Raw genomic sequence first — 112767 nt, 5'->3', positions numbered from 1 at the left:
GCTGGAGCACCGCCTGAGACGCGCCCCGGTCGACTACACAAAGTGGCCCTTTACGCTGGTTGCGTTGCTCGCTGTGATGCTTTGTATGAGCTTGGAACCCTATTCTGCCGCGCAGATGATCCTGCTGGCGGGGCCGTTTTGTATGTTCGTGCTGGGCAACAGTCTTGGGGGGCTGCTGGAGCACCGCGGCTTGAAGGTCCTGGGCGAGGCAAGTTTCAGTATCTACCTGCTGCACGGCATTCTGATCTACACCCTTTTCAATGTGCTGGCGGTCCATGATTTTCAGGCGGGGACCTTTTTCAGCTTTGCCTGGTACCTTCCGCTTGTGCTGTGGGGCGCCGCAATCCTGGGTGTGGCGACCTACTGGGGAGTCGAACGGCCGTTCATGCGGCAGGGATCACACAAGGGGGTGCGCCCGGCGCAGGTGTAGCAGGCGCATAAAAAAGGAGCCGCGAGGCTCCTTTTTGGCTGGCGGCGCTTACTTGCGCTTGAGCCCGTACTGCTCGTCCAGCATGCCGGGCGAGTTAGGCGCCTTGGGCGCGTAGTCGCGGGGCGGCTCGGCGTCGCGCGGTGGGGTGAGGCGTTCGCGGGGGCCGGCACTTTCAGCGTGCAGGGCCGCCAGCAGGCGTTGGCGGGTCAGTTCGTCCAGGGCCAGCTGGTTGGCGCCCTCGGCGAGATGCTCCTGCACTTCCTGATAGCTCTGGGTCATTTTCTTGACCAGCGAAGCCGTTGTGTTGAAGTGGGTGACCACGTCATTCTGGTAGCTGTCGAAGCGTTCCTGGATCTCGTCCAGCTGGCGCTGAGTGCTGCTGGGAGCGGCATTGGGCACGAGGCGGGCGACGACCAGGCCAATCACGACACCCACGACGAGGGCGATTGTCGGCAACAACCAAACTAAGAGCGAGTGTTCCACGAGTCCTTCCTCTATAAACGGCTTTGCTTTACGTTAACGGCTCTAACCTGCGCTGTATACCGCGAGCAATCGCAAATATTTCAGACAGAATCCTTCGACTAGACGAGTCGACCCCTTTCGAGGTCACGGAGTGTACCCTTGCTGATCCGCGAAACCCCCGTTTTCATCGATGGCCCGCAGGGCCAGCTCGAGGCGCTGTACCTGGATACCCCCGACGCGCGCGGTATTGCGCTGGTCTGCCACCCCAACCCGGTGCAGGGTGGCACCATGCTCAACAAGGTTATCTCGACCCTGCAGCGCACGGCGCGTGACGCCGGCTTTGTTACCTTGCGTTTCAATTACCGTGGCGTGGGCGCCAGCGCCGGCAGCCACGACATGGGCAGCGGCGAAATCGATGACGCCCAGGCCGCCGCCGCCTGGTTGCGCAGCCAGCACCCCGAGCTGCCACTGACGCTGCTGGGCTTCTCCTTCGGCGGCTTCGTGGCCGCCGGCCTGGGTGGGCGCCTGGAAGCGGCGGGGCAGAGCGTGCAGCGCCTGTTCATGGTGGCGCCAGCGGTGATGCGCCTGACGCCGGAGCATAGCCTGCCGTTGGGCGGCACGTTGACCGTGATCCAGCCCGAAACCGACGAAGTGGTGGACCCGGCCCTGGTGTATGCCTGGTCCGAGCAGCTGCAACGTCCCCATGAGCTGCTGAAAGTGGCAGAATGCGGACACTTTTTTCATGGCAAGCTGACCGACCTGAAAGATCTGGTCCTGCCACGCCTTTCGAACTGATTGCAGACAGACAAGAATTAGCCCATGACCACACGTATCCTGACCGGTATCACCACCACTGGCACGCCGCACCTGGGCAACTACGCCGGTGCCATCCGCCCGGCCATCGTCGCCAGCCGCCAGAGCGATGCCGATTCGTTCTACTTCCTGGCCGACTACCACGCGCTGATCAAGTGCGACGACCCGCTGCGCATCCAGCGCTCGCGCCTGGAAATCGCCGCCACCTGGCTGGCTTCCGGCCTGGACGTGGACCGTGTGACCTTCTACCGCCAGTCCGATATTCCCGAGATCCCCGAGCTGACCTGGCTGCTGACCTGCGTGGCCGGCAAGGGCCTGCTCAACCGCGCCCACGCCTACAAGGCCTCGGTGGACAAGAACGTGGAAGCCGGCGAAGACCCGGACGCCGGCATCACCATGGGCCTGTTCAGCTACCCGGTGCTGATGGCCGCCGACATCCTGATGTTCAACGCCCACCAGGTGCCGGTGGGTCGTGACCAGATCCAGCACGTGGAAATGGCCCGTGACATCGGCCAGCGCTTCAACCACCTGTTCGGCCAGGGCCGCGAGTACTTCGTGATGCCCGAGGCGCTGATCGAGGAAAGCGTGGCCACCTTGCCGGGCCTGGACGGGCGCAAGATGTCCAAGAGCTACGACAACACCATCCCGTTGTTCACCAGCGCCAAGGACATGAAGGACGCCATCTCGCGCATCGTCACCGACTCCCGCGCGCCGGGCGAGGCCAAGGATCCGGACAACTCCCACCTGTTCACCCTGTACCAGGCCTTCGCCACCCCGGCGCAACAGGCCGAGTTCCGCGAAGAACTGCTGCAGGGCCTGGGCTGGGGCGAGGCCAAGAGCCGCCTGTTCACCCTGCTGGACAACGAACTGGGCGAAGCCCGCGAGAAATACCACCAGTTCATCGCCCGCCCGGCCGACCTGGAAGACATCCTGCTGGCCGGCGCCGCCAAGGCCCGCAAGGTGGCCACGCCGTTCCTTGGTGAACTGCGCGAAGCCGTGGGCCTGCGTTCGTTCCGCGAGCACGCGCAGGTCGCCACTGCCACCAAGAAGAAGGCCGCCAAGGCCGCGCGCTTCGTCAGCTTCCGCGACGAGGACGGCAGCTTCCGCTTCCGCCTGCTGGGCGCCGATGGCGAGCAACTGCTGCTGTCGCGCACCTTCGCCGATGGCAAGGCCGCCGGCCAGGTCAGCAAGCAGCTGCAAAGCGGTGCGGCGCTGGACGTGCGCAGCGAAGGCAATGGCTTCACCCTGTGGCTGGATGACGCCTGCGTGGGCGACAGCCCCGCCTTCGCCGACAGCGCTGCCCGTGATGCCGCGGTAGAGGCCCTGCGCGTGGCCTTGCAGCCCCAACAGGACTAATGCGACCAACTGTCGCAAGTCTAATTGCCATAACCCGGGGGCGTCGTTACAGTGACGGCCCGTTTTTGTTGCCCTGCTAACGAATATGACGCCTCTAGAACGATATCAAGCTGACCTCAAACGCCCCGAGTTCTTCCATGATGCTGCGCAGGAAACCGCGGTGCGTCACCTGCAGCGTCTGTACGACGACCTGATCGCGGCGCATGACAGCAAGCCGGGCCTTTTCGGCAAGCTGTTCGGCAAGAAAGAGCCGACCCTGGTCAAGGGCCTGTACTTCTGGGGCGGCGTAGGGCGGGGCAAGACCTACCTGGTGGACACCTTCTTCGAGGCGCTGCCGTTCAAGGAAAAGGTGCGTACCCACTTCCACCGCTTCATGAAGCGCGTGCACGAAGAAATGCGCACCCTCAAGGGTGAGAAAAACCCGCTGACGGTGATCGCCAAGCGCTTCTCCGACGAAGCCCGGGTCATCTGCTTCGACGAATTCTTCGTCTCTGACATTACCGACGCCATGATCCTCGGCACGCTGATGGAAGAGCTGTTCAAGAACGGCGTGACCCTGGTGGCCACGTCCAACATCGTCCCGGACGGCCTGTACAAGGACGGCCTGCAGCGCGCGCGCTTCCTGCCGGCCATCGCCCTGATCAAGCAGAACACCGAGATCGTCAACGTCGACAGCGGCGTGGACTACCGCCTGCGCCACCTGGAGCAAGCCGAGCTGTTCCACTACCCGCTCAACGAGGCGGCGGCGGAAAGCCTGCGCAAGAGCTTCAAGGCGCTGACCCCGGAATGCACCGCGGCGGTGGAAAACGACGTGTTGATGATCGAGAACCGCGAGATTCGCGCGCTCAAGACCTGTGACGACGTGGCCTGGTTCGACTTCCGCGAACTGTGCGACGGCCCGCGTAGCCAGAACGACTACATCGAACTGGGCAAGATCTTCCATGCCGTGCTGCTCAGCGGCGTGGAGCAGATGGGCGTGGCCACCGACGACATCGCCCGGCGCTTCATCAACATGGTCGACGAGTTCTACGACCGCAACGTGAAGCTGATCATCTCGGCCGAAGTCGAGCTGAAAGACCTGTACACCGGCGGCCGCCTGATGTTCGAGTTCCAGCGCACCCTCAGCCGCCTGCTGGAAATGCAGTCGCACGAATTCCTGTCGCGCGCACACAAGCCCTGAACCCGTAGCAGCGGCCGTCAGGCCGCGTCCGGCAACGCCTCCGTATAACGCCGGACGCAGCCTGGCGGCAGCTGCTACGGGCCTGGGTCAGGCTTCTTGCAGGAACTGCTGCCGGTACTGGTTCGGCGACAGCGCCGTGTGCTGGCGGAACAGGCGGGCGAAGAAGCTCGCGTCGTCGTAGCCCACCTCATAGCTGATGGTCTTGATGCTCTTGCGCGAGCCCGACAGCAAACCCTTCGCCGTTTCGATGCGCAGCCGCTGCAGGTAGTGCAGCGGCTTGTCGCCCGTGGCGTTCTGGAACCTGCGCATGAAGTTGCGGATGCTCATGCCATGCTCGCGCGCCACGTCCTCGAAGCGGAACTTGTCGGCGAAGTGCTCCTCCAGCCACTGCTGGATCTGCAGAATGATCAGGTCCTGGTGCAGTTTCTGCCCGCCAAAACCCATGCGCCCCGGTGTGTAGTTGCGCTGCACCTCGTAGAGGATGTCGCGCGACACCGCCTGGGCGACGCTGGCGCCGCAGAAGCGCTCTATCAAATAAATGTACAGGTCGCAGGCCGATGTGGTGCCGGCGGCGCAGTACAGGTTGTCGGCGTCGGTGAGGTGCTTGTCCTGGTTGAGCATCACCTGGGGGAAGCGCTCGGCGAACTGGCCGAAGAAGCGCCAGTAGGTGGTGGCCTCCTTGCCGTCCAGCAGGCCGGCCTCGGCCAGCCAGAACACGCCGCTGGCCTCGCCGCACAGCACCGCGCCACGGGCGTGCTGGGCGCGCAGCCACGGCAGCACCTGCGGGTAGCGCAGGCACAGGGCGTCGAAGTCATCCCAGAAGGCGGGTAGCACGATGATGTCGGCGTCTTCCAGGGTGCCGTCCACGGGCACCTGTACGCCGCTGAAGGTAATCACGGGTTGGCCGTCGGGGCTGATCAGGCGGGTTTCGAACAGCGACGTCAGGCCCTGGCCCATCTGTTTGCCGTGGCGCAGGCCTGCCAGGTGGAAAAAATCCTTGGCATGCATCAGCGTCGAGGCGAACACCTTGTCGATGGCCAGAATGCTCACGCGCCGCAGGGACGGGGTATTCGGGGTAAACATCATGTTCATTATTCTTATAAGGGATAGTGGTCAATAAGCGGCTGGATCGTCTTATTTTTTGGCGTTTGTGTCCAGTGCCGATACATGCCGCCGCGCTTAGTCTCAGCTATCTACCATGGATTGCTCAGCGAGAGGTGTAGGATGATTCCTAGGACAGTGTTCAGCTCCGACCACGAACTGTTTCGCACCAGCGTGCGCAAGTTCTTCGAGAAAGAAGCCGCGCCCTTTCACGCCCAGTGGGAGAAACAGGGCCACATCGACCGCCAGTTGTGGAACAAGGCCGGCGATGCGGGGCTGTTGTGCTCGCACATCCCCGAGGAATACGGCGGCATGGGCGCCGACTTTCTCTACAGCGCAGTGGTGATCGAAGAGATCAGCCGCCTGGGCCTGAGCGGCATTGGCTTCTCGCTGCATTCCGACATCGTCGCGCCCTATATCCTTCACTACGGCAGCGAGACCCTGAAGCACAAATACCTGCCGCGCCTGGTCAGCGGCGAGTTGGTGAGCGCCATTGCCATGACCGAGCCGGGCGCCGGTTCCGACCTGCAAGGGGTGAAGACCACGGCGGTGCTGGACGGCGACGAGTACGTGATCAACGGCTCCAAGACGTTCATCACCAACGGCTTGCTCGCCGACCTGGTCATAGTGGTGGCCAAGACCGACCCCAAGGCCGGCGCCAAGGGCACCAGCCTGTTCGTGGTGGAGGCGGGCACCCCGGGCTTCGACAAAGGCAAGCGCCTGGAGAAGGTGGGCATGAAGGCCCAGGACACCTCCGAGCTGTTCTTCCACAACGTGCGCATTCCCAAGGACAACCTGCTGGGCCAGGTTGGCCAGGGCTTCGCCTACCTGATGCAGGAGCTGCCCCAGGAGCGCCTGACCGTGGCCATCGGCGCGGTGTCCTCGGCCGAGGCGGCGCTGCAATGGACCCTGGACTACACCCGCGACCGCAAGGCGTTCGGCAAGGCCATCACCGACTTCCAGAACACTCGCTTCAAGCTGGCGGAGATTGCCACCGAAGTGCAGATCGGCCGGGTGTTCATCGACCGCTGCCTGGAGCTGCACCTCAAGGGCGAGCTGGACGTGCCCACGGCAGCGATGACCAAGTACTGGGGCTCGGACCTGCAGTGCAAGGTGCTCGACGAATGCGTGCAGTTGCACGGCGGCTACGGCTTCATGTGGGAATACCCGATTGCCCGGGCGTGGGCGGATGCGCGGGTGCAGCGCATTTATGCCGGGACCAATGAAATCATGAAGGAGATCATTGCCCGTTCGGTGATTTGAGGAGGCTGGGGACGCGGCCTGCGGCCGCTGCTACGGGCTTCGTAGCAGCGGCCGCAGGCCGCGTCAGGGCCATCAAGGCGCCGGGTTGGGCTGGTCCTTGTGAATCGCCTCGATGCCTTCCAGCACCGCGTCGCTCAGCTTCAGGTCGAAGCTGGCGATGTTGGCGTCCAGCTGCTCCAGCGAGGTGGCGCCAATGATGTTGCTGGTCACGAACGGCTGCTGGGTGACGAACGCCAGGGCCATCTGCGCCGGGTCCAGGCCGTGTTCGCGAGCCAGCGCCACGTAGCGGCTGCAGGCGGCCACGCTCTGCGGGTTGGAATAGCGGCTGAAGCGGCTGAACAGGGTCAGGCGCGCGTTGGCCGGCCTGGCGCCGTTCTCGAACTTGCCCGAGAGCATGCCGAAGGCCATCGGCGAATAGGCCAGCAGGCCGCACTGTTCGCGGATGGCGACTTCCGCCAGGCCCACCTCGAAGCTGCGGTTGAGCAGGTTGTAGGGGTTCTGGATCGACACAGCCCGCGGCCAGCCACGGCTCTCGGCCAGTTGCAGGAACTTCATGGTGCCCCACGGCGTTTCGTTGGACAGGCCGATGTGGCGGATCTTGCCGGCCTTCACCTGCTCGTCCAGCGCTTCCAGGGTTTCTTCCAGCGGCGTGATCAGCTCGTCCTGGGTGTGCTGGTAGCCCAGCTTGCCGAAGAAGTTGGTGCTGCGCTCGGGCCAGTGCAGTTGGTACAGGTCGATCCAGTCGGTCTGCAGGCGCTTGAGGCTGGCGTCCAGGGCCTGCACGATGTGCTGGCGGTTGTGGCGCAGCTGGCCGTCGCGGATGTGCGCGATGCCGTTGCCGGGGCCGGCGATTTTGCTGGCCAGCACCCAGTCGGCGCGATCGCCGCGGCTTTTGAAATAGTTGCCAATGACTTTTTCGGTGGCCGCGTAGGTTTCCGGACGGGGGGGCACGGGGTACATTTCCGCCGTGTCGATGAAATTGATGCCCGCCTGCTTGGCCCGCTCGATCTGCGCGAAGCCCTCTGCCTCGGTGTTCTGCTCGCCCCAGGTCATGGTGCCCAGGCACAGGGCGCTGACCTTGATGTCGGTGCGTCCCAGTCGGCGATAATCCATCTGCGTCTCCTCAAGGCAAAGGAATCATAAAAGCAGGTTGATATTTTTTTCGCAATCTGGATAATTCGCCCCCTCTCTCTGCAGTGGAAGTGATGCGCCGCTCGCCGAAGAATCTTGCCGTATATTGGACGCGCTGACCCGAGCCCCCGATAGCGTCTGTATCCGGCTGCCTTTGACTTGTCAAAGTACGCACTATTCAGTAAGATCTGCCGTCTCTTTTTGCTGGACGGCCTTCGAGGCTATAAAGAATGAAAACTTTTACTGCTAAACCGGAAACAGTAAAACGCGACTGGTTCGTCGTTGATGCTGCTGGTCAGACCCTGGGTCGTCTGGCTACTGAGATCGCGAGCCGTCTGCGTGGCAAGCACAAACCAGAATACACCCCTCACGTTGACACCGGTGACTACATCGTCGTCATCAACGCTGAGCAGGTTCGTGTCACTGGCGCCAAGACCACTGACAAAATGTACTACTCCCACTCCGGTTTCCCGGGCGGCATCAAGTCGATCAACTTCCAGAAGCTGATCGCCAAAGCCCCTGAGCGCGTGATCGAGACCGCGGTAAAAGGCATGCTGCCGAAGAACCCGCTGGGTCGCGACATGTACCGTAAGCTGAAAGTCTATGCGGGCGCTGCTCACCCTCATACTGCTCAGCAGCCCCAAGAACTGAAGATTTAACGGAATAGTTCATTATGTCGGCGACTCAAAATTACGGCACTGGCCGTCGCAAGACCGCTACCGCACGCGTTTTCCTGCGTCCGGGTACTGGCAACATCTCCATCAACAACCGTTCTCTGGACACTTTCTTCGGCCGTGAAACTGCCCGCATGGTAGTTCGTCAGCCGCTGGAACTGACCGAGACCACCGAGAAGTTCGACATCTACGTCACCGTTATCGGTGGTGGTGTCAGCGGTCAAGCCGGTGCAATCCGTCACGGTATCACCCGTGCTCTGATGCAATACGACGAGACCCTGCGTAGCGCCCTGCGTAAAGCAGGCTACGTGACTCGTGACGCTCGTGAAGTTGAACGTAAGAAAGTCGGTCTGCGTAAAGCGCGTAAGCGTCCGCAGTACTCGAAGCGTTAATTCAAAGCTTCGCGACTCCGTTCAAAAAAAGCCCGGTTCCTTTGGAACCGGGCTTTTTTTATGTCGGCTAGACTACGGTGACAGTCGTGGGCCTTCGCCAGCGACTACGATGAGTGACGTGGGGTGCGAAGTTTTTGTGCAGCGGCTTGCTGCACCTGCGCACGCCGCGCAAGGCCGGGGGCGCAGTCGTTTGCCGCGGGTATTTCCCTTGTCTATGTATGGGCTTTTAACTACCATTCGGCAGATTTTCAGGCTGACCGGGCCTGGCTGGATGGAACCAACAATGTAGATGCCTGTTGCAACAGGCCACCAAGCTGATGGGAGAGGACTGAATGAGCAATGACGGCGTGAATGCAGGCCGGCGTCGCTTCCTCGTAGCGGCCACGTCCGTGGTCGGCGCAGCAGGAGCGGTAGGGGCTGCGGTCCCGTTCGTGGGGTCTTGGTTTCCCAGTGCCAAGGCCAAGGCGGCGGGGGCTCCAGTCAAGTTCAACATCAGCAAGGTGGAGCCCGGCCAGCAGGTGATTGCCGAATGGCGTGGCCAGCCGGTGTTCGTGGTGCGCCGCACCGACGAGATCATCGCCAACCTGGGCAAGATCGAAGACCGTCTCTCCGACCCCGAGTCCAAGAACTCGACCCAGCCTGCCTATGTCGACCCCAAGCTGCGCTCCATCAAGCCGCAGGTGCTGATTTTGATCGGCATCTGCACGCACCTGGGCTGCTCACCGACTTTCCGCCCCGAGGTGGCCCCGGCCGACCTGGGCAAGGATTGGGTGGGGGGCTATTTCTGCCCTTGCCACGGTTCCCACTATGACCTCGCCGGTCGCGTCTACAAGTCCCAGCCCGCACCGCTCAACCTGGCGGTGCCGCCGCACTCTTACGAGTCGGACGATGTGATTGTCATCGGCGTCGATCAGGAGAAAGCGTGATGAGCAAGTTCATGGCCTGGGTGGATGCCCGCTTCCCCGCGACAAAAATGTGGGAAGAGCACCTCACCAAATACTACGCCCCGAAAAACTTCAATTTCTTCTATTTCTTCGGCTCGCTGGCGCTGCTGGTGCTGGTCAACCAGATCATCACCGGCGTGTGGCTGACCATGAGCTTCACGCCCTCGGCGGAGGAGGCGTTCGCCTCGGTCGAGTACATCATGCGCGACGTGTCCTACGGCTGGATCCTGCGCTACCTGCACTCCACGGGCGCTTCGGCGTTCTTTATCGTGGTGTATCTGCACATGTTCCGCGGCCTGCTGTACGGCTCCTACAAGAAGCCCAGGGAGCTGGTGTGGATCTTCGGCATGCTCATCTACCTGGCGCTGATGGCCGAGGCCTTCATGGGCTACCTGCTGCCGTGGGGGCAGATGTCGTACTGGGGGGCGCAGGTGATCATCTCGCTGTTCGGCGCCATTCCGGTGATCGGCAATGACCTGACCCAGTGGATTCGCGGCGACTACCTGATTTCCGGCATCACCCTGAACCGCTTCTTCGCCCTGCACGTGATTGCCTTGCCCATCGTCATCCTGGGCCTGGTGGTGTTGCATATCCTGGCGCTGCACGAGGTGGGCTCCAACAACCCCGACGGCATCGAAATCAAGAAGCTCAAGGACGAAAACGGCGTGCCCCTGGACGGCATTGCCTTCCACCCGTACTACACGGTGAAGGACATTGTCGGCGTGGTGGTGTTCCTGTTCGTGTTCTGTTCCATCGTGTTCTTCTTCCCGGAAATGGGCGGCTATTTCCTGGAAAAACCCAACTTCGAGCAAGCCAACGCCTTCAAGACGCCCGAGCACATCGCCCCGGTGTGGTACTTCACGCCGTTCTACGCGATCTTGCGCGCGGTGCCCGACAAACTGCTGGGGGTGATGTCCATGGGCGCCGCCATTGCGGTGCTGTTCGTGCTGCCCTGGCTGGACCGCAGCCCGGTGAAGTCCATGCGCTACAAGGGCTGGGTCAGCCGCGTGGCCCTGACGTTGTTCTGCGTGTCGTTCATGACCCTGGGCTACCTGGGCGTGCAACCACCGACGCCGGAGCGAACGTTGGTGTCCCAGGTGTGCACGGTGCTGTATTTCGCCTATTTCATCCTTATGCCGTTCTACACCCGCTTCGAGAAGACCAAACCGGTACCGGAAAGGGTGACTGGCTGATGAAAAAATTATTAGCGGTATTCATTCTTGCGTTGCTGCCCGCGTTGACCCTGGCTGCCGAAGGCCCGGAGCTGGAGAAGGTCGACATCGACCTGGCCGACAAGCCCGCCATGCAGGACGGCGCCCGCACCTTCGCCAACTACTGCATGGGCTGCCACAGCGCCAAGTTCCAGCGCTACGAGCGTGTCGCCGATGACTTGGGCATTCCCCACGACCTGATGCTGCAGAAGCTGGTGTTCACCGGCGCCAAGATCGGCGACCACATGACCATCGGCATGCAGCCCGCCGACGCCAAGGCCTGGTTCGGCGCGGCGCCGCCGGACCTGACGCTGGTGGCGCGGGTGCGTGGCACCGACTGGCTCTACGGCTACCTGCGCTCGTTCTACGAGGACCCTGCGCGGCCCTGGGGCGTCAACAACGCCGTGTTCCCCAACGTCGGCATGCCCAACGTGCTGGGCGGCCTGCAGGGCCGCCAGGTGATCGGCTGCAAGCAGGTGCAGGTGGTCACCGACGGCAAGAAGCAGTACGACCCGCTCACCGGCGCGCCGCTGACCCACGAGGCCTGTGACCAGCTGACCCTGCTACCGAAAACCGGCAGCCTGACGCCCGAGCAGTTCGACGAGAAGATCAAGAACCTGGTGACCTTCCTGGCGTACTCGGCCAACCCCAACAAGCTGCAGGCCGAGCGAATCGGCACGTACGTGCTGCTGTACCTGGCGGTTTTGTTCATCTTTGCTTACCTGCTCAAACGTGAATACTGGAAAGACGTTCATTGAATATGCGGTAAGATCTGCTGTTAAATGCGCGCGCCCCTTTGGCGACTCCGTTGCATGGCGAAGCTGGAAGCCGTTCCAGCCACCTTCGCCGAGGGAGTGCTTCAGGGGCGCGCTCGTTTTTGTGTTATTCATGTTTTTTATACGCGAGGAGGACCGCCATGGGCGTGACCAACCGGTTGGCCTGTTACTCCGACCCCGCTGACCACTATTCTCACCGGGTGCGCATCGTTCTCGCCGAGAAGGGTGTAAGCGCCGAGATCATCAGTGTGGCGGCAGGTTCGCAGCCGGCCAAGCTGATCGAAGTGAACCCGTACGGCAGCCTGCCGACGCTGGTCGATCGGGATTTGGCGCTGTACGAATCCACCGTGGTGATGGAATATCTGGATGAGCGTTACCCGCATCCGCCGCTGCTGCCGGTGTACCCGGTGGCGCGGGCCAACAGCCGCCTGCTGATCCACCGGATCCAGCGCGACTGGTGCGGGTTGGTGGACCTGATTCTCGACGCGCGCACCAAGGAACCGGCGCGTGTACAGGCCCGCAAGGAGCTGCGTGAGAGCCTGACGGGCGTTTCGCCCCTGTTTGCCGACAAGCCTTTCTTCCTCAGTGAGGAGCAAAGTCTGGTTGATTGCTGTCTACTGCCCATACTCTGGCGCTTGCCAGTGCTGGGTATCGAATTGCCGCGGCCTGCAAAGCCGCTGCTGGACTATATGGAACGTCAGTTCGCCCGCGAGGCCTTCCAGGCTAGCCTCTCGGCCGCTGAACGTGAAATGCGCCCGGTTTAAGGAGCCGTTGATGAACTCCAGTCGTCCGTACCTTGTACGTGCACTCTACGAGTGGATCGTGGATAACGATTGCACGCCCCACATGCTGGTCAATTCCGAACACCGTTCGGTGCAGGTCCCCAAGGGCTTTGCAAGTGATGGCCAGATCGTCCTCAATGTGTCGCCCAGTGCCGTGCGCCACCTGCACATGGATAACGACGCGGTCAGCTTCGAAGGTCGCTTCGGCGGCGTTGCGCACACGCTCTACGTGCCGATCGGCGCTATCCTGGGCGTCTATGCCCGGGAAAACGGCCAGGGCATGGTCTTCGACCTGGAGCCATCGCTGGCCGAGGAAGAAGAAGTCGTGCTCGATGGCAGCGACGATGACCTGCCGCCCGATGGCGGCCGACCGCAACGCCCGGCAGGGCGGCCTAGCTTGAAGGTGGTCAAGTAACAAAAAAGGCGATCCAGTTGGATCGCCTTTTTTTGTGCCAGGATCTGTAGCCGCTGCCGCCAGGCTGCGCTGGCCGGCGTGAACCCTGAGGATCTTCAGTGAGGCACAGGGCCAGCGCAGCCTGGCGGCAGCGGCTACAGGCGGTCAATCGATGTATTCGAACAGCTTCACGATCTTCTGCACGCCACCCACGCCCTGCACCAGCGAGGCTGCCTGTGCGGCTTCCTTCTGGGTCACCAGGCCCAGCATGTAGACGATGCCGTTCTCGGTGATCACCTTGATGCGCGAGCCGGGGATGCTGGCGTCGGCCAGCATCTGGGTCTTGATCTTGGTGGTCAGCCAGGCGTCGTTGTTGCGTGCCAGGATCGAGGAGGGCGCCATCACCTGCAGTTCGTTGTGCACGCGCTTGACGCGCTGCACGCCGGCGGCGGCCTGTTCGGCCATGGCCTTGAGGTCGGCGCGCGGGGTCTGGCCGGCCAGCAGCACCACACCGTTGAAGCTGCTGACGATGATGTGCGAGTTCTGGTCCAGGTCAGGGCTGGCCTTGGCCACGTTCACCGACACCTTGGTCTCGATCAGCGAATCGTCGATCTTGCTGCCGAAGGTGCGGGTGCCGCGGTCATCCTCGATCGGCTTGTCGCGGGTAGCGGTCAGGAACGAGCTGCAGCCGGTCAGGCTCAGGCACAGGGTCAAGGCCATCAGGCCAAGGCGATTAGGGGTCATTCTTCACTCCCGAACAGTTGGCTGTCGATCAGGTCGCATAGGCAGTGGATCGCCAGCAGGTGGACTTCCTGGATGCGTGCGGTGACGTGGGCCGGGACGCGAATCTCCACGTCCTCGGGCAGCAGCAGCGAGGCCATGCCGCCACCGTCGCGGCCGGTCAGGGCTACGACAACCATTTCGCGGTCATGTGCGGCCTGGATCGCCTGGATGATGTTGGCGGAATTGCCGCTGGTGGAGATCGCCAACAGCACGTCGCCGGGCTGGCCCAGGGCGCGGATCTGCTTGGAGAACACTTCGTTGTAACTGTAGTCGTTGGCAATCGAGGTGATGGTCGAGCTGTCGGTGGTCAGGGCAATGGCCGGCAGGCTCGGGCGCTCGCGCTCGAAGCGGTTGAGCAGCTCCGAGGAGAAGTGCTGGGCGTCGCCGGCCGAGCCGCCGTTGCCGCAGGACAGCATCTTGCCTTCGTTGAGCAGCGCGTTGACCATGACCTGGCTGGCTTGCTCGATGTGCGGTGCAAGGACTTCCATCGCCTGTTGCTTGGTATCGATACTGGCCTGGAAAAGCTGGCGAATTCGGGATTGCATGTCCATCAGTGTGACCTTAATTAGGGCGGCTGGTCGGGCGCTGTTCAGCGTCCCGGCACATGAATGTGCAGCCCGCAAAGCAAAGAGCAAAAAACGTTGGAATAAGGGGGTAAACGGCAGCGCTCACGATGGCCTGGTCAGCTGTCGAAGGCGTTGCGTAGCCAGTTCAGGCGCATATCCTTGCTGGCGGTGCCTTCCAGGGCGATCACGTCGAAGCGGCATGGGTGGTTGGCCCAGCGTGCTTCCTGGTGCAGGAACGAATGTGCGGCATTGACCACTCTGGCACGCTTGCGCGCGTCGATACTTTCGAGCGCGCCACCCCATTGTGCGTGCAGGCGGTAACGAACTTCGACGAATACTACTGTATCGCCATCAAGCATGACCAGATCAAGCTCGCCGCCTTTACACAGCCAGTTGCGCGCAAGCACCTGCAAACCCTGCTGCTGCAGGTGTGCGAGGGCTTGCGCTTCGGCCTCCTGGCCGGCCTGGCGCGGCGAGCTGGCGAGCATTACTGCACAGTGTCCGGCAGGCGCTGCACCTGGCCATTGGCGAACTGGGCCCACGGCAGCTGGCGCTCGATGCGCTGGCCGGCGTTGATGCTCAGGTTGCCCGACAGGCCTTGCAGGCGGTTGTCCGGCAGCGCTTTCAACTGCGCCAGGCGCGGGGCCAGGCCAAAGGCGTCGGCACCCATGGCGTACAGGCGGCCAAGGCTGCCACCGGCCTGGGGCCACTGGTGCACCACCTGCTGGCGCAGCGGGTTGCTGTTGTCCAGCAGCCAAGGGGTTTCACAGAAGCGCACGCCGTTCATGTCGTTGTACTGGGCCTGGTCACCGCTGGCACTGTAGACGTTGGACGTCGCGTACACCGGCACGTCACCGGCGTATTGGAAGTTCAGCGTCGGCTTGATCTGCTGGGCCAGTTGCGGGGTGGAGGCCAGGAAGATGAAGTCGACGTCCTGGCGACGCGAGCCGTTGCTGCCGTTGCCACCCTGGCGAGCCTGCATCAGGTCGCCGATCTGCTGGGCTAGGGCCACGGGCTGGTCAACGCGCTGGGAGCCCAGCAGCTGGCCGCCGTTGGCTTCGAAGTCCTGGCGGAAGGCGGCCAGCACGCGGTCGCCCCACTCGCCGCGCGGCACCAGGGCCACGGCACGATGCAGGCCATCGGCACGGGCGCGACGGGAGACCTCGCGGGCCTCGTCCTCGGCGGCGAGGCCGAACTGGAACAGTTGTGGCGGGTTGGCCTGGGTGCCGTCGCTGTAGTTGAGCGCCAGGGTGGTGATGGGCAGTTGCGGGCGACCGGCCAGTTGTTTCACCAGCGGTTTCTCCAGCGGGCCGACCACCAGCTGCGCGCCGGCGGCCTGGGCCTGGCGGTAGAAGTCATCCATGGAGGTCACGCGGGAGCTGTCGAACACTTCCACTACCGGTGGCTTTTGCCCGGCCTGCTGGGCCTGGTAGTAGGCGGCCATGAAGCCGTCACGCAGGGCCTTGCCCACCGAGGCCAGCTGGCCTTGCTGGGGCAGCAGCAGGGCGATCTTGGTCAGCGGCTGGCTGGTCAGCTCCTTGAGCTTCACCAGCGCCACCGGCAATTGCTTGGCCGCAGGGTGGTCGGGGTGGGTGCTGCGCCAGTTGTCGATGGCGGCTTTCTGCTGGTCCAGGGTGCCGGCGCTTTTTACCGCCAGGGCCAGGCTCTGCCAGCCGGCCAGGTCGTCGGTGCCGGTGGATTGCAGTTGGTCGACGGGCAGGCTGCTGACCAGGGCCCAGATGGCGTCATTGTTGGCTGCGGCAGCGTCGCCGGTCAGCAGCGGGCCAATGAACACGCGTTCCTGGGCGGCTGGCAGGGTCTGGCCATCAGCTTCCAGGGCGCGGGCGCGCACGGTGTGGGTGCGTACCTGTTGCTCGACCGAGGCCTCGTTCAGGCGCTGCAGGCTGGGGTGGTTGAGCGCGGCCAGGGCCTCTTTCGGCTGGTTGCGGGCCAGGGCCAGCTCGGCCGCCAGGGTGCTGGCGATGATCTGCTGGCCCACGTTGAGCTGCTCGACCTGCACCTGTGCCAGGATCTGCGCGGCACGCTGGTTGGCGTGCTGGCGGTAGGCGAGGTCGGCGGCGCTCAGGCGCAGCACGGCGGCATCGGCCGGGGTCTTGGCCGAGGCTGCCTGGCCGAGCAGTTGCTCGATGGTGGCGTCAGGCGTACGCGGCAGTTCGCCGAGGCTGTTGGAAGGCGCGCTGGCGCAGGCCGCCAACAGGGCGGCAAGGCATAGGGCTGAGAGCAGCCGCAGGCAAGCTGTCATGTATATCTTCCTGATACTCGATCGGTTAGGCCCGCAATTGTACCCAAGCACGGCCCCCGGTGCGATGTCACTGGCGTGAAAGGCGCATCAAAGGTCATTCAGGGTTTTACCGCGGGCTTTTTGGCCGCTGGGCGAAAGGGCGCGCTACAATGCCGCTTTTGCCAACGACAGGTGTGTGCTGTGACTGCTCCAGGTGCTTCGAATTCCGCGATGGGAACACTTTATGTGGTGGCCACGCCCATCGGTAACCTGGACGACATGAGCGCTCGGGCGTTGAAGATCCTCAACGACGTGGCGCTGATCGCCGCCGAGGACACCCGCCATTCGATCCGCCTGCTGCAGCACTTCGGCATCAACACGCCGCTGGCCGCGTGCCACGAGCACAACGAGCGCGACGAGGGCGGGCGCTTCCTCGACAAGCTGCTGGCGGGCGAGAGCGTGGCGCTGATCTCCGACGCCGGCACGCCGCTGATCTCCGACCCTGGCTACCACCTGGTGCGCCAGGTGCGCGCCGCGGGTATCCCGGTAGTGCCGGTGCCCGGCCCCTGCGCGCTGATCGCGGCGCTGTCGGCGGCCGGCCTGCCGTCCGACCGTTTCATTTTCGAAGGCTTCCTGCCGGCCAAGACCGTCGGCCGTCGCTCGCGCCTGGAGCAGGTGCGCGAAGAGCCGCGCACGCTGATCTTCTATGAAGCCCCGCACCGTATCCTGGAATGCCTGCAGGACATGGAGCTGGTGTTCGGCCCCGAGCGCCCGGCACTGCTGGCGCGCGAACTGACCAAGACCTTCGAGACCCTCAAGGGCCTGCCGCTGGCCGAGCTGCGTGCCTTCGTGGAAAGCGACAGCAACCAGCAGCGCGGCGAGTGCGTGGTGCTGGTGGCAGGCTGGACGCCGCCCGAAAGTGACGAGGTGGTGAGCGCCGAGGTGATGCGCGTGCTGGATCTGCTGCTCAAGGAGATGCCCCTCAAGCGCGCGGCGGCGTTGGCGGCGGAAATTACCGGGGCGCGCAAGAATGTGCTGTACCAGGTGGCGTTGGAGCGGCAGAAAAGCAGCTGAAAGCTGTGAGGGGCAAGCTGCAAGACAGGCACTCAAGCGCGCAGCTTGAAGCTTAAAGCTTGCAGCTGGCCTAGCTATTCCGTAACCTTGTCGGCGGAGAGTCGATTGGACAGTCGCTGCCTGCTTTTGTTCCGCAAAAGCGGGGGGAGGAAAGTCCGGGCTCCATAGGGCGGAGTGCCAGGTAACACCTGGGAGGCGTGAGCCTACGGAAAGTGCCACAGAAAATAACCGCCTAAGCGTTTCGGCGCCGGTAAGGGTGAAAAGGTGCGGTAAGAGCGCACCGCACGTCTGGTAACAGTTCGTGGCTAGGCAAACCCCACTCGGAGCAAGACCAAATAGGGTTCCACATGGCGCGGCCCGCGTTGGAACCGGGTAGGTTGCTAAAGGTGTCCAGTGATGGCCATCGTAGAGGAATGACTGTCCTCGACAGAACCCGGCTTACAGATCGACTCTCCACCTCTTTTCCCTTCTGCATCAATCAATAGCAGAAGCGGCCCTGGTAATACCGAAAAAATCTTACTCTTAATAAATCACTTTAAGTTTGACGCGTAGACCCTTGAGTTAACTTGGCTTTATACCCCCGCGTTTCCCTCGATTTAGCCCATCTCTTTCCTTTTGTCACCTAAATCGCCGATCTGTAAGGGTTTTCCTTACGAGCGTGCCTTGACGGTGGTGTGGGCGCATTCCTATAGTGTGCGCAAGTGGCGGAAAGTGGCACAAAGTGGGTTTTTAGGCACGAAAAACTAAATCTTGGGGAAGCGCCTCTGTGTTTCGCGGAGCTAATGCCATCAGTCTCGATGCAAAGGGCCGTCTCGCCATGCCGAGCCGGTACCGTGACGAGCTGGTTTCGCGCTCCAATGGCCAGTTGATCGTGACCATCGACGCCGTCGACCGCTGCCTGTGTGTGTACCCGCTGGACGAATGGGAATTAATTGAAACAAAGCTGCGCGCGCTGCCGTCGCTCCGGGAAGAAAACCGCCGTCTGCAAAGGTTGCTGATTGGTAATGCGGTTGACCTGGAGCTCGACGGCAGCGGGCGTTTTCTGGTTCCGCCGCGCCTGCGCGAGTACGCGAAGCTGGACAAGAAAGTGATGCTGGTAGGCCAGCTGAACAAGTTTCAACTGTGGGACGAGGATGCCTGGAACGCGCTTGCTGATGCGGACCTGGCAGCTATTCAACAACCGGGCGCCATGCCTGATGAACTGCGTGATTTGATTCTGTGACTATAGATAGCGGCTTTAACCACATCACCGTATTGCTTGACGAAGCCGTCGAGGCTCTCGCCATACAGGGCGATGGCTGCTATGTGGACGGTACCTTCGGGCGGGGTGGTCACAGCCGGTTGATCCTCAAGCACCTGGGGCCGGACGGCCGATTGCTGGGCTTCGACAAGGACCCACAAGCGATTGCCACGGGGCAAGCGCTGGCGGCCGAAGACGGCCGCTTTGTCATTGTGCAGCGCAGTTTTGCGGAAATGGGTAGCGAAATTGCTAGCCAAGGCCTGGCCGGCAAGGTCAACGGCGTGCTGCTGGACCTGGGTGTGTCTTCGCCCCAGCTGGACGACCCCGAGCGCGGCTTCAGCTTCATGAACGACGGCCCGCTGGACATGCGCATGGACCCAAGCCGCGGCGTCAGCGCCGCCGAGTTCATCGCCAACGCCCCGGCCGAAGAAATTGCCCGCGTGTTCAAGGAATACGGCGAAGAGCGCTTCGCCAAGCGCATGGCCAATGCCGTGGTCGCACGCCGTGAAATCAAGCCGTTCGAGCGCACCGCCGACCTGGCCGAAGTGCTGAAGGTCGCCAACCCTGCCTGGGAAAAGGGCAAGAACCCGGCTACCCGTGCCTTCCAGGGCCTGCGTATCCACGTCAACAACGAGCTGGCTGACCTGGAGGCGGGCCTTGAAGCCGCGCTGGAGTCGCTGGAAATCGGCGGCCGCCTGGTGGTCATCAGCTTCCACTCGCTGGAAGACCGCATCGTCAAGCTGTTCATGCGCAAGCTCGCCAAGGGCGAGGCCGACAACCTGCCGCGCAACCTGCCCGTGCGCTTCCAGGCGTTCGAGCCGAAAATCAAGGTTCACGGCAAGGCCCAGTTCGCTTCCGAAGCCGAGCTCAAGGCCAACCCGCGCTCGCGCAGCGCGGTCATGCGCGTGGCGGAGAAGCTGCGGTGAGCAAGCTCTACGCCAAGCCTTTGCCGGGCGGCAGCTTCCTGATGCTGCTGCTGTTCATTGCCGTGCTGGTGTCGGCGATCGCCGTGTCCTATAGCGCGCACCTCAACCGTCAGCTGCTCAACAGCCTGTACAACGAGTTGAGCGAGCGCGACAAGGCGCAGGCCGAGTGGGGCCGGCTGATCCTGGAGCAAAGCACCTGGACCGCCCATAGCCGCATCGAGGCGCTGGCCAGCGGCCAACTGAAAATGCGTATTCCCGACGCCGCCGAAATCAAGATGGTGACGCCATGATGAAGCTCGACGGCGCCCTGTACCCGTGGCGTTTCCGGGTGCTCGTGGCCTTGCTGGGCATCATGGTGGGCGCGATCGTGTGGCGCATCGTCGACCTGCAGGTCATCGACCATGATTTCCTCAAGGGCCAGGGCGATGCCCGCAGCGTGCGGCACATTCCCATTCCTGCGCACCGCGGCCTGATCACCGACCGCAACGGCGAGCCGTTGGCCGTCAGTACGCCGGTCACCACCTTGTGGGCCAACCCCAAGGAGATGCAGGCGGACAAGAGCAAATGGCCGGCACTGGCAGCAGCCCTGGGGCAGGACCCCAAGGAGCTGTCGACGCGCCTCGACGCCCAGGCCACCAAGGAATTCATCTACCTGGTGCGCGGCCTTACGCCGGAGCAGGGCCAGACCGTGCTCGACCTCAAGGTTCCTGGTGTCTACGGCATCGAGGAATTTCGTCGTTTCTACCCCGCCGGTGACGTGACCGCGCACATGGTCGGCTTCACCGACCTGGACGACCACGGCCGCGAGGGCGTGGAGCTGGCGTACGAAGACTGGCTGGCCGGCGTGCCGGGCAAGCGCCAGGTCATCAAGGACCGCCGCGGCCGCCTGATCAAGGACGTGCAGGTCACCAAGAACGCCAAGGCGGGCAAGACCCTGACCCTGTCGATCGACCTGCGCCTGCAATACCTGGCCAGCCGCGAGCTGCGCAACGCCATCGTCGAGAACGAGGCCAAGGCGGGCAGCCTGGTGATCATGGACGTGAAGACCGGCGAAGTGCTGGCCATGGTCAACCAGCCCACCTACAACCCGAACAACCGCAAGACCATGTTCCCGGCGTCCATGCGCAACCGGGCGATCACCGACGTGTTCGAGCCCGGCTCGACCATGAAGCCGATCTCCATGAGCGCGGCCCTGGAGACCGGGCGCTGGAAGCCGACCGACAAGGTCGAGGTGTACCCCGGCAGCCTGCAGATCGGCCGCTACACCATTAAAGACGTGACCAAGACCGAGGGCCCGATCCTCGACCTCACCGGCATCCTGATCAACTCCAGTAACGTGGGCATGAGCAAGGTGGCCTTCGACGTCGGCGGCGAGAACATCTTCCGTGCCATGTCGGCCGTGGGCCTTGGCCAATACACCGGCCTGGGCTTCCCGGGCGAGCGCGTGGGCAACCTGCCCAACCACCGCGACTGGAAAAAGGCCGAGACCGCGACCCTGTCCTACGGCTACGGCCTGTCGGTGACCGCGCTGCAGCTGGTGCACGCCTATTCGGCCATCGCCAACGACGGCGAGATCGTGCCGCTGAGCATCCTCAAGGTCGACGGCAAGCCGGCGGCCACGCGGGTGATGCCAGAGCAGGTGGCCAAGACCCTGCAAGGCATGATGAAGGAAGTGATCGAGGACTCGCGCGGCGTCTACCGTGCGCGGGTGCCGGGCTACCACGTGGCCGGCAAGTCGGGTACCGCCCGTAAGGCCACCATCGGTTCGCGTGGCTACACCGAGAACGCCTACCGTTCGCTGTTCGCCGGCTTCGGCCCGCTCAGCGACCCGCGCTACGCCATCGTCGTGGTCATCGACGAACCGAGCAAGGCCGGTTACTTCGGTGGCCTGGTATCGGCACCGGTGTTCAGCAAGGTCATGTCCGGCACGCTGCGGCTGATGAACGTGACCCCCGACAACCTGCCGAGCACCCCGCAGGAAACAGCCCAGGCCCAGCCTGCGGCCAGCAAGGGAGGGCGTGGCTGATGAGCATGCCGCTGAGCAAGATTTTCGCCCAGGCCAACCGCGATCCATTGATCCGCGAGCTGGCGCTGGACAGCCGCAGCGTGCGCCCCGGCGACCTGTTCCTGGCCGTGCCAGGGGCCAAGGTCGATGGCCGTGCGCACATCGCCGACGCCCTGGGCCGTGGCGCTGCCGCCGTGGCTTATGAAGTGGACGGCGCCACCGTGCTGCCGATCACCGACGTGCCGCTGATTCCGGTCAAGGGCCTGGTGCGCCAGCTGTCCGACATTGCCGGGCGCTTCTACGGCGACCCGAGCCGCCTGCTCAACGTGGTGGGTGTCACTGGCACCAACGGCAAGACCAGCGTCACCCAACTGGTGGCCCAGGCCCTGGACCTGCTGGGCCAGCGCTGCGGCCTGATCGGCACCCTGGGCACCGGCTTCTACGAAGCCCTGCAAAGCGGCCGCCTGACCACGCCCGACCCGATCGCCGTGCAGGCGACCCTGGCCGACCTGAAGAAGGCCGGCGCCAAGGCCGTGGCCATGGAAGTGTCGTCCCACGCCCTGGACCAAGGCCGCGTGGCCGCCCTGGCGTTCGACGTGGCGGTGCTGACCAACCTCAGCCGCGACCACCTGGACTACCACGGCAGCATGCAGGCCTACGCTGCCGCCAAAGCCAAGCTGTTTGGCTGGACCGGCCTGCGCTGCCGGGTGCTGAACCTGGATGATGCCTTCGGCAGCACCCTGGCCGAGGAAGCCCATGAGTCGCGGCTGATCACCTACAGCCTGCTGGACCCGGCGGCCACCCTGTATTGCCGCGAAGCCGAGTTCGACGACCATGGCGTGCGCGCCACCCTGGTCACTGCCCAGGGCGAGCACGTGCTGCGCAGCCGCCTGCTGGGGCGTTTCAACCTCAGCAACGTGCTGGCCGCGGTCGGCACGCTGCTGGCGCTGGATTACCCGCTGGATGACATCCTCAAGGTGATGCCGCAGCTGGAAGGCCCCCTGGGGCGCATGCAGCGCCTGGGCGGTGGCAAGCAGCCGCTGGTGGTGGTCGATTACGCCCACACCCCCGACGCCCTGGACAAAGTGCTGCTGGCCCTGCGCCCGCACGCCAAGGGCGAGCTGGTGTGCCTGTTCGGCTGTGGCGGCGACCGTGACCGTGGCAAGCGCCCGCTCATGGCCGAAGTGGCCGAGCGCCTGGCCGACCGCGTGCTGGTCACCGACGACAACCCGCGCAGCGAAGACCCGCTGCAGATCTTTGCCGACATTCGCCCCGGTTTCAGCGCTGCTGCCCGGGTCGAGTTCGTCTCGGGGCGTGGCCCGGCCATTGCCCAGCTCATCGCCAAGGCCAATGCCGACGACGTGATCGTGCTGGCCGGCAAGGGGCACGAGGATTATCAGGAAATCAACGGCCAGCGCCTGGCGTTCTCCGATCTGGAGGAGGCCGCCAAGGCCCTGGCTACCTGGGAGGTGGACCATGCTTAAGCCCATGTCCCTGGCAGAACTGCTCAAGCCGCTGGCTGCGCGTTTGCATGGCCAGGATGTGGAATTCAACGGTGTCAGCATCGACAGCCGCGCCATCGTCGCCGGCCAGTTGTTCGTGGCACTGACCGGCCCGCGTTTCGACGGCCATGACTACCTGGCCGACGTCGCCGCCAAGGGCGCGGTCGCCGCGCTGGTGGAGCGTGAAGTGGCCGGCGTCGACCTGCCGCAACTGGTGGTGGCTGATTGCCGCGTGGCGCTGGGCCAACTGGGCGCGCTGAACCGTGCCCGTTTCAACCGTCCTGTCGCCGCTATCACCGGTTCCAGCGGCAAGACCACGGTCAAGGAGCTGCTGGCCGGCATCCTGCGCACCCAGGGCGATGTCCTGGCCACCCGTGGCAACCTGAACAACGACCTGGGCGCGCCGCTGACCCTGCTCGAACTGGCCCCGCAGCACACCGCCGCGGTCATCGAGCTGGGCGCCTCGCGCCTGGGCGAGATCGCCTACACCGTGGGCCTGACCCAGCCCCACGTGGCCATCCTCAACAACGCCGGCACCGCCCACGTGGGTGAGTTCGGCGGGCCGGAGAAGATCGTCGAGGCCAAGGGCGAAATCATCGACGGCCTGGCCGCCGACGGCACTGCGGTGCTCAACCTGGACGACAAGGCCTACGGCATCTGGCACACCCGTGCCGGCCAGCGCCGCGTGCTCAGCTTCGCCCTGACCAACACGGCAGCCGATTTCCACGCCAGCGACATCCAGGCCGATGAACGCGGCTGCCCGAGCTTCAATCTGCACGGCCTGCAAGGCACGGCGCGGGTCCAGCTGAACCTGCTGGGCACCCACAACGTGCAGAACGCCCTGGCCGCCGCGGCCGCCGCCCATGCCTTTGGTCTGGCCATCGGCGACATCGCCCGTGGCCTGGAAAGCGTGCAGCCGGTCAAGGGCCGCACCGTGGCGCAGATCGCGCCGAGCGGCGTGCGTGTAATTGACGATACATACAACGCAAACCCCACCTCAATGTGCGCGGCCATTGATATACTCGCCGGCTTTTCCGGACGCACCGTCCTGGTGCTCGGGGACATCGGCGAATTGGGGCAATGGGCGGAAGAGGGGCATCGGCAAGTGGGCGAATACGCCCTCGGCAAGGTCGACACCCTGTACGCCGTGGGCCCGAACATGGTTCACGCAGTGAATGCGTTCGGTACCAATGCTCGCCATTTCGGCACACAACTTGACCTGATCGCTGCGCTTGGCGCCGAGAAAGGCAAGAACACCACTATTTTGATCAAGGGTTCGCGCAGCGCTGCGATGGAAAACGTCGTGGCGGCCTTGTGCGGTTCCAGCGGGGAGAAACATTAATGCTGCTGCTGCTGGCGGAGTATCTGCAACAGTTCTACAAAGGCTTCGCGGTCTTCCAGTACCTGACCCTGCGCGGGATCCTGGGTGTGCTGACCGCGCTGTCGCTGGCCCTGTTCCTGGGCCCCTGGATGATTCGTACCCTGCAGATTCGTCAGATCGGCCAGGCCGTGCGTAACGACGGCCCGCAATCGCACCTGTCCAAGTCCGGCACCCCGACCATGGGCGGCGCCCTGATCCTGTCGGCCATCGGCATCAGCACCCTGCTGTGGGCCGACCTGACCAACCGCTACGTGTGGACCGTGCTGCTGGTGACCCTGCTGTTCGGCGGCATCGGCTGGGTGGACGACTACCGCAAGGTGATCGAGAAGAACTCGCGCGGCCTGCCTAGCCGCTGGAAGTATTTCTGGCAGTCGGTATTCGGCCTGGGCGCGGCGATCTTCCTGTACGCCACCGCGCCAAGCGCCGTGGAAACCACCCTGATCATCCCGATGTTCAAGGACGCCAGCATCTACCTGGGCGTGGGCTTCATCATCCTCACCTACTTCGTGATCGTCGGCTCCAGCAACGCGGTGAACCTCACCGATGGCCTGGACGGCCTGGCGATCATGCCGACGGTGATGGTAGGCGGTGCCCTGGGCATCTTCTGCTACCTGTCGGGCAACGTGAAATTCGCCGACTACCTGCTGATCCCGTACGTGCCGGGCGCGGGCGAGCTGATCGTGTTCTGTGGCGCGCTGATCGGTGCCGGCCTGGGCTTCCTGTGGTTCAACACCTACCCGGCCCAGGTCTTCATGGGTGACGTTGGTGCGCTGGCCCTGGGCGCTGCCCTGGGCACCATCGCCGTCATCGTGCGCCAGGAAATCGTGCTGTTCATCATGGGTGGCGTGTTCGTGATGGAGACCCTGTCAGTGGTCATTCAGGTGGCCTCTTTCAAACTGACCGGTCGCCGCGTGTTCCGCATGGCACCTATCCACCACCACTTTGAACTCAAGGGCTGGCCCGAGCCGCGCGTGATCGTCCGCTTCTGGATCATCACCGTGATCCTCGTGCTGATCGGCCTTGCCACCCTGAAACTGAGGTAGAACGAGTGTCTCTGATCGCTTCTGACCAATTCCGCATCGTTGTCGGCCTCGGCAAGAGCGGCATGTCCCTGGTGCGCTTCCTGGCGCGCCGGGGCATTGCCTTTGCCGTGGCCGACACGCGCGAGAATCCGCCGGAGCTGGCGACGTTGCGCCGTGACTACCCGCAGGTTGAAGTGCGCTGTGGCGAGCTGGACGTGGAGTTCCTGTGCCGCGCCAGCGAGCTGCTGGTGAGCCCCGGCCTGGCCCTGGCCACGCCCGCGCTGCAGCAGGCCGCTGCCCGTGGCGTGCGGCTGTCGGGTGACATCGAGCTGTTCGCGCGTAACGCGCAGGCGCCCATCGTCGCCATCAGCGGCTCCAACGCCAAGAGCACCGTCACCACCCTGGTGGGCGACATGGCGGCTGCGGCCTGCAAGCGCGTGGCCGTGGGCGGCAACCTCGGCACGCCGGCCCTCGACCTGCTGGCCGACGACGTCGAGCTGTACGTGCTGGAGCTGTCGAGCTTCCAGCTGGAGACTACCGACCAGCTCAACGCCGAAGTGGCCACCGTGCTGAACATCAGCGAAGACCACATGGACCGCTACAGCGGCCTGCCGGCGTACCACCTGGCCAAGCACCGGATCTTCCGTGGCGCCCGCCAGGTGGTCTACAACCGCCAGGACGCCCTGACCCGGCCGCTGATGGGCGAGGGCCTGCCGTGCTGGACCTTCGGCCTCAACAAGCCGGACTTCAAGGCCTTCGGCCTGCGCGAAGAGAACGGCCAGAAGTACCTGGCGTTCGAATTCCAGAACCTGATGCCGGTCAGCGAGTTGAAAATTCGCGGCTCGCACAACCAGGCCAATGCCCTGGCGGCGCTGGCCCTGGGCCACGCCGTGGGCCTGCCGTTCGAGCCGATGCTGGCCACCCTGCGCACCTTCGCCGGCCTGGCGCACCGCTGCCAATGGCTGCGCGAGCGTGACGGCGTGAGCTACTACGACGACTCCAAGGCCACCAACGTCGGTGCCGCGCTGGCGGCCATCGAAGGCCTGGGCGCCGACATCGACGGCAAGCTGGTGCTGGTGGCCGGTGGCGACGGCAAGGGCGCCGACTTCTCCGGCCTCAAGGCCCCGGTCGCCGCCCACTGCCGCGCCGTGGTGCTGCTGGGCCGCGACGCCGAGCTGATCGCTGCCGCCCTGGGCGACGGCGTGCCGCTGGTGCGGGTCAAGACCCTCGACGAAGCCGTCGAACAATGCGCCGCCCTGGCCCAGCCCGGCGATGCCGTGCTGCTGTCGCCGGCCTGCGCGAGCCTGGACATGTTCAAGAACTACGAAGAGCGTGGGCGCCTGTTCGCCCAGGCCGTGGAGGGCTTGTCATGATCTTTGGCGTGATCAAGCCATACCCGTCGCCGCTGATCACCGGCCGCGGCATCGACGTCGACTTCCCGATGCTGGCCGGCTGCCTGGCGCTGCTGGGCCTGGGCCTGGTGATGATCACTTCGGCGTCGTCCGAAGTGGCCGCCGTGCAATCGGGCAACCCGCTGTACATGATGATCCGCCACCTGGTGTACCTGGTGCTGGGCCTGGGCGCCTGCGGCGTGACCATGATGATTCCCATCGCCACCTGGCAGCGCCTGGGCTGGATGATGCTGCTGGGCGCCTTCGGCCTGCTGGTGCTGGTGCTGGTGCCGGGCATCGGCCGCGAGGTGAACGGCTCCATGCGCTGGATCGGCTTCAGCGCGTTCAACGTGCAGCCCTCGGAGGTGGCCAAGGTCTTCGTGGTGATCTTCCTGTCGGGCTACCTGATCCGCCAGCAGAAGGAAGTGCGCGAGACCTGGATGGGCTTCTTCAAGCCGTTCATCGTGCTGCTGCCCATGGCCGTGCTGCTGCTGATGGAACCCGACTTCGGTGCCACCGTGGTCATGATGGGCGCCGCGGCGGCCATGCTGTTCCTGGGGGGCGTGGGCCTGTTCCGCTTCGCCCTGATGGTGGTGCTGGCGGTGGCCGCGGTGTTCATCCTGGTGCAGGCGCAGCCGTACCGCATGGCCCGCCTGACCACCTTTACCGACCCCTGGGCCGACCAGTTCGGTTCCGGCTACCAACTGACCCAGGCGCTGATCGCCTTCGGTCGCGGCAGCTGGCTGGGCGCCGGCCTGGGCAACAGCGTGCAGAAGCAGTTCTACCTGCCTGAAGCGCACACCGACTTCGTGTTCTCGGTATTGGCCGAAGAGCTGGGCGTGGTCGGTTCGCTGTGCACCGTGGCGCTGTTCGTGTTCGTGTGTATTCGCGGCATGTACATCGGCGTCTGGGCCGAGCGCAGCAAGCAGTTCTTCGCCGCCTACATGGCCTACGGCCTGTCGTTCCTGTGGATCGGCCAGTTCCTGATCAACATCGGCGTGAACGTCGGCCTGCTGCCGACCAAGGGCCTGACCCTGCCGTTCCTCAGCTACGGGGGCAGCTCGCTGGTGATCTGTTGTGCCTGCCTGGGGTTGTTGCTGCGCATCGAATGGGAGAGCCGCACGCACCTGGGCAGTGAGGAAACCGAGTTCAACGAGAGCGACTTCGCAGAGGAGCCAGCCCGTGGCCGGTAACGTATTGATCATGGCAGGCGGCACCGGCGGGCACGTGTTCCCGGCGCTGTCCTGCGCCCGCGAATTCCAGGCCCGTGGCTACACCGTGCACTGGCTGGGCACCCCGCGTGGCATCGAGAACGAACTGGTGCCCCAGGCTGGCCTGCCGTTGCACCTGATCAACGTCGCCGGGCTGCGGGGCAAGAGCAAGCTGTCGCTGCTCAAGGCGCCGTTCGTGCTGGTACGCGCGCTGCTGCAGGCGCGCAAGGTGATGCGCCAGCTCAAGCCGGTGTGCGTGGTGGGCTTCGGCGGCTACGTGACCGGCCCTGGTGGCCTGGCCGCGCGCCTGTGCGGCGTGCCGGTGATCGTCCACGAGCAGAACGCCGTGGCCGGCACCGCCAACCGCCTGCTGGCGCCGCTGGCCGCGCGTATCTGCGAGGCCTTCCCGAACACCTTCGGTGCCTCGGCCAAGCGCCGCACAACCGGTAACCCGGTGCGCCCCGAACTGTTCCTGGAAACCCCGCGCCAGGCCCTGGCCGGCCGCCGGCCACGCCTGCTGGTCACCGGGGGCAGCCTGGGCTCGGAGCCGTTGAACAAGCTGATCCCTGCCGCGCTGGCGCTGGTGCCCGAGGCCATTCGCCCGGAAGTGTTCCACCAGTGCGGCAAGCTGCACGGTGACGTCACCACCCAGCGCTACCGCGACGCCGGTATCGATGCGCAGGTGGCGCCGTTCATCAAGGACATGGCCCAGGCCTATGGCTGGGCCGACATGGTGGTGTGCCGTGCCGGTGCGCTGACCGTCAGCGAGCTGGCCGCCGCCGGGCTGGCCTCGGTGCTGGTGCCCTTGCCCCACGCCATCGACGACCACCAGACCCGCAACGCCGAATATCTGGCCCGTGAAGGCGCTGCCTTCCTGATGCCACAAGCGACAACTGGCGCAGCCGAGCTGGCTGAACGCCTGAACGAGGTTTTGATGCAACCGGAAAAACTCAACACCATGGCGAGCACCGCACGCCGCCTGGCCAAGCCCGATGCAACCCGTACCGTCGTCGACGTCTGCCTGGAGGTGGCCCATGGTTGAGAATCAGAAAGCCATGCCACAACCGGAAATGCGCCGCATCCGTCGCATCCACTTCGTCGGCATCGGCGGCGTGGGCATGTGCGGTATCGCCGAGGTGCTGCTGAACCTGGGCTACCAGGTATCGGGCTCCGACCTCAAGGCGTCGCCGGTCACCGAGCGCCTGCAGTCGTTCGGCGCGCAGATCTTCATCGGCCATCGCGCCGAGAACGCCGCCACCGCCGACGTGCTGGTGGTGTCCAGCGCCGTGAACACCTCCAACCCGGAAGTGGCCACTGCCCTTGAGCGCCGCATTCCCGTGGTGCCGCGCGCCGAGATGCTCGCCGAGCTGATGCGCTACCGTCACGGCATCGCCGTGGCCGGTACCCATGGCAAGACCACCACCACCAGCCTGATCGCCTCGGTGTTCGCCGCCGGTGGCCTGGACCCGACGTTCGTGATCGGCGGCCGCCTGAACGCCGCCGGCACCAACGCGCAGCTGGGCACCAGCCGCTACCTGATCGCCGAAGCCGACGAAAGCGACGCCAGCTTCCTGCACCTGCAGCCGCTGGTGGCCGTGGTCACCAACATCGACGCCGACCACATGGCGACCTACGGTGGCGACTTCAACAAGCTGAAGAAAACCTTCGTCGACTTCCTCCACAACCTGCCGTTCTACGGCCTGGCCGTGGTGTGCCTGGACGACCCGGTGGTGCGCGAGATCCTGCCGCAGATCGCCCGTCCGACCCTGACCTACGGCGTCAGCGAAGAAGCCGATGTGCGTGCCATCAACATCCGCCAGGAAGGCATGCTGACCTACTTCACCGTGCTGCGCCGCGACCGCGAGCCGCTGAACGTGTCGGTGAACATGCCCGGCAACCACAACGTCCTCAACGCCCTGGCAACCATCGCCATCGCCACCGACGAAGGCGTCAGCGACGAAGCCATCGTCCAGGGCCTGTCGGGCTTCCAGGGCGTGGGCCGGCGGTTCCAGGTGTACGGCGAACTGCCGGTGGACGGCGGCAGCGTGATGCTGGTCGACGACTACGGGCACCACCCCACCGAAGTGGCCGCGGTCATCCGCGCCGTGCGCGGTGGCTGGCCGGAGCGCCGCCTGGTGATGGTCTACCAGCCGCACCGCTACAGCCGCACCCGCGACCTGTACGACGACTTCGTCCAGGTGCTGGCCGACGCCAACGTGCTGCTGCTGATGGAGGTCTACCCGGCCGGCGAAGAGCCGATCCCCGGTGCCGACAGCCGCCAGTTGTGCCACAGCATCCGCCAGCGCGGCCAGCTGGACCCGATCTACATCGAGCGCGGCGTGGAACTGGCCCCACTGGTCAAGCCACTGCTGCGTGCCGGCGACATCCTGCTGTGCCAGGGCGCCGGCGACATCGGCGGGCTCGCCCCGCAATTACTGAAAAGTCCGTTGTTCGCCGCTGACAAGGCCGGCGAGGGGAAATTGAAATGACAGCCAGCACCACTTCCTCCCTGCTATCGACCATTGCCCCGAAGGACTTCGGGCGCGTGGCCGTGCTTTACGGCGGCAAGAGCGCCGAGCGGGAGGTTTCCCTGAAGTCCGGCGCTGCCGTGCTTGAAGCCCTGCAGAGCGCCGGCGTGGACGCCTTCGGCCTGGACGTGGGCGATGACCTGCTGGCGCGCCTGCAAAGCGAGAAGATCGACCGCGCCTTCGTCATCCTCCACGGCCGTGGCGGTGAAGACGGCAGCATGCAAGGCCTGCTGGAGTGCCTGGGCATCCCCTACACCGGCAGCGGCATCCTCGCCTCGGCCCTGGCCATGGACAAATTGCGCACCAAGCAGGTGTGGCAAAGCCTGGGCCTGCCAACCCCGCATCACGCGGTTTTGGCCAGCGAGGCAGATTGTATTTCCGCGAGTGCGGAACTGGGCTTCCCTTTGATCGTCAAACCGGCCCATGAAGGTTCAAGTATCGGTATGGCCAAAGTGTCCAGCGTCGAAGAATTGATCGGCGCATGGAAAGCGGCCAGCACCTACGACTCGCAAGTCCTGGTCGAACAATGGATTCAAGGTCCGGAGTTCACCATTGCGACCCTGCGTGGCCAGGTCCTGCCGCCAATCGCCCTGGGCACCTCGCACTCGTTCTACGACTACGACGCCAAATACGTGGCCAACGATACCCAGTATCGAATCCCGTGCGGCCTCGACGCCACCCGCGAACAAGAGCTGATCGACCTCACGGCCCGTGCCTGTGACGCCGTCGGCATTGCCGGCTGGGCCCGCGTCGACGTCATGCAGGACGAGCAGGGGCGTTTCTGGCTGCTGGAAGTCAACACGGCCCCAGGCATGACCGACCACAGCCTGGTCCCCATGGCAGCTCGCGCTGCCGGCATCGATTTCCAGCAACTGGTGCTGGCGATCCTGGCCGACAGCGTAGAGGCGCGAGGGTAAACCCATGAACGGCGCGACGCTTCGTCATCAGCAACCCGTACCCGGCCGCAGCAAGCCGGTGCCCCGTGGCGCCAGCCGCATGGTGGCCGACGAGCCCATGGGCGCACGGGTACGCAAGGCCAATTTCAGCTTCCTGAAGAAGCTGTTCTGGCCGGTGCTGCTGGTGGCACTGGGCGTCGGCACCTACGAGGGCGCCATCTACCTGATGCCCTACGCCGACCGGCCGATCACCAAGATCAACGTGCAGGGCGACCTCAGCTACATCAGCCAGCAGGCGGTGCAGCAGCGCATCGCCCCGTACGTGGCGTCGACGTTCTTTACCATCGACCTGACCAGCATGCGCACCGAGCTTGAGCAGATGCCGTGGATCGCCCACGCCGAAGTTCGCCGGGTGTGGCCTGACCAGGTGGTGATCCGGCTGGAAGAGCAGCTGCCCGTGGCCCGTTGGGGGGACTCGGCACTGCTCAATAACCAGGGTGAGGCGTTCGCGCCGCGCGAGCTGGCCAACTACGAGCACCTGCCACAGCTGGTGGGGCCGCAACGCGCCCAGCAGCAAGTGATGCAGCAGTACCAGGTGCTGAGCCAGATGCTGCGGCCCATGGGCTTCTCCATCGTGCGGCTGGAGCTGCGCGAGCGGGGCAGCTGGTTCCTCACCACCGGCGCAGGAAGCGCAGGTCCCGGCATCGAGCTGTTGCTGGGGCGTGACCACCTCGTCGAGAAAATGCGCCGTTTCATTGCCATTTACGACAAGACCCTGAAAGACCAGATCACGAATATCGCAAGCATCGACCTGCGCTACGCCAACGGCCTGGCCGTGGCCTGGCGTGACCCGAATGCGAAGCCGACGGCCCAAGCCGCCGTCGCGAAGAATTAAGAAGAGGCAGGACCATGGCAAACGTGCAAAGCGGGAAAATGATCGTCGGTCTGGACATCGGTACCTCCAAGGTGGTGGCACTGGTGTGCGAAGTGGCGGATGACGGTTCGCTGGATATCGTCGGGATCGGTACCCACCCCTCGCGCGGCCTGAAGAAGGGCGTGGTGGTGAACATCGAGTCCACGGTGCAGTCGATCCAGCGGGCGGTGGAAGAAGCCCAGCTGATGGCGGGCTGCCGTATCCACTCGGCGTTCGTCGGCATTGCCGGCAACCACATCCGCAGCCTCAATTCCCACGGCATCGTCGCCATCCGCGATCGCGAAGTCAGCAGCGCTGACCTGGAGCGCGTGCTGGACGCCGCCCAGGCCGTGGCCATCCCGGCTGACCAGCGGGTCTTGCACACCCTGCCGCAGGATTACTCCATCGACAACCAGGAGGGCGTGCGCGAGCCCCTGGGCATGTCCGGCGTGCGCCTGGAAGCCAAGGTCCACGTGGTCACCTGCGCCGTCAACGCCGCGCAGAACATCGAGAAGTGCGTGCGCCGCTGCGGCCTGGAAATCGACGACATCATCCTCGAGCAACTGGCCTCGGCCTACTCGGTGCTGACCGACGACGAGAAAGAGCTGGGCGTGTGCCTGGTGGACATCGGTGGCGGCACCACCGACATCGCCATCTTCACCGAAGGCGCCATCCGCCACACCGCGGTGATCCCGATCGCCGGCGACCAGGTCACCAACGACATCGCCATGGCGCTGCGTACCCCGACCCAGTACGCCGAAGAGATCAAGATCCGCTACGCCTGCGCCCTGGCCAAGCTGGCCGGCGCCGGCGAGACCATCAAGGTGCCAAGCGTGGGCGACCGTCCGCCGCGCGAACTGTCGCGCCAGGCCCTGGCCGAAGTGGTCGAGCCGCGCTACGACGAGCTGTTTACCCTGATCCAGGCCGAACTGCGCCGCAGCGGCTACGAAGACCTGATCCCCGGCGGCATCGTGCTCACCGGTGGTACGTCGAAGATGGAAGGCGCGGTCGAACTGGCCGAAGAAATTTTCCACATGCCGGTACGCCTGGGCGTACCGCATTCGGTTCGCGGGTTGGCAGATGTCGTGCGCAACCCGATTTACTCGACCGGCGTGGGCCTGCTGATGTACGGGCTGCAGAAGCAGAACGATGGCACCACCCTGACCGGCTTGAGTAACAGCAACAGCTATGGCGATGAACCCAAGGCACCTGTGCTGGAAAGATTGAAACGTTGGGTTCAAGGCAACTTCTAAGTTTCCGATTTAAAGCTTCAAAGGCAGTAGTAGGCGCTAAAACTAGAGAAAGGAGAGGGAACATGTTCGAACTTGTAGACAACATCCCGCAAAGCCCGGTAATCAAGGTTATCGGTGTGGGTGGTGGCGGCGGCAACGCGGTCAATCACATGGTCAAGAGCAACATCGAAGGCGTCGAGTTCATCTGCGCCAACACTGATGCTCAGGCCCTGAAGAACATTGGTGCGCGCACCATCCTGCAACTGGGCACCGGCGTGACCAAGGGCCTGGGCGCTGGCGCCAACCCTGAAGTGGGCCGCCAGGCGGCACTGGAAGACCGCGAGCGTATCGCCGAAGTGTTGGTGGGTACCAACATGGTCTTCATCACCACCGGCATGGGTGGCGGTACCGGTACCGGTGCTGCGCCGATCATCGCCGAAGTGGCGAAGGAGATGGGCATCCTGACCGTTGCGGTCGTGACCCGTCCGTTCCCGTTCGAAGGCCGCAAGCGCATGCAGATCGCCGACGAAGGCATCCGCGCGCTGTCGGAAAGCGTCGACTCGTTGATCACCATCCCCAACGAGAAGCTGCTGACCATCCTGGGCAAGGACGCCAGCCTGCTGTCCGCGTTCGCCAAGGCTGACGACGTGCTGGCCGGTGCCGTGCGCGGTATCTCCGACATCATCAAGCGTCCGGGCATGATCAACGTCGACTTCGCCGACGTGCGCACTGTCATGAGCGAGATGGGCATGGCCATGATGGGCACCGGCTGCGCCAGCGGTCCGAACCGTGCGCGTGAAGCGACCGAGGCGGCCATCCGCAACCCGCTGCTCGAAGACGTCAACCTGCAGGGCGCCCGCGGCATCCTGGTGAACATCACCGCAGGTCCTGACCTGTCGCTGGGTGAATACTCCGACGTGGGTAGCATCATCGAGGCGTTCGCTTCCGACCACGCCATGGTCAAGGTCGGTACCGTGATCGACCCGGACATGCGCGACGAGCTGCACGTGACCGTAGTTGCCACGGGCCTGGGCGCGAAGATCGAGAAGCCGGTGAAAATCATCGACAACACCCTGCAGGCCGCCAGCCAGCAAGCTGCCGTACAGCAGCCCGCTCGTCAGGAACTGCCGTCGGTGAACTACCGCGACCTGGACCGTCCTACCGTGATGCGCAACCAGGCACACGCAGGCGCGGCACAGGCTGCCAAACTCAACCCGCAAGACGATCTGGACTACCTGGACATCCCGGCATTCCTGCGTCGTCAGGCCGATTGATGGAATTTATCAGGGCTATGAAGGTGATTGGTGTTCAGCAAAGGCCGGGTCTGCTATTATCGCCAGCCTTTGTTGATACCAGTTCGCAATTTGCGCTGAAGCGGCCAATGCCATGATTAAACAACGCACCCTGAAGAATATTATCCGTGCCACCGGTGTCGGCCTGCACTCTGGGGAGAAGGTATACCTGACCCTCAAGCCGGCACCCGTGGATACTGGCATCGTTTTCTGTCGTGCCGACCTGGATCCAATGGTGCAGATTCCTGCGCGAGCGGAAAATGTCGGCGAGACCACGATGTCGACCACTCTGGTCAACGGCGATACCAAGGTAGACACGGTTGAGCACTTGCTCTCGGCCATGGCTGGCCTGGGCATCGATAACGCCTACGTCGAGCTCTCCGCGTCCGAAGTCCCGATCATGGATGGTAGTGCAGGACCCTTCGTATTCCTGATTCAATCTGCCGGCCTGGAAGAACAGGACGCAGCCAAGAAATTCATCCGCATCCTGCGCGAAGTGACAGTGGAAGACGGCGACAAGCGCGCCACTTTCGTGCCATTCGACGGGTTCAAGGTGAGCTTCGAGATCGATTTCGATCACCCTGTGTTCCGCAACCGCACCCAAAGTGCCAGCGTCGACTTCTCCAGCACGTCCTTCGTGAAGGAAGTCAGCCGCGCCCGTACCTTTGGTTTCATGAGTGACATCGAGTACCTGCGCAAGCACAACCTCGCACTCGGCGGCAGCGTTGAAAACGCTATCGTGGTCGACAAGGACGGCGTGCTGAACGAAGACGGTCTTCGCTACGAAGACGAATTCGTCAAGCACAAGATCCTGGACGCCATCGGTGACCTCTACCTGCTGGGCAACAGCCTGATTGGTGAGTTCCGTGGCTTCAAGTCCGGCCATGCGCTGAACAACCAGCTCCTGCGCAAGCTCATCGAGCAGAAGGATGCCTGGGAAGTGGTGACTTTCGAAGATGCCAGCACGGCACCGATCTCTTACATGCGTCCCGTGGCGGCAGTGTAAGTCGAACACTCTCTTCTCTAGATGTTCTTGAGGCCACCTTCGGGTGGCCTTTTTTATGCCTCGCGATCACCGCCCGTAGCCGCTGCCGAAGGCTGCGCTGGCTCTGTGCCTCGCTGGAGATTTTCAGGGTTCACGCCGGCCAGCGCAGCCTTCGGCAGCGGCTACACCAGCTTCAGGGCTTGGGCTTGCCTGCATGCGCCGCCAGGCGCTCCAGGGCGGCCTTGAGCTTGGGGTCGGTGATGCCTTCGGCGGTGGACTGGATGTTTTCCGCCGACTGCGCGGACAGGTCGATATTGCGGCCGCCGGTGCTGCGCTGCAGCGTGGGCGGCTGCACCTTGAACAGGATGCGCGTGAGGCTGGCGAACTCGGCCAGGGCCTGCAGGTCGCGCTGCAGGCGCTTCTGCTGGTAGCGCAGGCGTGTAGCCCAATGGCCATCAGTGACAATCAGTAGCAGGCAGCCCTCACGCCATGACGCCACGTAGCAGTGCGGGCGGGCAGCGGGCTGCAGCTGGCTTTCGAACAGCCGTTGCAGGTGCGACAGGCGCTGGGCCTGGCTGAACAGGGCCTTGAGGGGCTTGGCTTCGCGCAGCAAAACGCCGGGCGCCCGGGCGGGAAGGGGGCGGAAGGCCATAGGGGAAACCTGAAATTGCAGAGCCGCCATGGTAGCAGAAAGGGCCCGTTTCCCGCCGGCTGTTACATAACTTCTGCACCCCATGGGTTGAAGTTGGGAAAAAAGCCCTTATTGTAAAAAAGCCCCGTCAAAGCGCTGTGCCAGCATCGTGGAAATAACGCCACTTTCCTCCTCGCCGTTTCCGGGTAGAATGCTCGTTCGCATGCGGCCATGAGGGCTGCACGGGCGACTCACGGGGCCGCCCTCCATCCCTACGTGTGGAAGATCCTGCCGATATGTTTGCGCCTTTGTTAAAGAAACTTTTTGGAAGCAAGAACGAGCGTGAAGTCAAGCGCATGCTCAAGACGGTACAGATCGTCAATGCCTTCGAAGAGCAAATGGTGGCCCTCTCGGACGAGCAGCTGCGCGCCAAGACCGACGAGTTCAAGGCCCGCCTGGCAAAAGGCGAGACCCTCGACAAGCTTCTGCCGGAAGCCTTCGCGGTATGCCGCGAAGCGGGCAAGCGAGTCATGGGCATGCGCCACTTCGACGTCCAGCTCATTGGTGGCATGACGCTGCATGAAGGCATGATCGCCGAAATGCGCACCGGTGAGGGCAAGACTTTGGTCGCAACCCTGGCCGTGTACCTCAATGCACTGTCCGGCAAGGGCGTGCACGTGGTCACCGTGAACGACTACCTGGCCCGCCGGGACGCCAACTGGATGCGCCCGCTGTACGAATTCCTCGGCCTGACCGTGGGCGTCGTCACGCCTTTCGCGCCGCCTGAGGAAAAACGTACCGCCTACGCCGCCGACATCACCTACGGCACCAACAACGAGTTCGGTTTCGACTACCTGCGCGACAACATGGCGTTCAGCCTGGAAGAGAAATTCCAGCGCGAACTGAATTTCGCCGTGATCGACGAAGTCGACTCCATCCTCATCGACGAAGCCCGTACCCCGCTGATCATCTCCGGCCAGGCCGAGGACAGCTCCAAGCTGTACACCGAGATCAACCGCCTGATCCCGCGCCTGGAGCAGCACATCGAGGAAGTCGAAGGCCAGGTCACCAAGGCCGGTCACTTCACCATCGACGAGAAGTCCCGCCAGGTGGAGATGAACGAAGCCGGTCACCAGTTCGTCGAGGAAATGCTCACCCAGGTCGGCCTGCTGGCCGAGGGCGAGAGCCTGTACTCGGCGCACAACCTGGGCCTGCTGACCCACGTGTACGCCGGCCTGCGCGCCCACAAGCTGTTCCACCGCAACGTGGAATACATTGTCCAGGACGGCCAGATCCTGCTGGTCGACGAGCACACCGGCCGTACCATGCCCGGCCGTCGCCTGTCCGAAGGCCTGCACCAGGCCATCGAGGCCAAGGAAAACCTGAACATCCAGGCCGAGAGCCAGACCCTGGCGTCGACCACGTTCCAGAACTACTTCCGCCTGTACAACAAGCTGTCCGGCATGACCGGTACCGCTGACACCGAGGCGTTCGAGTTCCACCAGATCTACAACCTGTCGGTCATGGTGATTCCGCCGAACAAGCCGCTGGCGCGCAAGGACTTCAACGACCTGGTGTACCTGACCGCGGACGAGAAGTACGCTGCCATCGTCACCGATATCAAGGAAAGCATGGCCCAGGGGCGCCCGGTGCTGGTCGGTACGGCCACCATCGAAACCTCCGAGCACATGTCCAACCTGCTCAACCAGGAAGGCATCGAGCACAAGGTGCTCAACGCCAAGTTCCACGAGAAGGAAGCCGAGATCATCGCCCAGGCCGGTCGCCCGGGTGCACTGACCATCGCCACCAACATGGCCGGTCGTGGTACCGACATCCTGCTGGGCGGCAACTGGGAAGTGGAAGTTGCCTCCCTGGAAAACCCGACCCCCGAGCAGATCGCCCAGATCAAGGCCGATTGGCAGAAGCGCCACCAGCAAGTGCTGGAATCGGGCGGCCTGCACGTGATCGCCTCCGAGCGTCACGAATCGCGCCGTATCGACAACCAGCTGCGTGGCCGTGCCGGCCGCCAGGGTGACACCGGTTCGAGCCGTTTCTACCTGTCGCTGGAAGACAGCCTGATGCGCATCTTCGCCTCCGACCGGGTGAAGAACTTCATGAAGGCCCTGGGCATGCAGTCCGGCGAGGCCATCGAGCACCGCATGGTCACCAACGCCATCGAGAAGGCCCAGCGCAAGGTAGAAGGCCGCAACTTCGACATCCGCAAGCAATTGCTGGAGTTCGACGACGTTGCCAACGAACAGCGTAAAGTCATCTACCACATGCGCAACAGCCTGCTGGCCGCGCAGAACATCGGCGACACCATCGCCGAATTCCGCCAGGAAGTCCTGGACAGCACCGTCAGCGCCCACATCCCGCCACAGTCGCTGCCCGAGCAGTGGGACGTGGCTGGCCTGGAAGCGACCCTGCTGAGCGACTTCGGCGTGAAGCTGCCGATCCAGCAGTGGCTGGACGAAGACGACCACCTGTACGAGGAAACCCTGCGCGAGAAGCTGCTGGCTGAACTGCTGGAGGCTTACAACGAGAAGGAAGAGCAGGCCAGCGCCGATGCCCTGCGTACCTTCGAGAAGCAGATCCTGCTGCGCGTGCTCGACGACCTGTGGAAAGATCACCTGCAGACCATGGATCACCTGCGTCACGGTATCCACCTGCGTGGCTACGCCCAGAAGAACCCGAAGCAGGAGTACAAGCGCGAGTCGTTCACCCTGTTCCAGGAACTGCTGGACTCGATCAAGCGCGACACCATCCGCGTGCTGTCGCACGTGCAGGTACGCCGCGAAGATCCGGCCGAGGAAGCAGCACGCCTGCGCCGCGAAGCCGAGGAACTGGCCGCGCGCATGCAGTTCGAGCACGCCGAGGCACCTGGCCTTGAAGCGCCGCAGCTGGTAGCCGAGGAGGGCGAAGACGTAGCCCTGGCCGCCGCCCCCGTGCGCAACGACCAGAAGCTGGGCCGCAACGAACTGTGCTGGTGTGGTTCGGGCAAGAAGTTCAAGCACTGTCACGGCCAGATCAACTGACGATCCGGCCCTGACCTGAAACATCCGCGCCGCGACCGGCTCCAGCCGTCGCGGCGTTTTTCCATCGTTAGCGCCGTGTGCTGGAACACGGCGTCCGTCTTTGCAGGAGTGTTCACATGGCTGTTGGTCTGGGTCCTTTGCCAACGTTGCACCCGGTCGCTGGTTTCGAGCTTGGCATCGCTTCGGCGGGCATCAAGCGCCCTGGGCGCAAGGACGTGGTGGTGATGCGCTGCGCCGAAGGTTCGAGCGTGGCTGGCGTCTTCACCCTGAATGCGTTCTGCGCCGCGCCGGTGATCATCGCCAAGCAGCGCGTGCAGGGCACCGTGCGTTACCTGCTGACCAACACCGGCAATGCCAACGCCGGCACCGGTGAGCCTGGCCTGGTGGCCGCCGAGCGCACCTGCGCCAGCCTGGCCAAGCTGGCTGGCGTCGACGCCAGCGCGGTGCTGCCGTTCTCCACCGGCGTGATCGGCGAGCCGCTGCCGGTCGAGAAGATCGAAGGCGCCCTGCAGGCTGCCCTGGACGACCTGTCCGTGGACAACTGGGCCGCTGCCGCCACCGGCATCATGACCACCGACACCCTGCCCAAGGGCGCCAGTCGCCAGTTCGTGATCGACGGCGTGACGGTCACTGTTACCGGCATTTCCAAGGGCGCGGGCATGATCCGTCCGAACATGGCCACCATGCTCGGCTACATCGCCACCGACGCCAAAGTGGCCCCGGCGGTGCTCAAGGACCTGATCCTGGACGGCGCCAACAAGTCGTTCAACCGCATCACCATCGACGGTGACACCTCCACCAACGACTGCTGCATGCTGATCGCCACCGGCCAGGCCAACCTGCCGGAAGTGACCGAGGCCCGCGGCGCGCTGTTCGACGCGCTGAAGAAGGCGGTGTTCGAGGTGTGCATGGAAGTGGCCCAGGCCATCGTCCGTGACGGCGAAGGCGCCACCAAGTTCGTCACCGTGCAGGTCAACGGCGGTGGCAACCACCAGGAATGCCTGGACGTGGGCTACGCCGTGGCGCACTCGCCGCTGATCAAGACCGCGCTGTTCGCCTCCGATCCCAACTGGGGCCGCATTCTGGCGGCAGTCGGCCGTGCCGGTGTGCCAGAGCTGGACGTGAGCAAGATCGACGTGTACCTGGGCGAAGTGTGCATCGCCAGCCGTGGCGGTCGTTCGGCCACCTACACCGAAGAGCAGGGCTCGGCGGTGATGGCGCGCGAGGAAATCACCATTCGCATCGAGCTGGGCCGTGGTGACTGCAGCGAAACCATCTGGACCACCGACCTGTCCCACGAATACGTGAAGATCAACGCCGAATACCGCACGTAATGAGTGTCTGCGGGAGCTGGCCTGCCAGCTCCCGCAGTCCATCTGGAGGTACCGTGAAACGCATTCATGTAGCCGCCGCGGTCATCCGTGGCGCTGACAACCGTATCCTCATTGCCCGCCGCGCCGACACCCAGCACCAGGGCGGCCTGTGGGAGTTCCCGGGTGGCAAGGTGGAAGAAGGCGAAAGCGTGCGCGCCGCCCTGGGCCGCGAGCTGGCCGAGGAACTGGGCATCACCGTGACCGCGGCGCGCCCGTTGATCAAGGTGCAGCACGACTACCCGGACAAGCAGGTGCTGCTGGACGTGTGGGAAGTGTCGGCCTTCACCGGCCAGCCCCACGGCGCCGAAGGCCAACCCCTGGCCTGGGTCACCGCCCGCGAGTTGCCCAACTACGAATTCCCCGAAGCCAACCGGCCGATCGTCAAGGCGGCGGGGCTGGCCTGCGAATACCTGATTACCCCCGGCGAGCTGGAAGGCCCCGAGCTGCTGCGTGGCATCCAGAAGGCCATCGCCAACGGCGCGCGGCTGGTGCAGCTGCGCGCGCCCAATGGCTACGACCCCAAGTACCGCGACCTCGCCGTGGACGCGGTGGGCCTGTGTGCCGGCAAGGCGCAGCTGATGCTCAAGGGCCCGCTGGAATGGCTGGGGGACTTCCCCTCGGCCGGCTGGCACCTGACCGCCGAACAGCTGCGCAAATACGCCAGCAAGGGCCGCCCGTTCCCTCGTGAGCGGCTGTTGGCAGCCTCCTGCCACAACGCCGAGGAGCTGGCGCTGGCGCAGCAGATGGGCGTCGACTTCGTCACCCTGTCGCCGGTGCAGCCGACCCAGACCCATCCCGGTGCCCAACCGCTGGGCTGGGAGCAGGCGGCCGAGCTGATCGCCGGCTTCAACTACCCGGTGTTCCTGCTGGGTGGCGTAGGCCCCGCCGACAAGCAGCGCGCCTGGGACCTGGGCGCGCAAGGTGTAGCCGGGATCCGCGCCTTCTGGCCAGAGGCGTGATTTCAAACGCCGCTATCGCGTAGCCGCTGCCGTCAGGCTGCGCTGGCCCTCGGGTTCGCTGGAGATTTCCAGTGAGGCATGGGGCCAGCGCAGCCTGGCGGCAGCGGCTACGGGGGGTGGTGTTCAGGGTTTTGCGGCGGGTTGCCAGAGGATCTCGGGTACACCCTGGCGTCGGGCGATGATGCGCGCCCCCACGAACAGCAGGTCAGACAGCCGGTTGATGTAGGCCAACCCCACGCCCCCCAGCGGTTCCACCGCATTCAAATGCTGGCAGCGGCGCTCGGCGCTACGCGCCAGGCTGCGGCACACGTGCGCCTGGGCGATCAGCGTGGAGCCACCCGGCAGGATGAAGTTCTCCAGCGGGCCCAGTTCTTCGTTCCAGGCATCGATCACCTGTTCCAGCCGCTCCACTTCGGCAGCGTTCAGCGCCTGGTACGCCGGCATCGCCAGCTCGCCACCCAGGTCGAACAAACGGTGCTGGCACGGCGCCAAGGCGTCCAGCACCTCGCTCAGGCGCGAATCCTCGGCGCAGCCGGCCAGTAGCAGGCCCAGCTGGCTGTTCAGCGTGTCGACCTCGCCAATGGCCTCCACGCGGGGGTGGTCCTTGCCCACGCGGCGGCCGTCGCCCAGGCCGGTTTCGCCCTTGTCACCGGTGCGGGTGTAGATCTTCGACAGGCGAAAGCCCATGGTTCAAGTCTCCGAGGTCAACAGGGGAGTGGCGACGGTGCTGGCCGTCAGCGGCAGGCGTAGGGTGAAGCAGGTGCCCAGCCCCGGCGTCGATTGCACTTCCATCTGGCCCTTGTGGTTGTTGGTGATGATGAAATAGGAAACCGAGAGCCCCAGGCCGGTGCCCTGGCCGATTTCCTTGGTGGTGAAGAACGGCTCGAAGGTGCGCTTGCGCACCTGTTCGGGCATGCCGATGCCATTGTCTTCCACCTGGATCTCGGCCCACGGCGGGTTCAGCCGGGTGCGCAGGGTGATGCGCCCGGGCTCGCCGCCTTCGGGGCGCTGGTGGATGGCCTGGGCAGCGTTCTTCAGCAGGTTGAGCAGCACCTGCTCCAGTTCGTTGGCGGTGCCAGGCACCGGCCCCAGGTTGGGGTCGAATTGGCGGATGATGTTCTGGCCCTTGAAGTCGAAGCCGATGGCCAGGTCGAAGTCGTTGCCGGCGATTTCCACCGCCTGGTCGATCAGCGCCGGCAGGTCGCAGGGCGCCAGCTGGCGATTGCTGCGGCGGCTGAAGCTGAGCATGTGGGTGACGATCTTCGCCGCCCGTGCGCCGGCCTGCTGGATGCCGTCGAGCAGTTGCGGGATCTCGCGGTTGAGCAGGTAGCGGTTGACCGTCGCCAGGTCGATACCGGCCTCGGCGGCGGCCTCGACGTTGCGCGGCAGGTCGGCGGACAGGCGCCGGCGCACGTTCTGCACGTTGTGCAGAATGGCGCCCAGGGGGTTGTTGATCTCGTGGGCCATGCCGGCCGCCAGGCCGCCCACCGAGAGCATCTTCTCCGACTGCACCATCATCTCTTCCATGGACAGGCGCTGGCTGATGTCGTCGATACGAATCACCACGCCACGGCCGGCGCCGCCCATCAGCGGGTAGAAGGTCAGGGCGTAGTGGTGGGCCACGTCGTCCTTCACCCAGGTCACGCGCTCGATCTTGGCCACGGTGTGGCGTTCAACGGTGGTCTTGAGCTGCGGCAGGAACGGCTTCAGCGGTTCGAACGCAAGGAATATCGGCTGGTTCAGGGCCTCGTCCAGGGGCGTGCCGGAAAGCGCGCTGGCCTCCTGGTTCCACTGGGTCACGTAGAGCTGTTCGTCCAGGGCAATCAGCGCCGAGGGCATGGAGTCGATGATGCTGTTGAGGTAATTCTGGAAGCCCGTGAGTTTCTTCTCGATCTTGCTGCGCACCTGCACTTCCAGCTCGAGCTTGCGGTTGGTGTGGCGGGTTTCCTCGGCCAGGCCCTGGGCCTGGTCATAGGCGGCCTGGGAGTCGTCGCGGGCGCGCTTGAGCTGTTGTTCGCGGGCTTCGATGCGCGACAGCATGGTGTTGAACGCTTCGGCCAGGCTGCCGATTTCGTCATGGTTGCCGGGGGCGGCGCGCAGGGAGTAGTTCTCCTCGCGGGTCACCTGCCGTGACAGTTCTTCCAGGCGGTAGATGGGCTGGGTGATCAGGCGCTTGATCTGCCGGGCAATCACCAGCCACAGCAGCACGCTGAACACCAGGATGCCCAGGCTGGCGGTGAGGGTGCCGGTGTAGAAGGCCATGGGCAGTTCGCTGCTGGCGATCAGCAGCAGGTGCCCCGGCGGCTTGCCGCTGCGGGGCAGGTTGACCACCTGGGTGCTGCGGAATTCGGTCTGGCGCCACTTCTCGACGTTGCGGAAGTGCTCGGGCAGCCTCAGTTGCTGGCCGTGCTGGGTTTGCGCGAGCAGCTTGCCGTCGGTGTCGTAGACCGCCGCCGCCCGCAGCGGCGAGTAGCTGTTGAGCTCCTCCAGCAACGCCTGGGCGCTCTGCGGCGAGTCCAGCGACTCGATGGCCAGGGCCGGGTTGGTGACCAGCTTGCCGATGGTCTGCAGGGCCTGGGGCGCCATGCTTTCCTGGGAGATCCAGTAGGCGGCGCTGATGAAGGTCAGGTTGGCGACCAGCAGCACGGTGGTCAGCAGGACCAGCAGGGCGGCGAGCAGTTTCTGCCCCACCGGCAGGTTTTCGAGGCGCTGGCGCAATGGCATTGACGGTTCCGTCTTCCTGGAAAGGGCGTTCAACCTTGAGTGTATCAAAGCGTCGCCGGGCTCAGACGCTAGGCAGGCCCAGGGCCTGTAGGTGTTGGACCAGGCGCGCGTGCAGTTGTTGCAGGTGCGGCAGGGCCAGTTGGTGGCGGGCGGCGGCCGCGCAGGCGTAGCCCAGCAGGTAGCTGATCTCCGTACGGCGGCCCTGGGCGACGTCCTGATGCATGGAGGAGAAGTTGGCGGCGGTGGCCTGGATCACGCGCAGCACCTCGGCGTGCAGGTCGCTGGCAGCGTCGGGCTGGCCGCAGCGCTCCAGCAGTTCGGCCAGCTCGGCGCACAGGGTGGCCACCTGCGCCGGGTGCTGCTGCAGGCCGCCGTTGCGACAGTCGTGCAGCACGGTCAGCGGGTTGATGGCGCAGTTGAGGGCCAGCTTGCGCCACAGGCGGGTGAGGATGTCCGGGCTCCACTGGTGGGGGATGCCGGCGCCCGCCAGCTCGTCCAGCCACACCGGCGCGGTGGGCGCGGCGGGGTCGCCCAGCCAGGTGAAGCCATGGCCGGCGAACGTCACGTGCCAGTCCCGGGCGCGGAACGCGCCCTCGGTGCTGGAGGCGAAGATGCAGCGCGCCTGGGGCACCGCCGCTGCCACTGCATCCTGGCTGCCCAGGCCGTTCTGCAACAGGATGACCTCTGCCCCGGCCGCCAGCCGCGGTGCCAGCCGTGCCACCACGTGCTCGGCGTCATAGGCCTTGCAGGCCACCAGCAGGCGCTGGATGGGCGCCTGGCTGTCGAAGGTCTCGGCGGGCAGCGGGTACAGGTGGCTGACGTCCTGTTCCACCAGGGTCAGGCCGCCCGCCGCCTGGTAGCTGCGCAGGCGGGCGTCGTCGCGCAGTATCAGCGTCACTGGCAGGCCATGGCGGCTCAGGCGGCAAGCCCACAGGGTGCCCAGGCTGCCGGCGCCCAGTACGTGCCAGGGCGTGCTCATGCGCTGCGCACCGGCAGGCGCCTGGCGCTGACCAGGCCGCTGTCGTAGGACTCGCCCAGCAGCTCGCGGGCCGCCTCGAACAGCGCTTGCGGGCTGTCGGGCAGGCTGTCGCGGTCGGCGCCGATCAGGCTGATGCCGGCCACCACTTCCACGGGGCCGGCGGCGGTCATGAAGGCCTTGAGGTTGAGCCCGTCGTGCAGGCGCTTGAAGCTGCTGGGTGCGCATTCGCTGAGGTCGGGTGGCAGGGTCAGCAGCACGAAATGCTGGTCGTCCAGGCGCCCCAGCACGTCCAGCGGCCGCACCATCTGCTGCAGGCGCCGGCCCACGCCCTGCAATAGCTCGTCGAAGCCCTCGCTGCCGTGCTCGCGTTGCAGGTCACCGGCGTTCTGCAGGCCGATCAGCAGGTAGCACAGGGCGCCACCGCGGGCCTGCACCTGGCGCAGGCTGTCGGTGAGTTTCTGCCGCAGGTAGCGGGCGTTGCCCAGGCCGGTGAGCGAGTCCACCAGGTTGCGTTGCTCGAGGCTGGCGATGTTCTGCCGCAGCAGGCTGTTTTCCTGGCGCAGGCGCTGGATGATGTTGTAAAGCCGCTCGGCGGCATGTAGGCGCGCGGGTAACTGGTCGGCCAGGGCCTGGGGGTGGATCACGTCATCGACGCCGTGGTCGGCGGTTTCGTCCAGCAGCGGCGCGGGCGGCTGGTCGCTGACCAGCAGGATGTAGGTGTAGTGCTCGCCCATCTCGTCGAACTGCCGCACCCGCGCGGCCAGCGCCAGGCCCTGCGCGCCCTCGAGCAGCATCAGGCTTGCCGGCTGGCGCTCCTGGCGGCCCAGCGCCTCGGCGTGGGTACAGGCGGTGACGGCGTGGTAGCCGGCGGCATGCAGTTGCGCGGCGAGGGCCGCGGCCCGCGCGGGATCGTCATGGACCAGCACAATGCTCAGATTCGGGTTAGGCATACGTGACTCACGGGGTTGGGGAGACGATCTGCCACCGCATGGCTGCAACTTCGCGCATGAAGGGGCGTTGTGCACTGCTGGCAACCGTTATAATGACCCGGCATTTTAACCGTCAAGCCAGGCGTGCTCCATCTGTACCGAGCTGCGCCGTTTTTTTTGGAGAATTTTACATGCCCTCGTTCGACGTAGTGTCCGAGCTGGACAAGCACGAAGTCACCAACGCCGTGGAAAACGCGGTCAAGGAACTGGACCGCCGCTACGACCTGAAAGGCAAAGGCACGATCGAGTTCAAGGAACTGACCGTTACCCTGACCGCCGAGGCCGAATTCCAGCTGGAAGCCATGATCGAGATCCTCAAGCTGGCGCTGGTCAAGCGCAAGCTGGACGTGAAGTGCCTGGAAGTCAAGGACGCCTATGCCTCGGGCAAGGTGATGAAGCAGGAAGCCACCCTGCGCGAAGGCATCGACAAGGAGCTGGCGAAGAAAATCGTCGCTCACATCAAGGACGCCAAGCTCAAGGTCCAGGCCGCCATCCAGGGCGAGCAGGTGCGTGTCACCGGCAAGAAGCGCGACGACCTGCAGGAAGCCATCGCGGCCCTGCGCGCCAAGGAATTCGACATGCCGCTGCAGTTCAACAACTTCCGCGACTGATTGCCCGGGGGACGTCGCAGGGAACCTGAGCGGGGCTCGCGGCGTCCCACCCCCGTGGCGCGGGTGAAACGATTGCGCCGACCGGCAATAGGAGAGCCCTTATGGATGTAAACGCAGAAGTGGACCAACTCGTCCAGAAATCCCAGACCTGGATCCCGATGATCATGCAGTACAGCAGCCGCGTGCTGTTGGCGGTGGTCACCCTGGCCATCGGCTGGTGGCTGATCAACCAGCTGACCCTGCGGGTGGGCAAGCTGCTGGCCCTGCGCAACGCCGACCTGGCGCTGCAAGGCTTCATCAGCAGCCTGGCCAATATCGCCCTCAAGGTGATGCTGATCGTCAGCGTGGCATCGATGATCGGCATCGAGACCACTTCCTTCGTCGCCGCCATCGGTGCCGCCGGCCTGGCCGTGGGCCTGGCCTTGCAAGGCAGCCTGGCGAACTTCGCCGGTGGGGTGCTGATCCTGCTGTTCCGGCCGTTCCGCATTGGCGACTGGATCGAAGCCCAGGGCGTGCAGGGCACCGTGGACAACATCATGATCTTCCACACCGTGCTGCGCACCGGTGACAACAAGACCGTGATCCTGCCCAACGGCCCGCTGTCCAACGGCATCATCACCAACACCAACCGCCAGCCAACGCGCAAGATCACCTACGACATCGGCGTGGACTACGACGCGGACCTGCAGAAGGCCCGGGAAATCCTCCTGGACCTGGCCAAGGACCCGCGCGTGCTGGAATCGCCGGCACCTGAAGCGGTGATCTCGGCATTGGGCGACAGCTCGATCACCGTGTCGCTGCGCTGCTGGGTGAACACCTCGGACATGGGCGGGGTCACCAACATGATCAACGCCGAGATCCGCGACCGCCTGCGGGCGGCGAACATCGACATCCCGTTCCCGCAGCGCGTGGTGCGAGTGGTGTCGGAAGCCACCCAGTAAGAACAGAAAAGCCCCTTTCCAGGGGCTTTTTCATGCGTCCGGCCATGGCACGGTGGTGCCTGAGGACGCGGCCTGCGGGCCGCTGCTACGGTTTTTCCGTTGCCACTTCTTCTTCCACTGCCTCCATGCGGTTGCCGCGGCTTTCCTGGTGCCAGTGCAGGGCAATCAGGAACAGCGTGGGCACGCCCAGCACCGCGGTGATCAGGAAGAAGTTGTGGTAGCCGAACTTCTCCACCATCACCCCCGAATAGCCGCCGATCAGGCGCGGCAACAGCAGCATGATCGAGCTCAGCAGGGCGTACTGGGTGGCCGAGAACTTCAGGTTGGTCAGGCTCGACAGGTACGCCACGAACGCCGAGGTGGCCATGCCCGAACTGAAGTTGTCCAGGGAGATGGTCACGATCAGCATCTGCAGGTTCGGGCCCATGTCGGCCAGCATCAGGAACAGCAGGTTGGTGGCCGCCGAGGCGGCGCCGCCGATGAACAGGATCGGCAGGATGCCGAAACGCACGATCAGCAGGCCGCCGACGCCGGCGCCCAGCAGCGTCATCACCAGGCCGAAGATCTTGCTGACGCTGGCGATCTGGTCCTTGGTGAAGCCCTGGTCGATGTAGAACACGTTGGCCATCACGCCCATCACCGTGTCCGACATGCGGTAGGTGGCGATCAGCCCCAGCAGCAGCAACGCCTGCCAGCGGTAGCGGGTGACGAAGTCGCTCACCGGGGTCAGCACCGGCGCCAGGCCGCGGCGGCCCATGGCCGACAGGCACAGGGCGGTGAGGGTGATGTAGAGGATGGCGCGCAGGAAGGCACGGTCGGTCATCAGCAGGTTCACCAGGCTCTCGCCGTGGAAAATCACGCTGGCGAAGTCGGTGTTGTACAGCTGGGTGAACATGGCCGGCACGGAGATCAGCAGGACGATCAGCACGAACACCGACACCAGCTGGTGGCCGAACTTGTAGCGGCCGGCCGACAGCTGGGTGCGCAGCGGCACCGCGGGCTCGCGCATCACCAGCGTGGTGATCAGCGCCGGCACCATCAGCACGCCGAACAGCATGTAGGTACCGGCCCAGGCCTTGTGCAGGTAGGCGTAGCCAGTGGAGCCGAACGCCTCGGCGAAGAACAGCGCGCCGGCGGTGGCCAGCAGCGCGGCGATGCGGTAGCCGGCCATGTAGCTGGCAGCCAGGGCCGCCTGGGTGTTGTCGTCGGCGATTTCCAGGCGGTAGGCGTCCACGGCGATGTCTTGGGTGGCGGAGGCGAACGCCACCATGACCGCGATGGCTATCAGCCAGGACAGGTGTTTTTGCGGGTCGCAGAAGCTCATGCCGATCAGGCCGATGATCACCAGCGACTGGGCCAGCACCAGCCAGGAGCGGCGACGGCCCATCCGCGCCAGGAATGGCAGGCGCCATTGGTCCAGCAGGGGTGACCACACCCACTTGAAGGCATAAGCCAGGCCAATCAGGCTGGCATAGCCGATGGTCTCGCGGGCTACGCCGGCTTCACGCAGCCAGACGGAGAGGGTGGAGAACACCAGCATGTACGGCAGGCCGGCGGCGAAACCGAGCAGCAACAGGACAAGCGTCGAAGGGCTGGCATAAGCGGCGAGCGCGGCGCGCCAGGTTTTACGGGGCATGGGCTGGAATCTGCCTCAGTTTACGAAAACAAAGCGCGCACTCTAACCGTTAGGGTCCATGGGACGCCAGCCATGGCGACGGATATCCACCCGATTATTCATGAAAGTTACACCCTCGGCACGCAGCCGCGCCCGTTGCTCCTCGCCTCCCACGGTACCGGCGGCGAGACTTATCCGACCACCGGCACCTATCACCCGGTGCCAGGGTAGCTGGCTGCCTTCAGGCAGTTGGCTCAAGGTCCGCCCCACCCACCGCGCAGCCCGCCCCAGCCCGGCCATTTCGGCCAATTGGCCGTAGGTCACGACCTTGCCTTCGGGCACCTGGGACAACACCACATACAGGGCCGTGCGACGTTCCGCTGCCGGGTCAGGAGGGTTTTTGTCACCAGGTGGTTGCAAACGATTGCTGAACTCATTGGCCATTTGTCGGTCATTCCTTGCGCGGGAGTTGTCCATCCGGATGATGCCCGGCTTTCCTCAAAAACCCTCAAAACTCGAGCCCGAATCTGCTTATGCTGTCCAGAACCCTTATGTGCCTCGCCATTGCCAGCGCCTCAACCACTGCCCTTGCCGACACGGTCTGGATGAAGAACGGCGACCGCCTGACCGGCAAGATCACCGTGTTCGACGGTGGCAAATTGATGCTCGACACCCCGTATGGTGGCTCCGTCGCCCTGGATTGGAAACAGGTCAAGACCCTGGAAAGCGACCAGGAGCTGCTGGTCAAGCAGGACGCCTACACCGGCCAGAAGGCCAAGGCCCTGAAGCCTTCCGACGACGGCAAGGTGACCTTGCAGAACGGCGAGGCGCCCAAGACCGTCGAGCTGGCCAGCATCCAGCAGATCATCAAGCCCAAGCCGGTGGTCGAAGACCTGGTGTGGAAGGGTAACATCGACGCGGCCCTGGACTTCAAGCGCGCCGACAGCAACACCGACGACTACAACCTGGCCTTCAAGACCAGCGCCCGCAGCGGCCGCTGGCGCCACACGGCGGACGCCGAGTACAACCGCGAGGCCACCGACGGCGTGATCGGCACCAACAACTGGAACGCCGAGTACGCGCTGGACCGCTTCATCACCGACAAGTGGTACTGGCAGGGCCGCGTCAACGTCAAGCGTGACTTCGTCGAGGACCTGTCCAAGCAACGCACCGTGGGTACCGGCCCGGGCTACCAGTTCTGGGATGACGAACTGGGCGCGTTCTCGCTGGGTTCGCTGCTCAACCACAGCACTTACGAATACTCCGACGGCGCCAAATCCGACTTCTACTCGGTGGGCGTGAAGTGGGCCTACAACCGCTTCCTGATCGGCAAGACCGTGGAGTTCTTCACCAACGGCGAAGTGGGCAAGCCGCTCAGTGGCGTGGCCGACTACAGCCTGGATTCGGAAGTGGGGCTGCGCTACAAGGTCACGCAGTGGGCGTCGCTGAACCTCAAGTACGAGAAGGACCTGGTGACCGGTTCCAGCAACGCCGACCTCAACACCAGCCGCTACACCGCAGGCTTCGGCGTGGCCTGGTAAGCGGCGCCGTCCTCATCGCGACCAAGGTCGGCTCCTACCACGATTTGCGTAGGAGCCGACTGATCTGGTCAACCAATCCCGGACATTTGTTTAGGAGCTACGCCGCCAGCCTTTCATGCTCCACCGGCGTGCGGTACTCGTTATGGCTGTGAAGCCGGACCTGGTTGTAATGATGGATCACGTATCGAAGCACATCCGGCCTGGCCTTCGCCTCGTCCTGGTAGCCTTTCTTGGGTATCCATTCTGACTTCAGGCTGCTGAAAAAACGCTCCATCGGTGCATTATCCCAGCAGTTTCCACGCCGGCTCATGCTTTGCCTCATCCCGAATCCTTCAAGCTTGTCGCGAAACAGCTCACTGCTGTACTGACAGCCTTGATCCGAATGAAACATGACCTTGTCGGGCATTCCGCGGGCCTGATAAGCCAGCTCCAATGCCTTGCACGCCAATGCCGAATCGGGGCTTTTGGAGATGGCCCAACCCACGATCCGCCGGGCATACAGATCGAGGACAGCCGCCAGATAGAGCCAATGCGTCCCCGCCCAGATATAGGTGATATCACCACACCAAACCCGATTGGGCGCCGACACTTCGAACTGGCGCTCCAATAGATTGGGTGCAAATTTTGCCTCCACCGTGGCCAGGCGATAAGGGTTTGGCCGACGTTGAATGCTCCGCAAATCAGCCTCGGCCATTAAACGTCCGGCCAAAAAACGCCCCACCTGCTCGCCTTGGGCCTTGAGCGCCGCAGACAATACTCGTGCGCCCATGGAGCCTCGACTTTCGGCGTGCAGCCCTGTGGCCAACGTTTTCAGCCGTTCCCGGTCTGGATCGGGGCAATTGCGGCGCTTGAGATGCTCGTAATAACCGCTGCGGCTTATCCCAAAAACACGACACAAATCAGTCACCGAGAAACGCTCACTTAACGCATCGATCAAAGCCTTCGATCGAGGGAATCGTTCATCAAGAGAGCGGTAGCCTTTTTTAAGATTTCCTTCTCCAGCTCGAGCTTGCGGATTTTTACCTGCAGCGCCTGGATTTGCTGTTGTTCAGGCGTCATGGCAGAGGCCGTTTCAGGGGTGATGCCAAAACGCTCTTGGCGGAGTTGTTCCACCCACCGACGCAGTGCGGTCGGGCCCACGCCCATGGCTTTGCAGGCTTCTGGAGTGGTGTAGCCACTATCAAGAACAAGGGCTGCTGCCTCTTGCCTGAACTCTGTCGAAAAATTACGTCGGGACATCGAACACCTCTTGGTTGAGCGGTAGATTACCGCTCCTTTGGGCGTGTCCGGGATAATTAGGCCACATCAGACCTTGGTCGCGATGAGGACGACGCGGTACAGGTGACAACCCGTCTGCCAGTGTTTACCTTTGGGCTTTCCTTTATTACACCAAGGAGCCCAAGGTGAGCGCCAAAGCCCTGCGTCAGGCCCGTGAACTGCTGCTCAAGGAATACCGCGGCGTGCTGTCGACCCTGTCCAAGTCCATGCCCGGCTTCCCGTTCGGGTCGGTGGTGCCGTACTGCCTGGACGCGGCCGGCAACCCGCTGATCCTCATCAGCCGCATCGCCCAGCACACCCACAACCTGCTGCAGGACCCCAAGTGCTCGCTGTTGGTGGGCGAGCGCGGCGCCGAGGATGTGCAGGCCGTCGGCCGGCTGACGGTGATGGCCCAGGCGCGCAAGCTGGAGGACGAAGCTGCCATCGAGGCCGCGGCCCAGCGTTACTACCGCTACTTCCCGGATTCGGCCAACTACCACCGCGCCCATGATTTCGATTTCTGGGTGCTGGAGCCGGTGCGCCACCGCTACATCGGCGGTTTCGGCGCCATTCACTGGCTGGACCAGGTCACCCTGGCCAACCCTTTCGTCGGCCAGGCCGAGACCGGCATGGTTGAGCACATGAACGCCGACCACGCCAAGGCCATCGCCCACTACGTGGAGCTGGCCGGGTTGCCGGCGGACGTGCCGGCGCAACTGGCCGGCGTGGATAGCGAGGGCATGCACCTGCGCATCGGCCAGGCGTTGTACTGGCTGGCGTTTGAAAAGCCTTGTAACACTCCTTTGGAGGTCCGCCAGGCCTTGGTTTCACTGGCCCACGCCGAGGTCTGGCCGACGACTGGGCAGGTCGAGGCTTGAATTCACGAAACATCGACGTCATCTAAGGTTTACTGGAAGTCGTTCTTCCGCAGAGGAAACCTTGATGCGTGTCTTTTTACTGTTGTTCCTGCTCTTCCCGGTGCTGGAGCTTTTCGTCTTCTTCAAGGTCAGCGTGGCGATCGGGTTCTTCCCGGCGCTGGCGCTGATCATTGCCGGCTCCGCCATTGGCGTGCTGGTGGTGCGCGTGGCCGGGTTGGCCACCGCCCTCAATGCCCGTGCCAGCCTGCAACGCGGCGAACTGCCGGCCGAGCAGGTGTTCCAGGGGCTGATGCTGGCCATCGGCGGCGGCCTGCTGCTGTTGCCAGGTTTCATCAGCGACGTGCTGGGCCTGCTGTGCCTGCTGCCGTTCACCCGCAAGCTGATTGCCGGCAAGCTGCAGGCCAAGGCTCGCGAGCAGGCGTCGCGCCAGCGTTCGTTTGCCGAGGAGATGCATGGCCGGACCTATGAAGGCCATGCGCGGCCGGCGGCTAATCACGCGGTGGGGCGTGAGCCCAATGTGATTGAAGGTGAGTTCGAGAAGCGCGATTAAGCTGCACCACTGAAACAAAAACGGCCCTTCGGGGCCGTTTTTGTTGGCTGTTGATCTGCATTTGATCTGGCTTTTGATCTGGCTGTTGATGTGCTTTTGATCTGGCTTTTGATCTTGATTGTATGCCCCGTAAAGCGCCCGGGCCGACTGGAGGCGTCGATCAACGGGCTGCCCGAAGGGCCGAGGCCGCAGGCCGAAAAGATGATTGTGCATCACCCATCGAAAATGGATATGTTCACGATGATCGGATCCTGCTTCTGACAGTTTTGGACATATCCATTTTCGCGGTGCGATCACCGACCGTTTCGCCCTTACGGCGACTCCCTTTTTGGCAGTCGCCCCAAAAAGGAAGCAAAAAGGGCTCGCCCCTGCTTGGGCCCTCCGCTGCGCTACGGGTCCCCTCCCTCCGGCGTCGCTCAAGCGGACGACGGCCCGGAATAGAAGCGCCTCCGGTTCCGTCTTCCCCGGCTACGCCGAGGACCGCTTGATCGACGCCTCCAGTCGGCCCTGGCGCTTTACGGGGCCAAGATCAAGAGCCAGATCAACAGCAACATCAAAAGCCAAAGCCAAAGCCAAAGCCAAAGCCAAAGCCAAAGCCAAAGCCAAAGCCAAAGCCAGAGCCAGAGCCAGAGCTAAAGCTGGAGGCGGTTGGTGCTTGGGAGGGGGGTGTGCTGTAAAAATTTTTATCCCCCACCCTTGTAATCGTAACCGGCGACCTCATGTATGGGTCACCGCAAGGTTTCTGGCTTTGCCAGACATTATTCCGCGTCTCGCGCAGCGAGCCGCGACCGGCCCCGCCGGATGAACCACAACGCCGGTACAGACACCGGCCGCTGAAAACCATAATTAGGAGAGATCGACAATGAAGCTTCGTCCTCTGCATGACCGCGTCGTTATCCGTCGCAGCGAAGAAGAAAAGAAAACCGCTGGCGGTATCGTTCTGCCAGGTTCGGCTGCCGAGAAAGCCAACAATGGTGAAGTCATCGCGGTCGGTACCGGCCGAGTGCTGGACAACGGTGAAGTGCGTGCACTGTCCGTGAAAGTGGGCGACAAGGTCGTGTTTGGCCCTTACTCCGGCAGCAACACCGTGAAAGTAGACGGCGAAGACCTGCTGGTAATGAGCGAGAACGAAATCCTCGCCGTTATCGAAGGCTGATAACCCCGCTGCTCTCCCTTTACTACCCAGTATTCAAGGAAATCGATCATGGCTGCTAAAGAAGTTAAATTCGGCGACTCCGCCCGCAAGAAAATGCTGACCGGCGTAAACGTCCTGGCTGACGCGGTAAAAGCGACCCTGGGCCCGAAAGGCCGTAACGTGATCATCGAGAAGAGCTTCGGCGCTCCGACCATCACCAAGGACGGCGTTTCCGTAGCCAAGGAAATCGAGCTGAAAGATCGCTTCGAAAACATGGGCGCGCAGCTGGTCAAAGACGTTGCCTCCCGTGCCAACGACGACGCCGGTGACGGCACCACCACCGCTACCGTACTGGCTCAGTCGATCGTCAACGAAGGCCTGAAAGCCGTCGCTGCCGGCATGAACCCGATGGACCTGAAGCGCGGTATCGACAAGGCGACCATCGCCATCGTCAAAGAGCTGAAAGGCCTGTCCAAGCCATGCGCTGATTCGAAAGCCATCGCCCAGGTCGGCACCATCTCGGCCAACTCCGACTCCTCGATCGGCGACATCATTGCCGAAGCCATGGAAAAAGTCGGTAAAGAAGGCGTGATCACCGTTGAAGAAGGCTCGGGCCTGGAAAACGAACTGTCGGTCGTAGAAGGCATGCAGTTCGACCGCGGCTACCTGTCCCCTTACTTCGTCAACAAGCCAGACACCATGGTCGCTGAGCTGGACGGCCCGCTGATCCTGCTGGTTGACAAGAAGATCTCCAACATCCGCGAAATGCTGCCAGTGCTGGAAGCCGTTGCCAAAGCCGGCCGCCCACTGCTGATCGTGGCTGAAGACGTTGAAGGCGAAGCCCTGGCGACTCTGGTTGTGAACAACATGCGTGGCATCGTCAAGGTTGCAGCCGTCAAGGCTCCAGGCTTCGGCGACCGTCGCAAGGCCATGCTGCAGGACATCGCCGTACTGACCGGCGGTACCGTTATCTCCGAAGAGATCGGCCTGAGCCTGGAAAGCACTACCCTGGAGCACCTGGGTAACGCCAAGCGCGTCGTGCTGTCGAAAGAAAACACCACCATCATCGACGGTGCTGGCGTTGAGGCTGACATCCAGGCTCGCGTTACCCAGATCCGTCAGCAAGTGGCCGACACTTCGTCCGACTACGACCGTGAAAAACTGCAAGAGCGCCTGGCCAAGCTGTCCGGCGGCGTTGCAGTGATCAAGGTTGGCGCTGGCTCCGAAGTTGAAATGAAAGAGAAGAAAGCCCGTGTTGAAGACGCCCTGCACGCTACCCGTGCAGCCGTTGAAGAAGGCGTGGTACCTGGCGGTGGCGTGGCCCTGGTCCGCTCGCTGCAAGCCATCGCTGGCCTGAAAGGCGACAACGCCGATCAGGACGTCGGTATCGCTCTGCTGCGTCGTGCTGTTGAAGCACCGCTGCGCCAGATCGTTGCCAACTCCGGTGACGAGCCAAGCGTGGTTGTCGACAAGGTCAAGCAAGGCGAAGGTAACTTCGGCTACAACGCTGCCACTGGCGAATACGGCGACATGATCCAGATGGGTATCCTGGACCCAGCCAAAGTGACCCGTTCGGCACTGCAGGCTGCTTCCTCGATCGCCAGCCTGATGATCACCACCGAAGCCATGATCGCCGAGATCAAGGAAGACGCTCCTGCAGCTGGCGGCATGCCAGACATGGGCGGCATGGGTGGCATGGGCGGCATGATGTAAGCCAGCCTTACCCGCTTTAAAAAGAACCCCGCCTTGCGCGGGGTTTTTTTATGCCCGCGGGCGCCACCACTGGCCCTCGGGGGCCTAACGCCGTAAGCTGCCTGCGCCCAAGGGCAAACACACTGGATGGAGAACCTGCCCATGCGAATTCTATTGGTTGAAGACAACCGCGACATCCTGGCCAATCTCGCGGATTACCTGGGCCTGAAGGGCTACACCGTCGACTGTGCCCAGGACGGGCTGTCGGGGTTGCACCTGGCGGCCACCGAGCACTACGACCTGATCGTGCTCGACATCATGTTGCCCGGCATCGACGGCTACACCCTGTGCAAGCGCCTGCGCGAAGACGCGCGCCGGGAAACCCCGGTGATCATGCTCACCGCCCGCGACCAGCTGGACGACCGCCTGCAGGGCTTCCGCTCCGGTGCCGACGACTACCTGGTCAAGCCGTTCGCGCTGTCGGAGCTGGCCGCGCGCATCGAAGCGGTGCTGCGCCGCGCCCAGGGCGGCGGTCGTCGCAGCCTGCAGGTCGGCGACCTGAGCTACGACCTGGATACCCTCGAGGTGTCGCGCCAGGGCCGTACCCTGAAGCTCAACCCGGTCGGCTTGAAGCTGCTGGCGGTGCTGATGCAGAAGAGCCCCCACGTGCTGCGCCGCGAAGTGCTGGAAGAAGCGCTGTGGGGCGACGACTGCCCGGACAGCGACAGCCTGCGCAGCCACGTGCACCAGTTGCGCCAGGTGATCGACAAGCCGTTCGACAAACCGCTGCTGCAAACGGTACATGGCGTGGGTTACCGCCTGGCCGAGGGCAAAGATGGAGTTTAAGCAAAGCCTCGCGCAACGGATCATCATCGCCTTTGCGTTGATGAGCGCGTTGGTGGCCGGCGCCTTCGCCGTGGGCATCGTGGCCACGGTGCACCTGGTCGAGGAAAAGCTGATTTCGGCGGGGCTGGGCGGCGACCTGCAACGCCTGCTGCTGATGGACAACGTCAGCGACTGGAACCATCGGCCCGAGCCCGACCAGCTGTTCTACTACAGCAGCGGCCGCGGTGACTATGCCTTGCCCAAGGACCTGCGCCACCTGAGCGCCGGTTTCCATGAAGTGTTCCGTGGCGACCTGTCGTACCACGCCATGGTTGAAATCGTCGATGGCCGCCGGTACGTGCTACTGCAGGACCAGAGCGATTTCGAAGAGCGCGAGCGCGTGCTGTTCGCCGTGGTGGTGGTGGGCTTCGTGCTCAGCCTGGCCCTGGCGGTGTTCCTCGGATGGGTGCTGGCGCGGCGGGTGATGGCCCCCGTGGTGCGCCTGGCCCGGCAAGTGCGCCACCGTGACCAACTGCTGGGCCTGGCCCCGCCGCTGGCCCCGGACTACGCGGCAGACGAGGTGGGTGAGCTGGCCGTGGCCTTCGACGCTACCCTGGGCCGCTTGCGCGATGCCTTGAGCCGCGAGCGCCTGTTCACCAGCGACGTCAGCCACGAACTGCGCACGCCGTTGATGGTACTGGCCACGTCCTGCGAACTGCTGCTGGAAAACCCTGCGCTGGATGGCCGCGCCCGTGCCCAGGTAGAGCGCATCGCCCGCGCCTGCGAGGAAATGCGCGAGCTGGTGCAGACCTTCCTGATGCTCGCCCGGGCCCAGCGCAACGACTCGGAGATGAGCGCGCAGCTGACGCTCGACCAAGTGGCCGACAACCTGCTGGGCCTGTGGCGCGGCCCCATCGAGCACAAGGGCCTGACCCTGGAAGTAGCGCGTACCGAGCTGCCCGACACCCGCTACAACGCCACCTTCATGCTCGCGGTAATGGGCAACCTGCTGCGCAACGCGCTGCACTACACCGACGCAGGCTTCATCCGCCTGACCCTTGAACCGGGCGGCTTCAAGGTCGAAGACAGCGGCATCGGCATTCCCGAGGAGAAGCGCCTGGCGGTGTTCCAGCCGTTCGTGCGCGCCACCGAGAAGCGCGGCGAAGGCCTGGGCCTGGGCCTGTCGTTGGTACAACGAATCTGCGATGACCAGGGCTGGGAAGTCGACCTTACCCCCCGCGAGCCCCACGGCTGCTGCTTCCAGGTCAGCCTGAACCGGCCGGATTAACTGCCGGGTAGCACTAAAGGCCCTGTGCCAGTATTGTTCCTGTGTAAAACCCCGGCTCGCTTACTGAGGTTTTCTACACATTTTTCACGACCGCCTGACTAAGGTGATCGCGATTTGTATGCGGTGTGGCGTGTTCACATCCTAGCCAAGGAGTACCGGTGATGGCCGTCGACTACGCGACCCCAAGCCCTTCAGCGCCCGACACGCGCTTTGATTATTTCTGGAACCAGCAGGGCGAATGGGTGGAAGAGCCCAACGTGCGCCGCGGCGGCGAAAGCGGCGTGCAGCGCCTGCATTCCGCCAATGGCCAACTGCTGTATGCCAAGCGCCAGGTAGGGCACACCTACCGCAGCCTGCGCCACCCCATGGGGCGGCCGACGGTGCTGCGCGAGCGCGATGCCTTGCAGAGCCTTGCCGCCCTTGGTGTAGGCGTGCCGAAACTGGTGTTCTGCGGTGCCCAGCGTGACACCCAGGGCCAGTGGCGTGCACTGCTGGTCACCGAGGCCCTGGATGGGTTCCAGGAAATCGACCAGTGGTATGAAAGCCATGACCGCGCGCACTACGGTGAAGCGCTGCATGAAGCCATACTCAAGCAACTGGCCGACACCTTGGCGCGCATGCACAAGGGCCGTTGGCAGCACAGTTGCCTTTATGCAAAACACATTTTCCTGCGGGTAGTGGGCGAGGGCGCAGCAGCGCGACCGGAGATCGCCACCCTGGACCTGGAGAAGTGCCGCCAGCGGTTCAGCGCCCAGAGCGCGGCCCGTCATGACCTCAAGCAACTGCGCCGCCACTCGTCGTTCAGCGACGCAGACTGGAGCAAACTGCTCTATTTTTACAAGACGGCGTTTGGCAGCCCGATCAAAGGTTTAGAGTCATGAAACTAGAAATTGCTCGAGGTTTGTTTTTGCTCGCTGCCCTGGCGGTCAGCACTGCTGCGATTGCAGCCCTGGATCAACCTCGGCCGGGTGTGCTGAGTGTTGAAACGGGCGCGGGGGCTTGCCCCCTGCCTCGAGCGGCCAAATCCCAGGTGGCGGTGCGGCCGGACCAGGACCTGCTCCTGTTCGTGTTCGGCATGGCCCAGGGACGCAAGGGCTGAGGTTGCCATACCGATCGGCCCGAAGGCCCCGTCAAGGACGGGGCCTTTTTGCATCCGTGGGGCGCCCGGGACTCGGCCTGGCGGCCGCTGCTACGGGGTTTTCCTGGAGATGAGGGTGTACACGCACGGCAGCACGAACAGCGTGAACAGGGTGCCCACCGACATGCCCGTCGCAATCACGGTGCCGATGTCGAAGCGGCTGACCGCACCGGCGCCGGTGGCCAGGATCAGCGGCACCATGCCGAAGACCATGGCCGCGGTGGTCATCAGCACCGGCCGCAGGCGAATCGCTGCCGCTTGCTCCACCGCCTCCCGCGCGTCCAGGCCTTTTTCCCGGCGCAGCTGGTTGGCGAATTCGACGATCAGGATGCCGTGCTTGCTGATCAGCCCGATCAAGGTCACCAGCCCCACCTGGGTATAGATGTTCAGGCTCGACCAGCCCAGGAACAGCGGGATCAGCGCGCCGCAGATGGACAGCGGCACGGTCACCAGGATCACCAGCGGGTCGCGGAAGCTTTCGAACTGAGCGGCGAGCACCAGGAAGATGATCGCCAGCGCCAGGCCGAAGGTGACCCACAGGGCATTGCCTTCCTGCACGTACTGGCGGGCGCTGCTGCCGTAGTCGAAGGCATAGCCGGCTGGCGCTTCCTCGACCGCGATCTGCCGTACCGTCTGCACCGCGTCGCCCATGCTGACGATGGGGAAGCCCTGGATGATCGCCGAGTTCAGTTGCTGGAACTGGTTGAGCTGGCGCGGGCGCGCCCGCTCGCTGACGGTGATCAGGGTGGACAGCGGCAGCAGCTGGTTCTGGTTGTTGCGCACGTAATACTGGTTCAGCCACTCGGGGTTGTCGCGGTAGGCGCGCTCCACCTGGGCGATGACCTTGTAGCTGCGGCCATCGAGGGTGAAGCGGTTGATCTCCGACTCACCCAGCAGGGTGGCCAGGGTGCCGCCCAGTTCCTGCATCGACACGCCCATCTGCGCCGCCTTGGCGCGGTCGATATCCACCACCACCTCGGGCTTGTCGAAAGCCAGGTCGATGTCCAGGAAGGCGAACTTGCCGGTGGCCTGGGCGCGGTCCTTGACCCGCTGGGCCACGTCCAGCAGCGACTCGTAGTCGTTGGCGGTGTTGATCACGAACTCGAAGGGCAGGCCCTCGCCGGTGCCGGGCAGCGCCGGCAGGTTGAAACCGAAGATCTGCAGGCCGGGGATCTGCGCCAGGCGCGCCTGCACCTCGGGCAACAGCTGCATCTGCGTGCGGCTGCGCTCGTTCCAGGGCTTGAGCAGGAAGCCGCCGATGCCCGACTGCACGCCGTTGAAGCCGTTGATCTGGAACGAGGAGTAGTACTCGGGAAAGTCCTTGAAGATGCCCAGGAACTGGTCGGTGTAGGTGTTCAAATAGTCGAGGTTGGTGGGCTGCGGCGCGGTGGCCATCATGAAGATGATGCCCTGGTCTTCCGCGGGCGCCAGCTCCGACTGGCTGAACTTGAGGAACACCGGGATCAGGCACAGCACGATCAGCGCGAACACCACCACCACCGGGCGGGTCTGCAAGGTGGCGTGCAGCAGGCGCTGGTAGCGCTGCTTGATGCCCTCGAACAGTTGGTCGAGGCGGTGGGCCAGCCCCTTGGGGTCGGGATCGGCGCGCAACAGCAGGGCGCACATCATTGGCGACAGGGTAAGGGCGACGATGCCGGAGATCACCACGGCCCCTGCGAGCGTGAGGGCGAACTCCTTGAACAGCGCGCCGGTCAGGCCCTCGAGGAAACCGATGGGCGCGTACACGGCGGCCAGGGTGATGGTCATCGACACCACCGGCATGGCAATTTCCCGGGCACCTTCCAGCGCTGCGTCGAACGGCGTGCGGCCTTCCTCGATGTGCCGGTGGATGTTCTCCACCACGACGATGGCATCGTCCACCACCAGGCCGATGGCCAGCACTATGGCCAGCAGGGTCAGCAGGTTGATCGAGTAGCCCATGAGCTGCATGAAGAACAACACGCCGATCATCGACAGCGGAATGGTCACCACCGGGATGATCACCGAGCGCAACGCGCCGAGGAACAGGAACACCACCACGATGACGATCAGCACGGCCTCGAACAGGGTCTTCACCACCTCGTCGATCGAGGCCTGGATGAACAGCGTGGCGTCGTAGGCGATGGAAGCCTTGAGGTTGGGTGGCAGCTGGCCTTCGAGTTCGGGCATCAGCTTGCGCACCTCGCGGATCACGTCCAGCGGGTTGGCGCCGGGCGTGCCCTTGATGCCGATGTACACCGAGGGCGTGCCGTTGAAGGAGCTGACGGTGTCGTAGTTCTCGGCGCCCATCTGCACCCGCGCCACGTCACCCAGCAGCACGCGGCTGTCGCCGTCGGTCTTGAGCGGGATGGCGGCGAAGCCTTCAGTGGATTTCAGGTCGGTGGCGGCGTTGACGCTGGTGACGATGTACTCGCCCTTGACCTCGCCGGCGGCCGACAGGAAATTGTAGCGGCGCACCGCGTCGGTGACGTCGTTGGCGCTCAGGCCGTAGCCGGCCAGCTTCACCGGGTCGATCCACAGGCGCATGGCGAACACCTGGTTGCCGAGGATCTCGGCCTGGGCCATGCCCGGCAGCGTCGCCAGCTTGGGCTGGATGACCCGCGACAGGTAGTCGGTGATCTGCGGGTTGTTGAGCTGGTCGCTGTAGAAGCTGATGTACATCAGCGCCGAAGCGTCGGCGGCCTCCTTGCTGAGGACCGGGTCCTCGGCGTCCTGGGGCAGCTTGTTCTTGACCTCGTTGGCCTTGGCCAGCAGCTCGGTGAACAGCCGGTCGCTGTCGGCGCCGATGCGCGCGTAAATGGAGATGACCGAAAAATTCTGCCGGCTGACCGAGGTCATGTAGTCGATGCCTTCGGCGCTGGCCAGGCTCTGCTGCAGCGGCTGGGTGATGTAGCCCTGGATGGTCTCGGCGTTGGCCCCGGGGTAGGCGGTGGTGACCGTGATCAGGGCGTTTTCCATCTGCGGGTACTGGCGGATGCTCAGCTTGCTCCACGCCTGGAAACCCAGCAGCACGATCAACAGGCTGATGACGCTGGCCAGCACCGGGCGGCGGATGAACGGGTCGGTAAAGGCCATGGCCGTGCTCCTGTCAGTGGGCTTTGAGGGTAGCGTCGGGGCTGACGCTTACCGCGGCACCACTGGTGAGCTTGAGCTGGCCGCCGGTGACCACCTGCTCGCCGGCGCTCAGCCCCTTGCTGACGATGACCAGGCCGTCGCGGCGCTCGCCGGTGTCGACGAAGCGCCGCTCGGCCACCAGCACTGGTTTGTTGTCGGCGCCGGTGACCGGCTTGCCTTGCTCGTCCTTTTTCTCGCCGACCACGTACACCGAGTTGCCGTACAGGGTGTAGGCCACGGCGCCCTCGGGCACCACCACCTGGTTATGCGGCTGGGGCAGTACCACCTGCAGGTTGGCGAACATGCCGGGTAGCAGCTTGCCCTGGGGGTTGGCCAGGGTGGCGCGGATGAGAATGTTGCGGGTGCTGTCGTCGACCTTGGGGTTGAGGGCGCTGATGGTGCCTTCGAAGGTCTGCCCCGGGTAGGCGGCCACGGTGACCAGCACGGGCTGGCCGACGTGGAGCTGCGGGATGGCCTGCTCGGCCACGTAGAAGTCCACGTAGAGGCTGCTGAGGTCCTGCAGGGTGGCGATGACCGTGCCGCTGGCCAGGTAGTCGCCAACGTCGACCCGGCGGATGCCGATGGTGCCGCTGAACGGGGCCACGATGTTCTTCTTGGCCAGGCTGGCCTTGAGTTGGGCGACGGTCGCCTTGTTCTTGAGCAGCACGGCGTTGAGGCGGTCGAACTCGCCCTTGGAGATGGCGCGGCTGTCCACCAGTTGCGCGCCGCGGCCGTAGTCGAGCTGGGCCAGGCCCAGGTCGGCCTGGGCGGTGCCCAGCAGCGCGGTCTCGACGTCGCTGTCCAGTTGCAGCAGTGGCTGGCCGGCCTTGACCTGCTGCCCGGACTCGAACTGGATGGCGCGCACCGTGCCGGCGATTTCCAGGCTCAGGTTCACGCCCTGCAGCGCCTTGAGGCTGCCCACCGCCGGCAGCCGCGCTTGCCAGGCGCGTTCGCTGGCAGTGGCGACGGCCACGGCAACGGGCGGCTTGGGGGCCGAGAACATCCGGACCTGCTGGTAGATCGACCATGCCTTGTAACCACCGAGCAGCAGGACGACCACCAGCACGATCCCCAACATGGTGAGCATGCGGCGGCGCAACATATTCCGTTTCCCTGGAAAGCGAAGCTGAGAGTTGCAGCACATTATTCTTGTAAGGCGCGGGGCGCCACTGCGCTGTATTTCTGGATATTACGTGTACAAATCATAGCCGCTGTATACGGGTTTCTGTGGGAGCTGGCTTGCCAGCGAGCTTTTCGGGCCTCAATCAACAGCTCGCTGGCAAGCCAGCTCCCACACAGGCGCGTCACGGCCTGCGCAGATGGTTATCCCAGAACCCCGCCGGCAACCTCAACGGCGTGGCCACCGGCGTAGCGGTGCGGCAGTCCACCAGGCGGCAGCGGCCCTGGCCGGAGGTGACCACGAAGCCCTGGGGCACCGCCGCCACCCCGGCGCAATCGGCCAGTTGCATTTCCAGGCGTAGCGCGCCGCTGTCCAGGTCCCAGATGAAGCATCGGTTGGCCCGTGGCGCCGTCAGTGCCACCAGCCGCAGGGTGTCATGCACCGCCACGCTGGCGCTGTAGTGGGCCATGCACCGCAGCTGCGCCTCGGCCACCGGAAACGGCTGGAACGCCTGGCCCGGTCGCTTGATTGCCAGCAACGGCGCGCTGTCATCGGCCGCGCCCATGAACTGCTGGCAGGCCAGCACCGTGCCGTCGCTGGCAATAGCCAGGTGGCGGATGCTGTTCATGGGTTGCGCCAGGGTCTCGCGGCTGTGCAGCGTGCCGTCGCGGCCCATCAGCACCAGGCTGGGGGTCATGGCCTCAAGGTTCATGTCCACCCGGCTCTCGGCCTCGGTGCGGATGCCGCCGTTGGCGACCACCAGGGTCTCGCCGTCGGGCATCCAGGCCAGCTCGTGGGGGCCGATGCCATGGCTCGACAGTTCGCCCGCAGGGGCCAGGCGCTGGCCCTCGAAGCGGTAGACGCCGACGACCCCGCGGCCCGGGTCGCGGGTGTCGTTCTCGGTGGTGTATAGCCAGTCGCCGCTGGCATGGATGACGGCGTGCCCATAGAAATGCCGGTCCGGCGCCGCGGCCAGCGTCTGCACCAGGCGGCCGTCGCGCAGGTCCAGCAGGTAGCATTCGGTGCCCGGCCGGCGGGCCACGAACAGTGCCAGCGGCAACCGTGGATGTTCGATGACGGCGTGGCAGCGCTGGGACACGGCGGTTGCAAACACCTCGCGCCCATCCTGCCGATAGCCCACGGCATAGTGCCGGCCCTCGGCGTCATCGCGTGCCGACAGCAGCAGGCCGCCCGGCGAGGCGGGGGCCAGGAGGTTTTTGCACCACTGTGCCAGGCCCATGTTCAGTCACCGTCGTTGGCGTTGAAGCCCAGGGCGATGCCCAGCGCCTTGGCCAGCTCGCCTTCGTGCAGGCGGTGCAGCACGTTCAGGCGGTCATAGAGCGTTTCCAGCTGCTGGCGCCCGGCGGGGCTGGCCAGCAGCTCGGCCAGCGGCCCTTGATGCTCGGCAAACCACTGCTGCACCTCGGCGTAGGCACCGTCGATGCGCTGGGCCAGGGCTTGCTGGTCCTTGCCCAGCAACCCGCGCAGGCCGTTGCCGTCGACCCCGGCCCAGACTGTCTGGGCGGCGCTGACGCTGGCCTGCAGGCTGTGCAGTGAAGCCTCGCTGCGCCAGGCCTCGGCTTGCATTGGCTGGGCGATGCCCTTGCTCTGGCGGCCCATGGGCGTGCCGAGCTTTTTCTTCAGGGTGTCCAGCGCCGTGACCTGGGCACGCAGCAGGTCGGCGATGGCTTCCTGGGAATCGGCGTAGCGCGGGTTGGGGAAATGGCTCATCTGCCAGAGCATGCCCTGGTCGCCTTGCCATTGGCCGAGGATGTCCTGCGCCAGCTGTTGCTGGTGCTCGCCGATGGCCACCAGCAACGGGCAGTAGCGGGCTTTCTGGCTGGCGTCGGCCAGGTCCAGGCGCGCGTCGAAGAGGATGTATTCGTAGGCCGACAAGCCTTGCACCACCACGCTGGCCTTGCCCAGGCTGGCGGCGTCTACAGTGGCGTCGGCGTTCACCAACTGCTCGACCTGGCGCCCCACCAGGTTTTTCTTGTCCGGCCAGAACTGCACCTGCCAGGTGCTGTTGCCTTCGGCCAGCGGGCCGATCAGCAACGGCTGCAGCTGCGCCCAGGCGCGCTGGGCATGGAGGAAGTCGGCCCGGGCGGTGGCCAGGCTGGCGCTGCCCTGGCAGAACGCCTGGGCGCTGATGGCCAGCTGCTGGTCGGCCGCCACCCAGCGGCTGTAGGTGGGCAGGATGACTTGGTTGGCAATGGCCGCACTGGTGGCTGCCTGGCGGTCCTGGGGCGTGCAGGCACCGAGGAGCAGGGCGGCGAGGCTGGTGAACAGCAGGGTGGGACGAAACATTCAGGGCTCCGTGGCAAGACTCAAAGTGAATTCAGGAAGGCCAGCAGCGCGGCGCGCTGGGCAGCGTTGAAGGACAGCACCTGGCGCTGCGCCGCTGCGGCCTCGCCGCCGTGCCACAGCACGGCTTCCATGGCATCGCGGGCACGGCCGTCGTGCAGGTACTGGGTGTGGCCGCTGACCGTTTCGGTCAGGCCCAGGCCCCACAGCGGCGGGGTGCGCCAGTCCTGGCCCCCGGCGGCGAACTCGCTGCGGTCGTCGGCCAGGCCCGGGCCCATGTCGTGCAGCAGCAGGTCGGTGTAGGGGCGGATGCGCTGGTTCGCCAGCTCCGGCTCGGCGGCATCGGCGGCGGTGATGTAGTGCGGCGTGTGGCAGGCCTGGCAGCCGGCCTGCTTGAACAGCTGCTTGCCGGCCAGCACCTGGGGCGAGCCCACGTCGCGGCGCGCCGGCACGGCCACGTTGCGGGTATAGAACAGCACCAGGCGCAGGATGTTGTCGCTGACCTCCGGGTGGCCGCCGTGGGCGGCGCGCAGGCAGCCGACCTGCGCGGCGGTGCAATTGTCGCGGGGCTGCAGGCCGGTGGTCAGGCCCATGTCGTTGGCGAAGGCGTGGGCGTTCTGCTGGTTCAGCGTGGGCTGCCCGGCTTTCCAGCCGAAGCGGCCGATCACGGTCTTGCCCTGGGCATCGTCCCAGACCCTGTTGGGCCGGCCCTGCACGCCATCATCCGTGGCGGCCTGGGCCTGGGCGTTGGCCAGGATCGCGGCCACGGGTATGGCTTCCAGCAGCCCCAGGCCGATCATCGGCGGCGCCACTCGGGCGGAAAGCCGCGCCTGGGGGTGCAGGGGGCCGTAGCCCAGCTGGGTGATCAGCAGCCGTGGCTTGCGCAGTTGCACCGTGGTGCCGTCGTCGAACGTCACCGGGTACGGCTCGTAGGCCACGCGCACCCTGGCCTCGGGGTGCACGCCAGGCACGGCCATGTCCTGCAGCTGGGTGCCATACACCGGCTCGGGGTTGACGCCCAGGCGCTCGATGAGCGCTGCCTGCTGGGTGGTATCGGGTATGGACAGGCGCACCAGCATCGACACGGCGCTGGTGGCGTCCGGTCCGGGTGGGTGGCCGCGGCCGTCCTTGATGTGGCAGTTCTGGCAGGCGTTGGTGTTGTACAGCGGCCCCAGGCCGTCGCGCGCGGTGGTGGTGGCAGGGGCGATGACCCAGGGGCTGCGGAAGAAACTGTTGCCGGCACTGAAGTCGAGCTTGCGCTCGGCGCTCAGGTTGGCGGAGGGCTGGGCGAAGGCGTTGACGTCGCGGTGGCCGACGGTACCGGCGCCCCCGGCCAGGGCCTCTTCCGGTTCCTCGTCTTCCAGCCGCACGGCTTCGCCACAACCACCCAGGCACAGGGTGAGCAGCAGGGCGCCGAGGCGAGGGAGGAGCGATGACATCGAGGATCCAGCAGTGAAGGGCAGGGGGCAAGCTTATCAGGCACCCCGGCCGTAACCGGCCGGGGTCAATGTTTGATACAAATTACTCTGTCGCCGCTGCTAGAACGCCGCTGCTAGAACGTATGTTCGGCCGTCTCGGGGTTGAGGTCGGTGATGCCCAGCTTGCCAGCGGCCTGTTCGATGCTGCCGGTCTGCTTGACCAGAGCGGCGATGGCGTCGCGCACCACCTGCTGGCCAGCGGTGTTGCCGGCGGCGATCAACTGGTCGTAGTGCTCGCCCTGGTTCGCGCGGTCGACCATGGCCTGCATGCGCGCCTGGGTGGCATCGAGGTCGGCGCGCAACGCCGCATCGGTGGCGGGGTCGGCCTTGGCCACCAGCGCCGACAGGCTCGGGCCGCTCAGCCGGGTGCCGTCCAGGCGGGTGTATTCGCCCAAGTAGACGTTGCGGATGCCCAGGGCGTCGTAGAAGTGCGAATGGTGGGTGTTGTCGCTGAAGCAGTCGTGCTCGTCTTCCGGCGAGTTGGCCTCCAGCGAGACCTTCATCCGTTCCCCCGCCAGCTCGCCCAGGGACAGGCTGCCCATGCCGAACAGCATCTTGCGCAGGCCCTTCTCCCCAGGCTCGGCTACCAGCGCGGCACGGTAGTTGTCTGCCACGCCAGGCTGCCACTGGGCGAGCATCTCCTCCAGGTCGCTGACCAGCAGCTGGGTCACGGCCGTCAGGTAGGCCCGGCGGCGGTCGTTATGCCCGCCGGTGGCGCCCGGGCCTTCCAGGTAGTCGGAGGCCGGGCGATTGCCGGCGCCCGGCCCGGTGCCATTGAGGTCCTGGCCCCACAGCAGGAACTCGATGGCGTGGTAGCCGGTGGCGACGTTGGCCTCGGAACCACCCAGCTCGTTGAGGCTGGCGAGTGCCTCGGGGGTGATCTGGGTGACATCGACCTTGTCTTCGCCAATGCGGATCTGCGCGTTGGCGATGATGTTGGCGGTGGCCGCCGGGTTGCCCAGCGCCGGCTCATAGTTGGCGTCGACGTAGTCGATCAGGCCTTCGTCCAGCGGCCAGGCGTTCACCTGGCCTTCCCACTCGTCAATGATCGGGTTGCCGAAGCGGAACACTTCGCTCTGCAGGTACGGCACCCGGGCCGCCACCCAGGCCTCACGGGCCGCCTTGAGCGTGGTGGCGTCCGGGGTGGCGAGGAAGGTGGCGATGGCCTGCTGCAGCGCCAGGGCGCTGGTGTGGGCGTCGCTGAACACCGCCTGCACCAGGTCGGCGTAGTGGGCTACCACGGCGTGGGCGGCAACCTCGTCGACGCTCTTCTTGCCGGTCGCGGTGCTGCTGGAGGCGCTCGGCACCTGGGCGGCACTGCGCTTGTCTTCCTTGCTGTCGCCGCAACCGGCGAGCGAGACGGCGATGGCCAGCAGGCCGGCGGCCAGGGGCATGTAGGTCATGGCGATATCCTGCGTCGTGAGGGGGAAACGAGCCCGCAGGCTCGTTAAAACGGCGCAATGATGCGAAGGATATGCATTTCATGTAAACCGCGAAGATGTAAGCAAATTCGACAGGTCTACAGGCTCACCGCCTGGCTGCGCTGGGCCTGGCGCAGGAACAGGGTCAGCTCGCGCGCCGGCAGCGGCTTGCTGTACAGGTAGCCCTGGCCCTCGTGGCAGCCCTCGGCAATGATGTAGCTTTCCTGCTCCAGGGTTTCCACGCCCTCGGCGATCACCTGCATGCCCAGGCTCTTGCCCAGCTGGATGATGGCCCGCACGATGGTGGCGTCATCGTCGTCCTGCAGCAGGTCCATGACGAAGCTCTTGTCGATCTTGATCTTGTCCAGCGGCAGCGACTTCAGGTAGCTGAGCGACGAATAGCCGGTGCCGAAGTCATCGATGGCGATCAGCGCCCCGGAGCGGCGCAGGCTCAGCAGGTGCTGGGCGGCGGTGCTGATGTCTTCCATCAGGCCGGTCTCGGTGACTTCCAGCTCCAGGCTGCGCGGCGGCAGGCGGTAGATCTGCAGGAAGTTGCTGACCACCCGCGGCAGTTCGGCGTGGTGCAGCTGCACCGTGGACAGGTTGACCGCCATGCGCAGGTCGCTGAAACCCAGGTCCAGCCATTCGCGCAGTTGCCGGCAGGCCTGGTCCATCACCCATTCGCCGATGGCGACGATGCTGCCGTTCTGCTCGGCGAGGGGAATGAACTGGTCGGGCGGCACCAGGCCGTGTTCCGGGTGCTGCCAGCGCAGCAGCGCCTCGACACCGACCACGCGGTGGTCGCGGTAGCTGACCTGGGGCTGGTAGACCAGGAACAGCTGGCCACGGGCGATGGCTTCGCGCAGGTCTTTTTCCAGTTCGCGGCGGCGGCGCATCTCGCTGTCGACGCTGGCGATGTAGAACTGGTAGCGGTTGCGCGAGCGCAGTTTGGCCAGGGTCATGGTCTGCTCGGCTTTCTGCAGCAGCTTCTCGGCGTTGTCGCCATCTTCGGGGAACAGGGTGATGCCGATGGTGGCGCGCAGGCGAATCTCGCCCAGGTCCGGGCCGAAGGGCGCTTCCAGGTCGTCGAGAATGCTTTGCGCCAGTTCCGCGGCCTGGTAGGGCTGGTCGATGTCGGCCTGCACCAGGGCGAACTGGTCGCCGCCCAGCCGCGCCAGCGCGCCCAGGCGGCCGCTGTGGGCGCGCAGGCGGTCGGCCAGGGCCAGCAGCAGTTGGTCGCCGGTCTGGTAGCTGAATTGCTCGTTGATGCTCTTGAAGTCGTCCAGGCCCACGCACAGCACGGCCACCCGGCGTTGCAGGCGGCCAGCATCGACGAGGATCTTGTCCAGCTGCGACTGCAGTTGCTGGCGGTTGGGCAGGCCGGTGAGGAAGTCGTACTGGGCCATGCGCAGCAGGCTGTTCTCGGCCTCGTGGCGCAGGTTGGTGTTGCGCTCGATGGATTCCAGCAGCTGGTTGGCGGTGTTGATCCACAGGCCCAGTTCATTGCGCTCGTGGCCCTTGAGCAGCGGCAGCTTGTGCTGGCTGGGGCGGTCGGGGTTGATCTGGGTCAGGTGCTCGATGATCTGTTTCAGCGGCTTGGTCAGCAACCAGTGGTACACCAGGTACAGCGCCAGGCCCATGGCCAGGGCACGGAGCACGCCGGAAATGAAGATGATCACCGAACTGGTGATGAAATCCCGGCCATAGGGTGCGGTATCTAGGGTGATGCTCAGGTCGCCGTAGTATTCACTGTACGGGCCGCGGCCCACCAGTTGCGTGGTGAAGGTCTTTTCTTCGCCCAGGATGGGGTCGGTGAGCCAGCGCGTGGCGGTCTGCAATGGCGGCCGGGCCTTGTCGGCCAAGGTCGGCTCGTTGGGGTGGCCGATGGACGCGATGCGCACGGCGTTGTCCTGGAACAGGCCCTCGATCACCTGCATGCCCATCTCCCGGTCCAGGCTGTAGACGGCCTGGGTGGAGGGGTCGCGGAACATGTCGAGGATGCGCGCGGCATCATTGGCCACGGCCTGGCGGGTCTTGTAGACGTCGAACACGATTTGCGCGCAACTGAGCACCACCCCGACAATCAATGCCGAGAGCAGTACCACGCGTAGCAACTTCACCGACAAGCTGTTCTTGAGTTCCAGCTTCAAAGGGCCATTCCTTGTTGCGTGCAAGTGGCATCAATATGCCATTATCGTTGGCAATCCCGGTAGGCAGTCAAGGGGTAACAGGCTGACAACGGATGGCCAATGCAGACGCCTTCCAGTATGTCGGTTGGAACCGGCTCGCACTTGAGCGCCGTCCGGCATTTTTTCCTTTTTTGAATCTTAGCCTTATCCCGGATCCAGGCAAGCCCCCTGGCGCCAGGCACAAAAAAACCCGGCACAGGCCGGGCTTTTTCAGCAAGCGCGAAGCTTAGGCAGTGAAGGTCTTGCCTTCGAACTGCTCGGCGACGAACTTCCAGTTGACCAGGTTCCAGAACGCTTCGACGTATTTAGGACGAACGTTGCGGTAGTCGATGTAGTAGGCGTGTTCCCAGACGTCGCAGGTCAGCAGCGGGGTGTCGCCGTTGGTCAGCGGGTTGCCGGCGCCGATGGTGCTGGCCAGGGCCAGGGAACCGTCAGCCTTCTTCACCAGCCAGCCCCAGCCGGAGCCGAAGGTGCCGATGGAAGTCTTGCTGAACTCTTCCTTGAACTTGTCGAACGAACCGAACGCGGTGTTGATGGCTTCAGCCAGGGCGCCGGTAGGTTGGCCGCCGGCGTTTGGCGCCAGGCAGTTCCAGTAGAAAGTGTGGTTCCAGACCTGAGCGGCGTTGTTGAAGATGCCGCCCGAGGAAGTCTTGACGATTTCTTCCAGGGTCTTGCCTTCGAACTCGGTGCCTGGCACCAGGTTGTTCAGGTTCACGACGTAGGTGTTGTGGTGCTTGTCGTGGTGGTATTCCAGAGTCTCTTTGGAGATGTGCGGCTGCAGCGCATCGTGGGCGTAGGGCAGCGGCGGCAATTCAAAAGCCATGGTGATTCTCCTAATCAGGTCTGTTGCGGTGAGCGCAAGGCCGATCACGGGCGGCCAGATATACGCCGGCGAGTTTTTACTCTTTGCGGCGCAAGCTCTGGATCATAGCACCGGGGCTTGGGCATAACCACGCAACAACTGTGTGGGATAGAGGTTCCAGAGCGTTTAGGCATATATAAGTTGCGCGGCTACCGCGAACATCATGACGGCCACCATCAGGTCCAGCAGCCGCCAGGTGGCCGGCCGTGCCAGCCACGGCGCCAGCCAGGCCGCGCCCAGGGCCAGGGTGAAGAACCACAACAGCGAGGCGCTTGCGGCGCCGGCCACATAAGCGCTGGGCATGCTCTGCTGCGCGCCCAGGGAGCCGATCAGCAGAACGGTGTCCAGGTACACGTGGGGGTTGAGCAGCGTCACCGCCAGCGCGCTCAACAGCACCGCGCGCCGCGAGCGCTGGCCATCGCCGTCACCCTGTTGCAGGCTTTGGCTGGAACAGGCGCGGCGCAGCGCCTTGGCCCCGTACCACAGCAGGAAAACGGCCCCGCCCCAGCGCGCCACGCCCAGCAGCAACGGGCTGTGCGCCAACACGTTGGCCAGGCCGAACACCCCCAGGGTCACCAGCACGGCATCGCACAGCACGCACAGCAGGGCCACCGGCAGGTGATGCTCGCGGCGCAGGCTCTGGGCCAGGACGAACGCATTCTGCGTGCCGATCGCCATGATCAGCCCCGCCGCCACCAACAAACCGTTTACATAACTGTGCCACATGACATTCACGCTCCTCTGCAAGGCTTTGGAGTGTGGGGCCTGTTGCTGTATAAGAAAAACCAATACTGCTGATCGCTCATTAGGAAAAGTGATGTTCGATTACAAATTGCTCTCGGCCCTGGCGGCGGTCGCCGAACAGGGCGGCTTCGAGCGCGCGGCCCAGGTGCTGGGGCTGTCGCAGTCGGCCATTTCCCAGCGCATCAAGCTGCTCGAGGCGCGCATTGGCCAGCCCGTGCTGGTGCGCGCCACACCGCCGACGCCAACCGAAGTTGGCCGGCGCCTGCTCAACCACGTGCAGCAGGTGCGCCTGCTTGAGCGCGACCTGCAGGGCCAGGTGCCGGCGCTGGACGAAGAGGGCTTGCCCGAGCGCCTGCGCATTGCCCTGAACGCCGACAGCCTGGCGACCTGGTGGGCGTCGGCGGTCGGCCGTTTCTGTGCCGAGCGCGGGCTGCTGTTGGACCTGGTGGTGGAAGACCAGGAGGTGGGTCTCAAGCGCATGCGTGCAGGCGAGGTGGCCGCCTGCCTGTGCGGCAGCGAGCGGCCGGTGGCTGGCGCGCGCAGCCTGCTGCTGGGCGCCATGCGTTACCGGGCGTTGGCCAGCCCCGGGTTTGTCGCCAGGCATTTCCCTGCGGGCTTCGATGCGGGACAATTGGCCTGCGCCCCGGCCCTGGTCTTCGGCCCGGACGACCGGCTGCAACACCGCTACATGGCCGCACTGGGGATCGACGGCGGCTTCATGCACCACCTGTGTCCTTCTTCCGAGGGTTTCATGCGCATGGCCGAAGCCGGCCTGGGCTGGGGCCTGGTGCCCGAACTGCAGGTGCAGCCGCAACTGGCGGATGGCAGCCTGGTGGAACTGATGCCCGAGCGCTGGATCGACGTGCCGTTGTACTGGCACCACTGGCGCCATGGCGGCCAGTTGCTCACTGACCTCACCGACCACCTGGCGCGCCAGGCCGGGCAGTGGCTGGTAACAACCCTTTAACGATACAAACGATGCGGAGCGCTTCATGAAAATTCTGGTGACCGGCGCGAGTGGCTTTATTGGCGGGCGCTTTGCCCGCCATGCGCTGGAACAGGGGCTGGAGGTGCGCGTCAGTGGCCGCCGGGCCGAAGGGGTCGAGCACCTGGTGCGCCGGGGCGCACAGTTCGTCCAGGGCGACCTCACCGACCCTGACCTGGTACGCCGCCTGTGCATCGGCGTCGAGGCGGTGGTGCATTGCGCTGGCGCCGTGGGCAACTGGGGCCGTTACCAGGACTTCCATCGCGGCAACGTCGAGGTCACCGAAAACGTCGTCGAGTCGTGCCTCAAAGAACAGGTGCGGCGCCTGGTGCACCTGTCCTCGCCTTCCATCTATTTTGATGGCCGTTCGCACCTGGGCCTGCGCGAGGAGCAGGTGCCGCGGCGCTTCCACGATCATTACGCGAAGACCAAGTTCCTCGCTGAACAGAAGGTCTTCGGTGCAGCCGAGTTCGGCCTTGAGGTGCTGGCCTTGCGCCCGCGCTTCGTCACCGGGGCCGGCGATGTGAGCATTTTCCCGCGGCTGCTGGCGATGCAGAAGAAAAACCGCCTGAAGATCATCGGCAACGGCCTCAACAGGGTCGATTTCACCAGCGTGCAGAACCTCAATGAGGCGCTGATGAGTGCCTTGATGGCTGGGGACACGGCGCTGGGCAAGGCCTACAACATCAGCAATGGCAGCCCGGTGCCGATCTGGGACGTGGTCAACTATGTGATGCGCCAGATGAACCTGCCCCAGGCCACCCGTTATCGCGGCTACAAGCTGGCGTACACGGCAGCGGCGCTGAACGAAGGCGCCTGCCTGCTGTGGCCGGGGCGGCCGCAACCGACCCTGTCGCGCCTGGGCATGCAGATCATGAACAAGGATTTCACCCTCGACATCAGCCGGGCAAGGCATTATCTGGAGTACGAGCCCAAGGTCAGCCTATGGTCGGCGCTGGATGAGTTCTGCGGCTGGTGGAAAGCCCAGGACCGCACCGGCAGCCGTTGAACCGGCGCGCGCCTGCGTGGTCGATCACTGCGGCCCGTGGGCGGGTATACTCGCACCGCTATTTAGCCATCATCGTGCTACATACAAGGTTTCCCCATGCGCAACGACGCCCGTGACGACGATTTTGACAATGTGCCCCGCCTGAGTGCCAAGGACGGGGATGACGACGACTTCGCCCCCGCCACCCCCGCCGAGCGCGACCGCACCACGGTGTATTCGCGCACCACGCCGGTGGTCAAGGTCAAGGGCCCCAGCACCGGTGGCCTGTGGGCCCTGGTGGGCGCGCTGACCATTGCCCTGGCCGGCCTGGGTTGGTGGAGCTTCCAGCAGATCTCGCTGATGGAGCAGCAACTGGTGGCCACCCAGGAAAGCTTCGCGCGCATCAGCGAGGAAGCCGCCGGGCGCCTGCAGGACATCAGCGGCAAGGTGGTCGCCACCGAGTCCAGCGCCACCACCGGCAGCGAGCAATTGAAACTGCAGATCAAGCAACTGCAGGCGCAGCTGCAGGACCAGGGCCGCCAGCAGCAGGGCGTGGCCGGGCAGCAGGGTGACCTGGGCAAGCGCCTGGACCAGGCCCTGGCCCAGGCCAGTGCCCAGCAGGCGGCGAACGAGCAGGTGCAGGCGCAGCTCAAGAGCCTGGGCGCAGACCTGGCGACCCTGAAGGCCGGCCAGGCCGACGGCGGCAAGCTGGATGCGCAGATCAAGGCGGTGGCCAATGACGTGGCGGCGCTGAAGAAGCAGGGCAACGTCGGCGGCCGCCTGGACAGCGTCGAGCAGGACCTGGTGGTGCTCAAGAGCGAGGTGGAGAACCGCCCGGCGCCGGCAGCCGGCACCAACACCGCTGAGTTCGACTCGTTCCGCGGGCAGACCACGCGTAACATCAGCACCCTGCAGAGCCAGATCCAGAACCTGCAGCAGCAGATCAATACCCGCCAGTAAATCGGCTGGGCATGAAAAAGCCCCGGTGCTCGCGCACCGGGGCTTTTTCGTTCAGGCCAGGCTTACAGCGTCGGGTAATCCAGGTAACCCTCGGCGCCCTTGCCGTAGAACAGTTCCGGCTTGGGTTCGTTCAGCGGCGCATCGGCTGCCAGGCGGGCCACCAGGTCCGGGTTGGCGATGTAGGGGATGCCGAAGGCCACGGCGTCAGCGGTGCCGGCTGCCAGGGCAGCGTTGGCGCTGGCCTTGGTGAAGCGCTCGTTGACGATGTACGGGCCACCGAAGGCTTCCTTCAGGGCGGCGCCGATGCTGTCGTCGGCCTGCTTCTCGCGGGCGCAGATGAACGCCACGCCACGCTTGCCCAGCTCGCGAGCCACGTAGCTGAAGGTTTCCAGGCGGTTGGCGTCACCCATGTCATGGGAGTCGGCGCGCGGTGCCAGGTGCACGCCCACGCGGCCGGCGCCCCACACGTCGATGCAGGCATCGGTCACTTCCAGCAGCAGGCGCGCGCGGTTTTCTAGCGAGCCACCGTAGTTGTCGGTGCGGTTGTTGGTGCTGCTTTGCAGGAACTGGTCCAGCAGGTAGCCGTTGGCGCCGTGCACTTCCACGCCGTCGAAACCGGCGGCCTTGGCGTTCTCCGCGCCCTGGCGGTAGGCCTCGACAATGTCGGCGATTTCAGCGGTTTCCAGCGCGCGAGGGGTCGGGAACTCGGTGATCGGGCGCACCAGGCTGACGTGGCCGGCCGGCTTGATGGCGCTCGGGGCCACTGGAGTCTCGCCGTTCAGGTAGCTTTCATGGGAGACGCGGCCCACGTGCCACAGCTGCAGGAAGATACGGCCGCCGGCGCCGTGGATGGCTTTGGTGACGTTGGTCCAGCCACGCACCTGGTCGTTGGACCAGATGCCGGGGGTGTCGGGGTAGCCCACGCCCATCGGGGTTACCGAGGTGGCTTCGCTGAGGATCAGGCCGGCGCTGGCGCGCTGCACGTAGTACTCGGCCATCATGGCGTTGGGCACGCGGCCTTCGTCGGCGCGGCAGCGGGTCAGGGGCGCCATGATGATGCGGTTCGGCAGCTCGAGGTCGCCAAGTTTGATCGGATCGAAAATCGTGGTCATGGGACTAGCCTCACAGGTTTGGAGTTGGCAAGGGGATAACGGGCGCGCTCAGAGCTCTTGGCTCATCTGCTTGAGGAAGGCCTGGATGGTCTCCTCGTTGCGCTGGAAAAAGTGCCACTGGCCGACTTTGCGGCTGCTGATCAGCCCGGCGCGTTGCAGCGTCGCCAGGTGGGCTGACACCGTGGACTGCGACAGGCCGCAGCGCTGGTCGATCTGCCCGGCACACACGCCGATGTCGGTGCTGTGGTGCTGTTGGTCGGGGAATTCGACTTCAGGGTTTTTCAGCCAGTTGAGGATTTCTCGCCGTACTGGGTGGGCCAGGGCTTTTATTATTTCGTCGAGATCGATGGGCATGGCAGCAGTGCTCGTCCGGGTCAGCGTATATCGCGTTGGGACGAAATATATATCTGTAAATCGCGATATACAAATATGATCGAGCGCTATGCACAGGCTAAATCGGTATATCGGGTTATAACGATGCGCTCGCCAGGTGGTACGCTGGAGAGATGAACTATCTCGCGCACCTGCACCTGGGCGGCCAGGAACCTGAACAACTGCTGGGCAGCCTGTATGGCGATTTCGTCAAGGGCCGGCTGGAGGGGCAGTATTCGCCGCGTTTGCTGGCGGCCATCCAGCTGCACCGGCAGATCGATGCGTTTACCGATAGCCATCCGTTGGTGCTGGCGGCGTTGGCGCGCTTTCCGGCGGCGCGGCGGCGGTACGCGGGCATTATCCTCGACGTGTTTTTCGACCACTGCCTGGCGCGGCATTGGCAGGATTACGCCGAGGTACCGTTGCACCAATACACCGCCGGGGTCTACCGGGTGCTGGCCGCCGAGCCGCAGCTGCCGGGGCGGCTGGCGCGCATGGCGCCGTACATGATCGCCGACGACTGGCTGGGCTCGTACGCGGAATTCGAGGTGCTGGAGCAGGTGTTCAACGGCATTGCGCGGCGGCTGTCGAAGCCGGAAGGGATGCTGGGAGCGATGCAGGAAGTGCGCGCGCTATACGAACCCCTCACCGCGGACTTCCGCGCCTTCTACCCCATCCTCCAGCAGTTCGCCCGTGTGGGAGCTGGCTTGCCAGCGAGCTCTTGACGTCCTCAAAAACTCGCTGGCAAGCCAGCTCCCACAGTGGGGTTACGCGGCTTCGGCCTGCTCGGTGGCCTGGCCAAACAACGCTACGCGCACCGCTTCCTGCGCCTGGAACGCCAGCGCCGCGCGCTCCATGCCCGCGCTGGGGATGGGCGCCAGCAGGTGGATTTCAACTTCGCCCACATCGTTGCTGAACAAGCGCATCAGGTGCGACAGCAGGTCGTCGTCGCCAATGAACGGCGCCAGCGGGTCGAGCGCGCCGTTGCGCAGGTAACGGATGGCCACCGGTTGCAGCGGCACCTGGGCCTCGATGGCGCTGGCCAGCAGGCGGCCGTGGAAGGTGCGCAGGGCCTGGCCGTTGGTGGTGGTGCCTTCGGGGAAGATCATCAACGAGCACTGGCTGCCCAGGTGGCGGGTCATCTGCCGGCGAATCAGCTGGCTGTCGCCCGAGCCGCGGCGGATGAACAGGGTGCCGGCCTTCAGCGCCAGCCAGCCGGCGATCGGCCAGGCCCGCACTTCGGCCTTGGACAGGAACGACAACGGTGCCAGTTGGCCCAGCAGGGCGATGTCGGTCCAGGAAACATGGTTGCCCACCCACAGCATCGGCTGGGTAGGCAGGTTGCCGTGCACGGTCACGCGAAAGGGCAGGGCGTTGCTCAGGCGGGCCATGAAGAAGCGCGACCAGCGCTGGCGCCGGACCATCGAGTTGCGCAGGCGCAGGCGTTCATACAGGGTGAAGATGGCCGCCATGCCCAGGCCCAGGGCAACCACCAGCAACACCCGGGCGACGCGCGCGTAGACGCGCCCGCGTGCCATCAGACCGCCGCCTTGAAGTGACGGGCGTAGCGTGGGCAGAGGTTCTCGCGCTTGAGCAGGATGAACACGTCGGCCACCTGGAATTCCTCGTCCCAGCAGGGCTCGCCGCACACCTTGGCGCCCAGGCGCATGTAGGCCTTGAGCAGCGGTGGCATTTCGGCGATGACGTTGTGCGGCACGTCCAGCTCAGGCAATGGGTTCTTCGGTTCGGCGCGCAGGTGCTCGGTGCACAGGTAGCGTTCGCGCAGGCGCTGCATGATCGCCCGGGCCTGCACGCCGCCGTCCTGCATGGGGATGCTGGCGCAGCCCATCAGGTAGCTGTAGCCGCCTTCGTTGAGCACTTCGGCCAGTTCGCCCCAGAGCACGGCGATGGTGCCGCCGTTGCGGTAGTCGGGCGCCACGCAGGTGCGGCCGATTTCCAGGATCGGGCCCTGCAGGCCACCCAGGCCGTGCAGGCTGAATTCTTCTTCGCTGTAGAAACGGCCCAGGCCGTGGGCAGCGGTGTGGTCGAGCAGGCGGGTGGTGGCCACCAGTTCGCCGGTGCTCAGGTCGCGGACACCGATGTGGCGGCAGTGGGCGTCGTAGTCGTCCATGTCCAGGCCCAGTTCGGCACCCTTGAGCTTGGCGTTGAACTCGCCGCTGAATACATTGAAACGCAGGCTCTGGGCCTCGCGCAGGGCTTGGTCCCCGGTCAGGCGTTCGGCTTGCAGGCGACGTTCGGTGCGAGTAACGCCAGATAGAGCGATCTGAGTCATTGCCAGTCTCCAAAAGCCAGCCATGGGGTTGCGGCCGGTCCACTTTGTTGTGCAAGCTCAGCCTAGGTAGGCCCGGTGTCATCACCGTTAAGCTTTGGTGATGCTTGTATGACAGCCCCCAAGGAGCGCCCCATGTCCTGGCTCAAGTTGCTCAATGTGCGTGAACGCCTGCCGCTGGCAGCATCGTTGACTGATACCTATGCCGCGCTGCTCGAGCGCCTGGGGCCGGTTTCGCCGTTTGAATTGGCGGTGCTCGGCGGCCAGGCCGTGCACAGCCCGGGGCTGGCGTTCCTGGTGGGCTACCAGGCCGCGTTGCGGGTGTTGTGGCCCAGTGCGCCGCCCAGCCTGGGCGCGATCTGCGCCACCGAGCAGCACAGCCTGCGCCCGGCCGACCTGCAGACGCGCCTGGCGGACCTGCGCCTCAACGGCCGCAAGGATTTCGTCACCGCCGGCGATGCCGCCGACTGGCTGCTGGTGGCCGCCCGCAGCGAAAGTGCCGGGCAGGCACCACGGCTGAGCCTGGTGGTGGTCTACCCCGGCGAACCGGGCGTGCGCCTGGAGCCGTTGCCGCCGATTGCGCTGATGCCGGAGATCAGCCACAGCCGCCTGCACCTGGACAACGCCCTGTGCGAACGCCTGGCCGGGGACGGCTGGGACGCCTACGTCAAACCGTTCCGCAGCCTGGAAGACCTGTATGTGCTCAGCGCCATGCTTGGCTGGCTGTACGCCTGCAGCCAAGACCACGGTTGGCCGCAGGCGTTGCAGCTGCGCCTGGTGGGCCTGCTGGGCAGTTGCGCCGAGGCCACCCGCCAATGCGCGGACGCGGCGGCCAGCCATGTGCTGCTGGGCGGCGTGTTCGAGCAGTTCGCGGCGTTGGCCGGGCCTCTGGAACAGGCGTTCGCCAACGGCCCCGCGGAGCTGGCAGCAGTGTGGCAACGCGACCGCGGCCTATTGACCCTGGCCAGCGGCGCCCGCCAGAAACGCCTGGATAAAGCCGTGGAAACCCTGGCCCTGTAGCCGCTGCCGCAGGCAGCGTCCGAGCGCGAATACCTGTCACATTCGCCTTCTACACTGCGCGCCATGCGCACACCCTGGCTCTGCCTCCTCGCTGTTTTCGCCCTGCCAGCCCTTGCCGAGGACTGGCCCGGCGAGCAATGGGCCCAGGCCCTGCAACCGCCCACGCCGGCGGTGCAGGCCCTGGCCGACTACGCCTTCCCCCCGCGCGATGACAGCACCCGTACCGGGGTGCGCACCGACGCCCTGGTGGTGATTCGCGACGGTCGCCTGGTCTATGAGCGCTACGCGCCGCCCTTTACCGCCGACTCCCTGCACAGCACCTGGTCGATCAGCAAAAGCCTGATGGCCTGCGTGCTGGGTGTCGCCTATGGCCAGGGCCGCTTCCAGCTCGATGACCCGGTAGCCACCTATTACCCGGCCATGGCCCGCCACCCCGAGGTGCACCTGGCCGACCTGTTGCACTGGGCCTCGGGCCTGGACTGGCAGGAAGACTACGAATACGCGCCGCTGTATTCGTCGGTGGTGGCCATGCTCTACACCCGTGGCCGTGATGACATGGCTGCGTTCACCGCCGGCCTCGACAGCTTTGCCGCGCCGGGCCAGGTGTTCCGCTATTCCAGTGGCGACAGCAACCTGCTGTCGGCGGCGCTGCAGCAGATGGTTGGCGCCCACGACTATCCCGACTATCCCTGGCAGGCGCTGTTCCAGCCGCTGGGCATTGAGCACGCGGTGTGGGAGGCCGACGGCAAGGGCGTGTTCGTGGCCTCGTCCTACGCCTACCTGCGCGCCCGCGACCTGGCCCGCGTCGGCCTTTTGATGTTGCGCGACGGCCGCTGGCAGAACCGGCAGCTGTTGCCCAGAACCTGGGTGGCCTTCAACCGTCGGCCCTTCGACCACGCCGTCGCCGAGCCAGGCGAAGCCACCGGCGGTGGCCAGTGGTGGCTCAACCAGCCCGTGGGCAATGCCCCACGCCCCTGGCCCGACGCCCCGGCACAGACTTTCGCCGCGCTGGGCCATTGGGGCCAGGCGCTGTACGTGCTGCCCGAACAGAAGTTGGTCATCGTCCGCTACGGCGATGACCGCGACGCCAGCTACCAGCACAACCAGCTGCTGAAACTGGCCATCGCCGCGTTCGCCCAGGGCAAAGCGCAATGAGGCGCGGGGTGACGGTGATCATCGTGCTGGCCCTGGGCCTGTCCGTGTGGCACGAGCGCGTGGCGCTGCTGTCGTTTCCCGGCATCCTCAGCGCCTACAGCGCCAAGGAATACTGCTCGTGCCGCTACGTGATGGGCCAATCGGCCGGTTACTGCGCCGGCTACGTCAAACAGTGGCTGCCCTTGAGTGCGCTGGAAGATGACGTGGCCAACACCCGGGTGTCAGCGCGGGGGCTGGGGCAGGGCGCCACGGCGGTGTGGGCCGGCACGCGGCAGGGTTGTCGGCTGCAACGCTGAAATTGAACTTGCGTCACGGTTCCTGAGCAGGTTCACGGCGGCTTCGCCAGTCATTGATATAGCTCAGGATTTTCTCGGTGCCTTGCTCTGTCTCCAACAGCTCCATGGGAGGTCGCCCTCCCAGGAATGGGTTGGGTGCTTCCATCCATTTGAACGCTGCGCCTCGACTCCCTTTGGCATCTATCACCGGTCCAAGCACCTGCTTCAAGCGTTGGGGGTTTGCGTACCAGGACTCTGGCTTCAAGGTGGCCTGGCGCCCGCCGGCAATGACGCGAGGCAGCTGCGATGCTGCCAGTTCGCGGGTATCGATTCTTTTTCGAACCCAGTGGGCCAGTTTTACCAGTTCGCTGTTTGGATGCCGATGATGGCCGGTTGTGGGAATGACCAGACCTACTCGAACGGATGTATTAGCTCTGATCATTTCCAGTGCCGGAGCCAAGTCGGTGTCATTGGTCACGACAACGACCTGATCGACGGTGCCGGTCAAGGCATCGTGGTACGCGTGCAAGGCTAAATTCACATCTGATTGTTTTTCCTCCACCTTCCAGGCCAACCCGGTGTCGCAATCCTTGGGTAGGCGTTTTGGCTGAGTTGCACAGATCAGACGCACCTTCATGGGGTTTACAGCGTAGTACCCTTCGATTAGCTCGATGCGGGTGCCGTGGAGTTTTCGCAATGCGCTGTGATACCTGGCTTGGGATGAAACCGAGTCAGGATCGCTGGCCACGCTTTCAATGATTCGCGCTGTAAAGAACTTCAGGGAGGGCGCCGGAAGGAGTACCCAAGAGCGTGGGCGAAGCAGATCATCCGGTGCCAGGATGGAGGGCAGAATGTGCTGTTCGCATAGAGCTATCGGGTCAAGCCATTTGAACGCTGTGTTGCGCAGACAGCCGTAATAAAGGTTGTAGCCGTCGATGTAGATTCGGGTTCGCAGCGGCGTCGAAGCCGTTGGTCCATGCATTGACGATGCTCCATAAACGAAAAAACCGGCTTTCGCCGGCTTTTTCCCCCTCAAACCAGATGGTCATGCCACACCGGTTGCAAGGGTTAGTTGTTGGGACAGATTATTGCGCAGCCAAGCGCCAGGAGCAAGATGATAAAGGGTGGCTGGCTCTTGGGGTGTCCTTCTTGTGTTTCGGAATGAGACCTAATATTGGGCTCCGGCGTCAATTCGGAGCGCTTGTAATGTTTTTTGCTACCTGAGCGGTGCCCGGTTAAGGTTGGCCTGACAATCTGTAACCGGAGGTTGCATGGCCGGCCCCATCTTTCCCTGGCGCCCCGACAACCAGTTCGAACTGCTGGTCGACGGCCCGGCATTTTTCCCGCCCATGCTCGCGGCCATCGCCGCGGCTCGCGAGCAGGTCGACCTGGAACTGTACCTGGTGGAGTCTGGCCAGTGTGCCCAGGTGGTCATCCAGGCCCTGGCCGAGGCGGCCGGGCGCGGTGTTGCCGTGCGTTGCCTGTTCGATCATTACGGCTCGCTGGCCCTGAGCGCCGAGCTGCGCCAGGTGCTGATCGACGCGGGGGTGGAACTGCGCTGGTACAACCCGGTGCGATTGCGCCGTGGGCTGCGCAACCTGTACCGCGATCACCGCAAGGTGCTGATTGTCGACCAGCAATGGGCGGCGGTAGGCGGCACCGGGCTGACCGACCAGTTCTGGCAGCCAGGCCAGCCCGACAGTGAATGGCATGAAGTGATGGTGCAGATCCAGGGGCCGCTGGTGGCTGACTGGCAGATGCTCTTTGACCGCCAGTGGCGCGCCAACCTGCGCCGCACGGCGTGGCGCCCGGCCACCCATTTCGGCCTGTCGCGCCTGCCCAGGGTGCCGGCCAGCGGTGCCGGCCTTGGGCGCGTGGCCTACGCCGATGCCCGCCAGCACCGGGACATCCTGCGGTCGCTGGTGCGCGCCATCAACAGTGGCCACCGGCGTATCTGGCTGGCTACGCCGTATTTCCTGCCCACCTGGAAGGTCAGGCGTTCGCTGCGCCGGGCGGCGGCGCGTGGGGTGGACGTGCGGCTGCTGCTCACCGGGCCACGCACCGACCATCCCTCGGTGCGCTATGCCGGGCACAACTATTACCCGCGGCTGCTCAAGGCCGGGGTCAGCATCTTTGAATACCAGCCGTGCTTTTCCCATTTGAAGATGGTGCTGATCGACGACTGGGTCAGTGTCGGCTCGTGCAACTTCGACCACTGGAACCTGCGTTTCAACCTGGAGGCCAATGTCGAGGCGCTGGACGCCTCGCTGACCCTGGCGGTGGAGCGCAGCTTCACCACCGACTTCCAGGCCAGCCAGCGCGTCGAGCTGGCGGACTGGCGGCGGCGCCCCCTGTGGGGCAGGGTGCAGCAACGGGTGTTCGGCTGGCTGGACCGGCTGACCATCACCGTGTTCGGGCGCCGCGAGTGACACTTTCCGATGAGTAGTAACCGCGTATTACCCGTTGCCCAACCCAGGGGGCTAACGTGTTAGGCGTGAAGTTATCTACGCTGTCTTATAGGAGTGTCACAGCATGGCCGCGAAAAAGATCCTGATGCTGGTCGGCGATTACGTCGAGGACTACGAAGTGATGGTGCCGTTCCAGGCCCTGCAGATGGTCGGCCACGTGGTGCACGCAGTGTGCCCGGACAAGACCGCCGGGCAGAGCGTGCGCACCGCCATCCATGATTTCGAGGGCGACCAGACCTACAGCGAGAAGCCTGGGCACAACTTCGCGCTGAACTTCGACTTCGCCCAGGTGCGTGCCGGCGACTACGACGCCCTGGTGATTCCCGGCGGCCGCGCGCCCGAGTACCTGCGCTTGAACGCCAAGGTGCTGGAACTGGTGCAGGCCTTCGACCAGAGCGGCAAGCCCATTGCCGCGGTGTGCCACGGCGCGCAGCTGCTGGCCGCGGCCGGCGTGCTGGAAGGCCGCGAGTGCAGCGCCTACCCGGCGTGTGCCCCGGAGGTGAAACTGGCCGGTGGCCGCTATGTCGACATCGAGGTCAACCAGGCCCACGTGCAGGGCAACTTCGCCACCGCCCCGGCCTGGCCCGCCCACCCCGCCTGGCTGGCGGGCTTCCTGGGGTTGCTGGGGACCCAGATCATCCTGTGAGGATTTGCCCATGTGCGAGCTCTACGTAAAAGCCGACCCCATCCTCTACGAGTCCCGGTCGCGCTCGCTGCGCATCCGCGGAGTGGTGACCACTCTGCGCCTGGAGAACCAGTTCTGGGACATCCTCAGCGAAATCGCCGAGGTGGACGGCATGAGCACCAACCAGCTGATCACCAAGCTCTACGAGGAGGTGATGGACTACCGTGGCGAGGTAGTGAATTTCGCCTCGTTCCTGCGGGTGAGCTGCATGCGCTATTTGACCCAGCGGCGCGCGGTGGCGGCGGTGCCGCGCGCGGCGTCGGTCGTACCGATGACCGCCCACGCCTGACCTGACCGCCCTGTAGCAGCGGCCGCAGGCCGCGTCCAACGCGTTCCGATTTTCCCGGCACACTGCGGCGAATCCGGACGCGGCCTGCGGCCGCTGCTACGGGGCCTTATAAAAAAGCCCGGCACACAGGCCGGGCTTTTTCAACGCAAGGCCTGCGGCCTTACTTCACTTCAACTGCCAGGCTTTCGCTGATCTTCTGCTGCCAGATCGCTGGGCCGGTGATGTGTACCGACTCACCCTTGCTGTCTACCGCAACGGTAACCGGCATGTCCTTGACGTCGAACTCGTAGATCGCTTCCATGCCCAGCTCTTCGAAGGCCACCACGCGCGACTTCTTGATGGCTTGCGCCACCAGGTAGGCCGCGCCGCCCACTGCCATCAGGTAGACGGCCTTGTAGTCCTTGATCGCCTCGATGGCGACCGGGCCACGCTCGGACTTGCCGATCATGCCCAGCAGGCCGGTCTGGTCGAGGATCTGGCGGGTGAACTTGTCCATGCGCGTGGCAGTGGTCGGGCCAGCCGGGCCAACCACTTCCTCGCGCACCGGGTCAACCGGGCCGACGTAGTAGATGAAGCGGCCTTTCAGGTCCACCGGCAGGGTTTCGCCGCGGTTGAGCATTTCCACCATGCGCTTGTGCGCGGCGTCACGGCCGGTGAGCATCTTGCCGTTGAGCAGGATGGTCTCGCCTGGCTGCCAGCTTTGCACTTCTTCGGGCGTCAGGGTGTCGAGGTTGACGCGGCGGGCCGACGGGCCGGCTTCCCAGACGATTTCCGGGTAGGCGTCCAGGTCCGGTGCTTCCAGCTCCGCAGGGCCCGAGCCGTCCAGCACGAAGTGGGCGTGACGGGTGGCGGCGCAGTTGGGGATCATGCACACCGGCAGCGAGGCGGCGTGGGTGGGGTAGTCCATGATCTTCACGTCGAGCACGGTGGTCAGGCCGCCCAGGCCCTGGGCGCCGATGCCCAGCTGGTTGACCTTCTCGAACAGCTCCAGGCGGATCTCTTCGATACGGTTCTGCGGGCCACGGGCCTTCAGCTCGTGGATGTCGATGGATTCCATCAACACTTCCTTGGCCATTACCGCAGCTTTCTCGGCGGTGCCGCCGATGCCGATGCCCAGCATGCCCGGTGGGCACCAGCCGGCGCCCATGGTTGGCACGGTTTTCAGCACCCAGTCGACGATCGAGTCGGACGGGTTGAGCATCGCCATCTTCGACTTGTTCTCGGAGCCGCCGCCCTTGGCCGCCACGTCCACTTCCACGGTGTTGCCGGGAACGATGGAGTAGTGGATGACTGCCGGGGTGTTGTCCTTGGTGTTCTTGCGAGCACCGGCCGGGTCGGCCAGGATCGAGGCGCGCAGCACGTTCTCGGGCAGGTTGTAGGCGCGACGCACGCCCTCGTTGATCATGTCGTCCAGGCTCATGGTGGCGCCATCCCAGCGCACGTCCATGCCCACGCGCACGAACACGGTGACGATGCCGGTGTCCTGGCAGATCGGCCGGTGGCCGGTGGCGCACATGCGCGAGTTGATCAGGATCTGGGCGATGGAATCACGGGCCGCCGGCGACTCTTCGCGCAGGTAGGCTTCGTGCATGGCCTGAATGAAATCTACCGGATGGTAGTAGGAAATGAACTGTAAGGCGTCGGCGACGCTCTGTATCAGGTCGTCTTGCTTGATCACGGTCATGCGGCGCGCTCCTCTTAAAGACGGGAACATTCGTTAAGGTATTTCGACACGTCGGGCGACCATCGAAACGACCTTTCAAGACGCGCCGGGCAGCTGCGACCGACGCAAAAAAGGCGCGGCAGTATACCGCACCTGGCGGCCACCGACACACGCCGATAGTCAAAGGCGGGGCGGTTATCGGCGCACTGAAAAGGTAAAAAGCTGTACAGAACTGTTATACAGCGGTTGCAAATTTGGATAGTTATTTTTGACGGGTAGCACTAAAGTGGCATCTGGCCATAGCGCCGTTCGGTGCCAGGACGGGAAGGGATCCCTTTGAGCACGGTGAGTCAACGAGTGACCGACAAACTTCTACAGAAGCTGCTGATCAAGCGCTTCACCCTAGCCGCTGGCACGTACGTGCTGGTGCTGATGCTGACCTGGGTGGCAACGCTCAGCGACTACTTTCGCGCCTCGATCACCACCACGGTGGTCACCACGCTGTTGGTGATCGTGACCCAGGGCGCCCTGGCCCTGGTGTTTTCCAAGGGCTGGAACCGCCGCTTCCGCGACCCCAGCCTGACCGAGTTCCAGGTGCTGCTGGCGCTGGGCTGGCAGACCTGGCTGATGGCCAACCTCGACGGCGCACGTGGCACTTTCCTGGTGCTGTACCTGTTGATCCTGCTGTTCGGCCTGTTCCACCTCACGCGCCGGGTGTTCGTGCGCTGCGCCGTGCTGGTGTTCTTCAGCTTCGCCGGGCTGAACCTCTATGAAGGCTACCAATTGCAGCTGCCCGACCCGGGCCTGGCGGCCATCCAGGTGTGCGTGCTGTTCGTGGTGCTGGTGTGGCTGTGCCTGTACGCCAGCTACGTACAGGCTTCCCGCCAGCGCATGCGCCAGCGCCGCTACGCGCTGCAGGCGCACCAGGACACCTTGCGCGGCATGATGCGCCAGCTCGAGGACCTGGTGGCTACCGATGAACTGACCGGCCTGTACAACCGCCGCCACTTTCTCAGCCTGGCTGGCCGCGAGCTGCTGGCCATGAGCGCGGGTAGCCAGCATGGCCTGGCACTGATCGACCTGGACCACTTCAAGCGCATCAACGACGTGCACGGCCACGCCGCTGGCGACCAGGTGCTGCAGGTGTTCGCCGAGGTGGCCGCCGCCTGCCTGCGCGACGGCGATGTGCTGGCCCGCTACGGCGGCGAGGAATTCGTGCTGCTGTTGCCCGACTCCAACACCGAGCGCCTGAGCGTGTGCTGCGAGCGCCTGCGCCTGGCCTTCGCTACTGCCGAGCTGGGCGAGCTGGACGTACAGAACCTGAGCCTGTCGGTGGGCATGACCCTGCTGCTGGAAGGCGATGACCTGGACGATGCGCTGCACCGCGCCGACCAGGCGCTGTACCGCGCCAAGCGAGCGGGCCGCAACCGCTGTGCGGCTGCCTGGGAAGCCGCCGATGCCTGAACTCACTGTCGGCCAGCAGCGCTGGTCGGTGGCGCCGGGCCAGAACCTGCTCGACGCCCTCAACGCCCAGGGCCTCAACGTGCCGTACAGCTGCCGCGCCGGCAGTTGCCACGCCTGCCTGGTGCATTGCCTGCGCGGTGAGCCGCTGGACCGCAAGCCCGAGGCGCTGGACGCCGGCAAGCGTGCCGAAGGCTGGCGCCTGGCGTGCCAGTGCCAGGTAGTCGACGACCTCAGCGTGGCGGTGTTCGACCCCAAGGCCGACGGCCTGCCCGCGCAGGTGGAAAGCTGCGACTGGCCCAGCCCCCACGTGCTGCGGCTGCGCCTGCAACCGGGGCGGCCGTTGCGTTACCAGGCCGGCCAGCACCTGGTGCTGTGGACCGAGACCGGCGTGCCCCGGCCCTATTCGCTGGCCAGCCTGCCCCAGGAAGATCACTTCCTGGAGTTTCACATCGACTGCCGCCAGCCGGGCGCCTTCGTCGACGTGGCGCGCACCTTGAAGGCGGGCGACACCCTGCGCCTGGGCGAGTTGCGTGGCGGCGCCCTGCATTATGACCCGGACTGGCAGGACCAGCCGCTGTGGCTGCTGGCGGCAGGCACCGGGCTGGCGCCGTTGTACGGGATCTTGCGTGAGGCGTTGCGGCAAGGGCATCAGGGGGCGATCCGGGTGGTGCACCTGGCGCGTGATGCCAGTGAGCATTACCTGGCCGGGGAGTTGGCCAGCCTTGCCGGCCAGCACCCCGGCATGCAGGTGCAATTGCTTGTCCCCGAGCACTGGGAGCAGGCACTTTCAGGCCTCAGGCCCACGTCGCGCCAGACCTGGGCGCTGGTGTGTGGCGGCCCATCCAGCGTGGAGGCCTATTCAAAGCGCCTGTTTCTGGCGGGGGTTGCGCGCAACCAGGTGCTGGCGGACGTGTTTGCCACCAGGTCCTGAGGGCAGGGCGGCTGCGGCATCCGGGCCGTGATTCCTGAGCCAGGCGTGGTCGGACGGATCTGCGTAATAGCCGCCGGTCAGGATGTCGTCGTTGGGGGTCACCAGCACGTCGAAATACTCCGACGTGAAAGGCGCCACGCTGAAGCCCTGGCCGTTGCCGAATCCCGCGTCCAGCTCGCCCTTGCGGCTCAAGCGCAGCAGCACGCCCCGGCGCTGCCCGGCCAGGGCGGCGGTACCAGCCACCACCACCTCGGCTTGCTGCCACTGCGCGGCGTAGAACCGCTCCAGCGGCACCTGTGGCAGCGCGAAGCGCAAGGGCAGCTCGTCATTGAATTCGGGGGCTGGGCGGCCGTCCTTCTTGCAATGGGCCATGAGCACGTCGCGGTCCAGGTTGCCGATGGCGAAAAGGTCCTCGTGCTCGTCCACTAGCAGGGCGCCGAACCGCGCCCGGTGGGACGGCTCGCCAATGGCAATGAATCCCGGTGATGACTCGGCATTTAAGGTATCGTCCGGTTGGCCGTGCTGGGTATAGCGCGCCACCACTGCATAGGTGCTGCCTTCCGCTGGCTGGGTGCCTCCGTAGACCAGCAACTTGTTGCCCTCGAGCCGGTGCAGGCCGCCGGGGTTGATCTCCAGGCCACCGACACTGACATGCACCACGCCAGTGTGATTGAACGTGGTATCGAAGGTGCCGTCGGCGTTCAGGCGGATCAGCTGCGTGGTGCCGTCGGAGTTTTCCCAGGTTGCTTCAAGCAGCAATAAGACAAGCTTGCCATCGTCCAGTAGCAGGTGCGAAGGCACCTGCCGCGCAGCACGACGCGCAAGGCCGCGCAGGCCGCTTGTGGCGCGCCCAGGCAATTGCTCCAGCACCAGCTTGCCCTCCTGGCCAAAGCTGGCATCCACACTGCCGTCGAACCTGTATTTGGCCAGCGCTGCTAGGCTCGTGTATTCGAAGAAGTCGAAGAACTCGCCTTCCAGGAAAATGCCATCGTTGCCCACGGCGATGCCGTAGGCTGCCGAGTAGCCAAAGAGCTCATGGCTGAACACGTCTGCGATGAAGCCGGCCCCTGCGCCGAAGCCGGGGTCGAGTTGCAGCGAGGCGTCCACGCGAGCCAGCACGAACTCGTCAGCAAGCTGGATGGCGAGCAGCTTTTTGTCGTCCGGCAATGGCTGGATGGCGACGATTTCACCTTCGAAGTCTTCTACGTTGGCAACGTGGGCGAGCCGGCTGGCAGCCCGTGACGCCTTGATTTTCGCAAGCAGTGTTGCAAATGGCTGATCGGGATTTTCCATGGTCATGTTCCTCAATGATGGAGGCGACCCCGGGAACGGTGTCGTCGCTAACCATTAAGCAACCCATGGGCTGGCCGCGAAACTGTAAGAACTGACAGGTGCGCCCTAGCCTACTGCCTGTCGGTATCGCTGGCGCTCCTTGCCGAAGGGACGTTGCACGGGTCGCAGCGCATTGCAATCAAAGCGCCGCACCCACGCGTAATACCCCTGCTGGTACAGATACCCCGCGGCAATGATGGTGCCATCGCGCTCCAGCCCCAACGCCAGGTACTCCGACTCGTGCTCGGCCATCAGGTAGCCGGCGCCGTCGGCGAAGGCGGTGTCCAGCGCGCCTTCCGCCGCCAGGCGCACCAGGGTGCCCTTGTACTCGCTGGCGCCGGCGGTGGCCGCCAGTAGCAGGGCATCACCCTGACGAGCCACGGCCTTTACCCCGGTGACTTCGAACGGCAGCGTGACCAGCAGCGGCACGCCGGTGTTGAAGTCCGCGTGCGGGCTGCCGTCGGCGCGGCGACGGGTCACCAACAGCTCGCTGCCGAAGGTGCCTGCGGCGTATATCTCGTGGTGTTCGTCGACGCTGACCTGGCTGAGCACAGTCCGGGTGCAGGCGTCGCCGATGACGATGAAACCGGTGCCGTTGAAGGTCATGTCGCGGTGGCCATTGGCGTCGAACCGGGCGATCAGGCCCTGGGTGGCGCCTTCGTCGTCCGGGCAGGTGGCGCCATACAGCAGCAGGTCATTGCCTTGGCGGACGACGCCCCGGGGCACCACGGTGCGGCCCTCGAACTGCACCTGGGCGAAGCCTTGCTGGTTGAAGCCGGTATCCAGCGCGCCGGAGGCATCCAGGCGCACCAGGAACGCCCGGCCTTCGGGATGCTGCTCACAGGTTTCGAGAAAAAACAGCACCACACCACCGTCGGCCAGCACCACGGGCGTCTGCGGAGTAAAGATCGCCGAATGGGTGGTGCCACTGCGTTGTTTGCGTGGCCGGCGGCGGGAATGGGGCAGTTCGAGGATGTGCTTGCCGTCGCCATTGAAGGACAGGTCCGGGCGGCCATCGGCGTGGTAGCGAGCGAGGGCGATACGGTCGACATCGAAGTCGCAGGTGGCGCCCACCACCAGCACCTTGTCGCCCACCCAGGCAAGCTGGTTCACGGCGGTGAAGGCAAAGCTTGCAGTGTCGAAGGTGTCGAAGAAATAGCCCCTGTCTGGCAGCCCGAAGCTGTCGTCCAGGGTCAGGTCGGCGTGCAGGCGGGCCACGCAGAACCCGTAGCCCGAATCGATCGCCACCAGCCATTGGTCGCTGCCCGGCACCTGGGCGATGGCCTTGATGTCGCCGTCGATATCCAGCACCTGATGCTCCAGTGCTTGGCTGAGTGCGCGGGGCAGGGGTAGGGGTGATTCGCGGTGGGTCGTTGTGCGTGAGTGCATGCTGCACCTCCCTATGTGGGTGAAATAAGCGGCTATTTCACCGCAGCCAGGGTGGCGCGCGGACCTGCTAGTTCTACCAGTATCGCGCTGCGCAGATCGCGCGCACTGTTGGGTTTTACTCATTTAACCGGAGCAAACTCTATGATTTACGCCCAACAATCCTTTGGACTTGACCCTGCTTTTGGCAAGCAGGGCATGGTTGTTTGCGATAAAACCCTGCTGGGGGACCTCGTTGCCAACAGTGTTTATTCCATGGCCGTGCGCGCAGATGGCTCGATAGTCGTGGCCACATCGGATGAACATCGCCAAGGTGGCCTGTTGATCGCGCTCGACAAGAATGGACAGCCAGACGGCCCTTCAGGCCATGCCCGTTACATCCACCTCGAATTCGAGGGCCATGAGTTCGAAGAAGGTGTAGGGGTGCAGGAACTGGCCGATGGCCGCCTGTTGTTCACCGCCTGGCTTGAAGGCGAAGGCGAGGCGCTGTGGGTGCCCGGTTTCGCCATGGTCAACGCGGATCTCAGCCTGGACACCAGCTTCGGTGACCAAGGCTTCACGGTGGTGCCTTTCGATGAGCTGCGCCAGGCGCGGGTGGCGAGCGCGGCGCAGGCTGGTGCTCGTCCAGCCGCGCAGGTGGGTGCTGTCATGGGCACCGCTGCTCACTTCGTCATTCCTTTCGTGGTCAACGACGAACAGACTTTTGTCATTCGCCTTTTGGCCAACGGCAAGCTGGATACCGGGTACCACGGCAGGGGCTATCAGGAAATCGTTTATGAAGGGCGCGAGTGCGAACTGCCGGCAGCCACTACCCTGGAGGACGGCCGTATGTTGCTGGCCGGGCGTCTCACGGCCGGGAGTCAAACCTTGATCGTTGCCTTGACCGCGCAAGGCGAAATCGATGCGAGCTTCGGCAAGGAGGGGGTTGCGTTAGTCGACCTTCCAGAGGCTCGCTTGCTGTCGATCTTCCAGTCACCTGAGCACCGACTCCAGGTCAGTGGCTTCCTTGGCAATCAAGGCCTGCTCGCCAGCCTGATGCCGGACGGTGCCCTTGATACACAATTCAACCAGGGTGCCCCCTTGTACCTTAGGCCCGATGCTGCCCGCCTGCGCGTGGAACGCCTCGAGACCGGGCTCGACGGCCTGATCTGCGGGGTGGGGCAGGATCACGCCTTGAACCTTGTGGAGTCCAAGGGTGTGCTGACCTGCCATGGCCTGGACGGTGCCCCGCATCCGGCGTTCGGCCCGCAGGGCACCTTGTTCGTGGACAAGAGTTTCGGGTTCTGGGACCTGAAGTTGCAGCGCGGCGACAAATGGCTGGTAGCCGGCTCGCATTCGCCATCGCGAGCCGGCCTGGTGTGCCGCTATATGCACGCTAGCCGCTGAGCAGCGCCCTTCCATTCCAGTGCCGCGCCGTTGCCGAAGCTGCCGTCGAAACGCCCACTGGGCAGCAGCCCTGCGGCGAAGGCACGTGGCCGAGACTGCTGCGTGGCGGTGCCGGTGATCAAGCCATGGCCACCGGCGCGCTGCTGGATCGCGTCGGCCTGCAGCGCCTGGCACGCCACTGGCAGCACGCCGGCGTACCCAGGTTGGGGCAGCCCCTCGTCGTCCAGCGCTGTGACAGTCAGCAACTGGCTGTCGCTGCCGCTGGCGCAAAACCCCAGCAGCCAGCGGTCACCTTGCGCCTGTGCCGGGCCCAGGCAGGTATAGCCGCTGTCCTGCCTGATGCCCCGCAGCCGGGCAAAGCCTGCGTCGCCGTACGACGGGTCAAGCCTGCCGTTGCGTTCAAGGCGGGCCAGGAAACCCTGGCGAATGCCGCCGCGGCTGTTCCACCTGACGCCGCAGGCCAGCACGCGGCCGTCTGGCAGCACGACGAAATCGTGCAACACAGTGTGCTGCCCAGGTGCCTGGAACCCACGGTAGCCCCAGCCAATGTCCAGCCGGCCGCGGGTATTCAGGCGCAGCAACAGGGCCTGCCATTGAGTGCGGGGGTGAGACAGGGCGATATAACTGAATTCGCCATCGTTGCGGCTGATGAGCCGCGGGGGCGAGGCCCGCGCCGTGAGCGTCGAGGGTGCAGCGCCAATGTCCAGGAGCACGCTGCCGTGGTAACCGAAATGGCCACAGGGTGCGCCAGAGGTGCCCAGCAAGGTCGCTCGCAGCAATATCCTGCCGTTGCCACGCCCCAGCGTGGTCAGCAGGGACGTGCCGTCGGGCAGCTGTTGCCGGTACTCCAGCGGGTAGGGTTCACACTGCATGGCCATGGGTCGCTTCCCTGTGAGATGGTCCAAGGGCAGCGTGCCGGTCTTGCCACTGTCTTGCTACTGTCAGAAATACGGGTTTTCAATCATTCAGCCCGCCGTGGCTTGATAGAAAATCGACAAGGCACAAAAAAGCCCCCGACGCTCGCGCGCCGGGGGCTTCTGGTGAAGCGCCGGGCATTACACCAGCGGGTCACCGACGTGCAGGATCTTCATGCCGTTGGTGCCACCGATGGTGTGGTAGCTGTCGCCCTTGGTCAGGATGACCCAGTCGCCTTGCTCGACCACGCCCAGTTTCAGCAGTTCGTCGACGGCAGCCTGGCTGACCTTGTCGGCCGGCAGTGCGGCCGGGTCGAAGGCTACCGGCACCACGCCACGGAACATGGCGGCACGGGCCTGGGTTTCGCGGTGCGGGGAGAACGCGAAGATCGGCACCGAGGAACGCAGGCGCGACATGATCAGCGGGGTGTAGCCGCTTTCAGTCAGGGCGATGATCGCCTTCACGCCCGGGAAGTGGTTGGCGGTGTACATCGCCGCCAACGCGATGCTTTCGTCGCAACGCTCGAACTGGGTGTGCAGGCGGTGGCTGGACTTCATGCTCATCGGGTGCTTTTCAGCGCCCTTGCAGATGCGGTCCATGGCCTGCACGGCCTCGATCGGGTAGGCGCCGGCAGCGCTTTCCGCCGACAGCATCACCGCGTCGGTGTAGTCCAGCACGGCGTTGGCCACGTCGGATACTTCGGCACGGGTTGGCATCGGGTTCTGGATCATCGACTCCATCATCTGGGTCGCCACGATCACCGCCTTGTTGTTGCGGCGGGCGTGTTGGATGATCTTCTTCTGGATGGCGATCAGCTCGGCGTCGCCGATTTCCACGCCCAGGTCGCCACGGGCAACCATGACCGCGTCGCTGGCGCGGATCAGGCCGTCCAGGGTTTCGTCGTCGGCCACGGCTTCGGCGCGTTCGATCTTGGCCACCAGCCAGGCGGTGCCGCCGGCTTCATCGCGCAGGCGACGGGCGTATTCCATGTCGGAAGCGTCACGCGGGAAGGAAACGGCCAGGTAGTCCAGGTCCATTTCGGCAGCCAGCTTGATGTCGGCCTTGTCTTTCTCGGTCAGGGCCGGGGCGGTCAGGCCACCACCGCGACGGTTGATGCCCTTGTGGTCCGACAGCGGGCCACCGATCAGCACCGAGCAGTGCAGCGAGTCGGCGGTGGCGGTTTCCACGCGCATCACCACGCGACCGTCGTCGAGCAGCAGCTCGTCGCCCACGCCGCAGTCCTTGACCAGGTCCGGGTAATCGATACCGACGATTTCCTGGTTGCCTTCGGTCAGCGGGTGGCTGGTGGAGAAGGTGAACGCGTCACCGACTTTCAGCTCGATACGCTTGTTGGCGAATTTGGCGATACGGATCTTTGGACCTTGCAGGTCGCCCAACAGCGCGACATGGCGGCCCAGCTTGGCAGCGATGTCACGGATCAGGCGGGCGCGAGCCTTGTGCTCGTCCGGCGTGCCGTGGGAAAAGTTCAGACGGGCCACGTCCAGGCCGGCCTTGATCAATTGCTCGATCACTTCCGGCGAGTTGCTGGCAGGGCCAAGGGTAGCGACGATTTTGGTACGGCGAACGGTCATGCACTGACTCCTTTATTGAAGCGCAGCGAAAGGCTACTCCTCTCGGGCGCTGTAGTCATTGTTCCTCTGCACTACCTTGGTGGCATGGCAGTGGGCGATACTGAAGCAAGCCCCCCGGTCGAGCGGCACTGAAGAATTCCGCGGCCTGGTCGATAAACCGCTCAGGACAGGAGATACCCATGCGAATCCTCATCGTTTTAGCCCTGGCGGCCAGTGTCGTCGGTTGTACCCGTTGGTCGATGGACCATCACTTGGACGAAGCGTACCGCCAGTACGACTACGGCAACTGCAACAAGGTGATGCTGGAGTTGTCCCAGGTCGACCGTACCAGCCGCACGCGTCAATACGTGCAGCCAGAAGTGTCGCTGTTGCGTGGCCTGTGCCTGGAACGGCAGAACCTGTTCCTGGACGCTGGCCAGACCTACGAGTTCATCATCACCCAGTATCCTTACAGTGAATACGCTTATCGCGCCCGCGCGCGACTGGACACCTTGCAGCAGCTGGGGCATTACCGCAGTGCTGTCGCCGCCGCGCAACCCCAGGCTGCACGCTGACCCTGTGGGAGCTGGCTTGCCAGCGAGCTTTTGGTGGCCTCGACAGCTCGCTGGCAAGGCAGCTCCCATAGACTGTTCGTCGGGTGGGCTGGCGCTTGGTCGTTCTTCACTTTTAGCCGGGGTGGCCGGGTGAGATCATGGGCGGTGATCTTTAAACTGCGATGAGAACATGTTTACCGAACGCCGCATCGAGCGTCACCAGCTGCCGTGTTATCTGAAAGTCTTCAACCGTTTCACGGGTCAGCCCATAGGATTCCTGGGCAATGTCGACGAAGAGGGATTGATGCTGATCAGCAACCTGCCGTTGCTGGTTGGCCCGGATTTCGAACTGCAGATCAAACTACCCGATCAGGTGATCAACCTGACCGCGGCCTGCCTGTGGTGCCACGAAGACGTGACGCCAGGGCACTACGACGCCGGCTTCCAGCTGCTGCATGCCAATGCCGAGTACGAGCAGTTGGTAGTGGCGTTGCGTGATTACTTCAGCTTCCCGATGAACGAGTCGGCCTGACGCGTTCATGTGGGAGCTGGCTTGCCAGCGAGTTGTCAGGGCCGGAAAGCTCGCTGGCAAGCCAGCTCCCACACGCCAACCGGCCTACAACGTTCCCGCCTTCTTCCAGCTCAGGTAGCGCGTCACCAACTGCGCCCCCAGTTCCTGCGGCCGCGCATCCAGCACCGGTATGCCGTGGGCGCCCAGGCGCTCATGCAGCTGGGCGCGGGCGTTGAGGTAGTCGATGGTGCCGCAGTAGCCCAGCGCCTGCTGCCAGGTTTGCACCGGTGCCTGGCGCAGTTCGTCCAGTACTTCTTCGCGCAGGCTGGCCACCAGCACCCGGTGCTGGCGGCCGATGCGGCGCACCGCGCCCAGCAGTTGGTCATCGTCCTCGTCGCGCAGGTTGGTCACCAGCACCACCAGCGCCCGGCGCTTCTGCCGCGCCAGCAACCGTTCGGCCGCTGCCGCGTAGTCGGCCGGGGCCTGGCTGCTGTCCAGGTCGTAAACCGCATTGAGCAGCACGTTGAGCTGCGCCGCGCCTTTCACCGGTGCCAGGTGCCGCTGTTGTTCGCTGGCAAAGGTCGACAACCCCACGGCATCGCCCTGGCGCAGCGCCACGTAGCTGAGCAGCAGGCAGGCGTTCAGAGCATGGTCGAAGTGTGCCAGCTCGCCGTCCTGGCTGCGCATGCGCCGGCCGCAGTCGAGCAGGAAAATAATCTGCTGGTCGCGCTCATCCTGGTATTCGCGGGTGATGGGCATGCGCTGGCGGGCGGTGGCCTTCCAGTCGATCTGGCGCAGGGCGTCGCCCTCGCGAAACTCGCGCAGCTGGTTGAATTCCAGGCCCTGGCCACGGCGGGGGCGCTGGCGCACGCCCAACTGGCTGAGCAGGTTGTCCACCGCCAGCAGCCGCGCACCGTAGAGGCGGGCGAAGTCGGGGTACACCCGGGTGTTGTCGCTCACCGCGATGAACCGGCGCTGCAACCACAGCCCCAGCGGGCTGGGCAGCAGCACCTCGATGCGCTCCCAGTGGAAATGCCCGCGGCGCAGCGGCCGCAGGCGGTAGCCCAGCTGGCTGTCCTGGCCCGGCTGCAGGTCGATGGCCTGGGGCAGGGCGTCGAAGCCCAGGCCGTTGGGCACGTGGTCGAACACCTGCAGGGTCAGCGGCCGGTCGAAATCATGGCTGATGTCCAGCCGCACCTCGCTCCAGCGGCCCAGCGGCAGGCTGCCCGGCACCTGCCGCTGCAGGCGCGGCGAGGGCTGGCGGTGCACCCGCCAGGCGTCCAGCGCGCCCAACAGCAGCAACGCCAGCAGCATGCCCCAGGCCACGCTGTGCAGCCCCTCGGGCAGCACCAGGCCCCAGGCATCCAGGCTGCCCAGGATCAGGTTGGCCACCAGCAACGCGCCGAGCCAGGCCAGCAGAAGCCGCGACGGTTTGATCACAGGCGCGGCGCCGCCACCTGGTCGAGCACCTGGCGCAGCACCTGGTCCACCGACAGGCCGTCTATATCCAGCTCTGGCGACAGCCGCACCCGGTGGCGCAGCACCGCCAGGGCGCAGCCCTTGATGTCATCGGGTATGACGAAATCGCCGCCGCGTAGCAGTGCGCGCGCGCGGCCACCGCGCACCAGCGCGATCGACGCCCGCGGCCCGGCGCCGATGGACAGGCCAGGCCAGCTGCGGGTGGCGCGCGCCAGGCGCACGGCGTAGTCCAGCACCTGGTCGTCCAGCGGCAGCTCGCTGGCGATGCGTTGCAGGGCCACCACGTCCTTGGTCTGCAACAGGGTGCGCAGCGGCTGCACGTCGAGCATGTCGGCACGCACCGAACGGCTCACCTGGCGCACCATTTCCAGCTCCTGCTCGGCGTCCGGGTAGTCCAGGCGCAGCTTGAGCATGAAGCGGTCGAGCTCGGCCTCGGGCAGCGGGTAGGTGCCTTCCTGCTCCAGCGGGTTCTGCGTGGCCAGCACCATGAACGGCTGGGCGATGGGCAGCGCGCGGCCTTCCAGGGTCACCTGGCGTTCCTGCATGGCTTCCAGCAGCGCCGCTTGGGTCTTGGCCGGGGCGCGGTTGATCTCGTCGGCCAGCAGCAGGTGGGTGAACAACGGGCCCTTGCGCAGCTTGAACTGCTCGGTCTGCATGTCGTACACGGCGTGGCCGGTGATGTCGCTGGGCATCAGGTCGGGGGTGAACTGGATGCGCGTGAACTCGCCGCCAAAGCAGCGCGCCAGGGCCCGCACCAGCAGGGTCTTGCCCAGCCCCGGCACGCCTTCGAGCAGCACGTGGCCGCCGGCGATCAGCGCGGTCAGCACGTCTTCGATCACCGCCGGCTGGCCGATCACCGCCTTGCCCAGCTCGGTGCGCAGGGCCTGGGCCAGCAGGCTGGCGCGGTGGCGCTGTTGGGCCAGGTGTTCGGGGGACTGGCTGGCCGGTGCGGGCACGGGCTGGTCGCGTTCGTCGTGGACGTCGTGGGTCGGGTCGCTCATAGGGCATTCCTGAGGGTTTGCAGGTGGGCCACCTGGCGGCTGAATTCGGCCGCGCCGAGGCGCTGTTTCAAGGGCGGGCGCAGGGCCTGGCCGATGGCGGCGGTGGGCTGGCGGGTCAGGCGCGACAGCACCTGCCACTGCTCGGCCACGGCCAGGCGTTCAAAACCGGGATGGCGGCGCCGGGCGCGGCGCAGTATGTCCTGCTGCAGGGCGCGCAGCAGACGGTCCTGGCCGGCGTTGCGCAGCAGGAACGCGGCCGTGGCCCGCAGGTGTTCGCGCAGCTGCCGGCGGGCCAGCGCCGGCGGCGGCGTGAGGGGGCCATGGCGCAGGGCGAAGTGCCAGGCGCCCAGCACCAGCAGCAGCGCCAGGCTGGCCAGCGCCTGGGGGTAGTGGCGCCACAGCAGGGTGGCCAGGCTGTCACGGGCGCTGCGGAACACCAGGGTCACGTCGGTGCCCTGGTTCAGGTACCACAGCAGCCAGGCGTTGTCGTAGCGGCGGATGGCGGCGTTGGTCCACAGGTCGGCGTCGGTGACCACGGTGATCAGCCCCTCGCCGTAGCGCAATTGCATCAGGTGCGTGGCGTTGCTGCTGTTGGCCCAGGACTGGGCCTTGTTGGCCGGGTCTTCCAGGTGGAAATCGGGGTCGAAGCTGAAGTAGGCCGGTGCCTGCTCGTTTTCCAGGTACAGCTTGGTCAGCTGTGGATAAGGATCGGGCTTGAGCTGGGGCAGGGCGGGCAGGTCGGCCGCCAGGAACTGCCGCAGTTGCAGGCGATCGAGCAGCAGGTCGCCGCTCATGGCCTTGTCGTCGTCCCAGAGCGCCTCGGCCACGAACAGCAGGCGGCCACCGCCGCGCACCCAGGCCAGCACGTCCTCAGCCTGGCGCGCGCTCATGGTTGCGCGGTCGCCCAGCAGCAACAGGCTCTGGCCTTGGCCGGGCAGGTGTTGCAGCACTTCCAGGCCGTTGGCCATGTCGGCTTTCAAGCCCCGCTGGCGCAGGAAGGTCTCGGCCGCCAGCCAGGGGTTGGCGCGGGCCTCGGGCGAGGGGCCATGGTCGACTGTTTCGTCATAGGGGTGCAGGTGGCGGGCCAGGTAGAAGCCGACAGCCGCCAGGGCGACCAGCACCAGCACGGCGACCAGCCAGGCGCGGCGGCGGTTCATGGCCGTGCCCCGCGCGCGCTGAACAACTGGCTCCAGTCGTCGCACAGCTGCATGGCCAGCGCCTCGCTGGGCAGGCGGTGGCCGTAGGCCAGGGCTTGCCAGTGGCGGGTCAGCACCTGGCTGAAGGCCTCCAGGGCCGGGTCGTGCAGCCCGGCGACCTTGGCCAGCACCTGGCCCTCGGTGTCCGCCTCGTGCAGGGGCAGGCGATAATCATGCAGCAGGCGGTTGAGCAGTCCACGGTACAGCAGCCCCAGGGCTTCGCGCGGGTTGCTGGCCCACAGCTGGCGGGCGTGGCCGGCGATGTCGTCGGGCAGGTCGTGGCCGCCCACCGCCAGGCCCCATAGCTGCGTGGGCAGCTGCGCTGGGGCAGGCGCCGCAGGTGCGCGCCGGCTAACGAAGGTGCGCAGCCAACTGCGGTAGCGCCAGGCCACCAGGGCGATGCCGGCGATCACTGCGCTCCACAGCGCCGCTTCCATGAACTGCGCCAGCCGCTTCAGCCAGGGTTGCTCCAGCAGGCGCTTGAGGTCCACGGGCGCAGGCTTGGCTTCATCCGGCTGGCCCAGCCGCCAGCGGTGCAGGGTCTGCTTGTTGCTGAACGGCGGTTGCTCAAGGAGGGTCTTGATGTCCTGGCGTGCGGCCTGGCTGGTGACGGCCTGGTGCACCAGGCGTGGCTGGTCGAACGGGTTGGCTGCCGGCGCCGGTGCCGCTTCGCTGCGCGGGGCCAGGCCCAGCACGCCCATGGCCGCCACCAGCAACAGCGGCGCCACCCCGGCCAGGCGCTGGCGCAGGCCGCGCAACACCAGTTCGATGTCCCAGGCCTCCAGCTGCGTGCGGCGGTTCAGGTACAGGGTGAAACCGCAGGCCACGTAGATCGGCTCCCACAACACCAGCACCAGGGCGTAGAAGGCGTTGGTCAGGTGCTCCACCCACAGCCATTGGCCGTTGGCTGCCTCGATCAGGCGCCGCCAGCTCCACTCCACCTCCATCTGCTGCGGCACCATGAGGTAGAACAGGCTGATCAGGCCAATCCATAGCGCGCCTTCCAGGTGCATGCCCACCAGGGTCAACCAGCGCGCGGTGCGCCCGGCGTGGGGGTCGAGCACTGCCAGGCGGCGCTGGCGCTCGATGCCGTCCAGGCCCTCCAGTTGCTGCACCGGCAGGTGGAAGCTGCGGCTCAGGCTCAGGCGCCGCCACAACAGGCTGGGCCACAGCTGCACCTTGAGCAGCCGTGGCCATTGGCGCAAGGCCTCGCCCAGGGTGGGCGGGTCGCTGAACAGCGCCTGGGAAAGAATGTGCAGCGGCAGGCGCTCGAACAGCGGCTTCAGCCACCAGAACAGAAACATCGCCAGCGACGGCGAGTCCCACAGCAGCAGGGTCAGCAGGGCGAACACCGGCAGTGTGACGATGGCCCAGCTGAGCATCAGCAGGCGCCGGTGCCGGCGCGCCAGCAGCACGCCCAGGTCCAGGGCCTCCCAGGTGTTGCGCGGGCGAATCGCGACGCTGGCGTCAGTCAGGCGCATGGTGACGTCCACCCAGGGTCAGGTAAATGCCCACCAGCAGCCACAGCAGGGCGCCCACCGTGTATTTGGTGACCGCGCTGAAGTCGGTGCGCGACGACCAGTACGCTTCGATGAACGCTGCGATCAGCAACATGGCGATCACCCCGTACACCAGCTGGATAGCCACGCCCGCGGCCTGACGCAGCGCCTGGCTGCGGCTCAGCCGGCCCGGCGCCACCAGCGCCCAGCCCAGCTTCAGCCCGGCGGCGCCGGAGAGGGCGATCGCCGTGAGCTCGAAGGCGCCATGGCCGATGACGAATGGCCAGAAGGTCTGCACGTAGCCGATCTCGGTGAGGTGGCCGGCCACGGCGCCGATCATCAGGCCGTTGAACAGCAGGAAAAACAGGCTGCCGAGGCCCAGCAGCAGGCCACTGGCGAAGGTCTGGAAGGCAATGCCGATGTTGTTCATGATGTAGTAGCCGAACATCATCCAGTCCTGCCCGGCCAGCCGCTGCGCGGCGGGGCCCAGGCGGGTCTGGTCGGGGTCGTACATGGCTTCGGTCTGGGCCACCCGGGCCGGCTCCATCAGGTTGTAGACCAGGTCGGGGAAGGCGTACACCAGCAACCCGGTCAGCAGCACACTGCCAAAGAACACCAGGCAGGCCAGCAGCACGAAGCGCCATTGCTGGCGCACCAGCCGCGGAAAACCGGCCAGCACGAAGGCGAGGATGCTGGCCCCCAGCGCATGGCGGCGCCGATACAGCTGCTGGTGACCGCGCAGGGCCAGCTGCTGCAGGCTGTCCACCAGGTGGCTGCTGTAGCCGCGCGCCTGCGCCAAAGCCAGGTGCTGGCACAGCCGCCGGTAGTCCTGGGCGAAGGTCTCGCTGGCCTCGGGGCGCGACTTGCCATGCTCCAGCAGCGTCAGCAGGTGTTCGAAGGCCAGCCACTGGGCTTGGTGCAGCTGTTCGAATTGGCTCTGCTTCATGTTGGCCCCAGCAGGCCACGGGCGATGCCGTTGATGCGTGCCATGGCCATGGCCGGGCTGACGTCGAGGCTGGGCGCGGCGATGGCGGCCAGTTCGGCGAGGCGCTCGGCGGACAGCTCGTCCTGGCGCTCGGCCAGGCTCAGCAGCGCACGCTGCTCGGTGAGGGTCAGGGCGAAGGGCGCGGCAATGGCCTCGGCGGCCGGCAGGCGCGGGCGCAGGTTCGGTTGGTCGCGGTACACCACCAAGGTGCCCGCCGCCAGGTCGCCCAGGCGTTTGAACGCGGGGTGTTGCAGGCAGCTGATAGCGCCCAGGAAATAGCCGAACGGCAGCATGTCCACCACCCGCAGCAGGTTGCGCAGCAGCGAGGCCGACCAGCCGATGGGCGTGCCGTCGTCCTCCACCACCCGCAGGCCCATGGCCTGTTTGCCGGGCGAACGGCCCTGGTTGAACACCTCGAACAGCACCATGTACCACCAGTTCACCAGGAACAGCAGCATGGCGCCCAGCCCCACGCCCAGGCTGCCCAGCCACACCAGCACAGTAAACAGCACGCCCAGCAGCAGGCCGCGCAACAGCAGGTCGATGGCGAACGCCAGGCTGCGCACCACCAACCCGGCCGGGCGCAGGCTCAGGTCAATGCCTTCGGGGGTTTCGATCTGGTAGCGGGTGTCCACTGGCGGGACCAGCATTGCATTCCGTCGCGTCGCTGTGGTGTGGGGCATGGATGCCTTGGGTGCGGGGCCGATGTTGACTGCGTGCCTTCCGATCCTAGCTACCCTGGGGGGCCGAAGCAACCTGACATTCATGCATGGCTGGTCCCGCTGGCCGCTAACGCCTAGACTTTGCCGACTTTGTGCACAGGAACACCCCGTGAACTCCAGCATTTTCTGGTACGACTACGAAACCACCGGCATCAACCCGCGCAGTGACCGCGCCCTGCAGGTCGCCGGTATTCGCACCGATGCCGACCTCAACGAGATCGACGAGCCGATCAACCTCTATTGCCAGCCCAGCGACGATATCCTGCCGCACCCGGCTGCCTGCGTGATCACCGGCATCACCCCCCAGCGCCTGGCCGAACGTGGCCTGTGCGAGGCCGAGTTCATGACCCGGGTCAACGACCAGATGGCCCGCGCCGGCACCTGCAGCGCCGGCTACAACACCTTGCGCTTCGATGACGAAGTTACCCGCTACAGCCTCTACCGCAACTTCTTCGACCCCTACGCTCGGGAGTGGCAGGGCGGCAACACCCGCTGGGACCTGATCGACGTGGTGCGCACGGCCTATGCCCTGCGCCCCGAGGGCATCGTCTGGCCGCAGGTGGACGGGCGGGTCAGCATGAAGCTGGAGTTGCTGACCGCGGCCAACGGCATTGATCATGGCCAGGCCCACGATGCATTGTCCGACGTACGGGCCACTATTGCGCTTGCACGCCTGATTCGCGATCGACAACCCAAATTGTATAACTGGTTGTATCAGCTGCGCAGTAAAACCAAAGTGCTGGATCAGGTTCGCTGGTTACAGCCGTTGGTACATATTTCCGGACGCTTTTCCGCCGAGCGCAATTATTTGGGCGTGGTGCTGCCGTTGGCCTGGCACCCCCGTAATAAAAATGCGCTGATTGTCTGCGATCTGCATTTTGATCCACGGCCATTGTTGGACGAACCCGCGGAAGTTTTGCTTCAGCGCCTGTACACCCGCCGCGATGAAATGCCCGAAGGGCAATTGCCGGTCCCGCTGAAGCTGTTGCATGTCAATCGCTGCCCGGTGTTGGCGCCGTTGGCGGTAGTGCGCGAGGAAGATCGGCAACGCCTGCAATTGGATATGGCCCTTTATCTGCAACGCGCCGAGCAGTTGACTCAGGGCCAGGCACAATGGCGGGACAAACTCGCGAGCGTGTATGGCGAGGAAGCCTTCAGCACGGTCAGCGATCCGGAGCAACAGTTATACGATGGCTTTATCGGTGATCGTGACCGGCGCTTATGTGAGCGGGTGCGGACACTGGATCCGCATCAACTGGCGCTGGAAAACTGGATGTTCGATGATGAGCGGCTGCCCGAATTATTGTTCCGCTATCGGGCACGTAACTTCCCTGATACGTTGAACGAAGAAGAGCGCCAGGCATGGGCAGACTTCTGCCGCCGGCGTTTGACCGATCAGTCATGGGGCGCGCCCAATACCCTCGAAGGCTTCGCCCAGGCCCTGGCGCAATGGCAGCCCCAGGCCACGCCGGCGCAGGCGCAGGTGCTGGCCCAGTGGCAAACCCACGTGGCCGGGTTGCAAGCACGGCTGGGCCTATAACACTTTGTTACGGGCATAAAAAACGCCAGCTATCAGCTGGCGTTTTTTATGCGAATCGAACGGCCCGGGCGGAATCAATTAGCCCAGCAGAGTTGCCCAGCCTTCGACGACGTCGCCGCCCCACTTGGCTTTCCACTCTTTCAGGGTCTTGTGGTTGCCACCTTTGGTTTCGATGACTTCACCGTTGTGCGGGTTTTTGTATTGCTTAACTTTACGAGCGCGCTTGGTGCCGGTGACTTTAACGGCGGCGCCACGTGGAGCCTTGTTCAGCTTGGCTTCAGGATCCAGCAGCGCGATGATGTCACGCAGGGATTTCTGATATTCGCCCATCAGGGTACGCAGTTTGCCTTCGAATTCCAGCTCGGTTTGCAGTTTGTCGTCTTGCGACAGGTTCTTCAAACGAGCTTGCAGTTCTTTGATGGCTTCTTCTGTGGCGCGGTATTCGTTGATCAGGGACATGAGCAGGACCTTGTGAATGCTGTGTGTCAGGGATACTTGGCTCAATAATAGTCATAGCTTTTGATCAAGTAAACATTAAAGCGCCGATGCCTTCACAAATGACGTTATTTTAATCGTGACCAATGGTAGCTATTTAAGTTTGAACGGTCAGTAATACGCCGATATCGCTGGCGATCGCGTCGGTGGCCAGGGGATAACCCTTATCGATGCAGGGATATGCAGGCGCCGGTAGCCTGCCGATGCAACGAATACTGCAGTTTCCTCGAGTGTCCGCTAGAATAGCCGCCTTTGCGAAGTCTTGGAGTTTTCCCTCATGCGCACTTTTCGGCTGGTTATCGCTTGCCCGGACCGCGTTGGCATTGTTGCCAAAGTCAGTAATTTCCTGGCTTCCCATAACGGCTGGATCAATGAAGCAAGCCACCACTCCGACGACCAGAGTGGCTGGTTCTTCATGCGTCACGAGATCCGTGCCGACACCCTGCCATTTGGCATAGAAGCTTTCCGCGAGGCGTTCGCGCCCATCGCCGAAGAGTTCTCCATGGTGTGGCGTATCACCGACACTGAACAGAAGAAGCGCGTGGTGCTGATGGCCAGCCGCGAGTCCCACTGCCTGGCTGACCTGCTGCACCGCTGGCACAGCGACGAGCTGGACTGCGAGATCGCCTGCGTGATCTCCAACCACGATGACCTGCGCAGCATGGTCGAGTGGCACGGCATTCCTTACTACCACGTGCCGGTGAACCCGCAGGACAAGCAGCCGGCGTTCGCCGAAGTGTCACGCCTGGTCAACCATCACCAGGCCGACGTGGTGGTGCTGGCCCGCTACATGCAGATCCTGCCGCCGCAGCTGTGCCAGGAATACGCGCAGAAGGTCATCAATATTCACCACAGCTTCCTGCCGTCGTTCGTTGGCGCCAAGCCGTACCACCAGGCCTCCCTGCGCGGCGTGAAGCTGATTGGCGCCACTTGTCACTACGTGACCGAGGAACTGGACGCCGGGCCTATCATCGAACAGGACGTGGTGCGCGTCAGCCATAGCGACAGCATCGAGGACATGGTGCGGTTCGGCCGTGACGTCGAGAAGATGGTGCTGGCCCGTGGCCTGCGCTACCACCTGGAAGACCGCGTGCTGGTGCACGGCAACAAGACCGTGGTGTTCAACTGACGCTTGCGTGAGCAGCGAGGCAGCCCCATGAGCGACCCCCGCGACAAGGCGGCTGCCACGCCCCCGCCCACCCTGGGCGAGGGCTGCCTGGCCCGTTATGACCCCGACGCCCTGAGCGACGAGGACGGCACCGAGTTCCCCGGTGCCGAGGCCTTGTGGGAGCAAACCCACCCCGAACCCCCTTGAAAACCACCGCATCCGCGCCGGACGCCACGTAGCAGCGGCCATAGGCCGCGTCTGCAGGCACCGCGCACGCCCAGGCACACCGCGGCGCTGCCGGACGCCGCCTGCGGCAGCTGCTACGGGGTTGGGCGGTGTTTGAGGCGGCGCAGCAGCGGGCCGCCGACCATGGTGGCGAACACCGGGCCGCCGGCAATCAGGTAAAAGTAATAGGTCACCACCCGCCAGATCAGGATCGCCGCCGCCGCGCTGGCCTTGCCCACCATGGGCGCCAGCAGCGCCGCCGAGGTCAGCTCGGCCGCGCCGGCCCCGCCGGGCAGCAGGCTGAATTGGCCAGCACTCAGCGACAGCATCTGGATCAGGAACGTCCACGCCCACTCTACGTCCGCCCCCAGCCCGCGCAACGCCAGGTACAGCACGCTGTAGCGCACGCCCCAGTGCAGGCAGGTCAACAGGAAGACCTTGGCCAGCACCGGCCGTGGCAGTTTGCAGGTGTCGGCGAACGCCTCGAGGAAGCGCAGCAGCTTGCGCGCCCAGCGTCGGCGCTTGGCCGCGCCCACGCCGAGGCGGCGCAGCACCTGGCCGTTGCAGCGAATGACCTGGCGATGCCAGCGCACCAGCGCCAGGCCCAGGGCCGCTGCGCCCAGCATCAGCAGGGCACTGAGGGTGAGCAGCCATTGCAGGCCATGGTTGAGGTGATGAAACAGCGCGTAGAAAAATATTCCGGCCAGCGCGCACAGGAAGAAGGCCAGGTCGCTGAGCTGGTCCATGGCGAACACCGCGCTGGCTCGCGCCGGCCGCACGCCGAAGCGGCCCAGCAACGCCAGCAGCGTCAGCGGCCCGCCGCTGCCACCGGGGCTGGCGCAGATGGCGAACTCGGTGGCCATCACCGTGCCCAGGCAGCGCCGCAGGGTCAGCCGGTCCGCCAGGGCGCCCAGCAACAGGCGCAGGCGCAGGGCGTTGATGCACCAGCACAGGCCGATCATGGCGAACATGGCGAGCCACAACAGCGGCGGGAAGCGTTGCAGCCGCCCCAGCATGTCGGCACCGCCCAGCCACAGCGGGATCAGCACCGCGACCGCGATGGCTGCCGCCAGCCACAGCCAGCGTTTCATGCGGCGCGGCGGGCGACGGCCTGGCGTTGCACCCAGGCCAGCTTGGTCAACGGCTGGCGCCCCTGTTGCAGCAGGCGTTGCAGGGTGTCCAGCCAGTACTGTCGCGAATAATCATGACGCATGTCCACCGGGTGCAAGCCCAGGCGTATGCACGAAGCCTGCTGCCACTGCTGCTCGCGCCAGTCGCTGAGCACCTTGGACAGGCCGCGGCGCCAGGCGCTGCCGGCGCTCCACACCAGGCCCGGAGCCTGGATCTCGGTGAAATCGGGCAGCCGATACAGGTGTTGCGGACCACTGGTATAGCTCAGGGGTAACCGTTGCAAGGCGCGGCGGGTGCCTTCGCTCATCAGCCACGCCGGGGCAACGAAACCTTCGACCGGCCAGTCGTTGCGGGCGAACACTTCAAGGCCCGCTTCCAGGCGCATCAGCGCGTCGGCCTCCGACAGCTGGTAGAACTCGCCTTCCCAGGTGTACACCCGGCGCATGAAATACTCGCGCGGGGTGTGCGGCATGGGGCCGTCGTCGGCGTGGTAGAAGCCGTGCAACGCCAGTTCGTCGCCGCGGGCCAGGCGCAGGTCCATCATGCGCCGGAAGGCGGGGAAGTTGTGCAAGTGGTTGTGGTGATGGAAGTCCGGCACCACTAGCAGGGTCATGGGTATGTCGCCCAGGGCATCGACCGCGTCAACGAAGGGCTTGTAGTCTTCCCAGCTTTGCGGGGACACGTCGTGCAGCACCAATAACACATCAGCCATGGCGAACCACCTTGCGGGCGCTGGTGCCAAGCACCGCGCGGTAATGTTCCAGGAGCCCGGCCACCACGGTGGCGATCATCGCCGAGGTGCGGAACTGCGACAGCATGGCAAAGGCCTTGTCCTTGTCCACGGACAGGCCGATGTACCAGTTCACCGAGGGCAGGCCCTTGACCGGGGCGAAGGTGACGATGCGCGTCTTGCCGCCGATCTCCACTTCATGCAGGGCGCTGTCGAGCTTCAGGTCGCTGCCCGGTGCCATGTCGTTGAGGGTCTTCATCACCAGGTCGCGGTTGGGGTGTACCAGGATCTTGCCGTCGGCACTCACCAGGAACGCATGGCCCATGCCGCCGAAGTCCAGCGAGCGGATGATCTTGTCCATGGTGTCCAGGCTCAGGTCGCCGCCCACCACGCCCAGGTTGGCGTTGCCCTGGTTGGCCGCCTGCACGATGGAGATCACCAGCTTGCCGGTGCTCATGTCGATGTAGGGTTCGGTCAGCAGTGGGCCACTGGTCGCCAGGCCGCTTTTGTACCAGGGCCGTACGCGCGGGTCATAGCCAGCGGGCATGGTGGCTTCTGGCTTGTTATAGAAGTTGCCCTGGGGATCGCCCAGGTAAATATTGAGGAAGTTGTTGTTGAGCGTCGGTTGTTCCAGCACGCGGTTGACGTTGGCCGGCTCCGGGTTCAGGCGGATGTTTTCCACCACGTTCTGCACCAGCAGGATACGGCCGCCCAGCCAGTTGCTGATGTTGGTCGAAGTGACGTCGCCCATCTCATGCAGGTAGCTTTCCAGGTCCTTGCGGATCGCATTGCGTTGCAGGTAATCGTTATACAAGGTGAACAACGCAAAGGCGGCCAGCACGATAAGCGAGGCCGCGATGAGAATCTTGTGGCTGAATCTCAGGTTTTTATTCATGGGGGATACGATCCGCTAAGGTCTTAATTCGGGGCAGGTGGATTAAGCAGTGCCTTCATCCCTAAAAGGCGGGGCGAACGTTTTTTAAAGTTTGGGTCTTCCACCCGCTATATCGACTGCGGCGCGAGAAAACTTAAGCGAGGTGACGAAATGCCTGACGTTGCGCAATTGCTCATCGGGGCCGACCAGGCCGGCCAGCCCCTGGGCCAGGACCTGCGCCTGGCCAACCGTCACGGCCTGATCGCCGGCGCCACCGGCACCGGCAAGACCGTCACCTTGCAGCGCCTGGCCGAAGGTTTCAGCGACGCCGGGGTGGCGGTGTTCGCCGCCGACATCAAGGGCGACCTGTGCGGCCTGGGCGCGGCGGGTGCGCCCAGCGGCAAGATCGCCGAGCGCATCGCCGGCATGCCGTGGCTGCAGCATCGGCCCCAGGCCTACCCGGTGACCCTGTGGGATGTGCACGGCCACAGCGGCCACCCGCTGCGTACCACCTTGAGCGAGATGGGGCCGTTGTTGCTGGGCAGCCTGCTGGAACTCACCGACAGCCAGCAGGCGGCGCTGTACGCGGCGTTCAAGGTGGCCGACCGCGATGGCCTGCTGTTGCTGGACCTTAAAGATTTGAAAGCGCTGCTGGGTTACCTGCGCGACAACCCCCAGGTGCTGGGCGACGACAGCGCGCTGATGACCACCGGCTCCAGCCAGGCCCTGTTGCGGCGCCTGGCCACCCTGGAACAGCAAGGTGCCGAAGCGCTGTTCGGCGAGCCGGCGCTGCAACTGCAGGACCTGCTGGCACCGGCCGCCGATGGCCGCGGGCGCATCCACCTGCTGGACGCCAGCCGCCTGGTGCACGAGGCGCCAAAGGTCTACGCGACCTTCCTGCTGTGGCTGCTGGCCGAGTTGTTCGAGCAGCTGCCCGAGCGCGGCGACGCCGACAAGCCACTGCTGGCGCTGTTCTTCGACGAAGCGCACCTGTTGTTTGCCGGCACCCCCAAGGCGCTGCAGGAGCGCCTGGAACAGGTGGTGCGGTTGATCCGCTCCAAGGGCGTGGGCGTGTACTTCGTTACCCAGTCGCCGGCCGACCTGCCGGACAACGTCCTGGCGCAGCTGGGCCTGCGCGTGCAGCACGGCCTGCGGGCGTTCACCGCCAAGGAGCAGAAGGCGCTGAAGGCGGTGGCCGATGGTTTTCGTCCCAACCCGGCGTTCGACAGCCTGGTGGTGCTGACCGAACTGGGCATCGGCGAAGCGCTGGTGGGCACCCTGCAGGACAAGGGCACCCCGGCCATGGTCCAGCGCGTGCTGGTGGCGCCGCCGCAGTCGCGCATCGGGCCGTTGAGCGAAGCGGAGCGCGCGGCCATTATCGCCGCCTCGCCGCTGGCGGGGCGTTATGACCAGCCCATCGATCGGGAATCGGCCTATGAAATGCTGCTGGCACGCAAGGCGCCGGCGCCCCAGGAAGCGGCGCCCACAGAGCCGAGCCTGGCGGACAAGGCCGGGGAACTGCTGGGCGGGGTAGCGGGGCAGGCGTTGAAGTCGGCCATGCGCCAGGCGGCGAACCAGCTGGGGCGCGAGTTGGTGCGGGGGCTGATGGGGTCGTTGTTGGGCGGTAAGAAGCGCCGCTGAGCGTGATGTTCGCTGTAGCAGTGGCCGCAGGCCGCGTCCAAGGCGCCGCGCTTTCCCCGGCACGCCGCAGCGAAACCGGACGCAGCCTTCGGCCGCTGCTACGGGTTTGCTTCAGGCATGAAAAAGGCGCCCCGGGGCGCCTTTTTCAACAGCGGTGGTTTTACGCCACGACTTTCGACGACAGCCAGAACAGCCCGGCCGCCAGCGCCATCGACGCCGGCAGGGTCAGCACCCAGGCCAGCATGATGGTCTTGATGGTGCCGCCCTGCAGGCCGCTCTTGTTCGCCACCATGGTGCCGGCCACGCCCGAGGACAGCACGTGGGTGGTCGACACCGGC

The 112767-nt window shown here is 64.8% G+C and carries 104 protein-coding genes, 1 other RNA gene and 3 pseudogenes (2 of these 108 running past the window's edge); 63 read left to right on the top strand and 45 right to left on the bottom strand.

Translation table 11 applies throughout. The features are described from left to right. Positions 1 to 430, top strand: the 3' end of a protein-coding gene (locus RAM80_RS12505) for an acyltransferase family protein (RefSeq protein WP_416426857.1). Its footprint begins 710 nt before the window's first position; only the last 430 of its 1140 coding nucleotides appear in the window; its start codon lies beyond the left edge, outside the window; it ends in the stop codon at positions 428 to 430. A 48-nt stretch (positions 431 to 478) separates the two neighbouring features. Here RAM80_RS12505 and RAM80_RS12500 read toward each other — a convergent pair whose 3' ends face one another. Further along, complete coding sequence (locus RAM80_RS12500) at positions 479 to 913, bottom strand: YhcB family protein (protein WP_416426856.1); 435 nt, start codon at positions 911 to 913, stop codon at positions 479 to 481. A gap of 120 nt (positions 914 to 1033) precedes the next feature. Here RAM80_RS12500 and RAM80_RS12495 point away from each other — a divergent pair. The 3 genes and pseudogenes from RAM80_RS12495 to zapE all read left to right on the top strand — a co-directional run. Next, positions 1034 to 1687, top strand: a pseudogene (locus RAM80_RS12495) (alpha/beta hydrolase); the annotation flags it as partial. A 24-nt stretch (positions 1688 to 1711) separates the two neighbouring features. Next, positions 1712 to 3061 (top strand): tryptophan--tRNA ligase, encoded by a 1350-nt coding sequence (locus tag RAM80_RS12490; protein WP_416426855.1) that lies wholly within the window; start codon positions 1712 to 1714, stop codon positions 3059 to 3061. 85 nt (positions 3062 to 3146) lie between these two features. After that, positions 3147 to 4241, top strand: coding sequence for a cell division protein ZapE (gene zapE, locus RAM80_RS12485; protein ID WP_416426854.1), 1095 nt, complete (start codon positions 3147 to 3149; stop codon positions 4239 to 4241). An 87-nt stretch (positions 4242 to 4328) separates the two neighbouring features. Here the strand turns inward: zapE and RAM80_RS12480 are convergent, their stop codons facing one another. Next, complete coding sequence (locus RAM80_RS12480) at positions 4329 to 5225, bottom strand: GlxA family transcriptional regulator (RefSeq protein WP_416427466.1); 897 nt, start codon at positions 5223 to 5225, stop codon at positions 4329 to 4331. A gap of 240 nt (positions 5226 to 5465) precedes the next feature. Between RAM80_RS12480 and RAM80_RS12475 the strand changes: the two genes are divergently transcribed. Continuing rightward, the gene (locus RAM80_RS12475) at positions 5466 to 6605 is read left to right on the top strand and encodes an acyl-CoA dehydrogenase family protein (protein ID WP_416426853.1); all 1140 of its coding nucleotides are present in this window, start codon (positions 5466 to 5468) and stop codon (positions 6603 to 6605) included. A 72-nt stretch (positions 6606 to 6677) separates the two neighbouring features. Here RAM80_RS12475 and RAM80_RS12470 read toward each other — a convergent pair whose 3' ends face one another. Further along, positions 6678 to 7718, bottom strand: coding sequence for an NADP(H)-dependent aldo-keto reductase (locus RAM80_RS12470; RefSeq protein WP_416426852.1), 1041 nt, complete (start codon positions 7716 to 7718; stop codon positions 6678 to 6680). Between the two features lie 248 nt (positions 7719 to 7966). Between RAM80_RS12470 and rplM the strand changes: the two genes are divergently transcribed. From rplM to RAM80_RS12435, 7 genes are all read left to right on the top strand, one after another. Then, the gene (rplM, locus tag RAM80_RS12465) at positions 7967 to 8395 is read left to right on the top strand and encodes a 50S ribosomal protein L13 (protein ID WP_158155250.1); all 429 of its coding nucleotides are present in this window, start codon (positions 7967 to 7969) and stop codon (positions 8393 to 8395) included. A gap of 14 nt (positions 8396 to 8409) precedes the next feature. After that, on the top strand, positions 8410 to 8802 hold the full coding sequence (rpsI, locus tag RAM80_RS12460) for a 30S ribosomal protein S9 (protein WP_027976848.1): 393 nt from the start codon (positions 8410 to 8412) through the stop codon (positions 8800 to 8802). 332 nt (positions 8803 to 9134) lie between these two features. Then, the gene (gene petA / locus RAM80_RS12455; RefSeq protein ID WP_416426851.1) at positions 9135 to 9728 is read left to right on the top strand and encodes a ubiquinol-cytochrome c reductase iron-sulfur subunit; all 594 of its coding nucleotides are present in this window, start codon (positions 9135 to 9137) and stop codon (positions 9726 to 9728) included. Then, positions 9728 to 10939, top strand: a complete 1212-nt coding sequence (locus RAM80_RS12450; protein WP_416426850.1) for a cytochrome b — start codon at positions 9728 to 9730, stop codon at positions 10937 to 10939. Before petA ends, RAM80_RS12450 begins: the two co-directional genes overlap by 1 nt. Continuing rightward, entirely contained in the window at positions 10939 to 11715 is a 777-nt protein-coding gene (locus RAM80_RS12445; RefSeq protein WP_416426849.1) for a cytochrome c1, read from the top strand. The genes RAM80_RS12450 and RAM80_RS12445 overlap by 1 nt, the downstream gene beginning before the upstream one ends. Before the next feature lie 158 nt (positions 11716 to 11873). Further along, positions 11874 to 12497 (top strand): glutathione S-transferase N-terminal domain-containing protein, encoded by a 624-nt coding sequence (locus RAM80_RS12440; protein ID WP_416426848.1) that lies wholly within the window; start codon positions 11874 to 11876, stop codon positions 12495 to 12497. A gap of 10 nt (positions 12498 to 12507) precedes the next feature. Beyond that, positions 12508 to 12930, top strand: a complete 423-nt coding sequence (locus RAM80_RS12435) for a ClpXP protease specificity-enhancing factor (RefSeq protein ID WP_416426847.1) — start codon at positions 12508 to 12510, stop codon at positions 12928 to 12930. A 144-nt stretch (positions 12931 to 13074) separates the two neighbouring features. Here the strand turns inward: RAM80_RS12435 and RAM80_RS12430 are convergent, their stop codons facing one another. The 4 genes from RAM80_RS12430 to RAM80_RS12415 form a co-directional block, all read right to left on the bottom strand. Continuing rightward, positions 13075 to 13653 (bottom strand): BON domain-containing protein, encoded by a 579-nt coding sequence (locus tag RAM80_RS12430; protein ID WP_416426846.1) that lies wholly within the window; start codon positions 13651 to 13653, stop codon positions 13075 to 13077. Then, positions 13650 to 14243: a phosphoheptose isomerase gene (locus RAM80_RS12425; protein WP_416426845.1), complete on the bottom strand. Its 594-nt coding sequence runs from the start codon at positions 14241 to 14243 to the stop codon at positions 13650 to 13652. The genes RAM80_RS12430 and RAM80_RS12425 overlap by 4 nt, the downstream gene beginning before the upstream one ends. A 131-nt stretch (positions 14244 to 14374) precedes the next feature. Continuing rightward, positions 14375 to 14746, bottom strand: a complete 372-nt coding sequence (locus tag RAM80_RS12420) for a YraN family protein (protein ID WP_416426844.1) — start codon at positions 14744 to 14746, stop codon at positions 14375 to 14377. Next, positions 14746 to 16521 (bottom strand): penicillin-binding protein activator, encoded by a 1776-nt coding sequence (locus tag RAM80_RS12415; protein WP_416426843.1) that lies wholly within the window; start codon positions 16519 to 16521, stop codon positions 14746 to 14748. Before RAM80_RS12415 ends, RAM80_RS12420 begins: the two co-directional genes overlap by 1 nt. A gap of 210 nt (positions 16522 to 16731) precedes the next feature. Here RAM80_RS12415 and rsmI point away from each other — a divergent pair, with 210 nt between their 5' ends. The 18 genes from rsmI (at position 16732) to lpxC (ending at position 36119) form a co-directional block, all read left to right on the top strand. Next, complete coding sequence (rsmI, locus tag RAM80_RS12410) at positions 16732 to 17574, top strand: 16S rRNA (cytidine(1402)-2'-O)-methyltransferase (RefSeq protein ID WP_416426842.1); 843 nt, start codon at positions 16732 to 16734, stop codon at positions 17572 to 17574. Positions 17575 to 17671: 97 nt separating this feature from the next. Then, an RNA gene (gene rnpB / locus RAM80_RS12405) (RNase P RNA component class A) lies at positions 17672 to 18031 on the top strand. A 309-nt stretch (positions 18032 to 18340) separates the two neighbouring features. Continuing rightward, positions 18341 to 18796, top strand: a complete 456-nt coding sequence (gene mraZ, locus RAM80_RS12400) for a division/cell wall cluster transcriptional repressor MraZ (protein ID WP_416426841.1) — start codon at positions 18341 to 18343, stop codon at positions 18794 to 18796. Continuing rightward, entirely contained in the window at positions 18793 to 19740 is a 948-nt protein-coding gene (gene rsmH / locus RAM80_RS12395) for a 16S rRNA (cytosine(1402)-N(4))-methyltransferase RsmH (protein WP_416426840.1), read from the top strand. The genes mraZ and rsmH overlap by 4 nt, the downstream gene beginning before the upstream one ends. Continuing rightward, entirely contained in the window at positions 19737 to 20030 is a 294-nt protein-coding gene (ftsL, locus tag RAM80_RS12390; protein WP_416426839.1) for a cell division protein FtsL, read from the top strand. Before rsmH ends, ftsL begins: the two co-directional genes overlap by 4 nt. After that, the gene (locus tag RAM80_RS12385) at positions 20030 to 21766 is read left to right on the top strand and encodes a peptidoglycan D,D-transpeptidase FtsI family protein (protein ID WP_416427465.1); all 1737 of its coding nucleotides are present in this window, start codon (positions 20030 to 20032) and stop codon (positions 21764 to 21766) included. Before ftsL ends, RAM80_RS12385 begins: the two co-directional genes overlap by 1 nt. After that, positions 21766 to 23229 (top strand): UDP-N-acetylmuramoyl-L-alanyl-D-glutamate--2,6-diaminopimelate ligase, encoded by a 1464-nt coding sequence (locus RAM80_RS12380; RefSeq protein ID WP_416426838.1) that lies wholly within the window; start codon positions 21766 to 21768, stop codon positions 23227 to 23229. Before RAM80_RS12385 ends, RAM80_RS12380 begins: the two co-directional genes overlap by 1 nt. Continuing rightward, the gene (locus RAM80_RS12375; protein WP_416426837.1) at positions 23222 to 24589 is read left to right on the top strand and encodes a UDP-N-acetylmuramoyl-tripeptide--D-alanyl-D-alanine ligase; all 1368 of its coding nucleotides are present in this window, start codon (positions 23222 to 23224) and stop codon (positions 24587 to 24589) included. The genes RAM80_RS12380 and RAM80_RS12375 overlap by 8 nt, the downstream gene beginning before the upstream one ends. Beyond that, on the top strand, positions 24589 to 25671 hold the full coding sequence (gene mraY / locus RAM80_RS12370; protein ID WP_416426836.1) for a phospho-N-acetylmuramoyl-pentapeptide-transferase: 1083 nt from the start codon (positions 24589 to 24591) through the stop codon (positions 25669 to 25671). Before RAM80_RS12375 ends, mraY begins: the two co-directional genes overlap by 1 nt. A gap of 5 nt (positions 25672 to 25676) precedes the next feature. Beyond that, positions 25677 to 27023 (top strand): UDP-N-acetylmuramoyl-L-alanine--D-glutamate ligase, encoded by a 1347-nt coding sequence (murD, locus tag RAM80_RS12365; RefSeq protein ID WP_416426834.1) that lies wholly within the window; start codon positions 25677 to 25679, stop codon positions 27021 to 27023. Continuing rightward, the gene (ftsW, locus tag RAM80_RS12360; RefSeq protein WP_416426832.1) at positions 27020 to 28234 is read left to right on the top strand and encodes a putative lipid II flippase FtsW; all 1215 of its coding nucleotides are present in this window, start codon (positions 27020 to 27022) and stop codon (positions 28232 to 28234) included. Before murD ends, ftsW begins: the two co-directional genes overlap by 4 nt. Beyond that, positions 28224 to 29294 carry an undecaprenyldiphospho-muramoylpentapeptide beta-N-acetylglucosaminyltransferase gene (gene murG, locus RAM80_RS12355; protein WP_416426830.1) on the top strand — a complete coding sequence of 357 codons (1071 nt, stop codon included), beginning with the start codon at positions 28224 to 28226 and terminating at the stop codon, positions 29292 to 29294. The genes ftsW and murG overlap by 11 nt, the downstream gene beginning before the upstream one ends. Then, a complete protein-coding gene (gene murC, locus RAM80_RS12350; protein WP_416426828.1) occupies positions 29287 to 30741 on the top strand; it encodes a UDP-N-acetylmuramate--L-alanine ligase in 1455 nt (484 codons plus the stop codon). The genes murG and murC overlap by 8 nt, the downstream gene beginning before the upstream one ends. Next, the gene (locus tag RAM80_RS12345; RefSeq protein WP_416426826.1) at positions 30738 to 31697 is read left to right on the top strand and encodes a D-alanine--D-alanine ligase; all 960 of its coding nucleotides are present in this window, start codon (positions 30738 to 30740) and stop codon (positions 31695 to 31697) included. The genes murC and RAM80_RS12345 overlap by 4 nt, the downstream gene beginning before the upstream one ends. Positions 31698 to 31701: 4 nt before the next feature. Next, a complete protein-coding gene (locus RAM80_RS12340) occupies positions 31702 to 32571 on the top strand; it encodes a cell division protein FtsQ/DivIB (RefSeq protein WP_416426824.1) in 870 nt (289 codons plus the stop codon). A 14-nt stretch (positions 32572 to 32585) separates the two neighbouring features. Beyond that, complete coding sequence (ftsA, locus tag RAM80_RS12335) at positions 32586 to 33842, top strand: cell division protein FtsA (RefSeq protein ID WP_008365410.1); 1257 nt, start codon at positions 32586 to 32588, stop codon at positions 33840 to 33842. A gap of 62 nt (positions 33843 to 33904) precedes the next feature. Next, on the top strand, positions 33905 to 35095 hold the full coding sequence (ftsZ, locus tag RAM80_RS12330; protein WP_416426822.1) for a cell division protein FtsZ: 1191 nt from the start codon (positions 33905 to 33907) through the stop codon (positions 35093 to 35095). Positions 35096 to 35207: 112 nt separating this feature from the next. Further along, entirely contained in the window at positions 35208 to 36119 is a 912-nt protein-coding gene (lpxC, locus tag RAM80_RS12325; RefSeq protein WP_008365412.1) for a UDP-3-O-acyl-N-acetylglucosamine deacetylase, read from the top strand. 172 nt (positions 36120 to 36291) lie between these two features. Here lpxC and RAM80_RS12320 read toward each other — a convergent pair whose 3' ends face one another. After that, a complete protein-coding gene (locus RAM80_RS12320) occupies positions 36292 to 36750 on the bottom strand; it encodes a DUF721 domain-containing protein (protein WP_416426820.1) in 459 nt (152 codons plus the stop codon). A 275-nt stretch (positions 36751 to 37025) separates the two neighbouring features. Between RAM80_RS12320 and secA the strand changes: the two genes are divergently transcribed. The 3 genes from secA to RAM80_RS12305 all read left to right on the top strand — a co-directional run bounded on the left by secA (position 37026) and on the right by RAM80_RS12305 (position 42096). After that, a complete protein-coding gene (gene secA, locus RAM80_RS12315; protein ID WP_416426818.1) occupies positions 37026 to 39764 on the top strand; it encodes a preprotein translocase subunit SecA in 2739 nt (912 codons plus the stop codon). A gap of 116 nt (positions 39765 to 39880) precedes the next feature. Beyond that, a complete protein-coding gene (gene argJ, locus RAM80_RS12310) occupies positions 39881 to 41098 on the top strand; it encodes a bifunctional glutamate N-acetyltransferase/amino-acid acetyltransferase ArgJ (RefSeq protein ID WP_416426816.1) in 1218 nt (405 codons plus the stop codon). A gap of 53 nt (positions 41099 to 41151) precedes the next feature. Beyond that, the gene (locus tag RAM80_RS12305) at positions 41152 to 42096 is read left to right on the top strand and encodes a Nudix family hydrolase (RefSeq protein ID WP_416426815.1); all 945 of its coding nucleotides are present in this window, start codon (positions 41152 to 41154) and stop codon (positions 42094 to 42096) included. Between the two features lie 123 nt (positions 42097 to 42219). Here the strand turns inward: RAM80_RS12305 and RAM80_RS12300 are convergent, their stop codons facing one another. The 4 genes from RAM80_RS12300 to RAM80_RS12285 form a co-directional block, all read right to left on the bottom strand. Beyond that, positions 42220 to 42783 (bottom strand): cob(I)yrinic acid a,c-diamide adenosyltransferase, encoded by a 564-nt coding sequence (locus tag RAM80_RS12300; protein WP_416426814.1) that lies wholly within the window; start codon positions 42781 to 42783, stop codon positions 42220 to 42222. A 3-nt stretch (positions 42784 to 42786) separates the two neighbouring features. Next, positions 42787 to 44820, bottom strand: coding sequence for a sensor histidine kinase (locus RAM80_RS12295; protein WP_416426812.1), 2034 nt, complete (start codon positions 44818 to 44820; stop codon positions 42787 to 42789). 61 nt (positions 44821 to 44881) lie between these two features. Further along, positions 44882 to 45799 (bottom strand): putative 2-dehydropantoate 2-reductase, encoded by a 918-nt coding sequence (locus tag RAM80_RS12290; protein WP_416426811.1) that lies wholly within the window; start codon positions 45797 to 45799, stop codon positions 44882 to 44884. Then, entirely contained in the window at positions 45796 to 46749 is a 954-nt protein-coding gene (locus RAM80_RS12285; protein ID WP_416426809.1) for a GGDEF domain-containing protein, read from the bottom strand. The genes RAM80_RS12290 and RAM80_RS12285 overlap by 4 nt, the downstream gene beginning before the upstream one ends. Before the next feature lie 170 nt (positions 46750 to 46919). On the opposite strand from RAM80_RS12285, the gene RAM80_RS12280 reads away from it, so the two are divergent. Both RAM80_RS12280 and RAM80_RS12275 read left to right on the top strand, forming a co-directional pair. Further along, on the top strand, positions 46920 to 47399 hold the full coding sequence (locus RAM80_RS12280) for a YajQ family cyclic di-GMP-binding protein (RefSeq protein ID WP_027976882.1): 480 nt from the start codon (positions 46920 to 46922) through the stop codon (positions 47397 to 47399). Between the two features lie 101 nt (positions 47400 to 47500). Next, positions 47501 to 48340: a mechanosensitive ion channel family protein gene (locus RAM80_RS12275; RefSeq protein WP_416426807.1), complete on the top strand. Its 840-nt coding sequence runs from the start codon at positions 47501 to 47503 to the stop codon at positions 48338 to 48340. 85 nt (positions 48341 to 48425) lie between these two features. Here RAM80_RS12275 and RAM80_RS12270 read toward each other — a convergent pair whose 3' ends face one another. Continuing rightward, positions 48426 to 49976: an AmpG family muropeptide MFS transporter gene (locus tag RAM80_RS12270; protein WP_416426805.1), complete on the bottom strand. Its 1551-nt coding sequence runs from the start codon at positions 49974 to 49976 to the stop codon at positions 48426 to 48428. Between the two features lie 42 nt (positions 49977 to 50018). Further along, positions 50019 to 50399, bottom strand: coding sequence for an MGMT family protein (locus tag RAM80_RS12265; protein ID WP_416426804.1), 381 nt, complete (start codon positions 50397 to 50399; stop codon positions 50019 to 50021). A gap of 89 nt (positions 50400 to 50488) precedes the next feature. Here RAM80_RS12265 and RAM80_RS12260 point away from each other — a divergent pair, with 89 nt between their 5' ends. Then, on the top strand, positions 50489 to 51496 hold the full coding sequence (locus RAM80_RS12260; protein ID WP_416426802.1) for a DUF481 domain-containing protein: 1008 nt from the start codon (positions 50489 to 50491) through the stop codon (positions 51494 to 51496). A 97-nt stretch (positions 51497 to 51593) separates the two neighbouring features. Here the strand turns inward: RAM80_RS12260 and RAM80_RS12255 are convergent. Further along, a protein-coding gene (locus RAM80_RS12255; protein ID WP_416422999.1) for an IS3 family transposase occupies positions 51594 to 52735 on the bottom strand; the annotation gives its coding sequence in 2 pieces (ribosomal slippage) (positions 51594 to 52486 and positions 52486 to 52735; 1143 coding nt in all). Positions 52736 to 52899: 164 nt separating this feature from the next. On the opposite strand from RAM80_RS12255, the gene RAM80_RS12250 reads away from it, so the two are divergent. The 8 genes from RAM80_RS12250 (at position 52900) to RAM80_RS12215 (ending at position 60220) form a co-directional block, all read left to right on the top strand. Next, complete coding sequence (locus RAM80_RS12250) at positions 52900 to 53631, top strand: HugZ family protein (RefSeq protein ID WP_416426801.1); 732 nt, start codon at positions 52900 to 52902, stop codon at positions 53629 to 53631. 64 nt (positions 53632 to 53695) lie between these two features. Beyond that, the gene (locus RAM80_RS12245) at positions 53696 to 54181 is read left to right on the top strand and encodes an FxsA family protein (RefSeq protein ID WP_416426800.1); all 486 of its coding nucleotides are present in this window, start codon (positions 53696 to 53698) and stop codon (positions 54179 to 54181) included. An 862-nt stretch (positions 54182 to 55043) separates the two neighbouring features. Then, positions 55044 to 55337 carry a co-chaperone GroES gene (locus RAM80_RS12240; protein ID WP_027976889.1) on the top strand — a complete coding sequence of 98 codons (294 nt, stop codon included), beginning with the start codon at positions 55044 to 55046 and terminating at the stop codon, positions 55335 to 55337. 48 nt (positions 55338 to 55385) lie between these two features. Continuing rightward, positions 55386 to 57029: a chaperonin GroEL gene (groL, locus tag RAM80_RS12235; RefSeq protein ID WP_158155614.1), complete on the top strand. Its 1644-nt coding sequence runs from the start codon at positions 55386 to 55388 to the stop codon at positions 57027 to 57029. A 141-nt stretch (positions 57030 to 57170) separates the two neighbouring features. Then, positions 57171 to 57854: a two-component system response regulator ColR gene (gene colR / locus RAM80_RS12230; RefSeq protein ID WP_416426798.1), complete on the top strand. Its 684-nt coding sequence runs from the start codon at positions 57171 to 57173 to the stop codon at positions 57852 to 57854. Beyond that, positions 57844 to 59121 (top strand): sensor histidine kinase, encoded by a 1278-nt coding sequence (locus tag RAM80_RS12225; RefSeq protein ID WP_416426796.1) that lies wholly within the window; start codon positions 57844 to 57846, stop codon positions 59119 to 59121. Before colR ends, RAM80_RS12225 begins: the two co-directional genes overlap by 11 nt. Positions 59122 to 59282: 161 nt before the next feature. Beyond that, on the top strand, positions 59283 to 60002 hold the full coding sequence (locus RAM80_RS12220) for a lipopolysaccharide kinase InaA family protein (protein WP_416426795.1): 720 nt from the start codon (positions 59283 to 59285) through the stop codon (positions 60000 to 60002). Further along, a complete protein-coding gene (locus RAM80_RS12215) occupies positions 59999 to 60220 on the top strand; it encodes a hypothetical protein (protein ID WP_416426794.1) in 222 nt (73 codons plus the stop codon). Before RAM80_RS12220 ends, RAM80_RS12215 begins: the two co-directional genes overlap by 4 nt. Before the next feature lie 90 nt (positions 60221 to 60310). On the opposite strand, the gene RAM80_RS12210 is transcribed toward RAM80_RS12215, so the two are convergent. From RAM80_RS12210 to RAM80_RS12170, 9 genes are all read right to left on the bottom strand, one after another. Next, the gene (locus RAM80_RS12210) at positions 60311 to 63334 is read right to left on the bottom strand and encodes a multidrug efflux RND transporter permease subunit (RefSeq protein ID WP_416426792.1); all 3024 of its coding nucleotides are present in this window, start codon (positions 63332 to 63334) and stop codon (positions 60311 to 60313) included. A gap of 13 nt (positions 63335 to 63347) precedes the next feature. Next, positions 63348 to 64475, bottom strand: a complete 1128-nt coding sequence (locus RAM80_RS12205; RefSeq protein WP_416426790.1) for an efflux RND transporter periplasmic adaptor subunit — start codon at positions 64473 to 64475, stop codon at positions 63348 to 63350. A 202-nt stretch (positions 64476 to 64677) separates the two neighbouring features. Next, the gene (locus RAM80_RS12200; protein WP_416426788.1) at positions 64678 to 65733 is read right to left on the bottom strand and encodes a DUF1513 domain-containing protein; all 1056 of its coding nucleotides are present in this window, start codon (positions 65731 to 65733) and stop codon (positions 64678 to 64680) included. Between the two features lie 2 nt (positions 65734 to 65735). Continuing rightward, entirely contained in the window at positions 65736 to 66800 is a 1065-nt protein-coding gene (locus tag RAM80_RS12195) for an imelysin family protein (protein WP_416426786.1), read from the bottom strand. 20 nt (positions 66801 to 66820) lie between these two features. Next, positions 66821 to 68236, bottom strand: coding sequence for a di-heme oxidoredictase family protein (locus tag RAM80_RS12190; protein WP_416426784.1), 1416 nt, complete (start codon positions 68234 to 68236; stop codon positions 66821 to 66823). Between the two features lie 113 nt (positions 68237 to 68349). Next, the gene (locus RAM80_RS12185; protein WP_416426782.1) at positions 68350 to 69678 is read right to left on the bottom strand and encodes an imelysin family protein; all 1329 of its coding nucleotides are present in this window, start codon (positions 69676 to 69678) and stop codon (positions 68350 to 68352) included. A gap of 116 nt (positions 69679 to 69794) precedes the next feature. Next, entirely contained in the window at positions 69795 to 71846 is a 2052-nt protein-coding gene (locus tag RAM80_RS12180) for a putative bifunctional diguanylate cyclase/phosphodiesterase (protein WP_416426781.1), read from the bottom strand. A 265-nt stretch (positions 71847 to 72111) separates the two neighbouring features. Beyond that, the gene (locus tag RAM80_RS12175; protein WP_416426779.1) at positions 72112 to 72708 is read right to left on the bottom strand and encodes a superoxide dismutase; all 597 of its coding nucleotides are present in this window, start codon (positions 72706 to 72708) and stop codon (positions 72112 to 72114) included. Between the two features lie 165 nt (positions 72709 to 72873). Then, positions 72874 to 73473: a LysE/ArgO family amino acid transporter gene (locus RAM80_RS12170; protein WP_416426777.1), complete on the bottom strand. Its 600-nt coding sequence runs from the start codon at positions 73471 to 73473 to the stop codon at positions 72874 to 72876. A 91-nt stretch (positions 73474 to 73564) separates the two neighbouring features. Here RAM80_RS12170 and RAM80_RS12165 point away from each other — a divergent pair, with 91 nt between their 5' ends. From RAM80_RS12165 to RAM80_RS12155, 3 genes are all read left to right on the top strand, one after another. Continuing rightward, positions 73565 to 74458, top strand: a complete 894-nt coding sequence (locus RAM80_RS12165) for a LysR family transcriptional regulator ArgP (RefSeq protein ID WP_416426775.1) — start codon at positions 73565 to 73567, stop codon at positions 74456 to 74458. A 25-nt stretch (positions 74459 to 74483) separates the two neighbouring features. Further along, the gene (locus RAM80_RS12160) at positions 74484 to 75485 is read left to right on the top strand and encodes an NAD-dependent epimerase/dehydratase family protein (protein WP_416426773.1); all 1002 of its coding nucleotides are present in this window, start codon (positions 74484 to 74486) and stop codon (positions 75483 to 75485) included. A gap of 96 nt (positions 75486 to 75581) precedes the next feature. Then, positions 75582 to 76424, top strand: a complete 843-nt coding sequence (locus tag RAM80_RS12155; protein ID WP_416426771.1) for an ATPase — start codon at positions 75582 to 75584, stop codon at positions 76422 to 76424. A 62-nt stretch (positions 76425 to 76486) separates the two neighbouring features. Here RAM80_RS12155 and RAM80_RS12150 read toward each other — a convergent pair whose 3' ends face one another. Then, positions 76487 to 77536, bottom strand: coding sequence for an alkene reductase (locus tag RAM80_RS12150; protein WP_416426770.1), 1050 nt, complete (start codon positions 77534 to 77536; stop codon positions 76487 to 76489). Between the two features lie 48 nt (positions 77537 to 77584). After that, entirely contained in the window at positions 77585 to 77890 is a 306-nt protein-coding gene (locus tag RAM80_RS12145) for an ArsR/SmtB family transcription factor (protein ID WP_416426769.1), read from the bottom strand. A 152-nt stretch (positions 77891 to 78042) separates the two neighbouring features. Here RAM80_RS12145 and RAM80_RS12140 point away from each other — a divergent pair, with 152 nt between their 5' ends. Beyond that, positions 78043 to 78633 (top strand): ACP phosphodiesterase, encoded by a 591-nt coding sequence (locus RAM80_RS12140; RefSeq protein ID WP_416426768.1) that lies wholly within the window; start codon positions 78043 to 78045, stop codon positions 78631 to 78633. Positions 78634 to 78675: 42 nt separating this feature from the next. On the opposite strand, the gene RAM80_RS12135 is transcribed toward RAM80_RS12140, so the two are convergent. Together RAM80_RS12135 and olsB are read right to left on the bottom strand one after the other, a co-directional pair. Next, positions 78676 to 79446 (bottom strand): lysophospholipid acyltransferase family protein, encoded by a 771-nt coding sequence (locus tag RAM80_RS12135; RefSeq protein ID WP_416426767.1) that lies wholly within the window; start codon positions 79444 to 79446, stop codon positions 78676 to 78678. Then, positions 79446 to 80201, bottom strand: coding sequence for an L-ornithine N(alpha)-acyltransferase (gene olsB / locus RAM80_RS12130; RefSeq protein WP_416426765.1), 756 nt, complete (start codon positions 80199 to 80201; stop codon positions 79446 to 79448). The genes RAM80_RS12135 and olsB overlap by 1 nt, the downstream gene beginning before the upstream one ends. Before the next feature lie 132 nt (positions 80202 to 80333). On the opposite strand from olsB, the gene RAM80_RS12125 reads away from it, so the two are divergent. From RAM80_RS12125 to RAM80_RS12115, 3 genes are all read left to right on the top strand, one after another. Beyond that, on the top strand, positions 80334 to 81218 hold the full coding sequence (locus RAM80_RS12125) for an acyl-CoA dehydrogenase family protein (protein WP_416426764.1): 885 nt from the start codon (positions 80334 to 80336) through the stop codon (positions 81216 to 81218). Between the two features lie 63 nt (positions 81219 to 81281). After that, the gene (locus RAM80_RS12120; RefSeq protein ID WP_416426762.1) at positions 81282 to 82373 is read left to right on the top strand and encodes a serine hydrolase domain-containing protein; all 1092 of its coding nucleotides are present in this window, start codon (positions 81282 to 81284) and stop codon (positions 82371 to 82373) included. After that, positions 82370 to 82669, top strand: coding sequence for an amidase (locus RAM80_RS12115; RefSeq protein WP_416426760.1), 300 nt, complete (start codon positions 82370 to 82372; stop codon positions 82667 to 82669). Before RAM80_RS12120 ends, RAM80_RS12115 begins: the two co-directional genes overlap by 4 nt. A 13-nt stretch (positions 82670 to 82682) precedes the next feature. Here the strand turns inward: RAM80_RS12115 and RAM80_RS12110 are convergent, their stop codons facing one another. After that, positions 82683 to 83630, bottom strand: coding sequence for an antitoxin Xre/MbcA/ParS toxin-binding domain-containing protein (locus tag RAM80_RS12110; RefSeq protein WP_416426758.1), 948 nt, complete (start codon positions 83628 to 83630; stop codon positions 82683 to 82685). A 289-nt stretch (positions 83631 to 83919) separates the two neighbouring features. Between RAM80_RS12110 and RAM80_RS12105 the strand changes: the two genes are divergently transcribed. From RAM80_RS12105 to RAM80_RS12095, 3 genes are all read left to right on the top strand, one after another. Beyond that, on the top strand, positions 83920 to 85077 hold the full coding sequence (locus tag RAM80_RS12105) for a phospholipase D-like domain-containing protein (protein WP_416426756.1): 1158 nt from the start codon (positions 83920 to 83922) through the stop codon (positions 85075 to 85077). 103 nt (positions 85078 to 85180) lie between these two features. Beyond that, on the top strand, positions 85181 to 85762 hold the full coding sequence (locus RAM80_RS12100; protein ID WP_416426753.1) for a DJ-1/PfpI family protein: 582 nt from the start codon (positions 85181 to 85183) through the stop codon (positions 85760 to 85762). Positions 85763 to 85772: 10 nt separating this feature from the next. Beyond that, the gene (locus RAM80_RS12095) at positions 85773 to 86090 is read left to right on the top strand and encodes a ribbon-helix-helix domain-containing protein (RefSeq protein ID WP_416426752.1); all 318 of its coding nucleotides are present in this window, start codon (positions 85773 to 85775) and stop codon (positions 86088 to 86090) included. A gap of 160 nt (positions 86091 to 86250) precedes the next feature. On the opposite strand, the gene RAM80_RS12090 is transcribed toward RAM80_RS12095, so the two are convergent. Beyond that, positions 86251 to 87774, bottom strand: a complete 1524-nt coding sequence (locus RAM80_RS12090) for a fumarate hydratase (RefSeq protein ID WP_416426750.1) — start codon at positions 87772 to 87774, stop codon at positions 86251 to 86253. A gap of 336 nt (positions 87775 to 88110) precedes the next feature. On the opposite strand from RAM80_RS12090, the gene RAM80_RS12085 reads away from it, so the two are divergent. Continuing rightward, the gene (locus RAM80_RS12085) at positions 88111 to 89217 is read left to right on the top strand and encodes a diguanylate cyclase domain-containing protein (protein WP_416426749.1); all 1107 of its coding nucleotides are present in this window, start codon (positions 88111 to 88113) and stop codon (positions 89215 to 89217) included. Further along, a complete protein-coding gene (locus tag RAM80_RS12080; protein ID WP_416426748.1) occupies positions 89210 to 90148 on the top strand; it encodes an iron-sulfur-binding ferredoxin reductase in 939 nt (312 codons plus the stop codon). The genes RAM80_RS12085 and RAM80_RS12080 overlap by 8 nt, the downstream gene beginning before the upstream one ends. Here RAM80_RS12080 and RAM80_RS12075 read toward each other — a convergent pair. Continuing rightward, positions 90077 to 91441, bottom strand: coding sequence for a hypothetical protein (locus tag RAM80_RS12075; RefSeq protein WP_416426747.1), 1365 nt, complete (start codon positions 91439 to 91441; stop codon positions 90077 to 90079). The genes RAM80_RS12080 and RAM80_RS12075 overlap by 72 nt on opposite strands. 105 nt (positions 91442 to 91546) lie before the next feature. Further along, the gene (locus RAM80_RS12070; protein ID WP_416426746.1) at positions 91547 to 92869 is read right to left on the bottom strand and encodes a hypothetical protein; all 1323 of its coding nucleotides are present in this window, start codon (positions 92867 to 92869) and stop codon (positions 91547 to 91549) included. Between the two features lie 141 nt (positions 92870 to 93010). On the opposite strand from RAM80_RS12070, the gene RAM80_RS12065 reads away from it, so the two are divergent. Continuing rightward, positions 93011 to 94252, top strand: a complete 1242-nt coding sequence (locus RAM80_RS12065) for a hypothetical protein (RefSeq protein WP_416426745.1) — start codon at positions 93011 to 93013, stop codon at positions 94250 to 94252. Here the strand turns inward: RAM80_RS12065 and RAM80_RS12060 are convergent. Beyond that, on the bottom strand, positions 94231 to 95130 hold the full coding sequence (locus tag RAM80_RS12060) for a hypothetical protein (protein ID WP_416426743.1): 900 nt from the start codon (positions 95128 to 95130) through the stop codon (positions 94231 to 94233). The genes RAM80_RS12065 and RAM80_RS12060 overlap by 22 nt on opposite strands. 177 nt (positions 95131 to 95307) lie before the next feature. After that, a complete protein-coding gene (gene pyk, locus RAM80_RS12055) occupies positions 95308 to 96759 on the bottom strand; it encodes a pyruvate kinase (protein WP_416426741.1) in 1452 nt (483 codons plus the stop codon). A 179-nt stretch (positions 96760 to 96938) separates the two neighbouring features. On the opposite strand from pyk, the gene RAM80_RS12050 reads away from it, so the two are divergent. Beyond that, complete coding sequence (locus tag RAM80_RS12050) at positions 96939 to 97313, top strand: tetratricopeptide repeat protein (RefSeq protein ID WP_416426739.1); 375 nt, start codon at positions 96939 to 96941, stop codon at positions 97311 to 97313. Between the two features lie 169 nt (positions 97314 to 97482). Continuing rightward, positions 97483 to 97824 carry a PilZ domain-containing protein gene (locus RAM80_RS12045; protein WP_416426737.1) on the top strand — a complete coding sequence of 114 codons (342 nt, stop codon included), beginning with the start codon at positions 97483 to 97485 and terminating at the stop codon, positions 97822 to 97824. 84 nt (positions 97825 to 97908) lie between these two features. Here RAM80_RS12045 and RAM80_RS12040 read toward each other — a convergent pair whose 3' ends face one another. From RAM80_RS12040 to RAM80_RS12015, 6 genes and pseudogenes are all read right to left on the bottom strand, one after another. Then, positions 97909 to 99240 carry a DUF58 domain-containing protein gene (locus tag RAM80_RS12040; RefSeq protein WP_416427464.1) on the bottom strand — a complete coding sequence of 444 codons (1332 nt, stop codon included), beginning with the start codon at positions 99238 to 99240 and terminating at the stop codon, positions 97909 to 97911. Next, positions 99240 to 100219 (bottom strand): annotated as a pseudogene (locus tag RAM80_RS12035) (AAA family ATPase); the annotation flags it as partial. The pseudogene RAM80_RS12035 and the gene RAM80_RS12040, both read right to left, overlap by 1 nt. 60 nt (positions 100220 to 100279) lie before the next feature. Further along, positions 100280 to 101440, bottom strand: a complete 1161-nt coding sequence (locus RAM80_RS12030) for a DUF4350 domain-containing protein (RefSeq protein WP_416426735.1) — start codon at positions 101438 to 101440, stop codon at positions 100280 to 100282. Continuing rightward, positions 101437 to 102960, bottom strand: coding sequence for a DUF4129 domain-containing protein (locus tag RAM80_RS12025; RefSeq protein WP_416426733.1), 1524 nt, complete (start codon positions 102958 to 102960; stop codon positions 101437 to 101439). Before RAM80_RS12025 ends, RAM80_RS12030 begins: the two co-directional genes overlap by 4 nt. Continuing rightward, complete coding sequence (locus RAM80_RS12020; RefSeq protein ID WP_416426731.1) at positions 102947 to 103924, bottom strand: stage II sporulation protein M; 978 nt, start codon at positions 103922 to 103924, stop codon at positions 102947 to 102949. The genes RAM80_RS12025 and RAM80_RS12020 overlap by 14 nt, the downstream gene beginning before the upstream one ends. After that, the gene (locus tag RAM80_RS12015; RefSeq protein ID WP_416426729.1) at positions 103921 to 104646 is read right to left on the bottom strand and encodes an RDD family protein; all 726 of its coding nucleotides are present in this window, start codon (positions 104644 to 104646) and stop codon (positions 103921 to 103923) included. Before RAM80_RS12015 ends, RAM80_RS12020 begins: the two co-directional genes overlap by 4 nt. Here RAM80_RS12015 and sbcB point away from each other — a divergent pair. Beyond that, on the top strand, positions 104645 to 106225 hold the full coding sequence (gene sbcB / locus RAM80_RS12010) for an exodeoxyribonuclease I (protein ID WP_416426727.1): 1581 nt from the start codon (positions 104645 to 104647) through the stop codon (positions 106223 to 106225). The genes RAM80_RS12015 and sbcB overlap by 2 nt on opposite strands. A 78-nt stretch (positions 106226 to 106303) precedes the next feature. Here the strand turns inward: sbcB and mvaT are convergent, their stop codons facing one another. After that, positions 106304 to 106684: a histone-like nucleoid-structuring protein MvaT gene (mvaT, locus tag RAM80_RS12005; protein ID WP_416426725.1), complete on the bottom strand. Its 381-nt coding sequence runs from the start codon at positions 106682 to 106684 to the stop codon at positions 106304 to 106306. A 313-nt stretch (positions 106685 to 106997) separates the two neighbouring features. Here mvaT and purU point away from each other — a divergent pair, with 313 nt between their 5' ends. Both purU and RAM80_RS11995 read left to right on the top strand, forming a co-directional pair. Next, positions 106998 to 107849: a formyltetrahydrofolate deformylase gene (gene purU / locus RAM80_RS12000; RefSeq protein WP_416426723.1), complete on the top strand. Its 852-nt coding sequence runs from the start codon at positions 106998 to 107000 to the stop codon at positions 107847 to 107849. A 27-nt stretch (positions 107850 to 107876) separates the two neighbouring features. After that, positions 107877 to 108035, top strand: a complete 159-nt coding sequence (locus tag RAM80_RS11995) for a hypothetical protein (RefSeq protein ID WP_416426722.1) — start codon at positions 107877 to 107879, stop codon at positions 108033 to 108035. Positions 108036 to 108148: 113 nt separating this feature from the next. On the opposite strand, the gene RAM80_RS11990 is transcribed toward RAM80_RS11995, so the two are convergent. The 3 genes and pseudogenes from RAM80_RS11990 to RAM80_RS11980 form a co-directional block, all read right to left on the bottom strand. After that, on the bottom strand, positions 108149 to 109144 hold the full coding sequence (locus RAM80_RS11990) for a lysylphosphatidylglycerol synthase transmembrane domain-containing protein (RefSeq protein WP_416426721.1): 996 nt from the start codon (positions 109142 to 109144) through the stop codon (positions 108149 to 108151). Further along, a complete protein-coding gene (locus RAM80_RS11985; RefSeq protein WP_416426719.1) occupies positions 109141 to 109896 on the bottom strand; it encodes a DUF2334 domain-containing protein in 756 nt (251 codons plus the stop codon). Before RAM80_RS11985 ends, RAM80_RS11990 begins: the two co-directional genes overlap by 4 nt. 58 nt (positions 109897 to 109954) lie before the next feature. Continuing rightward, a pseudogene (locus RAM80_RS11980) lies at positions 109955 to 110809 on the bottom strand (cache domain-containing protein); the annotation flags it as partial. 150 nt (positions 110810 to 110959) lie between these two features. On the opposite strand from RAM80_RS11980, the gene RAM80_RS11975 reads away from it, so the two are divergent. Then, positions 110960 to 112429 carry a helicase HerA-like domain-containing protein gene (locus RAM80_RS11975; RefSeq protein ID WP_416426718.1) on the top strand — a complete coding sequence of 490 codons (1470 nt, stop codon included), beginning with the start codon at positions 110960 to 110962 and terminating at the stop codon, positions 112427 to 112429. Positions 112430 to 112589: 160 nt separating this feature from the next. On the opposite strand, the gene RAM80_RS11970 is transcribed toward RAM80_RS11975, so the two are convergent. After that, positions 112590 to 112767, bottom strand: the 3' portion of a protein-coding gene (locus RAM80_RS11970; protein ID WP_416426717.1) for an inorganic phosphate transporter. 1295 nt of this gene lie beyond the right edge of the window; only the last 178 of its 1473 coding nucleotides appear in the window; its start codon lies beyond the right edge, outside the window — the gene reads right to left on this strand; it ends in the stop codon at positions 112590 to 112592.

The organism is Pseudomonas sp. App30 (assembly GCF_047947025.1).
Lineage (GTDB): Bacteria > Pseudomonadota > Gammaproteobacteria > Pseudomonadales > Pseudomonadaceae > Aquipseudomonas.
Note: the sequence above shows the minus strand (reverse complement) of the source record. Positions and strands in the feature narration are given on the sequence as shown.

Coding starts and splice junctions, on each gene's coding strand:
- RAM80_RS12490 (WP_416426855.1), top strand. CDS start 1,712: ATGACCACACGTATCCTGACCGGTATCACCACCACTGGCACGCCGCAC.
- zapE (WP_416426854.1), top strand. CDS start 3,147: ATGACGCCTCTAGAACGATATCAAGCTGACCTCAAACGCCCCGAGTTC.
- RAM80_RS12475 (WP_416426853.1), top strand. CDS start 5,466: ATGATTCCTAGGACAGTGTTCAGCTCCGACCACGAACTGTTTCGCACC.
- RAM80_RS12470 (WP_416426852.1), bottom strand. CDS start 7,718: ATGGATTATCGCCGACTGGGACGCACCGACATCAAGGTCAGCGCCCTG.
- rplM (WP_158155250.1), top strand. CDS start 7,967: ATGAAAACTTTTACTGCTAAACCGGAAACAGTAAAACGCGACTGGTTC.
- rpsI (WP_027976848.1), top strand. CDS start 8,410: ATGTCGGCGACTCAAAATTACGGCACTGGCCGTCGCAAGACCGCTACC.
- petA (WP_416426851.1), top strand. CDS start 9,135: ATGAGCAATGACGGCGTGAATGCAGGCCGGCGTCGCTTCCTCGTAGCG.
- RAM80_RS12450 (WP_416426850.1), top strand. CDS start 9,728: ATGAGCAAGTTCATGGCCTGGGTGGATGCCCGCTTCCCCGCGACAAAA.
- RAM80_RS12445 (WP_416426849.1), top strand. CDS start 10,939: ATGAAAAAATTATTAGCGGTATTCATTCTTGCGTTGCTGCCCGCGTTG.
- RAM80_RS12440 (WP_416426848.1), top strand. CDS start 11,874: ATGGGCGTGACCAACCGGTTGGCCTGTTACTCCGACCCCGCTGACCAC.
- RAM80_RS12435 (WP_416426847.1), top strand. CDS start 12,508: ATGAACTCCAGTCGTCCGTACCTTGTACGTGCACTCTACGAGTGGATC.
- RAM80_RS12430 (WP_416426846.1), bottom strand. CDS start 13,653: ATGACCCCTAATCGCCTTGGCCTGATGGCCTTGACCCTGTGCCTGAGC.
- RAM80_RS12425 (WP_416426845.1), bottom strand. CDS start 14,243: ATGGACATGCAATCCCGAATTCGCCAGCTTTTCCAGGCCAGTATCGAT.
- RAM80_RS12420 (WP_416426844.1), bottom strand. CDS start 14,746: ATGCTCGCCAGCTCGCCGCGCCAGGCCGGCCAGGAGGCCGAAGCGCAA.
- RAM80_RS12415 (WP_416426843.1), bottom strand. CDS start 16,521: ATGACAGCTTGCCTGCGGCTGCTCTCAGCCCTATGCCTTGCCGCCCTG.
- rsmI (WP_416426842.1), top strand. CDS start 16,732: ATGGGAACACTTTATGTGGTGGCCACGCCCATCGGTAACCTGGACGAC.
- RAM80_RS12385 (WP_416427465.1), top strand. CDS start 20,030: ATGAAGCTCGACGGCGCCCTGTACCCGTGGCGTTTCCGGGTGCTCGTG.
- RAM80_RS12380 (WP_416426838.1), top strand. CDS start 21,766: ATGAGCATGCCGCTGAGCAAGATTTTCGCCCAGGCCAACCGCGATCCA.
- RAM80_RS12375 (WP_416426837.1), top strand. CDS start 23,222: ATGCTTAAGCCCATGTCCCTGGCAGAACTGCTCAAGCCGCTGGCTGCG.
- mraY (WP_416426836.1), top strand. CDS start 24,589: ATGCTGCTGCTGCTGGCGGAGTATCTGCAACAGTTCTACAAAGGCTTC.
- ftsW (WP_416426832.1), top strand. CDS start 27,020: ATGATCTTTGGCGTGATCAAGCCATACCCGTCGCCGCTGATCACCGGC.
- murC (WP_416426828.1), top strand. CDS start 29,287: ATGGTTGAGAATCAGAAAGCCATGCCACAACCGGAAATGCGCCGCATC.
- RAM80_RS12345 (WP_416426826.1), top strand. CDS start 30,738: ATGACAGCCAGCACCACTTCCTCCCTGCTATCGACCATTGCCCCGAAG.
- RAM80_RS12340 (WP_416426824.1), top strand. CDS start 31,702: ATGAACGGCGCGACGCTTCGTCATCAGCAACCCGTACCCGGCCGCAGC.
- ftsA (WP_008365410.1), top strand. CDS start 32,586: ATGGCAAACGTGCAAAGCGGGAAAATGATCGTCGGTCTGGACATCGGT.
- ftsZ (WP_416426822.1), top strand. CDS start 33,905: ATGTTCGAACTTGTAGACAACATCCCGCAAAGCCCGGTAATCAAGGTT.
- lpxC (WP_008365412.1), top strand. CDS start 35,208: ATGATTAAACAACGCACCCTGAAGAATATTATCCGTGCCACCGGTGTC.
- RAM80_RS12320 (WP_416426820.1), bottom strand. CDS start 36,750: ATGGCCTTCCGCCCCCTTCCCGCCCGGGCGCCCGGCGTTTTGCTGCGC.
- secA (WP_416426818.1), top strand. CDS start 37,026: ATGTTTGCGCCTTTGTTAAAGAAACTTTTTGGAAGCAAGAACGAGCGT.
- argJ (WP_416426816.1), top strand. CDS start 39,881: ATGGCTGTTGGTCTGGGTCCTTTGCCAACGTTGCACCCGGTCGCTGGT.
- RAM80_RS12300 (WP_416426814.1), bottom strand. CDS start 42,783: ATGGGCTTTCGCCTGTCGAAGATCTACACCCGCACCGGTGACAAGGGC.
- RAM80_RS12295 (WP_416426812.1), bottom strand. CDS start 44,820: ATGCCATTGCGCCAGCGCCTCGAAAACCTGCCGGTGGGGCAGAAACTG.
- RAM80_RS12290 (WP_416426811.1), bottom strand. CDS start 45,799: ATGAGCACGCCCTGGCACGTACTGGGCGCCGGCAGCCTGGGCACCCTG.
- RAM80_RS12285 (WP_416426809.1), bottom strand. CDS start 46,749: ATGCCTAACCCGAATCTGAGCATTGTGCTGGTCCATGACGATCCCGCG.
- RAM80_RS12280 (WP_027976882.1), top strand. CDS start 46,920: ATGCCCTCGTTCGACGTAGTGTCCGAGCTGGACAAGCACGAAGTCACC.
- RAM80_RS12275 (WP_416426807.1), top strand. CDS start 47,501: ATGGATGTAAACGCAGAAGTGGACCAACTCGTCCAGAAATCCCAGACC.
- RAM80_RS12270 (WP_416426805.1), bottom strand. CDS start 49,976: ATGCCCCGTAAAACCTGGCGCGCCGCGCTCGCCGCTTATGCCAGCCCT.
- RAM80_RS12265 (WP_416426804.1), bottom strand. CDS start 50,399: ATGGCCAATGAGTTCAGCAATCGTTTGCAACCACCTGGTGACAAAAAC.
- RAM80_RS12260 (WP_416426802.1), top strand. CDS start 50,489: ATGCTGTCCAGAACCCTTATGTGCCTCGCCATTGCCAGCGCCTCAACC.
- RAM80_RS12245 (WP_416426800.1), top strand. CDS start 53,696: ATGCGTGTCTTTTTACTGTTGTTCCTGCTCTTCCCGGTGCTGGAGCTT.
- RAM80_RS12240 (WP_027976889.1), top strand. CDS start 55,044: ATGAAGCTTCGTCCTCTGCATGACCGCGTCGTTATCCGTCGCAGCGAA.
- groL (WP_158155614.1), top strand. CDS start 55,386: ATGGCTGCTAAAGAAGTTAAATTCGGCGACTCCGCCCGCAAGAAAATG.
- colR (WP_416426798.1), top strand. CDS start 57,171: ATGCGAATTCTATTGGTTGAAGACAACCGCGACATCCTGGCCAATCTC.
- RAM80_RS12225 (WP_416426796.1), top strand. CDS start 57,844: ATGGAGTTTAAGCAAAGCCTCGCGCAACGGATCATCATCGCCTTTGCG.
- RAM80_RS12220 (WP_416426795.1), top strand. CDS start 59,283: ATGGCCGTCGACTACGCGACCCCAAGCCCTTCAGCGCCCGACACGCGC.
- RAM80_RS12215 (WP_416426794.1), top strand. CDS start 59,999: ATGAAACTAGAAATTGCTCGAGGTTTGTTTTTGCTCGCTGCCCTGGCG.
- RAM80_RS12210 (WP_416426792.1), bottom strand. CDS start 63,334: ATGGCCTTTACCGACCCGTTCATCCGCCGCCCGGTGCTGGCCAGCGTC.
- RAM80_RS12205 (WP_416426790.1), bottom strand. CDS start 64,475: ATGTTGCGCCGCCGCATGCTCACCATGTTGGGGATCGTGCTGGTGGTC.
- RAM80_RS12200 (WP_416426788.1), bottom strand. CDS start 65,733: ATGGGCCTGGCACAGTGGTGCAAAAACCTCCTGGCCCCCGCCTCGCCG.
- RAM80_RS12195 (WP_416426786.1), bottom strand. CDS start 66,800: ATGTTTCGTCCCACCCTGCTGTTCACCAGCCTCGCCGCCCTGCTCCTC.
- RAM80_RS12190 (WP_416426784.1), bottom strand. CDS start 68,236: ATGTCATCGCTCCTCCCTCGCCTCGGCGCCCTGCTGCTCACCCTGTGC.
- RAM80_RS12185 (WP_416426782.1), bottom strand. CDS start 69,678: ATGACCTACATGCCCCTGGCCGCCGGCCTGCTGGCCATCGCCGTCTCG.
- RAM80_RS12175 (WP_416426779.1), bottom strand. CDS start 72,708: ATGGCTTTTGAATTGCCGCCGCTGCCCTACGCCCACGATGCGCTGCAG.
- RAM80_RS12170 (WP_416426777.1), bottom strand. CDS start 73,473: ATGTGGCACAGTTATGTAAACGGTTTGTTGGTGGCGGCGGGGCTGATC.
- RAM80_RS12165 (WP_416426775.1), top strand. CDS start 73,565: ATGTTCGATTACAAATTGCTCTCGGCCCTGGCGGCGGTCGCCGAACAG.
- RAM80_RS12160 (WP_416426773.1), top strand. CDS start 74,484: ATGAAAATTCTGGTGACCGGCGCGAGTGGCTTTATTGGCGGGCGCTTT.
- RAM80_RS12155 (WP_416426771.1), top strand. CDS start 75,582: ATGCGCAACGACGCCCGTGACGACGATTTTGACAATGTGCCCCGCCTG.
- RAM80_RS12150 (WP_416426770.1), bottom strand. CDS start 77,536: ATGACCACGATTTTCGATCCGATCAAACTTGGCGACCTCGAGCTGCCG.
- RAM80_RS12145 (WP_416426769.1), bottom strand. CDS start 77,890: ATGCCCATCGATCTCGACGAAATAATAAAAGCCCTGGCCCACCCAGTA.
- RAM80_RS12140 (WP_416426768.1), top strand. CDS start 78,043: ATGAACTATCTCGCGCACCTGCACCTGGGCGGCCAGGAACCTGAACAA.
- RAM80_RS12135 (WP_416426767.1), bottom strand. CDS start 79,446: ATGGCACGCGGGCGCGTCTACGCGCGCGTCGCCCGGGTGTTGCTGGTG.
- olsB (WP_416426765.1), bottom strand. CDS start 80,201: ATGACTCAGATCGCTCTATCTGGCGTTACTCGCACCGAACGTCGCCTG.
- RAM80_RS12125 (WP_416426764.1), top strand. CDS start 80,334: ATGTCCTGGCTCAAGTTGCTCAATGTGCGTGAACGCCTGCCGCTGGCA.
- RAM80_RS12120 (WP_416426762.1), top strand. CDS start 81,282: ATGCGCACACCCTGGCTCTGCCTCCTCGCTGTTTTCGCCCTGCCAGCC.
- RAM80_RS12115 (WP_416426760.1), top strand. CDS start 82,370: ATGAGGCGCGGGGTGACGGTGATCATCGTGCTGGCCCTGGGCCTGTCC.
- RAM80_RS12110 (WP_416426758.1), bottom strand. CDS start 83,630: ATGCATGGACCAACGGCTTCGACGCCGCTGCGAACCCGAATCTACATC.
- RAM80_RS12105 (WP_416426756.1), top strand. CDS start 83,920: ATGGCCGGCCCCATCTTTCCCTGGCGCCCCGACAACCAGTTCGAACTG.
- RAM80_RS12100 (WP_416426753.1), top strand. CDS start 85,181: ATGGCCGCGAAAAAGATCCTGATGCTGGTCGGCGATTACGTCGAGGAC.
- RAM80_RS12095 (WP_416426752.1), top strand. CDS start 85,773: ATGTGCGAGCTCTACGTAAAAGCCGACCCCATCCTCTACGAGTCCCGG.
- RAM80_RS12090 (WP_416426750.1), bottom strand. CDS start 87,774: ATGACCGTGATCAAGCAAGACGACCTGATACAGAGCGTCGCCGACGCC.
- RAM80_RS12080 (WP_416426748.1), top strand. CDS start 89,210: ATGCCTGAACTCACTGTCGGCCAGCAGCGCTGGTCGGTGGCGCCGGGC.
- RAM80_RS12075 (WP_416426747.1), bottom strand. CDS start 91,441: ATGGAAAATCCCGATCAGCCATTTGCAACACTGCTTGCGAAAATCAAG.
- RAM80_RS12070 (WP_416426746.1), bottom strand. CDS start 92,869: ATGCACTCACGCACAACGACCCACCGCGAATCACCCCTACCCCTGCCC.
- RAM80_RS12065 (WP_416426745.1), top strand. CDS start 93,011: ATGATTTACGCCCAACAATCCTTTGGACTTGACCCTGCTTTTGGCAAG.
- RAM80_RS12060 (WP_416426743.1), bottom strand. CDS start 95,130: ATGGCCATGCAGTGTGAACCCTACCCGCTGGAGTACCGGCAACAGCTG.
- pyk (WP_416426741.1), bottom strand. CDS start 96,759: ATGACCGTTCGCCGTACCAAAATCGTCGCTACCCTTGGCCCTGCCAGC.
- RAM80_RS12050 (WP_416426739.1), top strand. CDS start 96,939: ATGCGAATCCTCATCGTTTTAGCCCTGGCGGCCAGTGTCGTCGGTTGT.
- RAM80_RS12045 (WP_416426737.1), top strand. CDS start 97,483: ATGTTTACCGAACGCCGCATCGAGCGTCACCAGCTGCCGTGTTATCTG.
- RAM80_RS12030 (WP_416426735.1), bottom strand. CDS start 101,440: ATGAACCGCCGCCGCGCCTGGCTGGTCGCCGTGCTGGTGCTGGTCGCC.
- RAM80_RS12025 (WP_416426733.1), bottom strand. CDS start 102,960: ATGCGCCTGACTGACGCCAGCGTCGCGATTCGCCCGCGCAACACCTGG.
- RAM80_RS12020 (WP_416426731.1), bottom strand. CDS start 103,924: ATGAAGCAGAGCCAATTCGAACAGCTGCACCAAGCCCAGTGGCTGGCC.
- sbcB (WP_416426727.1), top strand. CDS start 104,645: ATGGATGCCTTGGGTGCGGGGCCGATGTTGACTGCGTGCCTTCCGATC.
- RAM80_RS12015 (WP_416426729.1), bottom strand. CDS start 104,646: ATGCCCCACACCACAGCGACGCGACGGAATGCAATGCTGGTCCCGCCA.
- mvaT (WP_416426725.1), bottom strand. CDS start 106,684: ATGTCCCTGATCAACGAATACCGCGCCACAGAAGAAGCCATCAAAGAA.
- purU (WP_416426723.1), top strand. CDS start 106,998: ATGCGCACTTTTCGGCTGGTTATCGCTTGCCCGGACCGCGTTGGCATT.
- RAM80_RS11995 (WP_416426722.1), top strand. CDS start 107,877: ATGAGCGACCCCCGCGACAAGGCGGCTGCCACGCCCCCGCCCACCCTG.
- RAM80_RS11990 (WP_416426721.1), bottom strand. CDS start 109,144: ATGAAACGCTGGCTGTGGCTGGCGGCAGCCATCGCGGTCGCGGTGCTG.
- RAM80_RS11985 (WP_416426719.1), bottom strand. CDS start 109,896: ATGGCTGATGTGTTATTGGTGCTGCACGACGTGTCCCCGCAAAGCTGG.
- RAM80_RS11975 (WP_416426718.1), top strand. CDS start 110,960: ATGCCTGACGTTGCGCAATTGCTCATCGGGGCCGACCAGGCCGGCCAG.